The sequence below is a fragment of the Terrabacter aerolatus genome (assembly GCF_007991735.1).
GTDB lineage: Bacteria > Actinomycetota > Actinomycetes > Actinomycetales > Dermatophilaceae > Terrabacter > Terrabacter aerolatus.
Genome location: NZ_BJYX01000015.1, coordinates 1 through 110,903 on the forward strand (window position 1 = coordinate 1; position 110,903 = coordinate 110,903).

Below are 110,903 nucleotides of genomic sequence, written 5' to 3' on the forward strand. Positions count from 1 at the left end.
CTGACGTAGAGGTCGGGGGGAGGGGCGGTCAGGCTGCGGTCTTGGCGCGGACCTGGCGCTTGATCCGCCCGAGCATGGCGACCATGCCGCGCATGCGCAGCGGCGACACGGCCTCCGCGAGGCCGAAGCGCATCGGGGCGTCGTCGGGCACGGCGAGCACCTCGGCCGCGGACAGGCCGTCGAGCCCCTCGTGGAGGATGCCGGCGAACCCGCGGGTCGTCGGAGCCTCAGCCGGCGCGTCGAAGAAGAGGTGGACGACGCGGTCCTCGAGCGCGTCGCCGTCGCCGACCTCGACCGTGAGGAAGAGCGGTGACTGGCACTCGTCGACGCGCTCGAGCTGGTCGAGGTGGCCGGCGTAGCGCTCGGGAAGGGGCGGCAGCTCGTCGCTGAACTCCAGGAGCAGCTGGAGCTTGAGGTCGTTGGTCGCGGAGCGGAAGTCCTCGGCGATCTCGGCGAGCGAGGTGGGCAGGGCGGTGTCGGTCACGGGGTCACCGCTCGATCGGGACACGCACGGAGTTGCCCCACTCGGTCCACGAGCCGTCGTAGTTGCGCACCGCCTCGAAACCGAGCAGGTGGGTCAGCACGAACCAGGTGTGGGACGAGCGCTCGCCGATGCGGCAGTAGGCGACGACGTCGTCGGACGGCGTCAGGCCCTGTTCCGCGAGGTAGATCGCCTCGAGCTCCTCGCGGGACCTGAACGAGCCGTCGTCGTTGGCCGCCCGCGCCCACGGCACCGACTTCGCGCCCGGGATGTGACCGCCGCGCATGGCCCCCTCCTGGGGGTAGTCGGGCATGTGGAGCAGCTCTCCGGAGTACTCGCCGGGGGAGCGGACGTCGACGAGCGGCTTGCCCAGGTGGGCGAGCACGTCGTCCCGGAACGCGCGGATCGGGGCGTCGTCGCGCTCGGCGACGGGGTAGCCGACCGGCGCGGGATCGGGCACGTCGCGGGTCAGCTCGCGACCCTCGGCGATCCACTTGGCACGTCCACCGTCGAGCAGCCGGACGTCCTCGTGCCCGAAGAGGCTGAAGACCCACAGGGCGTAGGCCGCCCACCAGTTGCTCTTGTCGCCGTAGATGACGACGGTCGTGTCGCGGGTGATGCCGCGGACGCCCATCACCTCGGCGAAGCGGGCGCCGTCGACGTAGTCCCGCGACACCGGGTCGTTGAGGTCGACGTGCCAGTCGATCTTGATGGCCCCGGGAATGTGGCCCGTGGCATAGAGCAGGACGTCCTCGTCGGACTCGAGCAGGGCGATCCCGTCAGGCCCGCCGATGCCGCCGGCTGCCACCTGCTCCGCGAGCCACTCGGTGGTCACGAGGCGCTCGGGGTGGGCGTAGGCGGAGATCTTCGTGTCGTCAGCGCTCATGGGCCCCATGGTGTCACGCGAGGTGTCACGCGAGCTTGTCGAGGTCCTCACGGCACCGTCGCTCGAACTCGCCCAGCTCGGCGATCGCGTCCTGGACGTCCCTGAGGCGCTGGTCGAGGTCGGCCCGGCGCTCGTCGATCTGGGCAAGGACGTACTCGAGCTGCGTACGGCGACCGCGGGGCGCGTCGAACAGGTCGATGATCGTGCGGATCTCCTCGAGCGGAAAGCCGAGGCGCTTGCCTCGGAGGATCAGGCCGAGGCGGGTGCGGTCGCGGCGGTGGTAGACCCGCTGCGTGCCACGGCGCTCAGGAGTGATGAGCCCGAGGTCCTCGTAGTGGCGCACGGTCCGGTGCGTGACGTCGAACTCCTCGGCCACCTGGGCGATCGTCCACGTCGGCGCACTTGTCATGCTGCTGATAGTGCTTTACGTTTACGTCAACGTCAAGCACGCGTCACGAGCGCGTGATGGCCGCGACAGCTTCAGGAGAACAGCGATGTTCGAGCTCAGCCAGGACCACGAGGACTTCCGGATGGTCGTCCGCGACTTCGCCGAGAAGGAGGTCGCGCCCAACATCGCCAAGTGGGACGCTGCGGCCCACTTCCCGACCGACCTCGTGCCGAAGATGGGTGACCTCGGGCTCTTCGGTCTGGTCGTCCCGGAGGAGTACGGCGGCGCGGGCGAGGCCGGCGACTTCACGAGCCTCTGCGTCGCCATCGAGGAGCTCGGCCGTGTCGACCAGTCCATCGGCATCACGCTCTCCGCCGGCGTCGGGCTCGGCATCAACCCGATCCTCACGTACGGCACCGAGGAGCAGAAGCAGCGCTTCCTGCCCGACCTCGTCTCCGGTCGCGCCCTCGCCGGCTTCGGCCTCACCGAGCCGGAGGCGGGCTCCGACGCCGGTGCCACCCGCACCAAGGCCGTCCGCGACGGCGACGACTGGGTCGTGAGCGGCGCCAAGGCCTTCATCACCAACTCCGGCACCGACATCACCTCGGTCGTCACCGTCACCGCGCGCACCGGCACCAACGAGGACGGCTCGGCGCAGCTCTCGGCGATCATGATCCCGGCCGGCACCCCCGGCTTCGTCGTGGAGCCGGCGTACCACAAGCTCGGCTGGCACGTCTCCGACACCCACGGCCTCACCTTCGAGGACTGTCGCGTCCCCGCCGACCACCTCCTCGGCGAGGAGGGCGAGGGGTTCAAGCAGTTCCTCAAGACGCTCGACGACGGCCGCATCGCCATCTCGGCGCTCGCCGTCGGCTGCGCGCAGGCCTGCCTCGAGCTGGCCACCGACTACGCGAAGACCCGCATCGCCTTCGGTCGCCCCATCGGCGTCAACCAGGGTGTCTCGTTCCAGCTGGCCGACCTCGCCGTCATGGTCGAGGGCGCCCGGTTGCTGACGTACAAGGCGGCCTGGCTCAAGGACGAGCTCCATGCCGGCAAGCGATCGGTCAAGGAGGTCAAGCAGGCGGCCGCCATCGCCAAGCTCCACTCGACCGAGGCCGCGGTCACCGCCACCCGGATCGCCACCCAGGTGTTCGGCGGCAACGGCTTCATGGAGGAGTACCCCGTGGCCCGTTTCTACCGCGACGCCAAGATCCTCGAGATCGGCGAGGGCACCTCCGAGGTGCAGCGCATGCTCATCGCCCGCGGCCTGGGGCTGCCGGCATGAGCGCAGCCGCCACCGGCACGAACCCGAACGGGGACCCGCGCGTCGCCGACGTCCGGGCCCGCCTCGAGGCCGCCCACACGGCCTCGGCGAGCGCCCCCGAGAAGGCTCAGGCCAAGCTCGACGCGCAGGGCAAGATCTACGTCCGCGACCGGATCGCCCTGCTCTTCGACGAGGGGAGCTTCGTCGAGGACGGCCGCTACGCCAACGCCCTCCAGCCGGGCCTCCCGGCCGACGGCGTCGTCACCGGACGTGGCACCGTCGACGGCCGCGCCGCGATCGTCATCGCCAACGACCCCACCGTCAAGGCGGGTTCGTGGGGTGCGCGCACGGTCGAGAAGATCGTGCGCGCCACCGAGATGGCGCTGCGCGAGGAGCTGCCCGTCTTCTGGTTCGTCGACTCCGCCGGTGCCCGCATCACCGACCAGGTGGAGATGTTCCCGGGGCGCCGCGGCGCCGGTCGCATCTTCCACAACCAGGTGGCCCTCTCGGGCAAGGTGCCGCAGATCTGCTGCCTCTTCGGCCCGAGCGCCGCGGGTGGGGCGTACATCCCCAGCTTCTGCGACCTCATCATCATGGTCGAGGGCAACGCCTCGATGTACCTCGGCAGCCCCCGCATGGCAGAGATGGTCGTCGGCGAGAAGGTGTCGCTCGAGGAGATGGGCGGCGCCCGGATGCACTGCACCGTCTCGGGAGTCGGTGACCTGCTCGCGCACGACGACGCCGAGGCCATCGAGCTGGCCAAGCTCTACTTCTCCTACGTCCCGGGCAGCTGGCGCGACCACCCGCCGACGTATGCCGCGGAGGCGCCGGCCACGCCGCTGACCCGCGAGACGGTGCCCGAGCGCGAGTCGGTCCCGTTCGACATCCACGACGTCATCGACGGGCTCGTGGACGACGACTCCTTCTTCGAGCTCAAGCCGCTCTGGGCGGGCGAGCTCGTCATCGGCTTCGGCCGGCTCGAGGGCCAGACCGTCGGCATCGTCGCCAACAACTCCATGGTCAAGGGCGGTGTGCTCTTCACCGACAGCGCCGACAAGGCCGCACGCTTCATCTGGCTCTGCGACGCCTTCAACGTGCCCCTCGTCTACCTCGCGGACGTCCCGGGCTTCATGATCGGCTCGGAGGTCGAGCGCGGCGGCATCATCCGCCACGGCGCGAAGATGGTCAGCGCCGTATCGTCGGCGACGGTGCCGCAGTTCTGCGTCGTCGTGCGCAAGGCCTACGGTGCCGGGCTCTACGCCATGGGGGGACCGGGATTCGGACCCGACGCGACCATCGCGCTTCCGACGGCCCGCATCGCCGTCATGGGCCCCGAGGCCGCCGTCAACGCGGTCTACGCGAACAAGATCGCCGAGATCGCCGACCCGGACGAACAGGCACGCTTCGTGGCAGACCGACGCCGCGAGTACGAGGAGGACGTCGACATCGAGCGACTCGCTGCCGACCTCGTGCTCGACTCGATCATCGAGGCGGATGAACTGCGCTCGGACCTCGTGCGCCGACTGGCTTATGCTTCCCGGCGTGACCGTCACTTCAGCGAGCGCCGACGCGCCGTCCCGCCGGTCTGAGCCGCGCCTCGGTCGCCGGCTCGAGCACCCCGACCGCGTGACCGAGGCGAAGCAGCCCTTCTGGCGCCGCCTCCCCGTCTGGTTCCCGTTCGCCGTCTTCGCGGTCTCGCGCCTGTTCGTCTGGGTCGCGGCCACGTACCTCTCGCGCTACCAGATACCGCTGCCCATCGGCACGGCGAACATCCGCATCTTCTACCCCACCCCGGCGGACCCCGGCTACAACGCCGTCATGACCGGCTGGGACGGGCAGTGGTACCGCGTCATCGCCGAGCAGGGCTACCCCGCGGTCCTGCCCCGCGTGGGCTGGGGCGGCATCGACATGAACCCGTGGGCCTTCTTCCCGGTGTTCCCGATGACGGCCGGCCTCGTCATGAAGGTCACCGGGCTGCCGTTCACCGTCGTCGCACCGGTGCTGTCGACGCTCATCGGCTTCGTCGCGATGCACATGCTCTTCAAGCTCGTCGACCAGGCGGTCGGCCGCTGGGAGGCGATCGTCGCGGTCGTCGCGACCTGCTTCTTCATCGCGTCGCCGGCGTTCTCGGCCTCCTACACCGAGTCCACCGCCCTGCTCGGCGTCGTGACGGTCCTGTGGCTGCTGCGCCGGCGTCAGTACTGGTGGGTCGTGCTCGCCCTGCTCGTGCTGTCGCTGAGCCGCAACGTCGTCATCGCCATGGTGCCGGTCATCGTCGCCCACTGGGTCGTGCGCTGGCGCACGGGTGACGAGGGCGAGCACCCGGTCCGGCTGCGCGTCGGGCTGGGGGCGCTCGCGGCATACGCAGGCGCCCTGACCTGGCTGTGGCCGACGATCGTCACCATCGCGACCGACACGCCCAACGCCTACAACGACACGATGCTCGCCTGGAACATCGAGACGAAGATCAAGCTCTACCTGTGGTGGAACCTGCTCTACGACTACTGGGGCGTGTTCGGCCAGGTCGCCGGGGTGCTCGGCGTCGCCGCATTCGCGTGGTTCATGCTCTCCCGGCACTCGTGGCGGTGGGGCCCGGAGATCTGGGGCTGGGCCGGCGCCTACCCCGCCTACATCATCCTCGTGACGAGCACGACCCCGAGCCGGGTGCGCTACGCCCTGCTGGCCTTCCCCATGACGCTGGTCATCGCCTGGTTCCTCCAGCTGCGCTGGTGGCGGCGCTACCGCTACTGGCTGCTCGGGCTCATCGTCGTCGTCGGCGCCGCCCAGATGTGGTGGTGGACGGAGCACTACCTCGTCATCGAGAACCTCACGGACGACCTCTACCCCTGAGCCGTCGCCCGGCGGCCCGGCGCTGCGGATCGTCCCCGTCGTCAGCCGCAGTCGAGCCGGCCCCGCATGCTGCCCACGACGTCGAACCACCCGATGCCGACGTCGGCAAGCAGCTCGCGCAGCAACGGCAGCGACAGTCCGACGACGTTGTGATGGTCGCCCTCGACCGAGGTGACGAACGCGCCGCCCAGCCCGTCGATGGTGAACGCGCCCGCCACCGTCAACGGCTCGCCGGTGGCGACGTAGGCCTCGATCTCGGCATCGGAGATCTCGGCGAAGTGCACGGTCGTCGAGGCGGTCGCGCCGAGGGTGGCGCCCCCGCCGTCACGCTCGTCGACGAGCCAGTGCCCGGTGTGCAGGACCCCGGAGCGGCCTCGCATGCGGCGCCACCGCAGGACGGCCTCTGCCGCATCGGCCGGCTTGCCGTGCACCTCGCCGTCGAGCTCGAGCACCGAGTCGCAGCCCAGCACGACGACGTCGTCGGCGACCCTCGCCGCGACGTCCTCGGCCTTGGCACGCGCCAGCAGCAACGCGATGTCGCCGGGCTCGAGCAGGCCGTAGCGCTCCGTCGCCTCGGCGACCGTGAGGTCCTCGTCGACCTCGCTCACGACGACGACGGGCTCCACGCCTGCCGAGCGGAGGGTCGAGCGTCGAGCCGGCGACGCGGACGCGAGGACGAGCTGGACGGCGGGCACGTCGGGGAGGGGGGTCGAAGGCATGACGAAATGGTAGGCGCCGCGACGTGTGACCGGGCACGGCGGCGCCCCCCGGGGGGCGCCGCCGCCGCGAGCCCGGACCGTCTCAGATCTCCTGCAGGACCGCCGCGCGCAGGGTGTCCAGACCGACGCCGCCGATGTCGAGGGCCCGACGGTGGAAGGCCTTGAGGTCGAACGCGTCACCCTCGCGCTGCTTGACCTCGTCGCGCAGCTGCAGCCACAGCCGCTCGCCGATCTTGTAGCTCGGCGCCTGCCCCGGCCAGCCGAGGTAGCGGTTGAGCTCGAAGCGCAGGATCTTCTCGTCCATGAAGCCGTAGCGGGTCAGGTAGGTCCAGGCCTTGTCGTAGTCCCACGCTCCGCCGCCGACCTCGTCGGGCGCGTCGAAGCCGCAGTGGACGCCGATGTCGATGACCACGCGCGCAGCCCGGAGCGACTGTCCGGCAAGCCAACCCATCCGGTTGCCGGGGTCGTCCATGTAGCCGAGCTCGGCCATGAGCCGCTCGGCGTAGAGCGCCCAACCCTCGCCGTGGCCGGAGGTCCAGGCCTCGAGGCGACGCCACTTGTTGAGCAGCTCGGAGCGGTAGACCGTCTGGGCGACCTGGAGGTGGTGGCCGGGGACGCCCTCGTGGTAGACGGTCGTCAGCTCGTTCCACGTGCGGAACTCGGTGTTGCCCTTCGGCACCGACCACCACATGCGCCCCGGGCGGCTGAAGTCGTCGGACGGTCCGGTGTAGTAGATGCCGCCGGTCTGCGTCGGCGCGATCATGCACTCGATGCGCTGGACGGGCTCCGGGATGTCGAAGTGGACGTCCTTGAGATCGGCGATGACCTCGTCGGCACGCTCCTGCATCCAGGCCTTGAGCGCGTCGGTGCCCTGCAGGGCGTACCGCTCGTCCGCGTCGAGGATCTCGACGCCACGCTGCACGCTCGCGCCGGACTCGAGACCGTCGGCGATCTCGTTCATCTGGGCGTGCAGGCTCGCGACCTCCTGCTGGCCCCACCGATAGGTCTCCTCGAGGTCGACCGTGGCACCGAGGAAGTAGCGCGACTCGAGGGCGTAGCGCTCGCGTCCGCAGGCGTCGGCCTCCGGTGCGTGCGGCAGCAGCTCGCGCTCGAGCCAGTCGGCCATCTCGCCGTATGCCGTGGACGCGGCCCGGGCGGAGGCCTGCAGCGCCTGCTGGAGCTCGCTCTCGAGCGGTGCGTCGCCGACCGCGGCGTCGGCGACGATCTTGGCGAAGTAGCCGTCGTCCGCGGTGAGCTCGCGCGACTGCTCGGCGCAGGCCTCGACCTGGCGGCGGGGTGACACCTGACCGCGCTCCCGCGCGAGGAGCAGGGACTCGCGGTAACCCTCGAGGGCCTCCGGGATCTTGCCCATCCGGGCGGCGAAGACGCGCCAGTCGGCGGCGGTGGCCTGCGGCATGAGGTCGAAGACGTCGCGGACGCTCTGCAGGGGCGAGGCGAGGACGTTGAGCGACATCTCGTCGAGCCCGGCGGCATACCGGTCCTCGGCGAGCTGCAGGCGCTCGGTCATGGCGTCGACGGTCACGCGGTCGACGTCGTCGGCGGGGACCGCCGAGGCCAGCGCCTCGAGCGTCGTCCGGCGCAGGTCGGAGGCGGCGGCGTTGCCGGCTGGCGAGAGGTCGTCGAGGTCCTCCTCGCCGCCGGGCACACCGAGGAAGGTCGCGTTGATGGGGCTGAGGGCGACGGCGGCGTCGAAGTAGGTCTCCGCGATGCGGTCGACGTCGGTACGGGGTCGCGCGGTCTGGGTGTTGGCGGTCACCCGGCGAACGTAATCGAGCGCGGGGTCGGGTGCCACTGCATTGCGGCACGCCGCCGGTGAGGTGGCGGCGGGGGTGACGTCAGTCGTTCCCGCCGGAGGAGCCACCCTTGGCGGGGCCGCCCACGACGAGCACGACGACGCCGTCCGGGGTCGGGTTGCCGGCGGTCGGCCAGGTCGACAGCACCTGACCCTCCTTGCCCGCGGCTGGGATCGTCACCTTGGTGACCCGGACGTCTCCCGCGCCGAGACGGTCGGTCGCGTCCTTGACCGTGGCGCCGACGAGGCCGTCGGGAACCGCGAACGAGGAGTTGACCTTGTCAGGGGCGTGCCCGCGGCTCACGACGAGGGCCACGGTCTGGCCCTTCGTCATCGGCTGACCCGCCGCGGGGAAGGAGCCCATGACGGACCCGTCCGGCTGGCTCGAGCGCACGAGCACCCACCGCACGTCGACGCCCATGCCGATGAGCTGCTGGACCGCGGCGTCGCGCTGCTGGCCGACGAGGTCCGCCGGGACGGTGCCGTTGTCGGCGGGGGGCGCGGTCGTCGGGGGCGTCGGGGAGCCCGACGGGGTGGAGGGGGAGCTCGCGGCCGGGCGCGGCGCGGCGGCCGGGGGCGTCGCCGGGTCCGAACCCGACAGCAGCACGTAGGCCAGGACTGCCAGGAGCGCGACGACGGCGGCGCCGAGGACCCAGACCGTGCGTGAGGGGCCGGAGCGTGCCGGGCGCTGGTCCTGCGAGGTGTCAGCGGTGCTTTCGGCCGGGCCGACGGGACGTGCGGAGGAGACCGCGGGCATCATCGCGGTGCTCGTGGCCGGGTCGTTCGCGGGATCGGCCACCGCTGCCGATCCGGAGGCGGCCTCTGCACCGGATGCAGGGAACCGCGCCGTGCTGGCCGCGGCGACGGACGCCGCACCGGCAGCAGCACCCGACGCCGCTCCAGCCGCGACGTCGAGGACGGCGGTCGCCTCGCCCGAGGGGAGGGCCCGCGTCGCGGCGTCGGCGAGCGCCTCGTGGCCGCGCAGGGCAGCGGCCATCGCGTCGGCATCGGGGTAGCGGTCGGACGGCGACTTGGCGGTGGCCCGGACCACGACGTCGTCGAGGTTGGCGGGCAGGTCGGCCACCCGCGAGCTCGGCAGCGGCACCGGCTCGTCGAGGTGGCGCAGCGCCACGGCGACCGGGGTGTCGCCCTCGAACGGGACGGCGCCGGTCAGCATCTGGAAGAGCAGGATGCCGAGCGAGTAGAGGTCGGACGACGGGGTCGTGGCCTCGCCGCGCGCCTGCTCCGGGGCGACGTAGGCCGCGGTCCCCATGACCGTGCCGGTGTCGGTGATCGAGGCCTGCCCCAGCGCCCGGGCGATGCCGAAGTCGGTGACCTTGACGGTGCCGTCGGCCCGGACGATGACGTTGCCCGGCTTGACGTCCCGGTGCACGACCCCGGCCCGGTGGGCCACCGCGAGAGCGGCACAGACCTGCTCGGCCACCCGCACGGCGTCGCTGGGGGTGAGCCGGCCGTGCTCACGGATCAGGTGCGCGAGGTCCGAGCCCTCCGCATACTCCATGACGATGAAGTGGGACGCGCCGTCGACGCCGTAGTCGTAGACCTGCGCGATGTTCGGGTGGGAGAGCCGGGCGGCCGTCAGGGCCTCGCGTCGGAACCGCTCCACGAAGTCCGGGGACTCAGCGAACGCGGGCGAGAGCACCTTGACCGCGACCTGCCGGCCGAGCCGGTCGTCCGTCGCGAGGTAGACCTCACCCATGCCACCGACGGCGATGCGCTCACCCAGCGAGTAGCGCTGCGCGATGCGGACGGAGGGGGTCGAGTCGACGGACATGGGCAACGAGCCTAGGGGAACGTGCTGTGGATGGGCCAACCGAGCAGGCCCGCGACGGTCCGCGGTCGCCCCCTGGGGAGGCGACCGCGGACCTCACGTCACGAGACGAGCGCGTACATGAAGTAGCGGTCCGCGGTGGACTTGACGGGCGCCGTGACGGTGGAGCTGTAGACCACGACGCTGCTGCACGTCGAGGTGTACCGCTTCTTCGTGACGACGAACTTCTTGGACGCCTTGTACTGCTGGAGACGCTTCGTCTGGCCACTGGGGACGTTGAGCGTGTAGGTGAACGACTGGGTGCCGCTGTAGCCAGCCCCGACGGTGATGCCGAGCGACGTGCTCGCCTTGGCGAAGACGACGCCGGCCTCCGCGGAGACCGTGGCCGTCATCGAGGCCTGCACGTTCCAGGTGCGGCCCTTGGTCAGCGACACGGAGCCGGGTCCCTTGACGTAGGAGCTGCTGAGGCTGGTGCGCTTCCACACCGTGGAGACGGAGCTGAAGGTGTAGTAGGTCTGGCCGGCCTCGGCGCACATGGCGCTGGCGGGTGCGGCGGAGACGACGGCGGTGGCGCCGCTGAGGGCGAGACCGATGGCGGTGGCGGACGAGAGGAGGCGACGCTTCACGGGGTTTCTCCTGGCTTCGACGATGAGGTGCTCGAAACCTAGGGACGTCACGGACAAGCCGGATGAGTCGGACTACTCAGTCCGCATCCGTACCCGCACCCAGATCCACGACTCGCCCGTCCCGGGACGCCTGCCGTCAGCGCGGGAGGCCCGTGCTCCGCCAGCCGCCGTGGCGCGCCGACGGCCCGACGAGCCGCCAGGACGGGTCGGCCCACGCCGACCGCGCCGGCTCCGCAGCGGCCTCGCCGTCGCCGAGTGCGGACAGCACGACGACGAGCGCGGCGAGCTCCTCGGCGCTCGGGCCCCCGCTCACCCGGATGGCTGCCGTCGACGAGGACGTCTCGTGGCCCGCGTCCGTGCTCACGGTGCTCACAGCGGGATGTTCCCGTGCTTCTTGGGCGGCAGCGTCTCGCGCTTGTTCTGCAGCGCCCGCAGGGCCCGCGTGACGTTCATCCGCGTGTTCGACGGGCTGATGACGGTGTCGATGTAGCCGCGCTCCGCCGCGATGTACGGGTTGGCGAGGGTCTCCTCGTAGTGGGTGATGAACTGCTGGCGCTGTGCGTCGACGTCGCCACCGCGCTCCGCCGTCTGCTTGAGCTCCTTGCGGTAGAGGATGTTGACCGCCCCCTGGGCGCCCATCACGGCGATCTGCCCGGTGGGCCACGCCAGGTTGATGTCGGCGCCGAGGTGCTTGGAGCCCATGACGTCGTAGGCGCCGCCGTAGGCCTTGCGCGTGATGACGGTGATCTTGGGGACCGTGGCCTCGGCGTACGCGTAGATGAGCTTCGCGCCGCGGCGGATGATGCCGTCCCACTCCTGGCTCGTGCCGGGCAGGAAGCCGGGCACGTCGACGAAGGTCAGCACGGGCACGTTGAAGCAGTCGCACGTGCGCACGAAGCGGGCGGCCTTCTCCGACGCGTCGATGTCGAGGCACCCGGCGAACTGCATCGGCTGGTTGGCGACGACCCCGACCGACATCCCGTCGATGCGGGCGAAGCCGGTGATGATGTTGGGCGCGAAGAGCGGCTGCACCTCGAGGAACTCGCCGTCGTCGACGACGTGCTCGATGACGTGCTTCATGTCGTAGGGCACGTTGGGGGAGTCGGGGATGCACGTGTCGAGCCAGCGGTCGTCGTCGGTGACCGTGAGGTCGCCGTCCCCGTCGCCGTAGGCCGGCGGCGTCTCCATGTTGTTGCTCGGCAGGTAGGACAGCAGGGCCTTGACGTAGTCGATGGCGTCCTGCTCGTCGGTGCCCATGTAGTGCGCGACCCCCGACTTGCTGTTGTGGGTCTGCGCGCCGCCGAGCTCCTCGAAGCCGACGTCCTCGCCGGTGACCGTCTTGATGACGTCGGGGCCGGTGATGAACATGTGCGAGGTCTGGTCGACCATGACGGTGAAGTCGGTGATGGCGGGGGAGTAGACGGCACCGCCGGCGCACGGGCCCATGACGAGGGAGATCTGCGGGATGACGCCCGACGCGCGGACGTTGCGGAAGAAGATCTCGCCGTAGAGCCCGAGGGAGACGACGCCCTCCTGGATGCGGGCGCCACCCGAGTCGTTGAGGCCGATGACCGGGCAGCCGATCTTCATGGCGAAGTCCATGACCTTGACGATCTTCTCGCCGAAGACCTCGCCGAGGGACCCGCCGAAGACGGTGAAGTCCTGGGCGAAGACGGCGACCTGCCGCCCGTTGACCGTGCCGTAGCCGGTGACGACACCGTCGCCGTAGGGCCGGTTCTTCTCCTGGCCGAAGTTGTTGCTGCGGTGCCGGGCGTACTTGTCGAGCTCGATGAAGGTGCCCTCGTCGAGGAGCATCTCGATGCGCTCGCGGGCCGTCTTCTTGCCCCGCGCGTGCTGCTTCTCGACGGCGCGCTCGGAGCCGGCGTTGGCGACCTCCGCGACGCGGCGCTTGAGATCGGCCAGCTTGCCTGAGGTGGTGGAGAGGTCGGGGCCGGTGGAGTCCGGAGACGTCGGCGCCGCCGGCGTCGTGCTCTGGTCCGACGTGTCGGTCGGCTGCTCTGCGACGGCGTGATCGGTTGCCATGGTCGGCACTCTAGCCTTGTGGACGTGCGCGATTCGCTCGACATCGAGACTGTGAGTGCGGCCTTGGTCACGTCCGGACGGCCGTGGCGCGGGGTCGAGTTCCACCCTGCCGTCGGGTCGACGAACACCCGCCTGCGTGAGCTGCTCACGGGCTCGCCCCCGGCGACGTCGGCGTATGCCGTGTCCCCGGGTGACGACGTCCCGGGCCCGTGGTGGGTGGTCCTGACCGACCACCAGACCGGAGGGCGCGGGCGACTCGGTCGCGCCTGGACCGTCCCGGACCGCGCCTCGCTCGCGGTGAGCGTCGCCGTGCCCGTCACCGACCCGGCGCAGGCCGGCTGGATGCCGCTCCTCGCCGGCCTCGCCCTGGCCCGGGCCGTGACCGAGGTGACCGAGGCCGCCGGGCACCGGCTCACCTCCCGGCTCAAGTGGCCCAACGACGTGCTCCTCGCCGACGACGGCGACCGCAAGCTGAGCGGCATCCTCTGCGAGCTCGTGGCGTCCGGCGGGCGGCAGGTCGTCGTCGTCGGGACCGGCGTCAACGTCGACCAGACCCGCGACGAGCTGCCCGTCGAGACGGCGACGTCCCTGGCGCTCGCCGGTGTCCGGGTGCGCCGCGAGGACCTGCTCGTCGCCTACCTCGACCACCTCACGGCCGTCCTCGGGGGGGCCGGTGTGACCCGCGCCGACGACACGGGCGCGGTCGGCCGGGAGGCGGTGCGGGCGGCATACCGCTCGGCCTGCGTCACGCTCGGCCTGCAGGTGCGCGTGCAGCTGCCGGCCGGCGGGGCGGCGGAGGGCACCGCCGTCGCGGTGGACGACGACGGCGGTCTCGTCGTGCGCACGGCCGGGGGCCTGCGGACCTTCGCCGCCGGAGACGTCGTCCACGTCAGGGCTGCCGCCGGCGGACTGGCATGATCGGCCCATGACCGAGCCGGGGACGCCACGGGACGACCAGCCGGTGGTCCCGCCGACGGTGCAGCCGGTGCTCCCCCCGGCGGGGGAGCCGGGCCCACGGGCGAACGAGGACTACACCGAACGGCTGCTCGGCCGTCCGCTCGACCTGCGCCGACGTGACGTCAGCCGCGGCGCCGAGGTGTCGCTGCTGTCGGCGCGCAAGTTCTGGCACGCCCTGGGCTTCCCCGTCGTCGACACGGACGACGAGCTGTTCACCGAGGCCGACCAGAGGGCGCTGGCGGCGGTCGCCGGCATCGTGCGGGACGGCCTGCTCGACGAGCAGACGGCGCTCGCCATGACCCGGGCCTTCGCCCGGTCGGCCGACCGTCTCGCCGGCTGGCAGTCGCAGCTCATCGCGGAGGCCGTCGAGACCCACATGACGGCCGCCCTGGAGGACACCGGCGACGACGAGCACGAGTCGCGCTCGGTGCCGGGCATCGAGACCGCCACCGAGACGGCGAAGCGCCTCGCGGTGCTCACGGACCGCCTCGAGCCGCTCCTCGTCTACGCCTGGCGCCGTCACCTCTCGGCGACGGTGGCGCGCATGCTCGCCGACGCCGACCCCGAGTCGTACGGCATGACGAAGATGCGGTCGGTCGGCTTCGCGGACCTCGTCAACTTCACCGCCCTGGTGCGGCGCCTGTCCGAGCGCGACCTCGCGCGGCTCGTGTCGCGCTTCGAGGCGCTCTCGGCCGACGTCATCACGGCCCACGGCGGTCGCCTCATCAAGACCGTCGGCGACGAGGTCCTCTTCACGACGGTGGGGGCGGCCCCGGCGGCCGCCATCGCGCTCGACCTCGTCGAGACGATGACCGACGACGACGTCCTGCCCGACGTGCGCTGCGGCATGGCCCGCGGACCCATCATCAGCCGTCTCGGTGACGTCTTCGGAACCACCGTCAACCGGGCCTCCCGCCTGACCGCCGTCGCCCAGGCGGGGAGCGTGCTCGTCGACGCGACGATGGCGCGCGAGCTCGCCAGCCTGTCCGGCTTCGAGCTGACCGGCCAGCGCCGGCGGATCCTGCGCGGCGTCGGACCCGTCACGCCCTCGCTCCTGCGCCGCGCGACGTCGGCCGGACGCCGCTCCGTCTCGGGGGCTCCAGTCCCCGAGAGCACTGAACCCACGTCACCCACCGCACCGACCCACCGAGCAGGCGCGCGCCCCGACGCGTGAGCCTCGAAGGAGACCGACGTATGCCGTCAACGCCGACCGCACCCGACGCCACCTCGAGCGAGGGGCCGGGTGAGCCCGTCCTCGTCCGCGTCGAGCGCTTCGACGACCCGGCGCTGGCCCACGTCGCCGAGATCGTCCTCGACCGGCCCGAGGCGATGAACGCCGTGTCGACGGCGATGGCGCGAGCCATCGCCGCGGCGGCGGCGCGGGTGGCCGCCGACGACTCGGTGCGGTGCGTCGTCCTCAGCTCGAGCCACGAGAAGGCCTTCTGCGTCGGCGCCGACCTCAAGGAGCGCAACGGGTTCACGGACGCCGACCTCATGGAGCAGCGTCCGGTGGCCCGGGCGGCCTACGGCGGCGTGCTGGACCTGCCCGTGCCGGCGATCGCGGCGGTCGACGGCTTCGCCCTCGGCGGCGGCTTCGAGCTGGCCCTGTCGTGCGACGTCGTCGTCGCCGGCGACGGCGCCGTGGTGGGGCTGCCCGAGGTCAGCGTCGGCGTCATCCCCGGAGGGGGTGGCACCCAGCTGCTCGTGCGACGGGTCGGGTGGTCCCGGGCGGCCCGCGCCATCTTCAGCGCCGCGCGTCTGACGGCCGGCGAGGCCCTGGAGCTCGGGGCCGTCGACGAGGTCGTGCCTGCGGGCACGGCCCGCGAGGCGGCGCTCGAGCTGGCCCGGACCGTCGCCGCCCACTCGCCCGTGGGGCTGCGCAACGCCAAGCGCGCCATGCGGCTCGGGTCCGACGTCGGGCTCGACGCCGGCCTCGAGATCGAGGACGCGTGCTGGCGCGCCACGGCCTTCTCCGGCGACCGGCGCGAGGGCGTCGCGGCCTTCGCCGAGAAGCGCCGGCCGGTCTGGCCGGGCCGCTGAGCCGCGCCGACGGCCCTCGCCGCGGTCGCGCCGATGGGCCGCCTCGACGGGCGGCGGTGCGTCAGGGTGCAATCCGGGCCGATGTGGATAGGCTCACGACCGTCGGTGCGCCCACGGACCGGCAGATCTTGAGGACGGTGACATGACCCGAGTGCTCCTGGCGGAGGACGACCCAGCCATCTCCGAACCGCTGGCCCGTGCCCTGCGGCGAGAGGGCTACGACGTCGACGTGCGCGAGGACGGTCTGGCGGCCCTCGACGGTGCCAAGGAGAACCCCGACCTGGTCCTCCTCGACCTCGGCCTGCCCAAGATCGACGGGCTCGAGGTGTGCCGCCGCATCCGGGCCGAGGGCCGCGCCATCCCGGTGCTCATCCTCACGGCGCGGGCCGACGAGGTCGACACCGTCGTGGGCCTCGACGCCGGCGCCGACGACTACGTCACCAAGCCGTTCCGGCTCGCCGAGCTCCTCGCCCGCGTCCGGGCGCTGCTGCGGCGCACGCCCAACGAGGTCGTCGCGTCGGGCGAGCTGGTCCGCATCGACTCCGACGGCCGACGCGCCTGGTTCAAGGGCGAGGAACTGCAGCTGACCGCCAAGGAGTTCGACCTGCTCCGGGTCCTCGTGCGCGAGCAGGGCAAGGTCGTCTCGCGCGAGCAGCTGATGCGCGAGATCTGGGACACCGCGTGGTTCGGGTCGACCAAGACCCTGGACATGCACATCTCGGTGCTGCGCCGGAAGCTCGGCGACGACGCGACGTCCCCGCAGTACATCGCCACCGTCCGGGGCGTCGGGTTCCGCTTCGAGCGACCTCAGGCGGAGTGACCGTGCGCCGGGTGCTCGATCGGATGGCCCTCGTCGCGGCAGTCGTCTGCGCCGGGTTGTTCGTCCTGCTCTCGACGGCCGTCGTCGGCTGGGCCGTGACGCAGCGCCCCGGTGCGGTCACGGTCTGGATCGCCTCGGAGCCCGCCGTCGGTGTCGGACGGTTCGGCGTCGTCATGCTCGTGCTCGGGGCTCTCAGCGGCGCCGCCGCCTACCTCGTCACGCAGCGGGACCGTGCACACGTCGAGCAGTCCTCGCGCGAGCTCGTCCACCTCGCCGACCGCTTCGCCGCGGGCGAGGCCCGCCTCGTCCCCGTGCACTCCGACATCGACGAGATCGACCACGTGTCGGGGGTGATGAACCGCCGCGCCCACGACATGACGAAGTCGCTGGCCGCCGAGCGTGACTTCGCCGCCGATGCCTCGCACCAGCTGCGCACGCCTCTGACCGCCCTGCTCATGCGCCTCGAGGAGATCTCCGAGACGGACGACGCCGAGGTGGTCAAGGAGGAGGCCACCATCGCCATCGCGCAGGTCGAGCGCCTCACCCGGGTCGTCGACGACCTCCTCGGTCGCACCCGCGGGTCCGGCGGCCCGTCGCCCGCGGTGTCGCTCGACTCGGTCATCGCCGCGCTGCAGCGTGAGTGGCAGCCGGCGTTCGAGCAGGCTCGCCGCTCGGTGCGGGTGCGCGGGGAGCGGGGGCTCTTCGTCCGCTCGACGCCGGTCGCGCTCTCGCAGGTGCTCTCCACCCTCCTGGAGAACTCCCTCGTGCACGGTCGCGGGACCGTCGACGTGCACGCGCGGCGCTCGGGGCCCTCGGTCATCGTCGAGGTGAGCGACCAGGGGGACGGCGTGCCCGCCGCCATGGCGCCACACATCTTCGAGCGCTCGGTGAGCAGCGGCGCCGGTGGCAGCACCGGTCTGGGCCTCGCGCTCGCGCGCGACCTCGCCGAGTCCAACGGCGGACGCCTCGACCTCGTGCAGGCCCAGCCCGCCCGGTTCGCCCTCTTCCTCTCCGAGGCCGAGACCGACTGAGCCCTCGGCGACCTCGGCGACCTCGGCGATCCCGGCCGTCCGCCGGCCGGTCGGCGAAACACGCGGAGGTCGCTGTCATGCAAGCGTCAGAAGACTCACGGTCGCGCGGGGTAGGGTGCGCGCGTGAGGCGCCTGCATGAGTTCCTGTTCGTGCGCCACCGGCACAACTGGCTGCTGCTGCTCCGGTTCGCGGTGGTGGGCGTCTCGGGCGTGCTCGTCAACCTGGTGACGCTCATCGTGGTCAAGAAGCTCGGACCCAGCTTCAACGAGGCCATCGTCCCGGTGCCGGGCACCGCGTTCAACGTGCGCTGGTACCACGTCTACTCGACGATCGCCTTCCTCGTGGCGAACCTCTGGAACTTCCAGCTCAACCGGACGTGGACCTTCCGGACGAGCAAGCACGCGCGCTGGTGGCACGAGTACTGGCCCTTCCTGGCGGTGGGCCTGCTCGGCCAGGTCGTGGGCCTCGTGCTGCTGACCCTCCTCATGCACCTCGACTCGCCGATCCACCTCTCTCCCACGGTGTTCGACGACTCGACCGGCTTCCGCACCCGGCTCTACTGGGCGCAGCTGATCGTCATCGCCGTCGTCACCCCGGTCTCCTTCGTGCTCAACAAGATGTGGACGTTCGCGGCTGTGCGCACCCACCACCCGGACCTCGCCGACCCCAGCCACGTCGCGGCCGTGCTCACCGACGACGGAGGCGACGACGGCGACGACGGCCGGGGAGCGGGCGGCCGCGAGCCAGGTCGGACGCCCGTCGTCCCGGGGCGCCACGACCGGTAGAGCCGGCTCCGACTACGCTTGGGCGGCGTGAGCCAGCCGAAGCGCGCCCCCGGAGGATTTCCCGTCGTCGGTGTCGTGGGAGGCGGTCAGCTCGCGCGCATGATGCAGGGCCCGGCCGTCGAGCTGGGCGTCCAGCTCTCGGTGCTCGCCGAGAGCGACACGGCAGCCGCCGCGCTCGTCGTCCCGAGCTCGCCGGTGGGGGAGCACACCGACCTCGACGCCGTGCGGGCCTTCGCCGAGCACTGCGACGTCGTCACCTTCGACCACGAGCACGTGCCGCCGGCGATCCTCGAGGCCCTCGAGGCCGACGGGGTGGCCATCCACCCGACGCGGGCCGCCCTGAACTTCGCCCAGGACAAGCTCGCCATGCGCGAACGCCTCTCGGGCCTCGGCATCGCGTGCCCCCGCTGGGCCCGGGCGACGACCGCCGCCGAGGTGACCGCGTTCGGTGACGACGTGGGGTGGCCGATCGTCGCCAAGACCCCTCGTGGCGGCTACGACGGCAAGGGAGTCGCGGTCGCCGGCGGGGTCGACGACCTCGCGGACTGGATCTCCAGGATCGGTCAGCCGGGCCCGCTCGAGGGCGGACTGCTCCTCGAGGAGAAGGTCGACTTCGTGCGCGAGCTCGCGGTCCTCATCGCCCGCAGCCCGTCCGGCCAGGCGGCCGCGTGGCCGGTCGTCGAGACCGTGCAGACAGACGGCATCTGCACGGAGGTGCTCGCGCCCGCGCCGCAGCTCGACCCGGACCTCGCCTCGGTGGTCACGGAGGCGGCCCTGCGCATCGCCGGCGAGCTCGGCGTCACGGGGGTGCTCGCCGTCGAGATGTTCGAGGTGCGTCCCGGGACCGGCGGGGCCGCGTCCTACGTCGTCAACGAGCTGGCCATGCGCCCGCACAACAGTGGTCACTGGTCGATGGACGGCGCGGTGACCGGCCAGTTCGAGCAGCACCTGCGCGCCGTGCTCGACCTCCCGCTCGGTGACCCGCGCCCCCGCGCGCCGTGGACCGTCATGGCCAACGTGCTCGGCGGCGACTACGAGCACCTCTACCCGGCCTACCGCCACATCATGGCCCGCGACCCGGGTGCCAAGGTGCACGTCTACGGCAAGGGCGTGCGACCCGGACGCAAGATCGGCCACGTCAACGTCAGCGGCGCCGACCTGGACGATGCCCGCGAGCGCGCGGGACACGCGGCGGACTACCTCCGAGGAGTGATCACCGAATGAGCGACAGCCCCCAGCCCGAGCAGCAGCAGACCCCCGGAGCGGCCCCGGTCGTCGGCATCGTCATGGGCAGCGACAGCGACTGGCCCGTCATGCGCGAAGCCGCGAGGGCCCTCGAGGAGTTCGGGATCCCGTACGAGGCCGACGTCGTCTCGGCCCACCGGATGCCGGACGAGATGATCGCCTACGGGCAGGGCGCTGCCGCCCGTGGCCTCCGCGTCGTCATCGCCGGTGCCGGCGGCGCCGCGCACCTGCCGGGCATGCTCGCAGCGGTGACGCCGCTCCCGGTCGTCGGCGTCCCGGTGCCCCTCACGTACCTCGACGGCATGGACTCGCTGCTCTCCATCGTCCAGATGCCGGCCGGGGTGCCGGTGGCGACCGTGTCGATCGGCGGGGCCCGGAACGCCGGCCTGCTGGCCGCGCGCATCGTCGGCACCGGCAGCGACGAGCTGGCCGTCGACGTCCGCGAGCAGATGGTCACCTTCCAGGCCGACCTGCGCGACCAGGCCCATGCCAAGGGCGCGGCCCTGCGCGACCAGGTCGCGCGCGGGCTCTCGGACTGAGCCGACACCTGCAGCGCGTGGCCCGAGGAGCCGACCCGACGGCATACGACCCCTCGCCGGTGCGTGGCGTCAGTCGGCTGCGGCGAGGAAGCCGCGCACCGCGGCCGTGAACGCCGCCGGCTGCCGGGCGTGCACGAGGTGCCCGGCGTCGATGCGCACGAGCCGGCCGTCGGCAACCGTGGCAGCCATCTCGGCGACATGCTCCGGAGGCATCGGGCTCTCGGGGCCGCCCCACACCACGAGCGTCGGAGCGGTGACGGAGGCGACGACGCGGGGCCAGTCCGGGTCGGGATCGTCGATCTGGGCTCGCACCTCGAGCACGGCATCCCAGTCGACGTCGAGGTCGCCGTCCGGCCGGGACGGGGGCCGAGGCTCGCGAGGGTGCGGCACCGGAACGTCCTCGAGGACGAGCCGACCCACGAGGTCGGCCCGGCGGGCGGCGAGGAGGCACGCCACGAGACCGCCGAGGGAGTGCCCGACGACGTCAGCAGGCCTCCCGTGCTCGGCCGCGAGCCCCGCGGCGACGGCCTCGAGGTCCTCGGCCAGCTCGGTCAGGGCGTAGCTGCCGGGCCGGGGACTGGCTCCGTGCCCGCGCAGGTCGACGGCGACGACGAGTCGGTCGCGCGCGAGGTCGGTGGCCACCCGGGTCCAGTCCGCCGAGGTCTCGCCGGTCGCGTGCACGAGGAGGACGGGCGGCAGCGTGCCGGGGCTGCCCCAGCGACGCGACGAGAGCGCGACGGCGACCACAGCCGACGTCAGTCGGTCACGGCGCCGGCGCCGTCACCGGGCTGGATCCGGGGGTACTCGATCTTGGGGCACGTGTCCATGACGACGGCCAGCCCGGCCGCCTCGGCACGCGAGGCGGCCTCCTCGTCGATGACCCCGAGCTGCAGCCAGAGCGCCTCGATGCCGAGGCGCTCGCGCTCGGCGATCGCCTCGTCGACGACGGCACCGACCCGACCGCTGTTGACGAAGCAGTCGACGACCTTGACGACGGTGCCGTCCGGGATGTCGGACAGGGTCTTGTAGCCCTGCGACCCGTGCACGGTGGCCGCGCTCGGGTGGATCGGCACCAGGCGCATGCCCAGCTCGCGCTGGAGCCACAGCGCCACGCGGTAGGCCGTGCGGTCGGGGTTGTCGCCGAGACCGACCACGGCCCAGGCGGCGGGCGTGTGCAGCAGGTCCCGGATCACGTCCGGGTCGTTGTGGTGCTGGGTCATCCCGCCATCTTCACACGCAGGCTCCGGCGCGAGCGCCCCTGCCGGTGTCCGGAATGGCGTGGTTGGATGGCGTCATGCGATTCGGAATGTTCGTTCCCCAGGGCTGGCGGATGGATCTCGTCGGCATCGAGCCGGCCCAGCAGTGGGAAGCCATGGTCAACCTCGCCAAGCACGCCGACGACGGAGACGTCTTCGAGTCGATCTGGGTCTACGACCACTTCCACACGGTGCCGCAGCCCTCCGGCGAGGCGACCCACGAGGCGTGGTCGCTCATGGCCGGCTTCGGCGCCGCCACGAGCCGGGTGCGCCTCGGCCAGATGTGCACGTGCATGGCCTACCGCAACCCCGCCTACCTCGCCAAGGTGGCTGCCACCGTCGACGTCATCTCCGGCGGCCGCACGGAGATGGGCATCGGCGCCGGCTGGTACGAGCACGAGTGGCGGGCCTACGGCTACGGCTTCCCCAAGGCCGGTGACCGCCTCGGCGCGCTCCGCGAGGGCGTGCAGGTCTTCCGCGACATGTGGACCAAGGGCGAGGCCACGCTCGACGGGACGTACTACCAGGTCGACGGCGCCATCTGCGCGCCTCGCCCGCTGCAGGGCACGAGCCACCCGGGCAGCGCCCTCAACGGCATCCCGATGTGGATCGCCGGCGGCGGCGAGAAGGTGACGCTGAAGATCGCGGCGCAGTACGCCGACTACACGAACTTCGACGGCACCCCCGAGGGCTTCGACCACAAGAGCGAGATCCTCAAGGGTCACTGCGACGACCTCGGCCGGGACTTCGGCGAGATCGTGCGCTCGGCCAACTACAACGTCGTCATCGGCGAGACCGACGCCGACGTCGAGGACCGCCTGCAGTTCTACGGCGAGCTGCTGCGCAAGGGCGGCGTCGCCGACGACAAGGCCGCCGGAGCCGTCGAGGACCTGCGCAAGCAGCCCGCCGTCGGCACGCCCGACAAGATCGTCGCGACCCTCAAGGACATGGAGGCACGTGGCATGACGTATGCCATCACCTACTTCGCCGAGGCCGCCTACGACCGCTCGGGCATCGAGCTCTTCGAGCAGACCGTCGCTCCCGAGCTCAAGGGCTGACCTGCCCCGACCGTCGAACGAGGTGGTGCCGGTACCGTACGGGTGCCGGCACCACCTCGTTCCGGGTCGGTCCCCGGACCTACCAGGCGGTCCAGCCGCCGTCGACGGCGACGACCTGGCCGGTGACGTAGGCGGACGCGTCCGAGGCGAGCCACGTGACGACGCCGCGGAAGTCGTCCTCGGTGCCCATCCGGCCCAGGGGCGTGAGGCGCTCGTAGCGCTCGACGAAGGCCTCGTCCTGGCCGCGGGCGATGCCGCCGGGGGCGAAGGCGTTGACTCGCACGTCCGGGGCCAGCACGGTCGAGAGGTAGCGCGTCAGCTGGGCGATGCCGCCCTTGCTGGCCGCGTAGGCCGCAGGGTTGCCCATCCGGGTGCCTTCGTAGAGGCCCATGTTGGGTCCGACGAGTCCGTAGATGCTCGACACGTTGACGACGCTGCCGTGGCCACCGGCCCGGAGCAGGGGCGCCAGGCGTCGCGTCAGGGAGAACGGTGCCGTGAGGTTGAGGGCGAGCGCCATGGCGAAGGCGTCGTCGGTCTGCTCCTCGAAGGGGACGGCATACCCCGGCACCCCGGACGTGCCGGTGAAGGCCGCGTTGTTGACGAGCACGTCGCACGCGCCCAGCTGGTCCACGACGTCGACGACGCGCGAGATCCCCTGCGGGTCGAGCAGGTCGGCGCCGAGGGCCACGTGACCCGTCCCGGGAAGGGCGTCGGCCGTGGCGGCGCACGACGTCCCGTCGAGGTCGACGACGACGACGCGGGCGCCGGCCGTCGCGAGGGCGTCGGCGAGCACCCTGCCGAGCGGGCCCGCCCCTCCGGTGACGACGGCAGTGCGTCCGGCGAGCGACGTCGTGGGGGTGGTCGTCATCGGGGGTCCTCCGTGGGGGAGCCGGGGGCCGGGACGTCGAGCCACGGCAGCGTGATGAGGCCGGCACCGATGAGGGCCTCGATGAGCCGGAACTCGTACTCGTCGTCGATGGAGAAGGCCTGGGCCTCCGGGATCTCGAGCCCCTCGTGGGTGCCCTCGTCGAACCACGAGCTCTCGAGGCGGCGCACGAAGTCGGCACGCCAGAGGTAGAAGTTGCCGTTGATCCGCAGGAACCGGCCGACGTCCTGGCGCCGGGTGACGCCCGTGCCTGCCTCGAAGAAGCGCGAGAGGGCGCCGTCGCGGGACTCGTCGGGGCGCACACCGACCCAGACCGGGTTGAAGGTGGGCTCGGAGACGCTGATGACGCCGTCGAGCGAGGGCGTCGTGGCGAGGCGGCCGACGGCCTCGGCCAGCTGGGACGGCACCCGGGCGGGACTCGTCGGGTCGAGGAGGAGAACCGCGTCGTAGGTGTGGCCCTCGTCGCGCTCGACCCACTCGAGGGCGTGGCGCACGACCGGGGCCATGGGGGTGTCGTCGGACGCGAGCTCGGGAGGTCGCAGGAACGGGGCGTCGCCTCCGTGGGCGCGCACCACCTCGGCGATCTCGGCCGAGTCGGTCGTCACGACGCAGCGGGTGACCTCGGTGGTGAGCCCCGCGGCGCGCATGCTGTGGGCGATCAGGGGCAGGCCCCACATCGGACGGAGGTTCTTGCCGGGCAAGCCCTTCGAGCCGCCGCGAGCTGGGATGACGGCGAGAACGCGGGGCAGGTGCTGGTCGGTCACGAGCCGTCCTCGGGCCGGGTGTCGGTGATGGCATCGATTTCGCGCACCCCCATGTCGCGAGCGTCGTCGCAGAGCCGGATCGCAGCGATGCCCTCGGCCAAGGTGGCCGGTGCGCCGCGGGCGACGCGCTCGTCGGCGGACGTCGAGGGGCGCAACGTCAGGGCGGCCCGGGCCTGGGCGCCCATGACGATGTCGCGGTCGAGGTCGTGGTCGAAGACCTGCTCGGTGACCTCGCCGTCGGGCGTCGTGTGTCGCACCGTGGCCCGCATGACGTCCCACTCGAGGGTGCCGTCGGGGGAGCGGACCACGATGCCGCGGGTGGCCGGACGGGTGACGTAGTCGAGCCGCATCGTCACCTCGACGTCGTGCACCGACGTCCACAGCAGCGTTGCCGCCTGCTCGGCGTCGATCTCGAGCGGACCGCCGGTCGCGATGCTGGCTCCCAGAACGACGGGAGTGCCGAAGAGGACCGTGGCGTAGTCGATCTCGTGGACGAGGTCGCGCAGCACGCCACCCTCGTCGGCGCGCGCGGAGTAGGAGTCGCGGTAGTCGCGGTCGGGGCGCCAGTCGGGCAGCCACGACTGCGACCAGACGTGCGCCGACCCGCCCCGGTCCAGTCGGCCGACGAGCCGGCGCAGGTGACGAAAGGCCTCGTGGGCGCGCAGCGGGGCGGCCACCCAGACGTCCAGGTGCCGGGGGTGCTCGTGCAGGGCGCGTGCCTCCTGTGCGCTCGGGGCCACCGGCTTCTCGACGAGCACCTTCTCCGCCCCGGCGTCGAGGGCCTCGATGGCATCGGTGACGTGCCGTGCCGTGTCGGTGGCGACGACGACGAAGGCATCGCGCAGGGCGGCCGGGCCGGTAGCGTCGTCGAGCAGGTGGGCGTCGGTCGCGTCGTCGAGGGCCGGCGTGTCGCCATCGAGCCCACGGTCGCGGACGGGCCACAGCCACACCTCGGCGCCCTCCTGTCGGAAGACACGCGCGTGCCGCTGCCCGATGGAGCCGGAACCGCGCACGACGACGCGCAGGGCAGGGGAGGGCAGGCTGGACACCCCTGCAGGCTAGAGGACACGAGGACCGGCCGCGCACGTCGACGGGCCTGCTCCGCGCGCACGGGTACCTTCGAGCCTGTGACGAGCACGCCCGAAGGCACCGCGCCCCCCGCCGACCGCACCGGCGGCTCGTCCGGCGGCTCGCCCGGCAGCTCGCTCGGCGCCCACTCGGTCATCTACCTCGTGGGGACGGCCCTGCAGGGCCTCGGCGTGCTGCTCGTGCTGCCCTTCGCCACCCGTGTGCTCGGCGACGTCGAGTTCGGCCGTGTGGCAACGGGTCTCGTCGTCGTGCAGATGGTGGGTACCATCGCCGCCGCCGGGCTGCCCCAGGTCGTGCTGCGCGAGCACCACCGCGGTGACGAGGGCCCCCGGGTCGCGCGCGCCCTCGCCGGCACCATGGTGCTGCTCGCGCTGGGACTCGGCGTCGTGGGCCTCGCGCTGGCACTCGCCCTGTCCGCCGCCGGCCACGCCGACCTCGGCCAGTGGGTGCCGCTCGTCGTCGCAGCCGTCGCCCTGACGACGGTCGTCGCGGGCCAGACCCTGATGCGGGCCCGACTGCAGCCGTGGGGCTTCCTCGCGCTCGCGGTGCTCGCGACGGTCGGCGCCCAGCTCGCTGGACTGCTGGCCGCGCGGAGCGAGCCCACGTCGGGGAGGTACCTCACGGCATACGCAGTCGTCGTCGTCGGGACGGCCGTCGTCGCGCTCGTGCTCGGCCGGCCCCTGCCGCCCACCGTCGAGCGGGAGCGGGTGCGCGCGGGGGTCCGCCTGGCCGCCCCGCTGCTGCCGCAGGCGGCCGCGATGCTGGGGCTGCTCTCGGGCGACGTGCTCCTCGCCCGGGTCCTCGTGGGCGAGTCGGGCGCGGGCCGCTACCAGGTGGCGCTCCAACTGGGGAACATGCCGTTCGTCCTCGCGGTCGCGCTCTTCAACGCGTGGGGGCCGCTCGTGCTGTCGCACCCGCTCGAGCGCCGATGGGCCTGGACGGCCCGCACCGGCACCGCCCTGACGACGGTCGTGGCGGCCGGGGCTGCCGGAGTGGCCCTGCTCGGTCCGTGGCTCGTCGCCGTCATGGCCGCACCGAGCTTCGACCACGTCTCGATGGTCGCCGCCCTCGGCGTCATCTGCACCGTGTCGGTGTCGTACATGCTCTACCAGGGCTCCTCGCTCGCGGTGCTCGACGTCGAGCGGACCGGCAGCCTCGCCTGGGCGGCGCTCGCGGCCCTGGCGGTCGTGGTCGTGGTCGCGCTGTGGCTCGCCCCGCGGACCGGACCCACGGGCGGCATCGTCGGGATCGCCGTCGCCAAGGCCATCGGCTACGTCGTGCTCATGGGGCTCACGACGTGGTTCGCGCACCGGCACTCCGCCCTGCGGTGGCCGCCGCGGGTGGTGGCCGTGTCGGTCGCCGGCGTCGTGCTCGCCCTGGTCGGAGCCGTGCTGCCGCTCGAGGGTCCCGCCTCCTGGGTCAGGGTCGGGCTCGCCCTCCTCGTCGCCGCCGGTGCCGCCGCCGTCGCGCCGCGGATCGTGCGCACGCTGCGCGGATAGGATGGGGCGCTCGCCCGGCTCGCCTCGATCCGGCACGCACCGACACGCAGGAGAGACGTTTTCGTGGTGACACCGCTCGTCCACATGGGGTTGGGCTACGACGACCTCCTCGTCCCCGCCCTCGTGCACGCCGGCTTCGAGACCAAGGACCTCGTCCTCGTCGTCCGGACGGACGCCAACCTCGCGTGGGTGCGCAAGCACGCGCCCCGGGCCACGACCGTCCGCCTGCCGTATGCCGCAGCGCGCAAGGCCAACGTCGTCAGCGGCCTCGCGCCGCACGCGGCTCTCAAACGGGCCTGTGCCGGCGTCGGGCTGGACCCGCTCGACCTGCTCGTCTCGGAGCGGGCCCTGCGCCGCAACCGCGTCGACACGGCGATGAACTTCCTCAACCTCGCGGCCGAGGAGCTCGAGGCCGCCATCGCGGGGCGTGGACCGGTGCTCGCGCTCGTCGAGTTCACGGTGACCTCCGAGCTGCTGACGGCCGGCCTCGTCACGCACCACGGCGGGCTCGCGACCTGGCCACGCGGCATACGCCTCCCCTCCGACCGGTTCGGCCTCATCGGGGCACCCAAGGGAATCACCTTGTGGGAGAGGCAGGTGCAGGACCCGTCGGCCGTCGCGGCCGGTGAGGCGTTCATCGAGAAGTGGCGTGCCGAGCACGGGCGCCCGATGGGTTTCGCGCGCAACCTCAAGGTCGAGACGGGGCAGGAGATCTGGCGGCTCGCGAGCGATCGCATCAAGGAGTTCGCGGTCGACCGGGGTGCCAACCTCCAGCTGCCACGGCCGTCCGACTACGCGCGGCTGCCGTGGCTCAACCCCGTCAAGGCGCGCCTCAACCTGCGCGAGTACCAGGATCGTCGCTGGGACCCCGTGCCGGAGAAGTTCGTCTTCCTGCCCCTCCAGGTGCAGCCCGAGTCGAGCGCCGACGTCATGGGCCAGGAGTGGCGCGACCAGGCGTACACGGCCCGCGTGCTCGCCGACGCCCTCGCGCCGCTCGACATCGGCGTCGCCGTCAAGGAGCACGCCCACTTCATGTGGCGCCGCGACCCCGACTACTGGCCGCAGTTCGACGCGCACCCGAACATCGCCTCGATCGACCCCTTCGCCGACTCCCGCGAGCTGATGAAGCAGGCGGTCTTCACCGTCACGGCGACCGGAACCGTGGGCCTCGAGGCCGGGCTGCTCGGCCTGCCCGTCGTCAACGGCGCCGACATGCCGTGGAGCGGTCTCGGCAACGTCGCTCGGCTGGCCTCGCCCGACGACCTGACCCAGTTCGTCGCCGACCGCGGCTGGGAGTCGCTGCGGGCCGACCGGGCGTCGATCGACGAGTGGTTCGTCCACGACTACGTGCGCAACTCCTGGGAGGGCCTCGTGCTCGACCCGCCGCGGGTGCCGGCCGTCCTCGAGCCCGACAACATCCGCAAGGTCGGCGGCGCGCTCGCCGAGGCCGCAGCCTCCCTCGGGCATCCCGGCGGTCCGGCGTGACGACGGCGGGGACCGGCTGGGTCGTCCTCGGCGCAGGCGGCCACGCGCGCTCGGTCGTCGACGTCCTCGAGCGCTCCGGCCGGACGGTCGTCGCGGTCTCCGGTGACGCGCCGGGTGGGGAGCCCTGGCACGTCGACGTCCTCGCCGACGACCGGGCGGCCTTCGAGCTCATCTCGGCGCGGGGCCTGCACGCCGTCGTGGCGATCGGGTCCATCGCCGCCCGCACCCGCCTCGTCCACGAGCTCGTGTCGCGGGGACTGTCCGCCCCTGCCGTCGTCGCCGCGACCGCCACGGTCTCGGCCCGCAGCGTCCTCGGCGACGGCACCGTCGTGCTCGAGCACGCCCACGTCGGACCCGCCAGCAGGCTGGGCCGTGCCGTGGTCGTCAACACCGCGGCCGTCGTCGAGCACGACTGCAGCGTCGGCACGGGTGTGCACGTGGCGCCCGGCGCCGTGCTCCTCGGAGGTGCCTCGGTGGGGGAGGGGTCGCTCGTCGGCAGCGGCGCGCGGGTCCTGCCCCTGGTGAGCGTCGGGGCCGGGTCCACGGTCGGGGCCGGCGCCGTCGTCACCCGGCACGTGGCCGACGGCGACACTGTCGTCGGAGCCCCGGCACGTCGCCCTGACCACCGTCCCGCGGCCCGGGTCGCCCCCGGCGCTCCCGACTCCCGCCCACCCGGAGGCACCGCATGAGCGACCACCTCAATGCCGTCACGCCCGTCGCGATCGGCGCCCGTCAGGTGCCCACGCCCGGCGACGTCTACGTCATCGCCGAGGCGGGCGTCAACCACAACGGTGACGTCGGCCTGGCCCACCGCCTCGTCGACATCGCGGCCGCCTCGGGCGCCGATGCCGTGAAGTTCCAGACCTTCTCGCCCGACAAGCTCGTCTCGTCCACGGCGGCGACGACGCCCTACCAGCGCGACCGCGGCGGCAGCTCCGACCAGCGCAGCCTCCTCGAGGCGCTGACGCTGCCCAAGGAGGCCTGGGTCGAGCTGCGCGACCACGCCACCGAGGCAGGCACGACCTTCCTGTCGACGCCCTTCGACCTCGACAGCGCCGAGATGCTCGTCGACCTCGGGCTGCCGGCCCTCAAGGTCAGCTCCGGCGAGCTGACCAACCTGCCCTACCTGCGCGAGATGTCCCGGCTCGGCGTCGTCCTGCTCGTCTCGACGGGCATGGGCACCGAGGACGAGGTGGAGGCCGCGGTCGAGGCCTGCGCCGACGCACCCGGACTCGTCCTCTTCCACTGCGTCTCGGCCTACCCGGCGCCCGTCGAGGAGTGCAACCTGCGCGTCATCCCGCGCCTGACCGAGCTGCACGGCATCCCCGTGGGCTGGTCGGACCACACCCCCGGCCTGACGACGGCCCTCGGCGCGGTCGCGCTCGGCGCCCCGATCCTCGAGAAGCACTTCACGAGCGACCGCACGCTGCCCGGGCCCGACCACCTGGCGAGCCTCGAGCCCGACGCGCTCGCCGACTACGTCACCGCGACGAAGCAGCTCGCCGTGGCCCTCGGTGACGGCGTCAAGGTGCGCATGCCCTCGGAGGAGGAGAACGCCGTCCTCGTCCGCCGCTCGTGGCACGCCGCGCGCGCTCTGCCTGCGGGCACCGAGCTGGCCGGCGGGGACCTGCAGCTGCTGCGGCCCGAGGGCGGCATCAGCCCGGCCGTGGACATCCGTGGTCGCGTGCTCGCGCGGGCCGTCGACGCGGGCGCGCCCGTGACCGACGCCGACCTGGCGGTCTGAGCCGCCGCATGCCGACACCGCTCACCGCCGCCGTCTTCGTCGGCACCCGCGCCGACCTCGGCCCACTCTCGCCGGTGCTCGAGGCCCTCCAGGCCGACGAGGGGCTGACTCTCCGCGTGCTCACCGGGGTCATGTATGCCGTCGACGACCTCGTCGCGGCCCTGCCCGCGAGCGTGCCCGAGGCCGCGTGGCGGGAGGTCGTCGTGCCGCTCGCCGACCCGATGCGCGAGATGACCGTCGCGGCCCAGCTCGACCAGGGCGCCGTGCTCTCGGGGGCGGTCGGCCAGGCGCTGACCGCCCAGGCGGTCGACGTGCTCGTCGTGCTCGGCGACCGGTGGGAGCTGCTCTACGTCGTGCCGCCCGCCGTCCTGCTCGGGGTGCCGGTCGTGCACCTTCACGGGGGAGAGGTGACCGAGGGCGCGCTCGACGAGCGGGTGCGCCACGCCGTCACCAAGCTGGCCGACCAGCACTGCGTGGCGTCCGAGGACGCTGCCGCCCGGGTGCGTCAGCTCGGTGAGCCCGCCGACCGCGTGCACGTCACCGGGGCGCCTGGCCTCGACCGGGTCGCCGGCGCGGTCCCGATCCCGGACGCCGAGCTCGCCGACCTCCTCGGGGTGGACGTCGTCGAGCGCCCGCTCGCGCTCCTCACCTACCACCCGCCGACCGCACAGCAGGCCGCCCCCGTCGGAGACTGGGCGCGCGAGGCCGCCCAGGCGGCCCTGGCGACGTGCGGCACCGTGGTGGCCACCCACCCGGGGATGGACGAGGGCCGTGACGAGATCCTCGCGGCCCTGACGGCCCTCGCCGCCGACGAGCCGCGCCTGCGCCTCGTGGCCGCACTCGGACGTGACTACCCGCGCGTGCTCGCAGCCGTCGACGTCGTGGTCGGCAACTCGAGCTCCGGCGTCATCGAGGCGGCGACGCTGCACGTCCCCGCGGTCGACATCGGGGAGCGCCAGCGCGGGCGGCTGCGCGGCGACAACGTCCTGCACGCCGACGAGGGCCGCGCCGCCGTCGAGGCGGCCCTTCGCACGGCGCTCGGCCCGGTCTGGCGCGAGCGGTCGGCGCGAGCCGCGAACCCCTACGGCACGGGGGCGGCCAGCGCCGCGATCCTCGATATCGTTCGGGATGCGGCGCTCGCCCCACGCGTCAAGCCCTTCGTGGACCTGCGCCCCGCCCCGGCGACGGCCGCCACCACGGGCCGCCGCACGAGCGAGGAGGAGGAGGAGTGACGGCGCGAGACCTGGCCGCGGCGTGCGCGCCGACGACGGCGACGATCCGTGACGCGCTCGAGGTGGTCGACCGCAGCGGCAACCTCGTGTGCCTGCTCGTCGACGGCGACGGACGGCTCGCGGGCCTGCTGACGGACGGTGACCTGCGCCGGGCGTTCCTCAAGGGCACGAGCCTCGACGACCTGGCGCTGGACCACGCGACGCGCAGCCCGCACTTCGTGGCGGCCGGTTCGCCGCGGGCGCTCGTGCTCGACCTCATGCAGGCGCTGCGGCTCTCGGCGGTGCCCGAGCTGGCCGAGGACCGCACCCTCGTGGGCCTGCACACCCTCTCGGACGTCGTCGGCTCGCCGCCATTGCCGAACGTCGCGGTCGTCATGGCCGGCGGTCGTGGCACGCGGCTGGGCGAGCTGACGAGGGACACCCCGAAGCCGTTGATGACGGTCGCGGGTCGCTCGATCCTCGAGTGGATCGTGCTGGGCCTGGTCGGTGACGGCATCCGGGAGATCTACGTCAGCGTCAACTACCTCGCGGAGCAGATCGAGAGCCACCTCGGTGACGGTTCCCGTCTGGGCTGCCGGGTGCGCTACCTGCGTGAGGACCCCGACCGTCCGCTCGGCACGGCCGGCTCGCTGACGCTGCTGCGCGAGCAGCGACCCGACCTGGCGCACCCGGTGCTCGTGATGAACGGCGACCTCATGGTCGAGTTCGACGCGAGCGACCTGCTCGAGGCGCACCGGCGCACCGGGGCCGCGGTGACCCTCGCGACGCGGACCTACCAGCACGAGGTGCCGTTCGGCGTGGTCGAGAGCGTCGACGGGCGGGTCACGGGGGTCTCGGAGAAGCCGACGCTGAGCTTCGACATCAACGCTGCGGTGTATGCCGTCGAGCCGCGAGCGCTGGCCTGGTTGCCCTCCGGTCGGGCGAGCACGATGCCGGGCCTCGTCGAGACGTGCCTGGAGCGCGGCGAGCCCGTGACGGCGTGGCCGATCCAGAGCGAGTGGATCGACGTCGGCACCCCGAAGGACCTCGCCCGCGCCAAGGGCGAAGGCTGACCACGTGCCCGCGCCCTCGCGCTGGGGCGGGCAGACCATGTCGAACCACGACGAGAAGGCTGATGTGACAACAGAACTGACACCCGCGCCGATGGCCGCGCCGATCGACGGGTCGATCGCCGGCAAGACGGTCCTCGTGACGGGGTCCGACGGGTTCATCGGCTCGCACGTGGTGGAGCGGCTCCTCGCCGACGGGGCGCACGTGCGCGCGTTCTGCCTCTACAACTCCAACGGCTCCACCGGCTGGCTCGACGAGTCCGACGCCTTCAGGGCCGCGGTGCGCGACGGGCAGGCCGAGGTCGTGCTGGGCGACATCCGCGACCCCGAGCACGTCATGGCGACCACGGAGGGGGTGGACGTCGTGCTCCACCTCGCGGCGCTCATCGCGATCCCGTTCTCCTACGTGGCTCCCCGCTCGTACGTCGAGACGAACGTCATCGGCACCCTCAACGTCCTCGAGGCGGTGCGCCGGCACGGCACGCCGCGGATGGTCAACACCTCGACGTCCGAGGTCTACGGCACGCCGGAGTCGGTGCCGATCACCGAGGCGCACCCGCTGCGGGGGCAGTCGCCCTACTCGGCCACGAAGATCTCGGCCGACAAGATGTGCGAGTCGTATGCGTTGTCGTTCGAGACCCCGGTGACGACGCTGCGCCCGTTCAACACCTTCGGTCCGCGCCAGTCGACGCGCGCGGTCATCCCGACCGTGCTCTCGCAGCTGCTGGCCGGTGCCCGCGAGATCAAGCTCGGTGACGTGACCCCGAAGCGGGACTTCACCTTCGTCACCGACACGGCCGACGGGTTCGTGCGGGCGGCGCTGGCCGAGGTCGAGCCGGGCGCGACGATCCAGCTCGGGACCGGGCGCACCGTGTCGGTCGGTGACGTCGTGCAGCTGTGCTGCAAGGTGACGGGCAGCGACGCGCAGATCGTCACCGAGAGCGACCGGATCCGGCCCGAGGGCTCGGAGGTGCAGATCCTGCTGTCGGACCCCTCCCGCGCCAACGAGGTGCTCGGCTGGGCGCCGACGGTGTCGCTCGAGGAGGGCCTCGCGGCGACGGCCGAGTGGCTGCGCCCTCGGGTCGACCCCGAGACGGCCGGCAGGTACCACCGGTGACCGCGACCGGCGAGGCCCACGCCCCGGGAGCCCGCGGTCCGGAGGGCACGATCCCGCTGGCCGTACCCAACATCGGAGAGCTCGAGCGGCGCTACGTCCTCGAGGCCGTCGAGTCCGGGTTCGTCTCCTCGGTGGGCCCGTTCGTCACCGAGTTCGAGCAGCGTTTCGCCGAGCGGGTGGGGTCCAAGCACGCCATCGCCTGCGCGACCGGCACCGCGGCGATCCACGTCGGGCTGCTGCTGCTCGGGGTGGGCCGCGAGGACGACGTCGTCTGCTCCGACTTCACCTTCGTCGGCTCGGTCAACCCCATCGCGTACTGCGGCGCCCGACCGGTGCTCGTCGACGCCGAGACGACGACGTGGAACATCGACCCGGCCCTGCTCGCCGCCGAGCTCGACCGTCGCGCGGCAGCCGGGGAGGGCCAGCCCGCGGTCGTCGAGGTCGTTCACGTCCTCGGTCAGCCCGCCGACATGGAACCGCTCATGGACGCGTGCGAGCGACACGGCATACCCGTGCTCGAGGACGCCGCCGAGTCGCTCGGAGCCACGTGGACGGCCGGGCGCTACGCCGGCCGGCACACCGGCACCGTCGGCCGGGTCGGCGCCTTCTCCTTCAACGGCAACAAGATCGCCACGACCGGCGGCGGCGGCATGCTCGTCACCGACGACGACGACCTCGCAGCCCGAGCACGCCACCTCACGACCCAGGCCAAGGTGCCCGACGTCGGCTACCTCCACGACGAGGTCGGCTACAACTACCGCCTCACCAATCTCGCGGCGGGCCTGGGTCTGGCCCAGCTCGAGCGCCTCGGGGAGTTCGTGAAGGCCAAGCACCGGATCGCAGCCCGCTACGACGAGGCCTTCGCCGACCTGCCGCTCGTGCTCCCGCCCCGGGTCGAGGGGCTCGATGCGACGTACTGGCTCTACTCCGTGCTCGTGCCGGAGGCCGACGGCCGCGGACGCGACGACTTCCTCGCGCACCTGCACGCGGCCGGCGTCGGGGCCCGGGCCCTGTGGCGACCCCTGCACGCCCAGCCGCCGTTCCTGTCGGCCCCCGTGCTCGGTGGGAGCGTCGGCGACGGCCTCTTCGCCCGCGGCCTGTCGCTGCCGTGCGCGACCGAGCTGACCGACAGCGACCAGGACCGCGTCATCGCGGCGGTGCGCTCCTTCTTCGCCTAGGACGGACGGCCGACGCGCGTGCGACCGTCGTGGTGCAGGATGGCGTCGTGGAGATCGCCATCGGGCTGCTCGCGATCGCGGCCACCGTCCTCGGGGGGTCGTGGCTCGCCGACCGGTTCGACCTGCCGGCGCCCCTCGTGCTCATCGTCGTCGGCATCCTCGGCTCCTACCTGCCGTTCGTCCCCGAGGTGGCCCTGAGCCCGGACGTCGTGCTGCTCGGCATCCTTCCCCCGCTGCTGTATGCCGCGGCCATCCAGACCTCGCTCGTCGACTTCCGCAACAACCGGGCCGTCATCCTCAGCCTGTCGGTCGGGCTCGTGCTCTTCACAGCCCTCGGGGTCGCGCTCTTCCTGCGGTGGGCCCTCGACCTGGACTTCGGCGTCGCCTTCGCCATCGGCGCCGTCGTCGCGCCGCCGGACGCGGTCGCGGCGACGGCGGTCGGTCGCCGCATCGGTCTGCCGCGTCGCCTCGTGTCGATCCTCGAGGGGGAGTCCCTCGTCAACGACGCCACTGCGCTCGTGTCCCTCCGTACCGCGTTGGCGGCGGCAGGCCTCGCGTCCGGTCTGGCCTCGAACGGCGTCACCTTCGGCGGGGTCGTGGTCGACTTCGCCTGGGCCTCGGTCGGCGGGGCCGCGATCGGCTTCGTCGTGGCGCTGCTCGTGTCGGTCCTGCGCCGGCACTTCTCCACCGAGCCGGCCTTCGACACCGTGCTGTCGTTCATGGTGCCGTTCGCGGCCTACGTGCCCGCCGAGGAGCTGCACGCCTCGGGCGTCATCGCGGTCGTGACGGCCGGCCTCGTCCTCGGCCACAAGTCGCCGCGCACGCAGACGGGGGCCTCACGGCTCAGCGAACGGATCAACTGGACCTCGATCCAGTTCCTCCTCGAGAACGCCGTCTTCCTCCTCATCGGGCTGCAGGTCTTCTACGTCCTCGACCGGGTGCGCACCTCGACGCTGTCCGCCGGGCAGATCACGCTGGCCGCGGTCGGGACCCTCGTCGCGGTCCTCGTCCTGCGCCCGCTCTGGGTGGTGCCGTTCCGCCTGATCAGCACCCGGGTGCTGCGCAACGAGGCGCAGGCCCCGTGGACGCACACCGTCGTGCTGTCCTGGGCGGGCATGCGCGGGGTGGTGACGCTGGCGGCTGCGCTCCTGCTGCCCCAGAACACCCCTCACCGCGACGTGCTCGTGCTCATCGCCGTCGTCGTGACGATCGGGACGCTCCTCATCCAGGGCACCACCCTGCCGGCCCTGGCCCGGCGCCTCGGCGTGCGCGGCCCCGACCCGCGCGAGGACGCCCTCCAGGCGGCGACGGTGCTGCAGGCCGCGACCCGGTCGGGCCTCGACGTCCTCGACCGCCTGGACGACCTCGACGAGGCGACGCGGGAGATCCTGCGGTCCCGCTCGGAGGACCGGCTCAACCAGATGTGGGAGCGTCTCGGACCCCAGAGCGGCGACGCGGACGAGACGCCGAGCGCCCGCTACCGCCGGGCCCGCATGCAGATGCTCCAGGCCGAGCGCGACGAGGTGCTGCGGCTGCGCGACGAGGGCCGCGCCGACCACGTCGTCCTCCGCGTGGTGCTGAGCAGCCTCGACCTCGAGGAGACGATGCTCGACCGCCTCGACGACCAGGAGAGCCGTCTGGCAGAAAGTGAGATGTTGCCCGTGGACACCATCGAGGCTCCGTGCGAGCACCTCCAGGACGCCGAGTCATGCGCCGCCCCCCGCACCCCGGACGGGTGCGAGGAGTGCCTGCGCGACGGCACGAGCTGGGTGCACCTGCGCCTGTGCCTGCAGTGCGGGCACGTCGGCTGCTGCGACTCCTCCGAGATGAAGCACGCGACCGCCCACTTCCACGAGACGCAGCACCCGGTGATGCGCTCGATCGAGCCGGGTGAGGCGTGGCGGTGGTGCTTCGTCGACGAGGTCGTCGGCTGAGTCGACCGCGCCTCAGTCGAGTCGCTGGCTGACGGTGTGCGTGCCGCCGTCGTGGACGACCGTGGTCGTGGCGCCATGGACGAGGGCCAGGCACGGCTGCACGTGCCCGCACTCGACGTCGGCGAGGATCGGCACGCCCAGCATGCCGAGGGCGTCGACGACGGCCGTGTGCTGGGTGAAGCCGCCCGGCTCCGGGGCATGGGTGCGTGACACGAGGACCCCGTTCGCGGCGTCGAACCACCCGCGCAGCCGCATCGCGTGCAGGGCGCGGCAGATGTCGTAGGAGCCCCACTCCGCGATGTCGAGCAGGATGACCAGACCCTCCGGGGCGTGCTGTGCCGCAAAGGCGTTCACGTCTGCGTGGGCACCGCCGGCGAGGAAGCTCAGCGTCTCGACGCAACCGCCCACCAGACGTCCCGAGAGGGTGACCGGCTCGTCCTCGTGGCCCGGGTCGATCCGGGCCCACGAGCCGCGCCCCTCGAGCGTCATCTCCGACACCGTCGGGTTGCCGGCGTAGTCGTCCCAGCCTGCGGTGCGGTGCCGTCCGGGGGAGTGCTGCCTCAGCTCGCCGCCGGCCGCGGTGCCGGCGACGTCGACCCAGTGCAGGATGCCGTCGGGCACGGCGTACGGGGTGTCCATGAGGTTCTGCCCGTGGATGGTCGCGATGCCCGTGGTGAGGGTGAGCGGCGTCAGCCACGTCGAGGTGTCGGAGAAGCCGACGCACCACGTGGGCTCGACCGCCGCCACCGCGTCGAGGTCGAGCAGGTCGAGCAGGTCGATGCCGGTCTCGCCGCCCCACGGCGGCACGACGGCCCTGATGGTCGGGTCGAGGAGCATCCCCATGAGCTCGGCGGCGCGCGCCTCCCGAGGTCCACTGACGTGGGAGGGCGCGTGGTTGAGCTCGCCGACGACCACCTCGAAGCCGCGCTCGCGCAGGCAGGTGACGGCATACGAGAAGCGTCCCCAGAGGGCGTCGGTGACGCCGGAGCTCGGCGATGTCACACCGATCCGGTCGCCGGGGCGCAGCGGGGCGGGGTAGCGGATCGGCATGGCTGCCATGGTGCCAGCCATGCCGATCCGTCTCATCGGGGTTTCGCCGACGGCGCCCCGCTCAGACCTTGGCGGCGGCGAAACCCTGCTCGAGGTCGGCGAGGATGTCGTCGACGTGCTCGATGCCGACCGAGAGGCGCACGAGACCGGGCGTCACCCCGGCGGCCAGGCGGTCCTCCTCTGGGCCCTGCGAGTGCGTCGTCGACGCCGGGTGGATGACGAGCGAGCGCACGTCGCCGATGTTGGCGACGTGGCTGTGCAGCGTCAGCGCCTCGACGAACTTCTTGCCCGCCTCGAGCCCACCGGCGATCTCGAAGGAGAGCACCGCGCCGGCGCCACGAGGTGCGTACTTCTGGGCGAGCGCGTACGACGGGCTGTCGGGCAGGGACGCCCAGACGACGCGCTCCACCTGGTCGTGGCCCTGGAGGAAGGCGGCCACCGTGGCGGCGTTGTCGAGGTGGCGCTCGATGCGCAGCGACAGCGTCTCGAGCCCCTGCGCGATGAGGAAGGCGTTGAAGGGAGAGGCTGACGGACCCAGGTCGCGCAGCAGCTGGACGCGCGCCTTGAGGATGTAGGCGAGGTTGGCCCCGAGGGGGCTGCCGACGCCGAGGTCACGCGCGAAGACGAGGCCGTGGTAGCTCTCCTCGGGGGTGTTGTAGTTGGGGAACCGCTCGGGCTCCTTGGCGTAGTCGAAGGTGCCCGCGTCGACGATGACCCCGGCGATCGAGGTGCCGTGACCGCCGAGGTACTTCGTCGCCGAGTGCACGACGACGTCGGCGCCCCACTCGATGGGACGGATGACGTAGGGCGTGGCGATGGTGTTGTCGACGACGAGCGGCACGCCGTGCTCGTGGGCGAGGGCGGCGACCGCCTCGATGTCGAGGACCTCCGCCTTGGGGTTGGCGATGGTCTCGCCGAAGAAGGCCTTGGTGTTGGGCCGGACGGCCGCACCCCAGGACTCGATCGAGGTCGGGTCCTCGACGAAGCTCACCTCGATGCCGAGCTTGGGGAAGGTGAACTTCAACAGGTTGACGGTGCCGCCGTAGAGACTCGGCGACGCGACGATGTGGTCTCCGGCCTCGGCGACGTTGAGCAGCGCGAGGGTCGTCGCCGACTGGCCCGAGGCGACGAGCAGGGCGCCGACGCCACCCTCGAGCGCGGCGATCCGCTGCTCGACGACGTCGGTCGTCGGGTTCATGATCCGCGTGTAGATGTTGCCGAACTCCTTGAGCCCGAACAGGTTTGCTGCGTGGTCGGTGTCATCGAAGACGTAGCTCGTCGTCTGGTAGATCGGCAGCGCGCGCGCTCCGGTGGTGCCGTCGGCGCTCTGTCCGGCGTGGATCTGCTTGGTCTCGAAGGACCAGCTGGGCTCGGTCATCGGTCTGCTCTTCCTGGGTCGTGTCGATGACCGGAGGTCCCACGGACGGCGGACCTGGTGCACCGACGGGTCGGTGCGGGAGAGAGGCTCTCCGCGCTTGCCCGAGCGCCGGGTGGCGTCGACGGGCCAGGTCTTCACCCGGGGCACCCCACCGCGGTTGGAGGGTTGCCGGCCAGCGAGCCGGGGCTTGTCGCTGGCGCTCATGACCTACCGCCGAGTGTACGTACGCGTGTCCGTCCCCCGGGAGTCGCTGTCCTCATCGTGGACGTCCCCCACGGCGCCCGCGCACGCCCCTCGGCGCCACGAGGCGGCCCTCGTGGCGTCGATCACTAGGACGTCCTACTAAACCGAACTGGCGAGTAGGATCGCGCTCGTGAGCACGAATGCCGACTTCGACCTGTTCCGGACCAGCGAGGACCACGAGGCCCTGAGAGAGGCCGTCCGAGCGGTCGCCGAGGACAAGATCGCCCCCTACGCCGCCGCCGTCGACGCGGAGGTCCGCTACCCGCAGGAGGCGCACGACGCCCTCGTCGCCTCCGACTTCTTCGCGCCGCACGTGCCCGAGGAGTACGACGGCGTCGGCGCGGACGCCCTGGCGACCTGCATCGTCATCGAGGAGGTGGCCCGGGTGGACGCGTCCGCGTCGCTCATCCCGGCCGTCAACAAGCTGGGCTCGCTCCCGCTCATCCTCGACGGCAGCGAGGAGGTCAAGGCCCGCTACCTCCCGCCGCTGGCGAAGGGCGAGACGACCTTCTCCTACGGCCTGTCCGAGCGGGAGGCCGGCTCCGACACCGCCTCGATGAAGTGCCGGGCCCGCCAGGACGGCGACGGCTGGGTGCTCTCCGGCCAGAAGTCGTGGATCACCAACGCCGGCGTCTCGGAGTACTACACCGTGCTCGCCGTCACCGACCCCGACGGCCCGCGCGGCGGCAACGTCACGGCCTTCGTCGTCGAGAAGTCCGACGAGGGCTTCAGCTTCGGCGAGAAGGAGCGCAAGCTCGGCATCAAGGGCAGCCCGACCCGTGAGCTGCACTTCGACGACGTCCGCCTCCCCGCCGACCGTGTCGTGGGTCAGGTCGGCGACGGTCTGAAGATCGCGCTGCGCACGCTCGACCACACCCGGGTCACCATCGGCGCCCAGGCCGTCGGGATCGCCCAGGGCGCGCTCGACCAGTCGCTCGCCTACATCAAGGAGCGCAAGCAGTTCGGCAAGCGCATCGCCGACTTCCAGGGCATCCAGTTCATGCTCGCCGACATGGCGATGGAGCTCGAGGCGGCCCGCCAGATGGTCTATGTCGCGGCGGCCAAGTCCGAGCGCGGCGACAAGGACCTCACCTTCTTCGGGGCGGCCGCCAAGTGCTACGCCTCGGACGTCGCCATGAAGGTGACGACGGACGCCGTCCAGCTGCTCGGAGGGGCCGGGTACACGAGCGACTTCCCGCTCGAGCGGATGATGCGCGACGCCAAGATCACCCAGATCTACGAGGGCACCAACCAGGTCCAGCGCCTCGTGATGGCACGGCAGCTGCTGCGCTGACGACCGGCGGGGCGGCGGGAGGCGGGTCGAGGGGGCAGTAGTCTGTTGCAGCCGCCTTGCGGCCCGGTGCGGGACCACGATGCCCGACCCAGTCTTCCCACCCCGACGAGAAGGACGCCTGCGCGTGCACTCAACACCTCCGGTCAGCGTCATCATGCCGCTGCTCAACGAGGAACGGCACCTGGAGGAGGCGGTCGGCGCCGTCGTCCACCAGCGCTACCCCGGTGAGATCCAGATCGTGCTGGCCGTCGGCCCCGGTCACGACGACACCCTCGGGGTCGCCCGGCGCCTCGCCGAGCGCGATCCGCGGATCATCGTCGTCGAGAACCCGTCGGGACGGACCCCGGAGGCGCTCAACCTCGCCGTCGCCGCGGCCGACCACAACATCATCGTGCGCGTCGACGGCCACGGCTTCCTCAGTGACGGCTACATCGAGCACGCGGTGCGCGTGCTCGAGGAGACCGGAGCCGCCAACGTGGGCGGGGTCATGCTGGCCCAGGGCGTCACCGACACCGAGCGTGCCGTCGCCGTGGCGATGACCTCACCCCTCGGCGTGGGCGGCGCGCGCTTCCACACCGGAGGCGAGCCCGGTCCGGCCGACACCGTCTACCTCGGGGTCTTCCGCCGCGCGTGGCTCGAGGCCGCAGGCGGCTACGACCCGCGGTTCACCCGCGCCCAGGACTGGGAGCTCAACTACCGCATCCGCCAGGCCGGCGGAGTCGTCTGGTTCGACCCCGCCCTGACGGTGGAGTACCGCCCGCGCCCCGACCTGCGTGCGCTCGGCCGCCAGTACCGCGACTACGGCCGCTGGCGCCGCGTCGTGGCCACGCGTCACAAGGGCTCGATCAACGCCCGCTACCTCGCGCCCCCCACGGCCCTCGTCGCGGTCGCGGCCGGCCTCGTCGGAGGCCTCGTCTGGCGGCCGCTCTGGGCGATCCCCGCCGCCTACGCGGCCGGGATCGGCGTCGGGGGAGTGGCGATAGCGAGGGCGGAGAAGCCCGCGGTGGCGATGCGCGTGCCAGGGGTCCTGGCGACGATGCACATGAGCTGGGGCTGGGGCTTCCTCACCAGCAGGCCGGACCGGTTGGTCCCCGAAGGAGACGAGTCGTGATGCTGGAGCGCCTTACCCGGATCTGGGCGCAGCGGGCGATCCTGCGCACCCTGGTCCAACGCGACCTGCGTGTGCGCTACGCCCGGAGCTGGCTCGGCTACCTGTGGACGATCATCGACCCCCTGGCGATGGCCCTCATCTACTTCCTCGTCTTCGCGGTGATCTTCCAGCGCAGCGACGCCGGGCACAAGCCGTACTTCCTCTTCCTCATCGTCGGGCTCCTGCCCTGGCAGTGGTTCAACGCCTCGATCAACGAGAGCGCCCGCTCGCTCATCTCCGAGGCCAAGCTCGTCCGGTCGACGAACCTGCCGCGTGAGCTCTGGGTCGTGCGGGTGGTCATCTCCAAGGGCATCGAGTTCGTGCTCTCCCTGCCGGTGCTCTTCGCCTTCGTCGTCGTCTACGTCTTCACGGGCGAGACGAAGCTCAACTGGCGCCTCGTCCTGTTCCCGGTGGCCCTGGTCCTGCAGTTCATCTTCCAGACCGGCATCGGGCTGCTCCTCGCCCCCGCCACGGTGCTCGCCGACGACACGATCCGGGTCGTGCGGATCGTGCTGCGGATGCTCTTCTACGGCACCCCGATCATCTACACGCTCGACCGGGCGCCGCACTGGCTGCAGACCGCCCTGTGGTTCAACCCTCTGAGCGGGATCCTCGAGCTGTACCGCGCTGGTTTCTTCCCGCAACCGCTGAAGATCGCCCCGCTGGTCGTGGGAGCGCTCATGTCGATCGGGTTCCTCGTCTGGGGCGCCATCTCGTTCGCACGCATGGAGCGTGCCGTCCTGAAGGAGATCTGAGGTGGCTTCCCTCGCCGGTCAGGAGTCCAGCGCGACGAGCAACCGGGACGTCATCACGGCCGACGGGCTCGGGATCGAGTTCTACCGGTCCCGCCGTCGCAAGCTGTCGCTGCGCGAGATGGTCCTGCGCCGTGAGAACACCGCGCCCACCGAGACCTTCTGGGCCCTCAAGGACGTCTCGTTCCGGGTCGGTCCCGGCGAGGCCGTCGGGCTCGTCGGCTCCAACGGCGGCGGCAAGAGCACGCTGCTCAAGATGATCGCCGGGGTGCTGCTGCCCGACGAGGGCACGGTGAAGGTCAACGGCGGGGTGGCCCCCCTCATCGAGCTCACCGGCGGCTTCCTCGGCGAGCTGTCGGCCCGGGACAACGTCATGTTGACGGCGGGCCTGCACGGCCTCGACAAGCAGGCGATCGAAGAGCGCTTCGACGAGATCATCGACTTCGCCGGCCCGCAGGTCCGCGCCGGCCTCGACATGCCCTTCCGGCACTTCTCCTCCGGCATGCAGGTGCGTCTCGGCTTCGCGCTCATCACGACGCTCGACGAGCCGATCGTCCTCGTCGACGAGGTGCTCGCCGTCGGTGACAAGGACTTCCGCGAGAAGTGCTACGAGCGCATGGAGACACTGCTGGCCCAGGGCCGCACGCTCTTCCTCGTGTCGCACTCCGAGCCGGATCTCCGACGCTTCTGCACCCGGGGTCTCTACCTCAAGGGCGGCCGGCTCGAGGCCGACGGTTCGATGGACGACATCCTCGAGCTCTACAACGCCAAGCCGGCCTGATCCTGCCGGTCCGGCTCACGGAGCACAGGCCGCAACGGCCCCCGGGACACCGTCCCGGGGGCCGTTGCCGTCGGCTCAGGCCGTGCGCTGCGTCCCGAAGGCGCGGATGGCGTGGTCGAGCACCTCGGGCTCGACGGTCGTGACGAGGTCGGTCGTGGCCCACGAGGGCAGCGTCTCGCCGGCGGCCTCGACGACGAGCGCGCAGCCGCGGTCCCGAAGAGCCGTGAGCTGGGACTCGTCGAGCGACTCGTGACCGCGCACCTCGACGTAGGCGACGTCCGGGGTCCCGACGGCCCAGGCGAGGTCCGCGGCGTCCTCGACCACGAGGCCGAGCACCGAGACCAGCCGATCCTCACGGTAGGCACGAGCGCGCTCCCAGCCACGGGCCGCGGCGACGGAGCCGGGGAAGACGAGCACGTCGACGCCCCGCCGTCCGAGGCTGGCGAAGGTGCGCTCCACCGAGGCCTCGACGGCGAGCTCGTCGGCGATGGCGGACTCGTCCTCGAGCGGGCGCGGCGCGACGCGCGAGATGATGCCGAACCGCTTGACGAGCGCGGGCTCGGCGCACGCCTGGAGCAGCTCCTCGCTGCGCCCGTCGGCGCGCCCGACCTCGATGTGGGTGACGCCTCGCTCGATGGCCTCGGCGATGAGGGAACGCAACCGCTCAGCGCGCTCGGCCGGTCGCTCGTCGCGCGTCGCGACGTCGAAGTTGCGGGCCGAGAGCACGACCCGTGACAGGCGCCCGGCGTCGGTGCGGACGGCCGTGACCCGGGCTCCGGCCCCGTCGACGCGCTCGACGAGGCGGGTCATCAGCGTGGGCCACGGCTGTCCCACCGGATCGGACTCGCCGTCGAAGAGGCTCGAGACGCGGACGTAGTCACCGAGGACGTCGACCGTGGCCCGGTAGGCCTCGACGCCGTCGGGGCAGCCCACCGGCACGAAGAGCAGCTCACCGAGCGTGCGGCGAAGCCACGGGGTGACGTGCTCGCGGTCGTAGGAGGCGGTGGCCTGCTCGTCGGCGTCGCGGAGCGCTCGGACGGTGAAGACCTCGGCGCCGAGGCCCTCGGGGACCCGCTCGATGTCGACCCGGCCGTAGGTGTGCCCCGACGCGTCGACCGCGGCGATGAGCTCGTCGACGAGGTCGGCGTCGGCCAGCGGGTTGTCACCGGTCAGTCGCACGACCCGGTCCGTCTCGTCCAGATCGGCCGTCGCCTGCACGAAGCGCCCGAGCACGTCGTCCAGCGAACCGCGCACGACCTCGATCCCCACGGCGTGCAGGTGGCTGGCGATGCGCTCGTCGTACTGCTCGGCGCTCGTCGCGACGACGACCTCGTGTCCCGTGCGGCCCGCTCGGCGCGCCACGAGCTCGATGAGCGGCATACCGGCGATCGTGAGCATGGCCTTGCCCGGGAGGCGGGAGGAGTTGAGGCGGGACTGGATGACGACTCGGGTGCGGGGCACTGCTTCTCCTGTGCTGGGGTGGGACCGGGCTCAGGGGCCCGTGGTGACGGTCAGGCGGTGGTGCTCGATGGCGTCGGCCACCCGCTGGCGGCCGCGCCCGTCGACGAGTCGCTGTCCCCGGTCGGTCAGCTCGAGCCGAGCGGCGGGGTCCTCGACGAGACGGTGCAGTGCCTCGACCGCGGTGGAGCGGGCCGCGGGGTCGTCGCGCAGGGCGGACAGCACGCCGACGGGGACGGCCACGCCCTCGGCGGCCACCGCGTCGTAGCCGACGGCCTGGTTGTCGGTGACGCAGACGAGGGCCGCGGGCACGCCGAGGCAGAGGAACTCCCACACCGACGAGCCGGCGGCCGTGACGGCCAGGTCGCACGTGACGGCGAGGGCGGCGAGGTCCTCGACGGGTGGGACGACCTCCAGGCTCTGGCCGGGCCCCGTGTCGAGCGCCCGGAGCCGCTCGGCGATCTCGGCGCGGGCCGCGACGGCGACGACGTGGACCGGCAGCCCGGTCGCGAGCAGCAGGGGCACGACGACCGGGCCGGCGGCATACGGGTCCGTGCCACCGAAGACCGTCAGCACCCGCGTCGGTGAGCCGGGGCTCGCCGGCGTCTCGGGCGTGCGGCGCCGGCGCAGCACCTGGTCACGGAAGAGGACGAAGCCGAGACCCGTGAGGGCCACTCCCGACCGTGCCGGGTCGGCGACGGCGCCGAGGTTCTGGTCCAGGACGAGGTCGGCCTCCTGCTCGGCCCCGAACGGTCCGTCGGAGACGGCGAGCACCGTGACGCCGGCCGCCCGCAGGGCCGAGCCGCACCGGGGATCCAGGAGGTAGCCGTCGAGCACCATGACGTCGAGCCCGAGACGGGCGGCGAGGGCGGCCAGCTCGTCCGGGTCGGACGGCGCGTCGTGACGCCCGAGACCGCGCTCGCGCACCTGCTCCTCGACCCAGGGGACACCGCCGACGTCACCGACCAGGCTGACCGCGTGACCACGCGAGAGGAGCTCCTCGGCGAGCGCGAGGCAGCGGATCACGTGACCCACCCCGAGCTCGGCCCCGCCGTCGCAGCGCAGGCCGACATGAAGACGCATGCGCCCAGTGTGCCGTAGCCGGTGACGGGCCCCGGCCGCGACGCCACGGCAGAGGGCGACACGCGAATACTGTTAATCTCTCGGGTGGCGCGCTGCGCGTCGCGAGCAGGCCACCCGCAGGGATCGGTGGCCCTGTCGTCTGTTCCGACACACACGACCAGGAGGTCAAAGGGTGAGCATTCTCGAAGGGTCGTCGATCCTCGTCACAGGTGGGACCGGGTCCTTCGGCAAGGCGTTCATCCGCGAGGTGCTGGACCACCACGACCCCAAGAGGGTCATCGTCTACAGCCGCGACGAGCTGAAGCAGTGGGAAGCCCGCCAGCTCTTCAACGACGACCCCCGTCTGCGCTGGTTCATCGGCGACGTCCGCGACCTCGAGCGCCTGCGTCGGGCCATGCACGGCACCGACTACGTCGTCCACGCCGCAGCCCTCAAGCAGGTCGACACCGGCGAGTACAACCCGCACGAGTTCGTCAAGACCAACGTCCTCGGCAGCCAGAACGTCATCGAGGCGTCCATCGACGCCGGCGTCAAGAAGGTCGTCGCGCTCTCGACCGACAAGGCGAGCTCCCCGATCAACCTCTACGGCGCGACCAAGCTGACGGCCGACAAGCTCTTCATCCTCGGCAACCACTACGCGGCGCAGTACCCCTCGCGTTTCGCCGTGGTGCGCTACGGCAACGTGACCGGCTCGCGCGGCTCGATCATCCCCAAGTTCCGAGCCCTGCACGAGGCGGGGGAGTCGCTGCCCATCACCGACCTGCGGTGCACGCGCTTCCTCATCACGCTGCCCGAGGCCGTGCAGATGGTCCTCGACACCTTCGAGCTCATGCAGGGTGGCGAGCTCGTCGTCCCGCACATCCCCTCGCACCTCGTCACCGACCTCGCGCAGGCGATCGCGCCGGGCGCCAAGATGCACGACATCGGCCTGCGCCCCGGCGAGAAGCTGCACGAGGAGATGATCAGCCCCGAGGAGGGTCGCCGCGCCATCATGATCATGGACGGCAAGTACTACGTCCTCGAGCCCGAGCTCGCGACGTGGGGCTACAAGCCGCGCACCGACGGCACGCCCGTCCCCGAGGGCTTCCACTGCGCCTCCGACAAGAACGACCTCTGGATCGGTGCCGACGAGATCCGCGAGATGCTCGAGGCGGGTATCTGAGTTGATCCCCTACGGACGCCAGTCGGTCAACGAGGACGACGTCGAGGCGGTGGCGCAGGTCCTCCGCGGTGACTGGCTCACCACGGGCCCGACGGTCACGGCCTTCGAGCACGAGCTCGAGAGTCTCACCGGAGCCACCCGGTGCGTCAGCGCGACGAGCGGCACCGCCGCCCTGCACATCGCGTATGCCGCAGCCGGCGTCGGTCCCGGGGACGAGGTCGTCACGACGCCGATGACCTTCGTCGCGACCGCATCGTGCGCGGTGGCCCTCGGGGCCAAGGTGCGCTTCGTCGACGTCGAGGAGGACACCGCCAACATCGACCCGGTGGCCCTCGACGCGTCCGTCACCGACCGGACCAAGGTCATCGCCGGCGTCGACTACGCCGGTCACCCCATCGAGATCGACGCGATCAACGAGACGGCACGCCGCGTCGGTGCGCTCGTCGTCGAGGACGCGGCGCACTCGATCGGCTCGACGTACAAGGGCCGGCCCGTGGGGTCGCTGGCCGACCTCACGACCTTCTCGTTCTTCCCGACGAAGAACATGACGACGGCCGAGGGCGGCGCCGTCGCCACCCTCGACGCCGAGCTCGGCGAGCGGGCGCACCGCTTCCACTTCATCGGGCTGGTCCGCGACCGGGACGCGATGCGCTACCCCGACGAGGGCCCGTGGCACCAGGAGGTGCACGAGTACGGCCTCAACTACCGCCTGCCCGACGTGCTCGCGGCGCTGGGCCTCAGCCAGCTGAAGCGCCTCGCGTCGTTCAAGGCGCGCCGGGCCGCGATCTTCGCCCGCTACCAGGAGGGCCTCGCCGGTGTCGACGGGATCCGTCTGCCGACCCAGCGTGAGCACGTCGACCCGATCTGGCACCTCTACCCGCTGCGCGTCCTCGACGGCCGCCGCCGCCAGGTGTTCGACTCGATGCGCGCCGCCGGGGTGGGCGTCCAGGTCAACTACATCCCCGTCTACTGGCACCCGCTCTTCGAGGACATGGGCTTCACGCGCGGCATGTGCCCCAACGCCGAGCAGTTCTACGCCGAGGAGCTGTCGCTGCCGATGCACGCCGAGCTGACCGACGCCCACGTCGACCAGGTCATCGACGCCGTCCGCGCCGCCGTCGGAGGCTGATCCCGTGCACCACGCGAACCACTTCTACGGTCACGCGCACATCATGGCCCGCTACGTCGGCCTCGAGGCGCCGCCCCGCATCTGGGGCTACCTCCAGCACGGGTGGAACATGCACGACGGCTTCGCCGTCGGGACCGTCTTCACCCCGCAGTACCCCAAGTTCGTCTGGTCCGAGGCCTGCGCCCGGCGTGGCTGGGCCGCGGGCCTGCGCAACTACATGGTCGTCGCCGCCCCGTGGCTCTACCTCCTCGAGCTCGAGCGGCAGAAGGAGTGGCTCGCCACGGCCGAGCCGCCCACCGGGACGATCGTCTACCCGTTCCACGGGTGGGAGGGCCAGCAGGTCCTCGGCAGCCACACGGCATACATCGAGGAGGTGAAGGCCGCCGAGGGCGACGTGCCCATCACGGTGTGCCTCCACTGGAACGAGTACGACAACCCCAAGGTGCGCCGCGAGTACGAGGACGCCGGCGTGCGCGTCGTGACCCACGGACAGCGCGGTTACCTGTGGCAGGACACCGACGTCGCGTTCCTCTACCGCCAGCTGCACGAGATGCGTGGACACCGGCGCGTCGTCAGCAACCGGATGAGCAGCGCGATCCTGTATGCCGCGTCGGCCGGTGTCGAGGTCGGGGTCTACGGCGACCCCATGGCCCTCGAGTCCGACCACGCGGTGCTCGGTGGCGTCGGCAAGCCCCGACGGATCTGGCCGGAGATGCACCAGTTCTCCGTCCCGATGGACTATGCCGCGGACGTCGCCAACCGCGAGCTCGGCGCCGACGAGATGCTCCTGCCCGAGGAGGTCATCGACGCGTTCGGGTGGGCCGACGAGATCGCCAAGCCCGGTCCGCCCCCGCCGGCCCCGCCGCTCGAGGTCGACATGTCCGTCTTCACGCGCCGTCGGCGCAGGAGCCACCGCTCGGAGAGCCACCGTGCGCCGGGTGCGGAGGAGCCCTCGAGCCTCCTCGGCTCGATCGACGTCACCGTCGAGGACGACCAGGACCACGGCAAGCACGCCGAGACCAAGTCCGAGAGCCGTGACCGGGACCAGCGCACCGGTGGGGCGGAGCCGACCGGCGATGCCGCCGTGCCCTCGGTGGGCAACCCGGAGGGCAGCTCGGTCTCCACCGACGAGTCCTGAGGCCCAGGACGAGGAAGGGCCCCCGACGCGACATCGCGTCGGGGGCCCTTTCCCGTCGGGCTGGTGGACTCAGACGAGGTCCCAGGACATCGGCGTGCCGCGCTCGACGTCGCGGGTGAACCGCTTGGACTCGACGAGCGAGAAGGCGTCCGGGGCCAGGCCGTTGGCGGGGCGGATGGACCGCACGTTGGCCGCGGTCACGGGGTCACCGGCCTTGACGTCCTCGACGACGAAGAGCGAGCGGCGGAAGCGCAGGCCCTCGCGCTCGGCCTCACGAGCGCCGATGCGCGGCTCGCCGAGCGCCTGCCAGGCGACCTTGGTCTCGCGGACCAGTGCGGCGAGCTCGTCCGGCTCGAGCGAGAAGGCCGAGTCGACGCCGCCCTCCTCGCGGGACATCGTGACGTGCTTCTCGACGAGGACCGATCCGAAGGCGACCGAGGCGACGGCCGCGCCGATGCCCATCGTGTGGTCCGACAGGCCCACCGGGACGCCGAAGGCCTCGCGCATGACGGGGATGCCGCGCAGGTTGGACGAGGCGGGGTCGGCCGGGTAGCTGACGGTGCAGGAGAGCAGCATGACCTGGCGGTTGCCGGTGGAGTGTGCCGCCTCGACGGCGGCCGCGATCTCGCCGACCGACGCCATCCCCGTCGAGATGATGAGCGGCTTGCCGGTGCGGGCGGCGAGACGGATGAGGGGGAGGTCGACGATCTCCGACGACGCGATCTTGTAGGCCGGCACGTCGAGGCTCTCGAGGAACTCGACCGCGGTCGGGTCGAAGGGGCTCGAGAAGGCGAGCAGGCCGAGCTCACGTGCCAGGTCGAAGATCGGCTCGTGCCACTCCCACGGGGTGTGGGCCTCCTCGTACAGCTCGTAGAGCCGGCGCGAGCCCCACAGCTCGTGGTCCTCGGAGAGGCGGAACTCGGGCTTGTCGACGTCGATGGTGATCGTGTCGGCGGTGTATGTCTGGAGCTTGATCGCGTGGGCGCCGGCCTCGGCCGCCATCCGGACGATCTCGAGGGCCTTGTCCAGGCTGCCGTCGTGGTTGCCCGACATCTCCGCGATGATGAACGGCGGCGCGTCGGGTCCGACGGGCACGCCGCCGATCGTCAGGGACGTCGTGGCTGGTGTTTCGACCGGGGTGCTCATCTGTCGTTCAGTCCTTCGTGGCTCGAACCCGCAGCACGGGTGTCGGGGTGCCGTCGATGTCGTGGGTGTAACGCTCGATCTCCTCGAAACCATTGCGTCTGTTGAACCGTCGCACGGCCTCGTTGGCCTCGAGGACCTCGCCCTCGAGGGTCGTCAGGCCGAGCTCGTCGAAGGCGAGTCGCTTGGCCTGGCGCTGGATCTCGATCCAGGCGGGGAGCAGCTCGCCGCGCTCCTTGAGGCCCTCGTTGTCGAGGTAGTAGCCCCACCAGGCGCTACCGGCCTCGCGGTCGATGTCGAAGTAGGTCACGACCCCGGACGGGACGTCGTGGCGCACGTAGATCCAGATCTCGCGGGCGTCGGTCTCGCGCGTCGCCGCCCAGAAGGCGGCATGCTCCTCGTCGGTGATCTCGTGCTGCGTCAGCGACACGGCACGCACCTCGGGGTGGTTGCGCCAGCGGAGCACGTCCGCGCTGTCGGCATCGGTTGCGGGACGGAGCATCTGACCTCCTCATGAGGACGCCGCGGGCACCATGGGGCCGCGGCGGTCGGTGGGGGATTCGTTGTTAGACTACCGGACGCCCCATCCCCCCAGCCCAAGGCGGAAACATGAGCGCACTGAGCCGTGACGCGATCCGGACGATGATGGCCGAGGTCCTTCAGGCCCAGGGCAAGTCGATGCCTGAGAGCGACTCCGCGAACCTCGAGGAGATCGGCTTCCGTTCCCTCGACTTCTCCGAGCTCGCCCTGCGTGTCGAGGACGAGATCGGCGACGAGCTGAACTTCGACGCACCCGAGCTGCGCCAGATCGCGACGATCTCCGACGTGCTCGACTTCCTCGAGCAGCTCCAGGCCGCGTGAGCGCGGGAGCTGGCGGTCTCGCCGGCGCCGCCAACCGGATCATCACCCGCGGCTTCGACGGCCGCTGGGACCAGCTCGAGGCGATGCAGCTGCCGGCCGCGTCGGCCGTCGCCGTCGGCGACAACCACGACGCTGCCCGCGCCGTGTGGGCCGCGGCCACGGGTGACCTCGAGGTGCTCGTCGCCTCGCGGTCCCGCCTGACGCCGGACCTCGCCGAGGGGCTGCGCGACGCCGGCCTCGCGGTCGTCGACGGTGACCGCGTCGACGCTCCGACGACGGCCCGCGACGCGACGCCCGGTCGGGTCTGGCTCCTGACGAGCGGCAGCACGGGCCGCCCGAAGCAGGTGGCGCACACCCTGGCCTCGCTCACCACCGTGGCCGGCGACCAGCCCCGGCGCACCTGGCTGTGTCCCTACGCCCACGGCGCGTACGCGTGGTGGCAGGTCGTGACGCTGAGCATCGCCCACCCGGGCCAGGACGTGCTCTTCATCGAGCCCGACGAGCTCGACACGTGGCCGGCACGGGCCCTCGAGGTCGGCGTCACTGCCGCCTCGGGCACTCCGACGTTCTGGCGCCAGGCGCTCTACCGCGACCCCGACAGCGTCGCCGCCCTGCCCCTCGAGCAGGTCACCCTCGGCGGCGAGCCCGTCGACCAGGCGATCCTGACCCGCCTGACCGAGATGTTCCCCGCGGCGCGCGTCTCGTGGATCTACGCCTCGAGCGAGGCCGGGGCCACCATCGCCGTCCACGACGGGCGGGCCGGCTTCCCGCAGGAGTGGCTCGGCCGCGAGATGGAGGGCCGGGCCACGCTGACCGTCGACGACGGTGAGCTGCTCATCGCCTCGCCCAAGCGCGGCGAGGGCATCGACCGGGTGCTCCGCACCGGCGACCGGGTCGAGGTCGTCGACGGCCGAGTGCTCATCACCGGCCGCATCGCCTCCGACGAGATCAACGTCGGCGGCGCGAAGGCGTCGGCCTCGGCCGTGCGCGACGTCCTCCAGGCCCACCCGGCCGTGGCCTGGGCCTCGGTGCGCGGCCGCAAGGCCCCCATCGTCGGCAGCATGGTGACGGCCGACGTCGTGCTCTCCGGCGAGGCCACCACCGCGGAGCTGACGGCCTGGTGCTCGGAACGGCTCCCGGACTACTCCGTGCCCCGTCGGGTGCGGTTCCTCGACCAGATCCCGATCAAGGAGACCCTGAAAAGCGATGTCTGACAAGACCGAACCCATCGGCCCCGCAACGGTCGTCGTCGTCTCGGGCGGCTCGCGCGGGCTCGGCCTCGCGATCGTCGAGGACATCCTCGCCCAGGGCGCCAAGGTCGCGGCCTTCGCGCGCACCGTCACCCCCGAGCTCGAGGCCGTGGCCGCCGCACATCCCGACCGCGTGGTCGCCGCGTCGGTCGACGTCACCGACGTCAAGGCCGTCAACGCGTTCCTCAAGGAGGCGGAGTCCCGCCTCGGCCCGATCGACGCGCTCGTCAACAACGCCGCCATGGGCCAGGACAGCCTCCACGTGCACACCTCGCCGGAGCACATCGCGCGGATCATCGAGACCAACCTGACGGCGCCGCTGCTGCTCGCCCGGGCGGTCCTGCGTCGGATCATGGCCAAGGGCAACCGCGGGCGCATCGTCATGGTGACGTCCGTCTGCGCCCAGCGCGGCTACTCCGGCCTCGTCGCCTACTCCGCGACGAAGGGCGGCCTCGACAGCGCCATGCGCACGCTGGCCCGCGAGATGCACGGTCGGGTCCTCGTCAACAGCGTCGCTCCCGGCTTCTTCGCCTCCGAGATGAGCTCGGTGCTCGGCCAGACGCAGCTCGACACGATCACCCGTCGCACGCCTTCGAACCGGCTCGTCGAGCCCGAGAACATCGTGCCGGTCGTCAACACGCTGCTCTTCCAGGACACCAACATCAACGGCCAGGTCATCACGGTCGACGGCGGCAACAGCATCTGATGCAGGCGCGGGCGGACCTGCTCTCGCGAGCGGTCCGCGAGCACCCCGTCGTCATCGAGGCCCGGGACGGGCACCGGTGCGACGGGGGCACCCACTCCCACCTGGCCGACGGCCGGGTGGTCTGCTGGGTCCTGCCCGCGGCCGGGCTCCGCGACGCCGACGACGTATGCGTGGACGACCTCCCTGCTGCCCGCGCGGTCGATGCGGAGCTGTCCCGTCAAGCCGTTCCTCCGACGGTGGCGGCCCGGTGGCAGGCCGGGGGAGAGGCACTGGACGCGCAACGGTTCTGGGACCGGTGGTGCGCCACCGAGGTCCTCGCCAAGCTCGCCGACGTCCCGATGGTCGTGCTCGTGGGCGGCCCGCCCGTCACGTCGAGTCCCGTCCGACGCCACGGCGTCGAGGTGCACTGGCTCGTCCGCCGCGTGGCGGACGTGGTGGTGGCCCAGGGGTTGTCGTGGGCCACCACCACCGACGTCACTTGAGGACGCGCGCCGCCAGCTGTCGTGCCTTGTTCATCGCGCCGGGCGGCAGGGCCTCCTGCGCCGTCGACTTCGCGACGGAGACCGCCTTCTCGGTGGCGATGCGACGCGGGGCCCGCAAGGCCTCGACCGCGCGGTAGGTCAGGGTCTCCTCGTAGCGCTCGATGACCTTCTCGAGCCGCCGGATGTAGCGGTCACGGTGCCGGAGGGTGCCCTCGAGCCAGGCGACCTGACCCTGCTTCTCGCGCAGCTCGCGCGAGATGACGCGGTGGTGGGTGAGCAGCTCACGGAAACCGACCTCGTCGGGGGCCGGCAGGTCGCGGGCGTACTCGCCCTGCTCGAGGTTGCGCGAGAGCAGCTCGTCGAGGTCCTCGGGGCGTCCGGCGACCGTCGAGGCGACCTCGGCCTCGATGCGCGCGACGCGGGCGATGACCGCGTGGGTGACGGTGAGCCCCGTCATCGACGCCAGGGTGACCGTCAGCTCGTCGGGCGTCACGGACGGGCGCCACGGGTGCGGCGAGCCGGAGGCGAGCAGCCGCCGCGCGAAGTCGCGCAGGCCCCGGACGAGGGCGTCCTCGGCGGACACGATGCCGGTGCGGCGCCAGGACGCGTCGGCCATCGTGAGCCGGTCGCCCTGGACGAGGGTGTTGGCCGGGGTGGCGAAGTAGCGGCGCTCCGCCGTCTGCCTCGTCCACACGGTCGGGTCAGCCAGCCACGCGGCATACCGCTTCACCCGGCTGCGGATGGCGGCGTGGCGTCGCGTCGCGCAGGCCTGCCGCAGCTCGAGCTCGAAGGAACGACCGCCGTAGGAGGGGATGAGGCTGCGGGACAGCTTGCCCTCGCTGATCTCGTCGTCGGCACGCGGGCGTGCCCACGCCAGGGTCTCGGTGTCGTCCTGGGAGACCACCGCGACGGTGCTCCACGGGTTGTCGGTCTCACGCTCGGCCGACACGATCGCCGGGTAGGCCGGCACCTCGGTCGCGGCCGCGCCCTTCGTGGCGAGCACCACCCAGGCGGGGGCGAGCTCGTCGAGCATGCCGGCGTCGACGATGCGCTGCAGCACGGCCCGGGGCTCGCGCAGCATCGGGGTCGTCGAGAAGTGCTCGTCCATGGCCTGGCCCGCGCGGACGCCGACGCGGTCGCGCACCCGCTCGTGCTGCACGGCGTCGTCGCGGACGAGGAGGCTGTGCTGGTCGACGGAGGGCAGCGCGGCGAAGGTCGCCTCGGCGTGCAGGCCCTGCTGCTCGAGGAGGGTCGAGCGCTCCCGGGCGAAGACGTGCCGCGGGCTGAAGCCGGCCGCCCCGACGTACCAGCCGGCGTCGGACTCGAGCGTCTCGTCGGGCAGCGCCGAGACGAGGTCGGTGAAGCCCATCTCGTTGGCGAGGTCGACGACGATGCGACCGCCCTCGTCGAGCAGGGCCGCGAGCCGCGCCACGGTCTCGGCCTCGGTGAGCCCCCGGGAGTCGGGACCGAGCAGGCGCGCGGGGCCGCCGAGCGCCACGATGAGGTCGTAGGTGTGCCCCGGGGAGAAGACGTCGAGACCGCCGCAGTAGATGTCGGAGCTCTCGTGCAGCCCCGCACGGTCGCCGAGGATGCGGGCGTCGGGCAGTGCGCGGACGAGCAGGTCGACCCGCACGTCGGTGGGAACCGCGTCGACGAGCAGGCCCGCACGCGGACCGGCCAGCAGCACCCGTCGCGGACGCTGCGCGGAGATCGCCGTCCGGACCACCTCGCGCACCGCCAGCGGGGTCTCCAGCGTCTCGAGGTCGGACCACATCAGCATGTCGCCGACAAGGATGCGTGCTCCGGAGATGGCGTCGCGCTGGACGTCCTGGTCGCTCACGTGGGCGGTCAACTCGTGGTCCTCTCGTGGTGGGTCCCCGGAGCCACGGCAGAGCCGGTCCGGATGACCTGACTACAATAGCGATGCCGTGCAGGAGCGGGCGCACGACCGATCGGCACCCGACCCGCCGCATGCCCACCCAGACCCTCCGGGGCCAGACGACTGCAGGAGCGACGATGCCGGCGCTGACCACCGTGGGCGCTGTCGTCCTGTCGATGGGGGACCGTCCCACCGAGCTCGCCAAGGCGCTCGACACGCTCCTCGCCCAGGAGGGCGTCGACCTCGACGTCGTGCTCGTCGGCAACGGTTGGGAGCCGCGCGGACTGCCTGACGGTGTCCGCACGGTCCACCTGCCCGAGAACGTCGGCATCCCCGAGGGGCGCAACGTGGGCGCCCGCGAGGTGCGCGGCGAGATCCTCTTCTTCTACGACGACGACGCCTTCCTGCCCACGACCGACGTGCTCGCCCGCCTCGCGGCCGAGTACGCCCTCGACGACCGCGTCGCCGTCGTCCAGCCGCGCGGCTGCGACCCCGACGGACGCCCCACCCCCCGGCGCTGGGTGCCCCGGCTGCGGGCCGAGCAGGGCGGCGCCGGGGGAGAGGTCGTCGTCTTCTGGGAGGGCGTCTGCACGATCCGCCGGGCCGCCTTCGAGTCGGTCGGCGGCTGGCCCGGCCACTTCTGGTACGGCCACGAGGGCATCGATCTCGCCTTCCGCCTCGTCGACGCCGGCTGGCGTCTGCTCTACCGGCCCGACGTCGTCGTCAACCACCCGGCCACCCAGCCGACGCGGCACGCGGTCTACTACCGGATGAACGCCCGCAACCGGGTCTGGGTCGCCAAGCGCAACCTGCCGCACCCGGTGGCCGAGGTCTACGTCGGCGTCTGGTCGGCCATCACCGTGGCCCGGGTGCGCGACCGCGAGAAGCTCGGCGTGTGGTTCCACGGCCTCCGGGAGGGGGTGCGCACCGACGCGGGGCCGCGCCGCCCCATGTCGTGGCGGACCGCCTGGCGCCTCACCCGTGCTGGGAGGCCGCCGGTTGTCTGACGCCGCCGACACCTCGGACCTCGTCCTGACCGGGGTGCGGTCCCGCTCGCACCTCGTCTACGCGTCGTCCTACCTGCGCCACGTGCTCGAGACGCGCACCGGCCCGGTGCGCCTGACCGTCCTGCCGACGGGCGACGCGTTCGGCGACGGGCCGGCGGCGGAGGCAGCGGTCCGGGACCTGCTCGTCGAGGACCCGCGCCTGCTCGTGCGTTTCGCGGACTCGGCCGAGGTCGTCGCCGGCCTTCCCCCGAGCGCTCGCCTCCTCTGCGTCGGGGCGCCCTCCGTCCGCGTCTGGACGACGTTCGTCCGCACCCACCGGGGGCGGCCTCCCCGCGTCACCGTCATCGACGAGGGTCTCGGTTCGTTCGGCACCTGGGCCACGCGCCGCAGGGCCTACCGCCGCGAGGGCGGAGGCGAACCCCGCTCGACCGTGCGGGCGGTCGCGGTCGCGTCGGGCGCGAGGTGGCTCACCGACGAGCGCTGGTCGCTCTACGCCAGGGACGGGCGTGGCTGGCGCGTCGACGAGCGCGTCGCCCGCGAGTTCCGCCACCGACTCGAGGGGGCGCCCCCGCCCCCCGGCACGGCCGTCTACCTCACGCAGCCCTGGGCGGCGCTCGGGCTGCTGTCCCAGACCGCCTACGCGGCCCACCTCGCGGCGGTGCGCGAGGCCGTGGCGTCCGTGGGCCTGTCGCTCGTGCTGCGGCCGCACCCCTGGGAGCAGCCGGAGTCGTATGCCGGGTTCGACCTCGTGCACGGACGAACCCCGGCCGAGCTCGACCGCCACGTCGTCGCCGCCGGCCTCGTGCTCGGGGGCAACAGCACGGCGCTGCTCAACCTCGCAGCCGTGCACCACACTCCCGCGGCCCGGGTCATGGTCCCCGAGCTGGCGTCCCTGGACGCCGCCCTCGGGAGCGGCCAGCGCACCCTGCTCGACTCCTTCCTGCCCCCGGCCGTCCCCGTCGAGGAGCTGGCCCGGACCCTTCGCGTGGGGGGTCGGGGCACCGCGCCCCTGTAGGATCCGTGGGTGCCTGACAGCGAGACACGCCCCGAGGCGGGCGCAGACGTGAGTGCCCCGTCGGCGGCCGGACCGGTCTCGACCGCCCCTGAGGTCCCTGAGGCCCCTGCGGCCCCAGAAGCACCAGAGGCCCCGCAGGCTCCGGGCGGCATGCAGGGCCCGCAGGGACCGCTCTTTCGCATCATCAAGGACCAGCGGGTGCTCTTCCTCATGGTCGGCGGCGTCAACACCGTCGTGGGCACGCTGTGGTTCGTGCTCTTCGACTCGCTCCTCGGCCACCGCTGGAACGGGTGGGGCCACTACCCGGCCCTCGTGCTGACGTACGTCTTCTCGATCCTCTGCGCCTTCGTGCTCTACCGGAAGCTCGTCTTCCGCGTGCACGGCCACGTGTGGCGCGACCTCGTGCGGTTCGCCTCGGTGTACGTCCTGGCGTTCTTCATCAACCTCGCGCTGCTCGCGCTGCTCGTCAACGGGCTGCACTGGCCCGCCATCGTCTCGCAGTTCATCATCGTCTTCGTCACCACGGCGCTGAGCTGGTTCGGTCACAGCTCCTTCTCCTTCCGCCGCTCCGGTGACGGGGAGGCCTGAGCCGCACGCCGCAAGACCTCGGCGGCCCACCACACGGGCCGACGACCCCCGCCGTCCAGCTAGAGAGGTGCCCGTGCCTGCCCACGTGTCGATCGTCGTCCCCACGTACAACAACGCCGACTTCGTCGAGGAGACCATCCGGTCGATCCTCGCCCAGACGTACACCGACTTCGAGCTCGTCATCGCCGACCACACGAGCACCGACGGGACCTGGGACAAGCTGCAGCAGTTCGCCGACGAGCCCCGCGTCACGCTCCTGCAGACTCCTGCAGGCGGCGGCGCCCCGGCCAACTGGGGCCGGGTCACCGAGGCAGCGACCGGCGACTACCTCAAGCTCGTCTGCGGCGACGACCTGCTGGAGCCCACCTGCATCGAGCAGCAGGTGGCCGTCCTCGACGCGCACCCCGACGTCGTGCTGACGAGCTGCCGGCGCACCCTCGTCGACGCGCGCGGCGAGCAGTTCACCTCCGCGCGCGGGCTCGCGGGTCTCGAGGGCGTCGTCCCCGGCCGCGACGCAGCACGCCGGGCCGTCATCTCCGGCACCAACATCTTCGGTGAGCCCGCCTGCGTCATGATGCGCCGCGACGCCCTCGAGCGTGCGGGCGGGTGGGCCGACACCGAGCCCTACGTCATCGACCAGCAGACCTTCTGCAACGTCCTCATGCTGGGCGACTTCTACGCGATCCCGATCGCCCTGGCGAGCTTCCGGCTCAGCATGGGCCAGTGGAGCGTCAACCTCGCCCGCAAGCAGTCGGCGCAGGTCGTCGACTTCCACCACCGACTGGCGGAGCAGAACGCGGGGCTGCTGTCCAGGGCGGACCTCGTGCGCGGTGACACGCTCGCCCGCGGCATGGCCTACGTGCGTCGGGGCGCCTACCTGTGGCTCGGCCGCAAGATGCACCCCGAGGCCCAGGCCGAGGCCGCGGTCCCCACCGACCGTTGACGGCCCGCGTGCGCGCCGGCGGTCCGGCGTCCGGTGCGAAGGGCTGCCTCCCGCACCGGCTACCCTCTAGGTCGTGACCCCACTCCACGCGCCGGGACCCACCCGGATCTCCGTCGTCACCCCCGTCTACCAGGGGGAGCGCACGCTGCCCGTCCTGGCCGAGGAGATTGCTGCGCTCGCCACGACGCAGACCAGTCCCGAGGGGCACGAGTGGGTCGTGGCGGAGTGGCTCCTCGTCTTCGACAATGGCCCCGACGGCTCGGCCGACGTCATGGCCTCCCTCGCCGAGGCGTACCCGTTCGTGCGGCCGATCTGGCTCAGCCGCAACTTCGGCCAGCACGCGGCGACCCTGGCCGGTATGGCCTCGAGCGGCGGGGACTGGATCGTGACGCTCGACGAGGACGGTCAGCACGACCCGCGTGACATCGGCGTCTTCATCGACGTCGCGATGCGTGAGCAGGCCCAGCTCGTCTACGCCGAGCCGACCAACCCGGCGCCGCACGGCGCGCTGCGCAACCTCACCTCGAGGGGCGCCAAGTGGTTCTTCTCGATCTTCCTCGCCGGCGGCTCGGTCACGACGTTCCAGAGCTACCGGCTCGTCCTCGGTGAGCTCGGGCGCAGCGTCGCGGCGTATGCCGGCGCCGGCGTCTACCTCGACGTCGCCCTCGGGTGGGTGGTCGGCCGCCACGCCCACGCCCCCGTCGCCCTGCGCAGCGAGGGCGAGGAGCGGCGGTCGGGCTACAACCTGCGTCGGCTGCTCTCGCACTTCTGGCGCCTCGTGCTCTCGAGCGGCACCCGGGCGCTGCGGCTCGTGAGCGTCCTCGGGGCGATCTTCGCGGTCGCCGGGGTGGTCTTCGCCATCTACGTCGTCATCGCGACGGCACTCGGAGCCCAGACGCCGGTCGGCTGGACCTCGACCATGGTCGTCGCCCTGCTCGGCACCGGCGCCATCCTGCTCTCGCTCGGCGTCATCGCCGAGTACCTCGGCGTGGCCGTCGGCATGGCGATGGGACGTCCTCCGTACCTCATCACGAGCGATCCCCAGAACGGCCCGCTGGCACGTCGACCCGGTCGCCGTTGACGATGACGTCCACCGGGCCGCGCCCGCCCGTCTCGTGGGTCGTCGGGGCGAACGGCTTGCTGGGACAGCATGTCCGGGCGGCGCTCACGCGACGCGGGCTCGTGCATCTCAGCCCTCCCATCCCCTGGAGCGCGCCCGACGAGGCCGAGGCCGCGCTGGCCGGTGCGGCGGCGCGCCTCGTGGCGGCCGCCGACGGCGGGCCGTGGCAGGTGTTCTGGTGCGCGGGTGCGGGAGTGACCGGCACGTCGTTCGACCGGTTCGTCACCGAGAACCGCATGCTGCGCACCGCGCTCGAGGCGCTGGCCGAGGCGAACGGTCCCGACCGGTCGGGTGACGACGGCAACGCGGTGTTCGTCGCCTCGTCGGCGGGGGGTCTCTACGCCGGTTCGCCGAGCGCGCCGTTCGACGAGTTCTCCCCGGTGGTCCCGCTCTCGGACTACGGCCGGGCCAAGCAGGAGGCCGAGCACATCGCCACCGACTGGGCCGTCCAGGCCCCGGCGCGTGTGCTCGTCGGCCGCATCGCCAATCTCTACGGCCCCGGTCAGGACCTCGCGAAGCCCCAGGGTCTCGTCTCGCAGCTCTGTGCCGCCTACCTCGACCGGCGTCCGACCCAGATCTGGGTATCGCTCGACACCCTGCGCGACTACCTCTTCGCCCCGGACGCCGGCGAGATGGTCGTCGACGCCATGACCCGGCTGCGGCACGGCCCGCTGCCCGAGGGTGTCGCAGACGGCGGCGTCGTGACGAAGATCTTCGCCACGCAGCGCGCCATCACCATCGGTGCGGTGCTGGCCGAGCTGCGCCGGATCTTCCGTCGTCGTCCGGCGACCGTGCTCGGCGCCAGCCCGACGTCGTCGCAGCAGGGGCAGGACCTGCGTCTCGTGTCGCGCGTGTGGCCCGAGCTGGACCGCCGGACGTTGACGCCGTTCCCGGCGGGGGTGCAGGCCACGCTGGCCGACCTCCAGCTGCGGATGCAGTCCACCGGCCGAGCTCGTCCCTGAGGGCGCGTCCCGACCCGGGGCGGCCGACCAGGGACCGCGGGGACGGGGAGCGGGTCAGCGCAGCTTGTAGACCGACACGGTGCCCGACTGGAAGACCTTCGTCGTCAGGGACGACAGGGCGGGGGAGACCGCGCCCGCCTGTGTGTCGGCGACGAGCCAGCGCACCCCCCGGTCGCGGACGGCGCCGAGGGTGCTCGCGTCGGGGCGGGTGAACGCGGCCTGGTTGAGTGCGTAGAGTGCCGGGTCGTCGTAGCCCTTGTGGGCCGCGGCCCCGGGCAGGTAGGCCCAGCCCTCGAGGAGCACCCGGCGGCCGCCGAGACCCGAGATCCACCACTCGCGGGCGTTGCAGGTGGTGCCGGTGCCCGAGAGGCAGTGGTCGTTGGTGGCCATGACGTCGTAGAGCGGCACGTGGCCCTCGATCCAGGCCGCGGCCAGGTCCTGCGAGAGCAGGTGCGGGTTGGAGGTCGTCGGCGCCTTGCTGTGCAGGCGGAGCAGCCCCACCGACCCGGTGACGAGGAGCGGCGCGACGACCGCGCAGGCCGCGACCGGCATGAGCCAGTCCCGACCGCGGCGACGCAGCACGAGGGCGGCCACGAGGATGGCGAGCAGGACCACGGCGCAGACCGCCACCTGCCCGACGAAGGTCCACAGCTGCGCGGCCTGCGCCGCACGACCGACCGGTCGGACCCGGCCCGGCAGCGCGACGGCGGCGACCGCGGTCAGGACCCCCACGACGGCGAAGGTGGCGGCCGCGGCTCTGGCTCGCGTGCGTGAGTCGCCGACGAGCTCCCCGATGCTCCACGCCCAGAGCGCCGAGCCGAAGGGGATGGCGCCGAAGACGAAGTAGAACTGGCTGTAGCCGCCGTGGGCGATGACGAAGAACGGAAGGAACGGCGCCAGGCACAGGCCGGACAGCAGCCAGGCGGCCAGGTCGGTGCGCAGGGCCCGCTGGAAGAAGGGGATGAAGCCGGCGAGCAGACGGCCGTAGGTGAGCAGCGCGATGAGCACCAGCGCCACGAGCAGGACGGGGCCCACGCCCGGGGTGTGCACGAGACCGTCGAGCACCGGCGCGCCGAGGTTCGGTCGCGCCGTGACGATCTCGCGGTAGGGCGAGAAGAGGGACAGGGCCGAGAAGAGCTGGTAGCCCGACCCCGCGTCCCCGCCGGCCACGAACGCGAACGCGATGGCGGTCAGGACCGCCAGGACGACGCCGGACCCGATGAGGAGCAGACGGTTGCGGCGCAGGACGAGGGCGGCGAGGAAGGCGACCCCGACGCCGCCGAGCACGACCGGGAGAGCCGAGCTCTTGCTTCCGCTCGTGGCCAGGGCGGCGATGGCGGCCACGGCGAGGGTGCCCGCCGCGGGTCGACCGTCGGCCCTGACGAGGTCGACGAGCGTGATGACGAGCAGGAGCGCGAGGACCGTCGAGAACACCTGCGAGGGGGACAGGGGGTTGAGGTGGTTGCTCGCGTTGAGCAGGCCGGGCCAGAAGGTGTAGCCGAGCGTGGGGACCACGAACCAGCCGGCGAGCGCCCCGACCCAGGGGCGACCGGACACCCGGTGGGCGAGGACCGCGGTGAGCAGCACGACGAGGACGACGATGGGCAGGACCCACAGTCGCAGGAAGACGACGGCCACGTCGCTGCCGGTCATCATCGACGAGGCGGCGATGTGCGCGTTGGAGAACCAGTGGTAGCGCAGCGTCCCGTCAGCGATCGACTGCGGCGTGAGCAGGGGCACGGAGCGGGTGGCCTCGTGCACCAGACCCATGTGCCACATGAGGTCGGGGTAGTAGGGCGCACCTGCCGGCGGAAGGGGGTAGTCGACCATGTAGCCGCGGTAGACGAGCAGCACCATGAGCATGCAGGCCAGCCCGAGGGCCACGCCGGCCCACGGGCCCCACGACTGCGTCGGGCGCGCGAGGATCCGCCGACGGGTGCCGCGGACGAGGAGCAGCGGCAGGGTCAGGACGGGCCAGGCCCACAGGGCCTGCTGCAGGTGCAGGGCCGTGAAGACGGCCCAGGCCGCCAGCTCGAGCGCCAGCCCCGTCGCCGCACCGAGGGCGAGGTCGGCCACCCACGTCGTCCGCGGGCCGCGCAGGCTGCGGTGGACGATGGTGCCGGGGGCGAGCACGCCGAGCACGACGTAGGCCACCTGCTTGGCGATGTCCGTGCCGGGGGTGTGCGACGCCGCGGCCACGGCGATCGCGGTGACGAGCACCGCGGCCGTCATGACGGGCGGCACGAGCCGGTGCAGCACCGGCGTTGCCCCCAAGGTCGTCTCGGTGGAGGTGGGGGCGGGTGACGGCATACGGGCGAGAATAGTTGACCGACCTCAGGCCCCCGAGCAGGCACGGTGTCGTCGCCCGGTCCCGGGCGTCACCGGTGGGCGCGGGCGCGACCTTGAGAGGCGCGTGGTGGAACTGTCACTTAATGTGACAAAAGGGACATTACGGAGGTGTCCCTCCGGAAGGAGCCCCATGCGTGCACACCCCAGATCCCTGTTCCCCGCGCTCGCCGTCGCCGTGTCCGCGCTCGTCGCCGCCGGGGCGAACCCTGCCGCAGCGTCCGGCTCGATGGGCGCGTCCGCGGTCCACCCGGGGCCTGTCGCCCCGGCCACCCAGGCCGCCCGCGTGGCCGCCCCGGTCACGCCCAAGGTCACGCCCCGGGTCACGACGTTCGCCATCCCCGACACCGCTGCCGGCGCCGCCACCCCGGCGCCCGGGTCGTCCGCCGCCAGGTCACGTCGTGTCGTGGCCCAGACCCAGCACACCGGCCTGTCGTTCGACGTCGCCGGCGTGACCTTCACGGGGCGGGCACCGGCCGACCTCGAGGTGCAGGTGCGCACCCGGCAGCAGTCCACGTGGACCGGCTGGATGGACCTGCAGGTCGACCCCGAGGACGGCCCCGACACGGGTTCGCCCGAGGGGCAGCGATCGCGGGCCGGCACCGAGGCCGTCACCGCCGCCGGCTCCGACGGCATCGAGGTCCGGGTGCTGACCGGCGCCGCCACCCCCGCGGGGCTGCGGCTCGCCGTCGTCGACGCCGGGACCTCGCCGGGCGACGTCGCCGGGGCCGGAGCGGACCCCGCTGTCCAGCCGGGCGCCGCCCCGGGCGCCGCCCCGGGCATCGCGTCGGCTCCTGCCGCCACGACTCCCGGGGCCACCGCGACCACCGCGACCACGGCGACCACGGCGTCCACCACGGCGTCCACCACGGCGTCCGTCTCCCAGCCGGCGATCATCACCCGGGCCCAGTGGGGCGCCGACGAGAGCCTCATGCCGTGCCAGCCCGAGCACCTCGCCGGCTTCAAGGCGGCGGTGGTCCACCACACGGTCAACGCCAACTCCTACACCTCGGCCCAGGCGGCCTCGCTCATGCGCGGCATCTTCGCCTTCCACACGCAGAGCCGCGGCTGGTGCGACATCGGCTACAACTTCCTCGTCGACCGCTTCGGCCGCATCTACGAGGGCCGCAAGGGCAGCATCAGCGGCTTCACCCTCGGAGCCCAGTCGGGGGGCTTCAACCACGACACCCTCGGCGTCTCGGTCATCGGCGACTTCACCTCGGTCCCGTTCCCGAGCGCGGTCCGCGCGGCCGTGGCGAGGGTCGTCGCCTGGCAGGCCGACCGCAGCGCGTTCGACCCGTCGAGCTCGGTCACGCTGACGTCGGCGGGCAGCACGCGCTACGCGTCCGGCGTGCGGGTCACCAAGCCCCGTGTCATGGGCCACCGCGACCTCAGCCTGACCGACTGCCCCGGCAACGCGGCATACCCCCAGATCCCCGGCATCCGCTCGACGGCGGGGTCCGAGTGGCGCGCGGGCCAGTACGTCGGGCGCGCCAACCGCTACACCCCGGTGACGGCGCGACGCATCGTCGACACCCGCACGGGGCTCGGTGCCTCCAGGGCGAAGCTCGCGGCGGGAGGGTCGGTCACGATCCGTCCCTCCGGGATGCCGGCTGACGTCTCGGCCGTCACCGTCAACGTCACGACGACCGGGGCCACCCGGCTCACCTCGGTCGGCGTCGGCCCGGCCGGAGTGACCCCGAGGAGCGCGTCGGTGCTCAACACCGGACCCGGCCGCACGACCGCGGCGGCCGTGACCGTCGGTGTCGGCGCCGGTGGGGCGATCACGCTGCGCAACTCGGCCGGCGCGGTCGACCTCGTCGTCGACCTCGCGGGCTACTACTCGACCGCGTCCGCATCCGGCCTCGTGGGCAGCTTCCGCCGGGTGCTCGACACCCGTTCCGGGACCGGCGCCCCCGTCGGCCAGGTGCAGCCGGCGCGACCGCTGACGATCACGGTGCCCGGGCTCCCCGTCGGCACGCGCGCGGTCAACCTCAACCTCACGGCGACGCGGACCCAGGCCCCCGGCCACGTGACGGCGTATGCCGGCGGGTCGGCTCGTCCGTCGACGTCCAATCTCAACCTCGTCGTCGGCCAGGACGTCGCCAACCTCGCCACGGTGCCGGTGGGTCCCGGTGGCACCGTGACGATCTTCTCGACGGCGCCGACCGACGTCGTCGCCGACGTGACGGGGATCTTCGTGGCGGGCACGGGTTCGCGGTTCACGCCCGTCAGCCCGCGCCGGGTGCTCGACAGTCGCTACGGCTGGGGGGCGCCCTACGGTCCCCTCGTCGCAGGCCGGACCCTGACCGCCTCGCTGGACGGCCTGCCTGCCTCGGCGAGCGGTCTCGCGCTGTCGTTGTCGGCGACCGGGGCGACGCGTCCGACGTCTCTGACCGTCTATGCCTCCGGGACGTCGCGGCCCGGCATCTCGAATGTCAATGTCGTTCCAGGACAGGCAATCTCGGGACTCGTGGTCTCGGGCGTCCGGTCCTCGAGCCTGTCGGTGAGCAGCGCCTCGGGCTCGGTGTCGGTCATCGGTGACCTCATGGGCTACTACGGCGCCTGAACGACGGATCGGCCCCCTCCGTGCGCGGAGGGGGCCGATGGCGTTCGGGGCGGCTCAGAGGCCGCTGATGAGCTCCGGCTCGGTCTTGTCCCGCACCTCGGCCTCGGTGACTCCGGGGGCGAGCTCGCGCAGGACCAGGCCCGCGTCGGTGACGTCGAGCACGCACAGGTCGGTGATGATGCGCTGGACGACGCCGCGCCCGGTGTAGGGAAGCGAACACTCCTTGACGATCTTGTAGGAGCCGTCCCTCGCGTTGTGCTCCATGAGGACGATGACCTTCTTGGCCCCGTGGACGAGGTCCATGGCGCCGCCCATGCCCTTGACCATCTTGCCGGGGATCATCCAGTTGGCGATGTCGCCGCCCTCGCTCACCTGCATGGCGCCGAGGATGGCGGCGTCGACCTTGCCGCCGCGGATCATCCCGAAGCTCGTGGCCGAGTCGAAGAACGCGGCCCCCTTGCGGAGGGTGACGGTCTCCTTGCCGGCGTTGATGAGGTCGGGGTCCTCGTCGCCGTCGAAGGGGTAGGCGCCGACCCCGAGGATGCCGTTCTCGGACTGCAGCACGATCTCGACGTCGTCGGGCACGTAGTTGGGCACGAGGGTCGGCAGCCCGATGCCGAGGTTGACGTAGGCGCCGTCGGACAGCTCGGCTGCGGCGCGCGCGGCCATCTGCTCACGGGTCAGTGCCATCTCAGGCCTCCTGCTCGGTCGTCGTGGCGGAGTCGGTGCCGGGGGCCGCGGGGCGCGGGCGCACCGTGCGGCGCTCGATGCGCTTGTCGGTGGCCTGCTGGCGGGTGAGCGGCAGGACCCGCTGCACGAAGATGCCGGGCAGGTGGATCTCGTCGGGGTCCAGCTCCCCCGGCTCGACGAGCTCCTCGACCTCGGCCACGGTGACGCGACCGGCCATGGCGCAGAGCGGGTTGAAGTTGCGGGCGGACTGGTTGAAGACGAGGTTGCCGTGGCGGTCGCCCCTGGCGGCCCGTACGAGGCCGAAGTCGGTGGTGATCGCCTGCTCGAGGACGAAGGTCTTCGTCTCGCCCATCCACTCGAAGTCCTGGGTCTGCTTCGGGGGAGAGGCGACGGCGATGTTGCCGGCGTCGTCGTAGCGCCACGGGAGCCCGCCGTCGGCGATCTGCGTGCCGACGCCGGTCATGGTGAAGAAGGCGCCGATGCCGGACCCTCCCGCGCGCAGGCGCTCGGCGAGCGTGCCCTGCGGCGTCAGCTCGACCTCGAGCTCACCGGAGAGGTACTGCCGCTCGAACTCCTTGTTCTCGCCGACGTACGAGCTGACCATGCGGCGGATGCGCTTGTCGCGCAGCAGGATGCCGAGGCCCCAGTCGTCGACGCCGCAGTTGTTCGACACGGCCTCGAGGTCGGTCAGCCCGGCGTCGTGGATCGCTGCGATGAGCACGGAGGGGATGCCGCAGAGGCCGAAACCGCCGACCGACAGCGACATTCCCTCGCTGATGCCGGCGATGGCCTCCTGGGGGGTGGAGACGACTTTGTCCATGGGTCGGACTCTATCCGCGCCGGTCGACCCAGAGGCCGTGGGGTCGCCCCACACGATGCGCCGGACCTGTGGTCGCCGCGCACGTATGCCGGCCGGCCCGCACCCGTGATCCGTGGGCCCGGGTGCGCGGATAGGCGCCCGTCGAATGACAGGTGTGTCATTCGACGGGCCGTCGAAGAACACCTCTGTAATTCACCGGAGTCGCTTGTGGTGCTTGTGACTGGAGTGCATAAATGGTGCGGGAGTTACCCCGGATCCCGCACCTTCCACGTCTGCCGAAGAGGTTCACCATGGCCCTGCGCCACCGCCCGCTGGGCCTCCTCCTCGCGGTGCCCGCCCTGACGGTGCCCCTGGCCGCTCAGCCGGCCGCGGCGGTCCAGGCGCCTCCGACCCGGAGCCTGCCGAGTGGCCTCGACGTCTACGTGCCCTACCAGGGCCAGACCGTGTGCGACCCCGTGCCGCGACCCGGCGTCCTGGCGTTCGCCCGGCTCATGATCTCCCACTACGGGATGGGCTCGACGGCGCTCATCGGCCGGACGTGCGGCAGCGGCCCCTCGGAACACTTCGACGGTCGGGCGTGGGACTGGATGCTCAACGTCGACAACCCCTCCCAGGAGGCTGTCGCGCAGTCGGTCCTGGCCTGGCTCACGGCGCCCGACAAGAACGGCGTCAAGGGGGCCATGGCCCGCCGGTTCGGGATCATGTACATCATCCACGACCGCAAGATGTGGCGGTCCTACGCGCCGGAGCGCGGATGGGCCCCCTACTACGGCAGCTCGCCCCACACCGACCACGTCCACTTCAGCTTCAACTACGACGGAGCCGCGGGACGCACGTCGTGGTGGACCGGCATCCCGACGAAGAGCTACCTCACCTCGCTGCCGCCGGCGGGCTCGACCCTGCCGACGACTCCTCCCTCGACACCGACGACGCCGCTGCCCTCGACCCCCGGCGTGCTGTCACCGGGCATGCGGTCCGAGGCCGTGCGCCAACTGCAGGTCCGGCTCGGGAACCTGCCGGCCACCGGCTACTTCGGCGACCAGACGAAGGCGCGCGTCGTCGCCTACCAGGCGTTCGTCGGGCTGCCCCGCACCGGGACGGCCGACCTGCGCACGCAGGAGATCCTCGCGACCCGGGGCTGGCGGAGCGTCACGGCGGCGTACCCGACCCTGCGGGCCGGCACGACCTCGGCTGCGGTCAGGACGCTGCAGACGAAGCTCGGTTCGCTGCCGACGACGGGCTACTACGGCAGCCTGACGCAGGCGCGGGTCACGGCCTACCAGAAGTTCGTCGGGCTGCCCCGGACCGGGGTGGCCGACCCCGTGACGCAGGCCCGGCTCTGGGTGCGCGGGTGGGGCGGAGCCGCGGCGGCTCCTGCGGCACCCGTCGCACCGGCCGCGCCGACCTACCCGACCCTGCGCCCCGGGATGACCTCGGCCGCGGTCAAGACCCTGCAGGCGAGGCTGGGTTCGCTGCCGACGACGGGCTACTACGGGACGATGACGCAGGCGCGGGTCACGGCGTACCAGAAGTTCGTCGGGCTGCCCCGGACGGGGGTGGCCGACTCGAGGACGCAGCAGGTCCTCTCATCCCGCGGCTGGTCGAGCACCGCCGCGGCCGGCGCCGCACGGACGGCCAGCCTGGCCGTCGCCGGGGTGACCCCGGCCGTGGATTCCCCTGACAGCACGGCGGTTTCGACGGTGATCACCGCCGACCTGCGCACCACTACGACCGGGAGGGGCCCAGCCATGACCGCCTACGCGAGCACGTCGTCACGCAGCACCGCGGGGGTCGCGAGCGTCGAGGTCGGCACGAGCTACACGGCATACAAGAGCCTGACGCTGGCCACCGGCTCACGCGGTGCCGCGGTCCGGGTCCTGCAGCGGGCGCTCGGAGGGCTCGCCGTCGACGGCGTCTTCGGGACGGTGACACGCGACAAGGTGGTCTCGCTCCAGCGTTCGTTGGCCGAGCCGCAGACCGGGGTGGTGACACCGGAGCTGTGGGACGTGCTCGAGGCGCGTGACTTCCCGTTCGTGGCCGACCGGTCGACGGTGCTGCGCGCCGGGGACACGGGTCCGCAGGTGGTGGCCGTGCAACGGCTCCTCGGGGTCGGCCAGACCGGCGTCTTCGACCTCGCGACCCGTGAGGCGGTCAAGGCCGCGCAGGCGCGGGCGGGGCTTGCGAGCACCGGTGTCGTGGCGTCGCGCACCTGGTCGTTGTTCGACCGCCTGTCCGCCTGACCGCTTGCGGCTCAGGCGGTCTCGCGCGCGTCGAGGGTGACGCCCTCGGAGGCGAGCCGGTCGGCGAGGTCCGCGCGGTCGCTGCGCATCAGCACGATCGAGCCGTCGACCGCCCACGCGGCCAGCGACTGGCGCAGCACCTGCTCGAGGTCGCCGGCGAGAGCCACGCGCGGAGCCGGCCCCCAGCTCTGGTCGACCACGACGAGGTGGCCGTATGCCGTGTCGTCGCCGCGCGCAGCCAGGGCGACGTCACCCGGTTCGGGATCGGACATCGGCGAGAAGAGGTCGCCGTGCGTCGCGAGCTCGCGGGCCTCGTCGACGGCGCCGGGCGCGTCACCGGCCTCGGGATGGCTGCGGGCGAGGGCGGGCAGCGCGACGAGGACGGCATCGCCGCCGTGCCCGGCTGCGGCCGCGGGGGAGTCGGTGACGAGCACGTCGGCTCCGGCGGCCGCGGCGCCGACGACGATCGTCGCGCCGACCGACCACGTCGCGAGCGCCCAGTAGAGCGACCGCCAGTGCGCGGGCAGGTCGAGACCGACCGTCGTCCCGGGTCCGGCTGCTGCGTCGTCCTGCAGGAGGTTCGCGGCCTTGGACACCCAGTTGGCGAGGACCCGGGCGCTCAGCTCGATGCGCTCGCCGGCGGTGGGGCCGGGGCCGTCGTCGTACCAGGTGAGCCGGGGTCGGCCGGGGTCGGAGGCGACCATCCGGGCCAGCACCTCGGCGGGCAGGGTCGGGGTCGTCATCGGGTGGGCCCCGTCAGTGCGCGCGACATCAGCTGTTCTTCGCTCCTGGGACCGTGGACCCGGGAGGCGCCTCGGTGAGTGGCTCGTCGTTCTTGAGGGCCGTGAAGAGGGCCTTGGCGCGTTCGGTGTCCCACTTGACCGCCAGGGCGCCGGCGCTCGTGCGGTAGGAGAGGTCCGACGTCGGCACGGAGAGCGAGAGGCCCTGGTCGTTGCTGACCGAGCGCATCGCCTGGAGCACGCGCACCGCGTCCATCATGCTCGTCTGGCTGCCGACGGCGAGCCCCGCGGCGGAGGCGTCGGCGAAGCTCTTGTAGCGCCACGGGATGAGCACCGTTGCCGGCGTCGCGGCCTTCTTCATCAGGGCGCCGAGGAACTGGCGCTGCCGGGCCGCGCGGCCGATGTCGCCGAGCGGGTCGGTGTAGCGCGACCGCACGTAGCCGAGCGCGTTGCCGCCGTCGAGGGTCTGGCAGCCCTTCTTGAGGTTGATGCCGGCCTTCTTGTCGTTCATGTCGCGAGGCACGCAGAGGTCGACGCCTCCGACGCTGTCGACGACGGCGGCGAAGCCGCCGAGCCCGATCTCGACGTAGCCGTCGACGTGGATGCCGGTGGCCTGCTCGACCGTCTCGGTGAGCAGCTTGGGCCCACCGATGGAGTAGGCGGCGTTGATCTTGTCTCGCCCGTGGCCCGGGATGGGGACGTAGGAGTCGCGGGGGAGCGAGACCATGACCGGCTTGCCGCCGCTCTCGGAGACGTGCACGAGCATGATCGTGTCGGTGCGGTTGCCGACCGCGTTGCCCGTCGCGTACTTCTTGCGCTGCGCCGCGGTGAGCCCCTCGCGGCTGTCGGACCCGACGAGCAGGTAGTTGTAGCCCGAGGTGTCGGTGGGCCGTGCCCCGTCGGGGATGTTGTCGACCTTGTTGACCGAGCCCCAGGCCTGCATCGGCACCCACACCATGAAGCCGATCCAGGCCAGCAGGAGCACGAGCAGCGTGATGAGGATGATCCGCCCCCGGCGCCAGCGGTAGCGCGGCTCCTGCGGCTCCACCGGACCACCCGAACTGCCCCTTGCGCCGCCACGCCCGCGCGTGTCGACGACGTCGGCGTCCCGCTCGGCGGGGCGGGACGGGGCGATGGCTCCGCCCCCGCTGCGCTTCGGTCGGCGTCGGGTGTCGACGGTGTAGGCGTCGTCGCGCGCGGTGCGGCGGGGAGTGGTCGGTTCAGTCGGCATCGGCTGCCTTCACGCTCGGGGACGGGGGAACGTCGCCGGTCAGTGTGTCAGGAGTTCCTGTCGGAATCCCACGTCCGGACCTGTCCTGTGCCGCGCGCACCCGACGCGACGGGGGCGTCGCCTCGTCGAGGGCGATCCGGCGGGCCAGCCGGGTGTATCGGGTCTCCATGGCCCGGAACCGCTTGAAGGTCGTCACGACGAAGCCGAAGAAGGCGACCGCCAGCCCGTAGAGGATGAGGTCGGCGCCACGACCCACCCCGAGCGCGCGGGCCAGGTTGGTCCACGTGTTGCTCGGGTCGATGATCGAGTAGACGACGAGGCCGAGCAGGAGCAGCAGGCCGAGACGGCGCACGGCCATGGTGCGCTGGCCCGTGCCGACGAGCAGCCGCCAGGCGCTGGCCAGCACGGCCGCGATGAGCAGGATCTGGATGACACTCTGCCGGCTCATCGCCAGATCAGCTCCGCGAGGATGTTGACGGCGTTCCAGAGCGACTGCCCCTTGGCCCTGGAGTAGTCGGTGTAGAGGATGTGCACGGGTTCCTCCGCGTAGGCGACCCTGGCGCCGTCGAAGCGCATCGAGCCGATCTGGGCGACGATCTCGGAGGCGTGGGCCATCCGGTTCTGGGTGATGTCGAGCTGCTGCACGACGTCGCGGTGGAGCACGCGCAGCCCGTTGTGGGCGTCGGTCAGGCGCGTGCCGGTCGTGAGGTTGGTGTAGGCCACGGCGGCGCGCAGCACGAGCCGTTTGCCGGCAGAGGCATCGGTGCGTTCGTCGAGGAACCGGGACCCGAAGACGACGCGGACGTCGCCGCGCCGGATGCGGTCGAGCATGACCTCGACGTCGCTGATCTGGTGCTGGCCGTCGGCGTCGTAGGTCACGACGTAGCGCATCGCCGGGTCGCCGAGGGCGTACTCGAAGCCGGTCTGGAGCGCGGCACCCTGTCCGAGGTTGACCGGGTGGCGCACGACGGCGGCGCCGGCCCCCTCCGCGAGGTCGGCCGAGGCGTCGCGCGACCCGTCGTCGACGCACACGATGTTGGGGAAGACGGCGCGGGCCTCACGCACGACGTCGGCGATGACGGCGGCCTCGTTGTAGAGCGGCACGACCAGCCACACGTCCTCGTTCTGCATGGGCTCAAGCGTAGGGCCGTACGCCCGGCCGACCCGACACGCGAGGCGGGGACGCAGGCACGGCGCACCCGATGCGTCGGCAACTAGAGTCGGAGCACCATGACGGACGCGTTGTCACAGGGTTCCCCGTTGCGGGGCCACCAGTCCTCCGGGACGCCAGCAGCCGCACCACACCTCGAGGGCTCGCCCGAGCGGGGTGACGTGACGGGGTCGTCCGCGCTCCGCATCGCCATCGTCGGCCCGACGCACCCCCACAAGGGCGGGGTGGCGGCGCACACGACGATGCTCGCGCACCACCTGGCCGACGCCGGTCACGACGTCACGCTGGTGTCGTGGGCGCACCTCTACCCGTCCAAGCTCCACCACGCGGACGCGTCAGTGCCCGACGGCCAGCCCGAGGTGCCACCCTTCCCGCGCACGATCCGCGCCCTCAGCTGGGCCAGACCCGACACGTGGGTGCGCGCGGGCCGCCGGCTGCGCGACGTCGACGCCATCCTCGTGGTCCACGTCATGCCTGCGGTCGTCCCGGCCCACCTCGCGCTGCTCCGGGCCGCAGGCGCCGTGCCCGGCGCGCCGGGCCCTCGGCCCCAGTCGGTCGTCGTGTGCCACAACGTCCTGCCGCACGAGACCCATCTCGGTGACGCCCGCCTCATGGCGGTGCTCTTCGCCCGCGTCGACTCGGTCCTCGTGCACAGCACGGAGCAGGCCCGGGTGGCGCACGACCTCGGCGCCCGCCGCGTCTCCGTGGCCGACCTGCCGCCGCACCTGCCCGGAGGCGACCCGATCGCGCGCGGACCCCGTCCCGGCCCCACCCGGTTGCTCGCCCTGGGCCTCATCCGTGAGTACAAGGGCATCGACGTGCTCCTGCGCGCCATGCGCTCGGTGCCGGAGGTCACCCTGACGATCGCCGGGGAGATCTGGGGCGCCAACCGCGGGGTCATCGCCCGGCTGGCGGCCGACCCCGCGCTGGCAGGTCGCGTCGAGGTCCGCGACGGCTACGTGCCGGCGGACGACCTGGCCGCGCTCCTCGCCGACCACGACGTCCTGGCCCTGCCGTACCGCTCCGCCACGGCGTCGCAGAACGTCATCCTCGGGCACGCCCACGGGCTGCCGGTGCTCGCCTCGGACATCTCGCCCTTCTCGCAGCAGGTCATCGACGGCGTCAACGGCCTCCTCGTGCCGCCGGAGGACGAGCGCGCCCTCGCCGGGGCCCTGCGCCGCCTCGGAGACCCGGACGTGCGCCGGCGACTCGCCGAGGGCGTGCACACCCCCGACCTCTCCGGCCCCTGGGCGCACTACCTCGGCACCCTCGAGGCGCTCTCCATCGACGAGAGCGTCCTGCTCGGCGAGCCCGAGGGGCCGTATGCCGGGTCGCCCGAGCCGCGCGCCGGCGACCCTCTCGGCGACGACCTCGCCGACGCGGCGGTGCCCGAGCACGCGACCGCAGGCACGCCCGACGGACCGGGCGCGGTGCTCCGGCACGGACGGGCGCTGGCGGGGGTCGCCGGCCGGGCCGTCGTCCGGGGCACCGCCCGTGCCCGGCGCGGCGCGGCGCGGGCCGTCGCCGCCCGGCGCCCCCTCGTGTCCCTGCGGCCCGACGACCTGCCCGAGTGGGTGCTCGCGACCGACGTGCTCGGCGAGCCGGACGAGGCCGACGACGCGCGGAGGCTCTCGCGCATCCTCGGGCTGCCGCGGTCGCTCGACAGCGTGTCGGCCTGGGCGGCGCTCGGGGCGCTGGCGGCGATCCTGCGCGTGCGCGACGACGGGCGGCGCAGCGCCGTCATCGTCGACGAGGGCGGCACGCGGTCGCTGCTGTCACGGTGGGCGCGGGCCGTCGGTTTCGCCCCCGTCGAGATCGACTTCACCGGCTCGCACCCCAGCGTCGCGGCCCTCGACGTCGACACCGGCTCCCTCGACGTCATCGTCCGCATCCACCCCGACGGCTGCGACGCCGACGACGTCGACCACGTGCTCGAGCAGGCGTCCTGGGCCCTGCGCTCGGGCGGCCTGCTCGTCGTCACGATCCCCATCGGGCCGCGGGCGGCCGAGGGCGCCGTCGGCCCGGCCGACGTGCGCGGCATCCTCGCCCGGGCCCACGACCTCGGTTTCGTCCTCATCGGCGACCTCGACGGCGACGTCAACGCCCGGATGCGCGAGGCCGCGTCCCGCGCTCGGGCCGACGACGCGGCATACGGCCTCGTCCGGCTGACGCTGAGACGGCGTTGAGCACCCTCGTGGGGCTGCGATGATGGGGCGGACATGACCCGCAAGAAGATCCTCACCGTCCTGCGCGTGGCCATCGCGCTCGTCACCCTCGGCGCGGTCGTCTACGCCGTCGCCCGCAACTGGGCCGACGTGTCCGTGCACCTCGACCAGATCTCCCGGACGACGTTCCTCTGGTCGACGCTCGCCGCCGCCCTCGGGACCTGGCTGACGATGATCGGCTGGAAGACGCTGCTGCGCGACCTCGGCTCCGACCTGCACCTCGCGCCCGCGTCGGGCGTCTACTTCGTCGGCCAGCTCGGCAAGTACCTCCCCGGCTCGCTGTGGTCGGTGCTCGTCCAGGCCGACATCGCGAGCCACCTCAAGGTCCCGCGCCGACGCACGGCCGTCACCGGCCTGCTCGCCCTGGGGCTCTCGCTGCTCACCGGCCTGCTCGTGGGACTGCCGGCCGCGTCCTTCCTGCTCAGCCGCTCCTCGACGGGCTTCGACTGGTGGCTGCTGTCCGGCATCCCCATCGTCGTCGTCCTGTGCGTCCCGCGCCTGCTCAACGCCATCATCGACCGGATGCTGCGCACCCTGAAGCGCGAGCCGCTCGAGCAGGGCCTGTCGACGGTGGCCGTGCTGCGCGCGGTCGCGACGTTCGTCCTCGTCTGGCTCTCGTTCGGGGTGCACACGCTGCTGCTCGCCCGTGCCGTGGCCGGCGACGGCGCACCGCACCCGGACCTGACGACCGCTGCGATGACGGGCTACGCCCTGTCGGTCTCGCTCGGCATGCTGACGATCGTGCTCCCCGCCGGTCTCGGCGCCCGGGAGGGGTTGCTGACCCTGATCCTCTCGACGGCGATGCCGACCCCCGCGGCTGCCGCGGTCGCCATCATGTCGCGCTTCATCGTCACCATCGTCGACGTGCTGGCCGCGCTCGGCGGATGGCTCTACGCGCGGTCGCACCACCTGCTGAGCGAGCGGCACGCCACCGAGGAGAGCGACGTCAGCGTCTGACGCGTCGCTCTCCGTCGACGTGGTTCAGCGGCGCTCGAGGACGAAGACGGGGATCTGCCGGTCCGTCTTCGTCTGGTACTCGGCGTAGCTGGGGAAGGCCGCGACGCACCGCTCCCACCACTGGGCGCGCTCGTCGCCCTCGAGCTCACGGGCGTGCACCGGGAACGTCTCGGTGCCGGCCTGCAGCTCGATGTCGGGGTGGGCGAGGAGGTTGCGGTACCACTGCGGGTGCGTCGGCGCTCCGCCCTGGCTCGCGACGGCCGCGAACGACCCGTCGTGCTCGACCCACATGAGCGGCACCTTGCGCACGGCGCCGGTCTTGGCCCCCCGCATGGTCAGCATGACCACGGGCAGGCCCATGATGTCGACGGAGTCGGTGGTGCCCGTGCTCTCGATCGTCTCGACCTGCTTGCGGACCCAGTCGCTGGGGCTCGGGACGTACTCGCCGGTGATAGCCATGACGGCAGGTTAACCCGGGCGACGCGAACGGCTCCCGGTGGGTCACCGGGGGCCGTTCGGCGGACTGCCGACGCGTCGGGTGTCGGGAGGGACGTCGCTCAGGCGGCGCCGGGCTCCGGAGCGGAGCTCCACGGGTGCGCCTTGACGAAGTCCTCGACGACCGTGGTGTTGAGTCCGCCGCAGAGCTGGCGGTGACCCATCTGCGTGCCGACCTTGCCGGTGGCCTGGTCGACGTCGGCCGACCAGTGCGACAGGGCGTACTTCTTGCCGGAGGGGAACGCGCCGTAGGAGGGGTCCCACGGGCTGATGAGGAACTTGTTGGCCGACTCCTTCATGGCGTTGACCTTGGTCGCCAGGGCCTGGAACGAGGCCGCCTGCTCCTTCTCGACCGAACGGTCGTACCAGAGGATCGTGTAGCCGTGCTCGAGGTTGTGCACGAGCGTCTCGATCTGCGGGGCGTCGGCGACGGTGTAGACGCGGCGCGAGTCGACGGCCGGCACGGCGAAGTGCTTGCCGCTCGACGGCGGGACCGTGGAGTACTGGATGCGGGTGACGTTCGGCTGGTTCGTGCCGGGGCCGACGTGGTCGCTCGAGCCGCTCGCGGGGTCGTTGGTCACGGGGTCGCACGAGGCTGCGGCGACGTCCCCGCTGATGTTGGCCAGTGCCTCGTCCTTCTTGTTCTGCTCGCCGATGATGGCCCAGGCGACGGCAGCGCCGATGATGGCGACGACCGCCACGCAGGCGCCGATGACGACGAGCAGCCGACGGCGCTCGCCCCTCTTCTGGGCGGCCTGCATCGCTGCGACGCGCTCACGTCGCTCTCGGCTCGTCTCGCGGGCCATCGTTCCTCGTTTCCTGTCGGTCTTTCGGCGTGCCGATGGGCAGGGGGTCGGCTGGGCGGCCGTGCGGTTGTGAGTCGCTCGTCGGACCGGCAGACCTCGCCCGGTCGGACACGGTGCCGAGTGTAGGCGAGGATGTTGTGGTGCCCGAACCCTCGACCCGTCTGTGGCGGAGTGACCGGGAGATCGCGCTGCGTGCGCAGCTCGGGGTCTTCCGCCGCGGCTCGGGCGACCCCACGTCCCGGTTCGGGCATGAGGGCACGGTGACGCGGGCGGCCCAGACCCCGGAGGGCGTCGGCACGCTCCACCTCGTGTGCCGGCCTGGCGACTCCGAGGTCCATGCCCAGGCCTGGGGACCCGGGGCCGCGTGGCTGCTCGAGGCGGTGCCGGCGCTGCTCGGGGACGAGGACGACCCCTCCGGGTTCGAGACCCACCACGACGTCGTCGCCGAGGCGTGGCGTCGCTTCTCGCACTGGAGGGTTCCACGGTCCGGGCTCGTCATCGACGCGCTCGTCCCCGCGGTCATCGAGCAGAAGGTGACGGGGCAGGAGGCCTTCGCCGGCTACCGGGTGCTCGTGCGCCGGTTCGGCACGCCGGCGCCCGGCCCGTTCCCCGGCCTCATGGCGCCGCCGACCGCCGCGGGGTGGGCGGCCATCCCGTCGTGGGCCTGGCTGCAGGCCTCCGTCGACGGCGCCCGTTCGCGCACCGTGGTGCGAGCGGCGGGGTATGCCGGCCGGCTCGAGGAGGGCGCGTCCGTGTCGGTCGCCGAGGCGCACCGACGCCTGCGGGCCCTCCCGGGCATCGGGGTGTGGACCGCTGCCGAGGTCGCCCAGCGGGCCCTCGGTGACCCGGACTCGGTGTCGTTCGGCGACTACCACGTCGCCAAGGACATCGGGTGGGCCCTGACCGGCACCCCGGTCGACGACGACGGCCTCGCGGAGCTCCTCGAGCCCTACCGCGGGCACCGCTACCGCGTGCAGCACCTGCTCGGTCTCGCGGGCCACCACCGGCCGCGTCGCGGTCCCCGGATGGCGCCGCGGACCCACCTGCCCACGCGACCGCGCTGAACGGCATACGCGCTCCTCACGCACGGTCGGGAACGCACGAGGGCCCGGCGCCCCCTGACGGTGCCGGGCCTCGACGTCGCGCCGCAGCGGCGGGGTGTCGTCGAGGGGCTCACGCCGTCGACGACACCCCGGTCGTCACCTGCGGTACGACACGACGACGCTCGGGCGCGGGAAGCCGTCGGTGTGCGGCCACGTGCTCGACGGTGCCTCGAAGGTGGCGCCGTCCGTCTCGCCCGGGTGCTGGACCGCGACGAAGACGGACAGCTGGTCCTCGGTGACGAGCGGGCCGCACGTCTCCGCCCCGAACGGCACGGTGAGGAACTGCTCGACGCGGCCGCGGTCGGGGCCGGCGACGGGCACCCGGAAGAGGCCGTCGTTGGAGCCCAGGACGTTGCCGTCGGTGGAGATCCAAAGGTTGCCCACCTTGTCGAAGGCGACGTTGTCGGGGCAGCTGATCGGGCTGACCTTGGACTTGTCGTAGCCGGCGAAGTAGGTCTCCGGTGCTGCGGGGTCACCGCAGACGAGGAAGAGGTCCCACGTGAACTTCGTTGCGGTGTGGTCGTTCCCGAGCTCGGTCAGCTCGAGCACGTAGCCGTTGCGGTTGCCCGACTTGCTCGTCAGCGGCGCGTCGAGGCTCGCGCGCACCATGCTCGACGCGAGCGGGTTCGTCTCGTCCGTCGGGTACTTCACCCCGCGGTCCGAGTTGTTGGTCAGGGCGGCGTAGATCTTGCCGTTGACCGGGTTGGGCTCGACGTCCTCCGGGCGGTCCATCTTCGTCGGGCCGACGGTGTCGGCGGCCAGGCGGGTGTTGACGAGGACCTCCGCGACGCTCATCCCGGGCACGTGGGACCGGGTGTCGGACGTCAGGGCGATCCACGTGCCGGCGCCGTCGAACTCGCCGTCACCGGTGCCGTCGCCGACGAACTTCGCGACGTAGAGCGTGCCTCGGGTCAGCAGCGTCTTGTTGTGCGCGCGGGCGGCGGGCGAGTCGCCTCGGCGGAAGCGGTCGGCCGAGACGAACTTGTAGAGGTAGTCGCCGCGCTCGTCGTCGCCCATGTAGGCGACGGCGTGGCCGGACTCGGAGAGCGTGACGTTGGCGCCCTCGTGCTTGAAGCGCCCGAGCATCGTCTGCTTGACCGGCGTCGAGCCGGGCTCGTAGGGGTCGACCTCGACGACCCAGCCGAAGCGGTAGGCCTCGTGCGGGTGCTTGCTGAGGTCGAAGCGCTCGTCGACGCTCGACCAGCCGCGGTTGGTCGCGGCGGCGGTGGCGAGGCCGTAGCGCTTGAACGAGGTCGCGTTCGCCGGGTCGACGGCGCCCGACGCGTCGAAGTAGCCGTTGAAGTTCTCCTCGCCCGAGAGCACCGTGCCCCAGGGCGTCGTTCCGCCGGCGCAGTTGCCGAAGGTGCCGAGCACGCGGGTCCCGGTCGGCTCTGCCGCCGTGCGGAGCAGCTCGTGGCCGGCGGCCGGGCCGCGGAACGCGAACTCGGTGTGCACGGTGATGCGGCGGTTGTGCCTGGCGCGGCGGTGGTTCGAACGGATCCACGAGCCCTTGGCCCGGCCCCGCTCGATGGTGACGACGGCCATGCCGTGGGCGGCCATCGCGATCTTCTTGACGGTCGCGTCGTCGTAGGTGTCGGCCAGGAACATGAGGTTCTCGTCGGTGTACTCGTGGTTGGTCACGAGCAGGGCGCTGCGACCGGTGAGCGGCAGCACGCCGACGTAGTCGTTGTTGTAGCCGAACTGCCGGGCCTGCGCCTCCGGCGTCTGGGCGTGGGCGTCGAAGCGGGGTGCGTCCGCCTCGACGGGGTCGCCCCAGCGGATGACGACGTTGTGCGTGAACTCGGGGGCGTTCGTCAGCGCGTCGGTGCGGTTGGGTGCGACGGGCGTGAAGGCCGCGCGCCCGACGTCGCTCGTCTGCCGGCCACGGCCCGCAGCGCCGTTGGCCGCGGCGGCCGGGGCCGCCGATCCGAGGCCCCCGACGACGAGGGCCCCGGCGCCGATCGCGCCGCCCTTGAGCAGCGACCGGCGGGCGAGGGTGCCCTCGACGAGGTCACGCATCTCGGGATGGGCCGTCTCGTTGGGGACGGGGGCGTCGCACGCGTTGTTGCACCGGTAGTGGCACGTCGCGCGGCTGCGCGAGCCGTGTCGGGGGGCGGCGATCAGGGGGAGAAGCTGGGGGGTCATGCGGGTGCTCCTTCGGCGAGGTGAGTCCGCCGCGTCCCTCTAGTCGACGCGGCTGGGAACCACCTGTGACGTTAGGAGCGCAGGGGGAAGGGCTGGGTGCAGCCTCGGTGGCGATCAGGTGAACGGCGCGTGTCGGCTCCGGCGGACCGCGGGTTCAGGTGAGCACCGCCGGATCGGCCGCAAGGTCGGTGCCACCCGTGGCGCCGGTGCCCCCGCTGCCGGAGGGCGGCGGGTTGCTCACGACGTTGGCGAACCGGAAGGCCGTGCTGGCCGTGACGAACGCGCCGAACATCGCGCCGGTCAGGGTGAGCCAGTCCGAGGTCGACGCGCCCCAGGTGGCGCTGCCGAGGTAGGAGCTCGCGTAGACCCCGAGGGCCGCGGCCCCGCCGGTCACCGCAGAGGCCAGCCCGAGCGGCGAGGTCATGAACCACGCGACCTCGGCGATGCTGAGGGGAGCCCGGTCGACAGTCGACGTCGGGCTCGCCGGCTCGTTCCGGATGACGAAGACGTAGCCCGCGCCGACGAGGACGACGAGACTCCAGCAGATGAGCACCACGGGCCAGTTGGTGTAGGACAGCGTGATGCTGAAGGGGATCGTCGTGGCCGGGAGGCGCGGGTCCACGACGGTGACCGACCCGGCATACTCGCCCGGGTCGAGGGCGAACGACCCGGCCCGCCCCCGCTCGATGCAGATCCACACGGTGAGGTTGCTCGACGTCGTGAAGGCCGCGTGGGTCGAGACGGCGACGCTGACGTCCGGGTTGTCACCCCGGCGGAGGGAGTCGACGCCGACCGGCACCTGGCGCGGCGAGGGGAGGGTCTTCTGCGGGTCCATCTCGAGCACGATCGCCGCGTTGGCCGGCCCCTTGTCGCTGCCCAGCGAGATCCGCGTCGCGGCAGGGTCCTTGATCTTCAGCGACTTCGTCGCGATCGCGGGACCGCCGGCGGGGACGCCGGGCGTGGTGGCGTCGACGGTGCACGTGCCCGCACCCGGCATCGTGGTGGACAGCGAGCCCAGGTAGAGCGCGAAGGCGACCGGGACGGCCAGGACGACGAACCCCCAGTTGTGCTGTCCCCTGGAGCCTTTCGTCGGTGGCCGGGCCTTGGAGCTGCTGACGCGAACGGAGAGGGCCAGGCCGCCCAGGAGCGCTGCGACCGCGAGGACGAGGTATGGCTGCACATCGGTTCCGATCCATGGGACCCAACCGGAGACGAGTGCCGTGGCAGCAGCAGCAGTTCGCGTCTCCTCCGTCACGGTAGGGCCGAGTACCCGCGGACGTGAGCGAATTGGGCGCGAGCCGTGGGCGAACCGGGCGATCGGACGTCCCGGGGGCGTCAGGGGATGTGGCGCTCGGCGTCGACGTGGTTGCGCATGGTGACGAGCTGCAGGGCGTGCTCGTGCAGGGCCACGTCCTCGTCGCTGACCGGCGTCCACGGGCGTGCGGCCACGGCCGAGCCGTCGGCATCGAGCGGCACGAAGACGATGAGGGAGTGGGTGGTCAGGTCGAGCTCGCCCGTGGCGGGGTCGCCGGAGCGCACGTGGACGCTGATGTGCATGCTCGAGGTGCCGGTGAGGAGCAGTCGAGCCTCGACCTCGACCAGGTGCCCGATGCGCAGCGGGCGGTAGAAGCGGACGCCGCCGGCGTAGACGGCGACGTTGGAGGCCGAGCCCGTCCACTCGGTGGCGAGGACGTGTGCGGCCTCGTCGATCCAGCGCATGACGATGCCGCCGTGGACCTTGCCTCCCCAGTTGACGTCCGTCGGGGCGGCGAGGAAGCGCAGGACGACCCGGGGCGCGGTCCCGGCGTCGCTGTAGGTCTGGGCGGCCATCGCGGCGGCGATCTCGGTGCGCAGCGCGATACGCTTGACGGCGCTCTCCTGCCACTCCCAGTCGTGGTCGTCCTCGGGGACGAGCTGGGGGACCGGTGTCGGCGTGCCGTGCTCGTCGACGGCGACGAAGACCATGATGCAGTCGGTCGTGGGCCGCAGGTGGCCGTCCCTGGGGTTGCCCGCCGAGACGGTGACGAGGATGTGCATGCTCGTCGTGCCCGTGTGGATGACGCGCGCGGTGGCCTCGACGAGGTCTCCGACGTCGACGGGCCGGGTGAAGCGCACGTTGCCGACGTATGCCGTGACGCTGTAGGTCCCGCTCCACCCCGCGGCTGCGGCGTAGCCCGCCTTGTCGATCCACTCGAGCACTCGTCCGCCCCCGACGGTGCCGGAGTAGCCGGCGTCGGTGGGCGCGGCGAGGAACCGCAGGGTGATTTCTCGGGCGCCGCGGGCCATCAGCTTCTCCTCGTGCGTGGGGTGCTGGGCACGAGGGTGGCAGACCCGGGGTGGTGGCGTCAGCCCGGTCCGCGGCCGGCCGGCGGGACGCGGTGAGGTGGCGCGGGGTTCAGCAGGCTCGTGCCTGCCCGGCCTCGGTCGGACGAGGTGTGTCTGGCCGGGACGAGGGCGCCTCGAGCAGCGCGACCTGGACGGCCGTCGCGCAGCCGTCGACGACGAGGTGACCCCGGCCGGGACGGCGCACGGTGTCGGGGTTGAGACGGACGCCGAGCACGTCGCCGTCGGACGGGGCGGTGGCACCGAGCAGCACCCCGAGACCGTCCCGCGCCACCTCGGGCACGAGCCCCCGGAAGGCGCCGTTGGCCCGGCTCAGCTCGGCGGCGAGCACGATGACGCCCTCGGTGGTGTCGACGAGCCGGACCAGCTCGGTGAGCGCCCTCTCGACCGGGCTGCCGTCGACGAGCTCGCCGTCGTCGACGAGAACGCACAGGTCGGGGTCGGCCCGTCGCGCAGCGATCAGGTCGTCCGCATCGAGGTGCGTCAGCTGCAGCATGCCGGCCGTGGTCGCCCAGGCCGACAACGGAGAGCGACGAGGACGGACGACCGCCACGCGACGGCCTCGGGCCACGAGGCCGGCGCCGATCGCGGCCAGCGCCGACGAGCGTCCCGAACGGTGCGGTCCGGCGACGAGCACCCGGCGACGGCCGTCCTCGAGGGGCAGGCTCGTCGGGGCTGCGTCGTCGCCGCCGAGTCCCAGCCACAGGCCGTCGTCCGCCGGTGGCAGGTCTTCGGCCCGGACCCTTTCGGGCAGCGGCGTGATGCGCCACGGAAGCGGCTTTCGTGGCAGCGGGCCCGCGCCGTTGCCACCTGCCTGGGCGCGCGTCCGGGCAGCGCGGGCCACGAGGTCGGCGACCGCTTCGTCGGGACCACCGGTGCCCGGGAGCGCCAGCTGCAGCTCGTGTCCTGACCGCAGGTCGAACGCCCTTCCCGGCGGCCGAGTGGTCGCGGCGACGGACGGGGAGACCCCGGCGAGGGTGAGGTCCAGGGGATCGGGCATGTGCAGCACCAGCCGGTCCTGGAGCAGGCCCGGCAGCCTGCCGGAGAGGAGTGCGCGGCCGCCGGTGACGGCAAACCTGATCCCCGACGCAGGACCGTCACGCAGCAGTCGGTGCAGGTCGTCGACGGGGGCCCCGTGGTCGATGGCCGAGAGCGCCTCCTCGACGGTCTCCCACCCGTCGACGAGCACGATCGTCCGTTCGGGTCCCTGCTCGCTCCCCTCGACCTGGCGCAGCAGCCGGGAGAGGAGACGGTGCGCCAGCGTCGGGTCCCCTGCGTCGGTGACGGTGCCGACGCAGGGGAGCGGGGCGAGTCCGGCACACGGCCCCGGGGCGCCCTGCAGCACGTGCACGTGCACGTCGTGCGGATCGGCCGTCGCCGCGATGCCCAGTGCCAGCGTGAGCAGGGCGGTCGATCTCCCCGACCGTGGCCCACCCGCGAGCCCGAGGTGTCCACGCTCGTCGTGGCGCCAGCGGAGGATCTCGCGCCGCTGCTCGGCGGGCAGGTCGACCAGGGCCAGTGCGACGCCCTCGTCCTCGGGCGCGCCGTCGGTCCCCCCGGTGGCGACCGACAGGTCCGATGCGCTCACCTCCGTGGGGAGGGCCGGCAGCCAGGGCGGACTCGTCGGCTCGAGACCGAGGAGGCGGGCGGCCGCCACCGCGGCGGTGACGACGACGTGGAGCTCGGTCGGCCGCTCGGCGGCGCCCGCTCCCGGCTCGTCGTCCCGCTCGCCGACCGGTGGCCCGGCAGGCTGGTTCCGCCCCGCCGATGGGTCAGGAGACCCGGTGAGTTCACGCACGACGACCCGCGCCGAGTCCGGACCGACGCCGGCTCCGGGCAGGGGACGACCGAGGTAGGCCGTCTGGACCGTGGTCAGACCGCGGTCTCCGACCCGCAGACAGGCCCGGCCGGGAGCCTGTGGGTCGAGAGACGCGGCGTCCGCGGCATCGACGACGTCGTCGCTGTCGGCGCGGTCGCGGACGCGCAGGGCGATGCGGCACGCGATGTTGGCGCGCATGTCGGCGGAGACGATGCCGGCAGGGCGCTGCGTCGCCAGCACGAGGTGCAGGCCGAGCGACCGGCCGAGGGCCGCGACCCGGACGAGGCCGGTGATGAAGCCCGGGAACTCGTCGGCGAGCGCCTTGAACTCGTCGACGACGATGACGAGGCGCGCGAGCGGAGGGAGCTCACGGCATACGGAAGCGGCTCGGCGGTAGTCGTCGAGGTCTCGGCACGAGGCCTGAGCCAAGAGTCGCTCGCGGCGTTTCATCTCGGCGTCGAGCGACGTTAGGGCGCGAGCCGTGAGGTGGGCGTCGAGGTCGGTCACGAGACCGACCGTGTGCGGCAGCCTGGCACACTCGCTGAAGGCCGAACCGCCCTTGTAGTCGACGAGCACGAGGGCGAGCTCGTCGGGGCGGTTGGTCACGGCGAGCCCGGTCACGAGCGCCTGGAGCAGCTCCGACTTGCCGGAGCCCGTGGTGCCGCCGACGAGCAGGTGGGGCCCGTCGGCGCTGAGGTCCAGGCGGAGCGGGCCGTCGGCGGTGTGTCCCAGCAGGGCCGTCGGCCGCCCGGTGCTGCGACCCCACGACTCCACCAGGCCTTCGGGGGTCGAGGGGTCCAGACCTTCGGCGCGGTGCAGCCCGATGAAGGACACGACCCGCGGGAGCGCCGCCTGGCCGGTCTCCGGGGTCGCGTCGACACAGGGGGCCATCGCGCGACTCAGGCCTTCGAGCCAACCCGGCGACGGCAGGTCGGGAACGACCTCGGGGAGGCACCGGCCGTCCGCGCGGAGGATCGCCTCCTCTCCGGTGTCGCGGATGTCGAGCGAGACCTGCGTCTCGGCCGGCAGCGACGTGATGTCGTGGTCGGTGCAGAGGAACGCGACTCCGGCGCGAGGACCGTCCCGGAGGAGGTCCGCGACCCCGGGGACGGAACGCATGGCGCTGGCACCGTCGAGAACCACGAGATGGTCGGTGGGCCGACGTCCCTCCGCCCCGACTCGGACACCCGGATCGGCGAGCCGACCGGCGACGAGGTCCCGCAGGGCGGCGACGTGCCTCTGGACCCCGGTCGGGCCCACCGCCAGGCGGGCACGACCTGCGACCTCGTCGCGCACGTGTGGCAGGTGCAGCGCCCACTCCCAGTCGGGGGCATGGTGATCCGCGCCGACGAGGACGTGCAGGCCCAGGTGGCGGGGCGTGTGCCAGGTCGCTGCCTGCACGACGAGGGATCCGGCTGCCGACAGGGTGTGCTCTCGACGGCCTGCGACGCCGGCGACCCCCGACCTGCCGAGATCCACGAGGGCCGGCAGACCAGCAGTGCATGGAATGCCCTCGGGCGCCGGCCCGTCGACGCGGACATCAGCCGGTTGGGCGGCGGTCCCGACCCGGAGGAGGAGGTGGTCGTCGTCCTGCGGGCGGCGCTCCCAGAGCCGTGTGCCCCGGCGGCGCACGACGGCCTCGACCACGCCGAGGTCGGGTTGCCGGTCGTGCCGACTCCGGGCGTCGTCGACGCGGGCACGCTCGAGGTCGCTGCCCAGCCGATCGAGCGCGTCGGCGTGGTCACGGACCTGACGGCGGTAGGACGTGCGCCCCGCGCGACGGTCGCTCCACCACTGGCCGAGGAGCATCACGGGCGAGAGCAGGGCGAAGAGGAGGAGGGCGGGGGAGGACAGCGCCAGGGCGAGACCTGCCGAGACCACGACGGGCGCGAGAGAGGCGAGCAGAGGCATCCGGTGGTGGTCGGGACGGGTCGGCGGTTCGGGGAACGTCAGCGCTGCCGGCGTGCTCGCGTCTCGGAACCGCGGCTGCCGGTGGATCTGGATCTCGCCGTCGACGACCTCGTGGTAGCCGACCCGGACGTCCGGCGGCCCCAGCACCAGGGTCGTCGACCCCAGGGTCAGGTGCTGGCCCGGAGCCAGCCGCGTGCCGCCGTCGGGCAACGGGGTGCCATCGAGCCGCGAGCGGTTCGTGGGCTCGAGGTCGCGTGCGCTGACACCCTCGGTCGTCACGTCGAGGAGTACGTGCGAGCGGGACACGCCGGGATCGTCGAGTCGCACGTCGGCAGAGGCCGCGCGACCCACGACGTGCCGGCCCCGGCCGAGCCGGCTCACCCGGCCTGCGCCGAACCCGCCCACCACCCGCAGCTCGACCGCACCACGACCCGCCCGGCTCGGTGGAGGCTCGTCCGCGCGGGCGACCGTCAGCAGGGCCCCACGCATCAGCGGAGGAGCCCCGAGGACGTCCGCGTCCTCGACCGTCCGGCCCTCGGCCCGGAAGCCGCAGCCGGGAGCGCCAACGAGCTCGGCCAGCTGGGGCCGCACGTCCTCGAACCGCGTGCCCGACCCCGCCTCGACGAACACCTGTCTCGGGGCGACCGCGGCGCGCCGCGGGTCGATGACGGTCATGGTCAGGTGCACCTGAGCCTCCTTGTCCTGGAACGCCGTTCGAGCTGAGGCCGTTCAGCGTCGCTGGATCGACGCACCGCCATTCGACAGCGCCCGGGCGTCCGGAGGTGGGAAGGATGCACAGGTGTGGATGAGTGGGATGGGGGCCGTCTCCAAGCGGTTAGGGTGCCGGGTTGGCACCCGCGAGGCGGCGGAGGGACGGCTGTCCTGTGAGGCGACTCTCGGGGACGCTCACCTCGAGAGACCTGTGGATGACGACAGCCGGCCGTCGCGTCGTCGGCCTACCTTGAACGCGCCAGATCACGCCACTCCGGGCAGGATGTCGAGCGAAGCAACTCACAGGGTTCAGGGGACACGCATGTCGACACAGGAAGCGGTGCGCCACGTCGAGGGCGAGGTGCGCGAGCTGATCCGCCGTTCGGGTCTCGACCCGGCGAGCGACACCAAGGCCGTGCGGCGACTCGTGCAGGACGCCGTGCAGGACTATGACGAGCGGTCGCTGCACGGGGGACTGCCGTCGCTCGGTGACACCCGCGTGGCCGTGCACTCGATCCTTGCCGTGGTGGCCGGCTACGGACCGCTCCAGCAGTACTTCGACGACCCCAAGGTCGAGGAGATCTGGATCAACGAACCCTCGAAGGTGTTCGTCGCCCGCGGTGGCATCGCCGAGCTGACCCCGACCATCCTGACAGCCGACGAGGTGCGCGACCTCGTCGAACGCATGCTCAAGAGCAGCGGTCGCCGCGTCGACCTCAGCAGCCCCTTCGTGGACGCCACCCTGGCTGACGGCTCGCGACTGCACGTCGTCATCCCCGACATCAGCCGGACCCACTGGCAGGTCAACGTCAGGAAGTTCGTCGTCAAGGCCGACCACCTCGACGACCTCGTCCGGCTGGGCACGATGCCGAGACAGGCGGCGACGTTCCTGGAGGCCGCGGTCGCGAGCGGGCTCAACGTGCTCGTCGCCGGGGGCACCCAGGCAGGCAAGACGACGCTCCTCAACTGTCTCGCGGCAGCCGTCCCGCCGCGCGAGCGCATCGTCACGTGCGAGGAGGTCTTCGAGCTGAAGATCCCCCAACGCGACGTAGCGGCGATGCAATGCCGCCAGCCGAGCCTCGAGGGAACGGGGGAGGTGCCGCTGCGACGACTCGTCAAGGAGGCGCTACGCATGCGTCCGTCGCGAATCATCGTGGGGGAGGTGCGCCAGGAGGAAAGTCTCGACCTGCTCATCGCCCTCAACAGTGGCGTTCCCGGCATGTGCACGGTGCACGCCAACAGTGCCCGAGAGGCGGTCACCAAGATGTGCACGTTGCCCCTGCTTGCGGGTGAGAACGTCTCGAGCCGGTTTGTCGTACCCACCGTCGCGGCTGCCGTCGACGTCGTCGTCCACGTCGCACTCGAGCGGGACGGCGTCCGGCGGGTGCGCGAGATCGTCGCCGTCCCGGGACGTGCCGAGGGCGACGTCATCGAGATCGCCGACCTCTTCGTCACCCGCGAGGGGGAGCTTCGTCGAGCCGACGGGTTCCCGCCGCACCGCGAGGCCTTCGAGCGGGCGGGCTACGACGTGGCCGCCCTTCTCGCCCGGGTGGATCCATGATCTCGCCGTTGTTCGTCGGGCTCCTCTTCGCCGCTGGCGTCTTCTTCGTCTACTGGTCGTTCTGGCCCCAGGAGGCTGGGCCGCGGCGGCCCAGGCAGGACGGGTTCCTCGTCGAGCTGCGCGACCACCTCAACCAGGCCGGCTACGCCTCGGTGACCCCCGGCAACGTCATCGTCGGTTCCCTCGTGCTGCTCGTCGTCGCCTTCGTCATGGTCCTCGCGGTGACCCGGGTCGTGCCGATCGCCGTGTGCTTCAGCCTCATGGCGGGAGCCCTTCCGCTGTCTCTCGTGCGCATGCGAGCGCGCAAGCGCCGCAACAAGCTTCGCGATCTCTGGCCCGACGTCGTCGACAACATCACGTCCGGGGTGCGCGCCGGGCTGGCGCTGCCGGAGGCGCTCTCGCAGCTGGCCGTGCGTGGCCCGGCAGAGCTGCGGCCGGCCTTCGCCGCCTTCGCCGAGGACTACCGGACGACCGGCCGATTCCAGGACTGCCTCGATCGGCTCAAGGACCGGCTCAGCGACCCGGTGGGTGACCGGATCGTCGAGTCCCTCCGGATCGCCCGGGAGGTCGGAGGCAGTGACCTCGGCAGGCTCCTTCGCACCCTCTCGTCCTTCCTGCGCGAGGACGCCCGCACCCGGTCCGAGCTCGAGACGCGACAGAGCTGGACGGTCAACGCGGCAAGGCTGGCAGCCGGTGCGCCCTGGGTCGTCCTCGGTCTGCTCGCCCTCAACGGCGGCTCCCTCGCTGCCTACTCCTCGCCGACGGGCTGGGCCGTCCTGGCGATCGGTGCAGGGCTGTGCGTCGTCGCCTACCGCGCGATGATCTGGATCGGCCGTCTGCCCGAGGAAGAGCGGGTCCTGCGGTGAACGCCGTGAACGCCCGTCTGACCGGCCTTCTGGGCGCAGGCTGGTCCTGGGTGGGAGCGTGCGCCGGCGTGCTGCTCCTCGCCGGTCTGGCGCTCGTCGTCGCGGGACTCCCGGCGAACCGACGACCCACTCTCGACGACCGTCTGGAGCCCTATCTGCGGGACACACCCCGACCGTCGACGTTGCTCGCCCGCCCGGCCCCACCGCGAGGTCCCTTCGGCTTCGGCGAGCTCTTGGCCCCCTACGTCGCCAGGCTCGGTGCCGGTGTGGGTTCCGTGCTCGGTGGGGCGTCCTCGGTGGAGCGTCGACAGCTGCGGGCGGGGCAACCTGCGGACGTCGACCGGTTCCGGGCCGAGCAGGTCCTGTCCGGCGCCGTCGGGGCGCTCGCCGGTCTGGCGTTCACCGCTCTCGTGGCCGTGGCCCAACGTCGTTTCCCGGTGCCCGTCCTCGTCTCGATGGTGATCGTCGGGGGCCTCGGCGGGATCGCCGGTCGCGACTACCTCCTGACCCGGGCCGCGACCCGTCGGGAGGCACGCATGCTGACCGAGTTCCCCACCGTGGCCGAGCTGCTGGCGCTGGCCGTCAGCGCCGGCGAGGGCGCCGTCGGTGCCCTGGAGCGGGTCTGCCGCCTGTCGCACGGCGAGCTCTCCGACGAGCTGCGGCGGTGCCTGGCCGATGCGCGCGCCGGGGCGAACCTGCCGACGGCACTGCAAGGGCTGGCCGACCGGACCGGCCTGATGAGCCTGACCCGGTTCGTCGACGGCATCGTCGTGGCAGTCGAGCGCGGGACACCTCTCGCCGAGGTCCTGCGGGCACAGGCACAGGACGTCCGCGAGGACGGCCGCCGCACGCTCTTGGAGGAGGGCGGCAAGAAGGAGATCTACATGATGGTCCCCATCGTCTTCCTGACCCTGCCCGTGACCGTGCTCTTCGCGCTCTACCCGGGCCTCAGCTTCCTGCACCTCAAGCTCTGACGAACGGTTTCTCCGGACGTCGCACACCGCATCGCCCGCAACACCAGACAGGGAGAAAGAGAATGAACCACATCATCACCAGACAGGCCCGCGCCCGAGCAGCACTGGTCGCCGCCGTCTCCCGCCGCATCCCGGGACCCCGCGACCGCGGCGACGTGCCGGGCTGGGTGCTCATCACGATCATGACGGCCGGACTCGTCACCGCGCTGTGGGCCATCGCCGGGCCGCAGCTCGGGCAGCTCTTCAGCGACGCCATCTCCAACGTCAAGGGCCCGTGAGGCTCGAAGGCCCGGCGATGGTCCCTTCCCCGGAACGCCTCCTGTGTCGGGTGCAGAGACGATCGGATGCGTCGGCGCGGCCGGCATCCCCGCGACCTCGGGCTGTTGCCCGAGGGCGACACCCAGGGGCACCCGATCACGAGCAGGGTTCTGCGGTCGCCGAGTTCGTCATGGTGGCGGCCCTCCTGCTCTTCGTCGCCATGGCCGTCTTCCAGCTGGGGCTCGCCCTCTACGTCCGCAACACCCTGATCTCGGCCGCCTCGGAGGGGGCGCGCTACGGCGCCCGCGCGGACGCGCAGCCAGAGGACGGGGTGGACCGCACCCGGGCACTGATCACCTCCGCCCTGAGCGCGTCGTTCGCCCAGGACGTCAGCGCCGCGCGCTCCGTGACCGGCTCGGGGGTGCGGGTCGTCGAGGTGCGGGTCACGGCCCCCCTGCCGGTGGTCGGACCGATCGGACCGTCCGGCGCACTCACCGTGTCGGGGCGCGCGTTCAGCGAGGAACAGGTCGTCTCGGGAGCGGACTCGTGACGCCCCACGATGTCATCCGGGCCGCTGTCCGCCGCCGCGCCGCAGGCAGCACTGGCGCACGCGGCCCGGCATCCCCGGACGAGGGTCGAGCGATCCTCGAGTTCATCTTCCTCGGCATCCTGCTCCTGTTGCCGCTGACCTACCTCGTGCTCACCGCCGCACGCCTGCAGGCCGCCTCCTTCTCCGCCTCACTCGCCGGTCGCGAGGCCGGTCGCGCGTTCGTCACCGCGCCCTCGGACGATCAGGGATTCGCCCGTGCGCGCGCTGCGGCATCCCTGGCCTTCTCCGACTTCGCCTTCGACGACGACACGGCGGACGTCCGCGTCGCCTGCGACGGCTCACCGTGCCTGCGGCCCGACGGGTCGGTGACCTCGACGGCGACCATCGCGGTGCGGCTGCCGCTCGTGCCCGACTTCATCGCGGCCCACGTGCCCGCCTCCGTGACCATCTCCTCGACCCACGTCGCGTCGGTCGACAGGTTCGTGGCGCGATGACCGTCCGGCACCGGAGCAGGTATGCCGCCAGCCCCCGTGCGCTCGCGGCCGCACTCCTCTCGCGGTGGGCGGCCACGACGGGCCGTCGCCGGCCGCTGCGGCCCCGCGGCGACCGGCCCGCTGACGAGGGCCAGATCGGGGTGCTCGCTCTGGGGCTGTTCGTCCTCGTCACCCTGCTCGTGCTCGGGGCCGTCGACGTCACGGCCGCGCAGCTGGCTCGCATGCGACTGCTCGACGCAGCCGACTCGGCGGCCCTCGACGCCGCTGACGCGCTGGACGAGCGGGCGGCCTACGAGAGAGGGGTGCTCGAGCAGCTCGCCCTCACCGATGAGTCCGTCGCTGCCGCGGCCGAGGCGCACCTGTCCCGCACCCCGATGCCTCCCGGCATCACGTCGTGGTCCGTCGTCCCGGACACGGGGACGAGAGACGGAGCGACGGCCGTGGTGACGGTCCGGGGCACGGCGACCCTCCCGATGAGCGGCTGGGTGCTCGAGTCGCTCGGCGGCAGCGTCACGATCACCGTGACCTCGCGGGCGCGTGCTCCCTTGACCTGACGGCTCGCCGGTCTGATCGTCGCGCCGGCACGTCCTACCGCGATCCGGGCAGATCGTGCAAAACGGTCACCCTGCGCCCGAACCCGCACTACCGTCACCGTCAGACGCCCGCGCCGCCCAGCACGTCCAGGGCCAGGTGGCGCGAGCGTCGAGACAGGTAGTGGTGGCGCCGTCCGTCGGACGGCGCCATCCGTACGTGCCGCGGTCACCGGCCGCGACGACCAGACAGGCAACCATGCGCTCGTTCGTCACCAAGGCCCTCGTGGCCACCGCCGGCCTCGGCCTCGCCCTCGCCACCCCGATCGCCGCTGCGGGCTCCGCGCAGGCGCTGCCGCCCATCATGATCTCCAGGGTCCAGTACGACTCGCCCGGCCCCGACAACGGCAGCAACGCCAGCCTCAACGCCGAGTACGTCGTCATCAAGAACACGACGCGCAGCAACCGGGTCCTCACCGGTTGGACCCTGCGTGACAAGACGGGCTACACCTACCGCTTCCCGAGCTTCACGCTCAGGGCCGGCGCCACGGTCACCGTGCACACGGGTCGCGGGACTGCCACGGCCACGCACCGCTACTACAACAGGTCCTGGTACGTCTGGAACAACACGGGCGACACGGCATACCTCAGGAACGCCTCCGGCACGACGGTCGACACATGCACGTGGAAGGGGTCGGGCGCCGCGACCACCTGCTGACCTCGCGCGGTCAGGTCCCGGTGCGGCCCGCTCCGGGGCTCTGCCAGGGATGACGATTCCTGCTCGGGCGATCAGCGCGGCGCATCCCGGTGCGTGGGCTCTGGGTGGGTCGATGTCCCATGAGGCCACGGCGCCTGAAACCGAGGCCACCAGCGAGCGGTCGGCTGACGCGGTCGGCGAGGCCCACCTCCTCGCCGATGGCAACGTCATCACCGTTTGCACCGTCGAGCCCGATGCGGTTCTCGGGCGGTGTGCCCGTGGCGGACCTCGGCTCAGCGCGCGACCGGCCGCAGGAACGCCACGACCGCGTCGTCCCAGCGGAACATGTCGAAGTTCCACGACTCCGCGTGCAGCGCTCGGGGGAACTCCTTCAGCGTCACGAGCTTCGGGGCCGCGTCGCGCAGCTGCTCGGAGCCGGACACGGGCACGACCGGGTCGGCCGTCCCGTGCGTCACCAAGGTCGGCACCCTGAGCCAGCTCGTGTCGTCGAGGTAGTCGACGGCGGCCCAGTCGACGCCGTAGCGCAGTCCGGCGAGCTGCTCGCCCGTCCAGACGATGCTGCCCGGCAGGGAGAGGCCACCGGGCAGCGCCGAGCCGGCGCCGTTCGAGACCACCTGTGACAGCGACAGCATCGGGGCGTCGAGGAAGACCCGGCTGACCGCGCCGCGCCGCGACGAGTGCTCGAGGAACGAGGCGACGATGGCCCCGCCCATCGACTGACCGGCCAGCGCGACCCGTCGCAGACCGTGGGCCTGCGCCCAGGCCACGGCGGCGTCGAGGTCACGCCACTCGGTGGCGCCGTACTGCAGCCGCCCCGAGGGGTCGGCCGGCGCGCCCGCGTCGTTGCGGTAGCTGATGACGAGGGCCGCGAGCCCGGCCCGGTGGGCCGCCGCGACGAAGCGCAGGCCGTCCGCCCGGGTGCCGTTCTGGCCGTGCACGAAGATCGCGACCGCCGCGACGGAGGCCTTGGCCGGGACGAACCAGGCCGGCGCGCCGGCGATGGTGACGGTCCGGGACCGCAGGCCGAGGGTGCTCGCCGGGTCGCCGAGGTAGTAGGCCCGCTCCATGGCCACGCCCTGCCCGGCCTTGGGTGGGGCCCCCTTCACGAGGTCGAGAGGACGGGTCACGGTTCCGTCCGGGTTGACCGAGGCCGGACCCACGTGTCCCGTGCCCCCGGCCCATGCCAGCCCGTAGGAGGCCGGGGCCTCGAAGTTGCCGCCGGCGTCGGTCCCGCGCCGCAACGTGATGAGGTCGCCCTCGAGCGACACGACCCGGGCGTCGTCGAACGCCGGAGTCGTCGTGCCGGGGGTCACGGCCAGCACCTCGGCGCCGATGCGCCCGGAGAGGTACCAGCCGCCTGCAAGGTGCGCTGCGACGACGAGGGTCAGGACGGCGGCCGCCCACCACCTCCAGTGGTGCGGGCGCCGGGGGGCGTCCTCGAGGAGGGTCCCGACCTCTATGCGGGGCCTGTCGGGCGCCGGCCTGACGGTCATCGCGGGACCCCCTCCTGCGTTCGGTGCGCGGCAGCGGTGACGACGGACGCGCGGCCGTCCTCGTTCCATCGTCGCGCCGCCGGGGGTCGGGCGAAAGGGCCGAACGTCCCTGCGCCCACCGGCCCCACTCGCATCCGTGGGGGAGAGAGGGCCGCGACCCCTGCCGGCGGCTCGCGCAACGGCGTGCGCGGCGCGCCTCCGCGCTGCCGTAGGCTGTTCGATCGTGGCTGTTGACTTCACGCAAGAGATCAAGGACCTGCGCGCGACGATGGATTCCGTGCGCGGGGTCACGAACCTCGACGAGCTCGCGCGCACCATCGACGAGCTCGAGCAGCAGGCCTCCGCCCCCGACCTGTGGGACGACCCCGACGCCGCGCAGCAGGTGACGAGCGCGCTGAGCCGCGCCAACTCCGAGCGCGACCGCGTGCTCGGCATGGACGCGCGCATCGAGGACCTCGAGACCCTCGTCGAGATGGGCCAGGAGGAGGGCGACGCCGCCACCCTCGAGGAGGCCGAGCGCGACCTCGCCACCCTGAAGAAGGACGTGGGCGAGCTCGAGGTCCGCACCCTGCTGGCCGGGGAGTACGACGAGCGCGAGGCCGTCGTCACGATCCGCGCGGGAGCCGGTGGCGTCGACGCCGCCGACTTCGCCGAGATGCTCATGCGCATGTACCTCCGCTGGGCCGAGCGCCACGGCTACCCGACGAAGGTCATGGACACCTCCTACGCCGAGGAGGCCGGGCTGAAGTCGGCCACCTTCGAGGTCAACGTGCCCTATGCCTTCGGCCACCTGTCGGTCGAGGCCGGCACCCACCGTCTCGTCCGGATCAGCCCGTTCGACAACCAGGGCCGTCGGCAGACGAGCTTCGCGGCCGTCGAGGTCATCCCGCTCATCGAGAGCGACGACTCGGTCGACATCCCCGAGAACGAGCTGAAGATCGATGTCTTCCGCTCCAGCGGCCCCGGTGGCCAGAGCGTCAACACGACCGACTCGGCCGTGCGCATGACGCACCTCCCGACCGGCATCGTCGTGTCGATGCAGAACGAGAAGAGCCAGATCCAGAACCGCGCCGCCGCCCTGCGCGTGCTCCAGTCGCGACTGCTGCTGCAGCGCAAGGCGGAGGAGGCCGCGGTCAAGAAGGAGATGGCCGGCGACGTCAAGGCCAGCTGGGGCGACCAGATGCGCTCCTACGTCCTCAACCCGTACCAGATGGTCAAGGACCTCCGCACCGAGTTCGAGACCGGCAACCCCAGCGCGGTCTTCGACGGCGACATCGACGGCTTCATCGAGGCCGGCATCCGCTGGCAGATCGGCCAGAACCGCCAGCAGGACTGAGCGGGCGCCGCGTCCGACGCGCTCTCCGCCGCCACGCCGGGGCCCGTGGGGTTCCGGGTGATTCGCCCCGGTGCACGTAGCCTCGTAGCGGTCCCGTGCACGACCACCGTCGTATGCCGGCACGTGCCCACCCAGCCCAGCCGCTGTCCCGCTGTCGCCCAGCCCAGTACGAGTCGAGGCCCGACGCATGATCCTCTTCGAGAACGTCACGAAGACCTACCCCCGGACCACGCGTCCGGCGCTCGACGACGTCAACCTCGAGATCCCCCGGGGCGAGTTCGCCTTCGTGGTGGGCACATCGGGTTCGGGCAAGTCGACGATGATGCAGCTCGTCATGAAGGAGCAGGACGTCTCGCGCGGCCGCATCCTCGTGGCCGGGCGCGACCTCGACCGGCTGCCCGAGCGCAAGGTCCCGGCCCTGCGCCGCGAGATCGGCTGCGTCTTCCAGGACTTCCGCCTGCTGCCCAACAAGACGGTCTTCCAGAACGTCGCCTACGCCCTCCAGGTCCTCGGCAGCAGCCGCGCCCGGATCCGCCAGACGGTCCCGGAGACGCTCGAGCTCGTCGGCCTCGCCGGCATGGAGAAGCGTCTGCCGCACCAGCTCTCCGGTGGCGAGCAGCAGCGGGTCGCGATCGCGCGCGCCTTCGTCAACCGGCCGCCGATCCTGCTCGCCGACGAGCCCACCGGAAACCTCGACCCCGACACGAGCCTCGGCATCGTCCAGCTGCTCGACCGGATCAACCGCACGGGCACGACCGTCGTCATGGCCACCCACGACACCGTCACGGTCAACGCCATGCGCAAGCGCGTCATCCGCCTCGACGGTGGCGTGCTCGTCAGCGACATGGAGGCGGGCGACTACACGACCGGCTCGATCCCGCGGGTCCGGCTCGGCGAGGAGGGCCCGGCGAGGCCGGTGGCCGACCTCCAGGTCCCCGACGGCTACGACGACGGCGTCCCGGCGGCCTACGCCCCGGGCGGCGGCCCGGCCGAGGGCCCCGGCGCCACGGGTGACGATGAGCAGGGCGAACGAGCGGGACTGGCGCCCATCGGGCGTGACGCGGACGAACCGCGTGCCAAGGGCGGGATCTTCCGCCGGCACAAGGCAGTCCAGACGAGCGACCGCTGAGCGCGAGACGGAGCGAGACACGACATGCGAATCCAGTTCCTCCTCGGCGAGATCGGCAACGGCCTCCGGCGCAACCTCTCGATGGCCGTCTCCGTCGTCATCGTCACGATGATCTCGATGTACCTGCTCGGTCTCGGCCTCATGGGCCAGCGGCAGGTCGACACCATGAAGGACTACTGGTACGACCGCGTCCAGGTCACGGTCATGCTCTGCGCCGAGAAGACCCGCTTCACCAACTGTGCCGGCCAGGCCACGACCGACGCCCAGCGCACGGCCATCAAGGCCGAGCTCGAGGCGCTCAAGCCGACCGTCAAGGACGTCTTCTACGAGTCCCGTGACCAGGCCTACGACCGGTTCAAGCAGACGTACAAGAACTCGCCGCTCGCCCGGGCGGGGGAGTCCTACTTCGCCGACTCCTACCGGGTCAACCTCAACGACGCGAGCAAGTTCGACGTCGTCGCGAGCTCGATCAAGGGCATGCCCGGGGTCGCCGACGTCCAGGACCAGAAGAAGCTCCTGGAGAAGTTCTTCACCTTCATGAACACCGTCTCGTGGGCGGCCATCGCGTTGTCCTCGCTCATGGTCTTCGCGGCCGTCATGCTCATCTCGACGACGATCCGCCAGACCGCCTTCAGCCGGCGGCGCGAGACGGGGATCATGCGGCTCGTGGGGGCCTCGAACTTCACCATCCGCTTCCCGTTCGTCATGGAGACGGTCCTGTCGAGCGTGCTCGGCGCGGTGCTCGCGATGGGCATGCTGTGGGCCACGGTGCGCTACGGCGTCGTCGGGTTCCTGAGCCAGGCCCTCACCGACACGGCCTTCATCGGGGTGGCGGACGTCTACTACGTCGCGCCCTTCGTCGTGGTCGGTGTCGTCGTGCTGTCCAGCCTCACCTCGTGGGTGACGCTGCGCCGCTACCTGCGCGTCTGACCGTCCCGGGGCGGATGTCCCGATTGTCCTGCTGGCGATGCGTCGCGCGGTGCATGCTGTCCCCGTCGAACCCGGACGCGTGGTCGTGATCGGGCGAAATCTCCCCAACGCGAGTGACGTGTGGTACCAATGGAGCATATGTGGCTCATGAGGCGTTCTGAGAAGAGCGGTCCCGCGACGAAACTGACCGCGGCGGGGCTCGCTCTGGCGTGCTCCGTGTCTGTCGGCACGGCCCTCGTCGCGCGTGCGGACTCGGTGTCGGACCAGAAGAAGAAGAACGACCAGAAGATCGCGGCGCTCGGCCAGCAGCTCGAGGGCACCAACGCCTCGCTCGCCCAGGCCTACGTCAACCTCGAGCGCACCAACGCGGCCCTGCCGATCGCCCAGCAGCGGGTGGCCGCCGCCCAGAGCGCCCAGGCCCAGGCCGTGGCCGCCCAGGCTGAGGCCGAGGACACCGAGGCCCGGGCGATCGACGCCGAGGCCAAGGCCCGCGCCCACAACGACGAGGTCGCCCAGCGCCTCGCCGTCGCGCAGGCCAACGAGCAGCGCGCCAAGGAGCAGCTGGCCAAGAGCTCCACCGACCTCGTCTCGAGCCAGGACGCCCTCGACTCCTACGCCGCCGAGGTCTTCCAGGGCTCGGACCAGGAGTCCCAGCTCGGCATGGTGTTCGGCTCGACGTCACCGCAGGACTTCGCCAACCGCCTCGTCATGGCCGACACGGCCAGCGCCGTCGCCAGCGACACCATCGACAAGCTCGCGGCGATGACCGCCGACAACACCTCGACGCGGTCCTACCTCACGTCGGTCCGCGGCGAGATCGACGACCTCAAGCGACAGGCGCAGGCTGCGCTGCAGGGAGCCGAGGCGGCCGCCGCTGCGGCCACCCAGGCCAAGAACCAGTCCATCGTCGCCAAGAACAACGCGATCACGGCCGCCCAGAACGCCGCCGCCGCCAAGACCCAGCTCGACCAGCTCAAGGCCCAGCAGGCGAGCGCCGCCGCCGACCTCGCGGCGCAGCGACAGAACGAGGCCGCGGACCTCGCGTCGGCCCAGGCCGAGTCCAACCGCCTCCAGGCCATCCTCGTCGAGCAGGCGCGCAAGGCGCGCATCGCCGAGCAGCAGCGGCTGGCCAGGCTGCAGGCCCAGCGCGACGCCAAGATCCGCGCCGAGCGGGCCAAGGCCGCCGCCGCGAAGAGCCGCGGCCAGGTCTACGTCCCCAAGGACCCGCCGCCGGTGCAGAGCGACCCGACGCCGTCGAACTACCTGACGTACCCGGCCAACGGCCCGACGACCTCGGGGTTCGGCATGCGCTGGCACCCGATCCTCAAGAAGTGGATGCTCCACGACGGTCTCGACTGGGGCATCCCCTGTGGGACACCGGTCTACGCCGCAGCACCGGGAGACGTCATCCGTGCCGGCTGGCGGGCGAGCGGCTGGGGCAACCAGGTCGTCATCGACCACGGCATCCACCGCGGGGTCGACCTCGTGACGACCTACAACCACCTGACGAGCATCGTGAAGTTCAGCGGGTCGGTGAACCGTGGCCAGCTCATCGGCTACTCGGGCACGACGGGCTACTCCACCGGCTGCCACCTGCACTTCGGCGTCTACGAGGACGGCACCCCGGTCGACCCGCGCAAGTGGCTCTGAGGCCGGCTCGTCGAAACCGACTCTGACTCGGGCACCGTCCCGGGGTAGCGTTGGTCCGCTGTCCCGCCTGCCGCGGTGACGGCAGCCCATGCACCCGCGCACTCGTCGTGCGCTGTCGCAGACTCGAGTCGGAAGGACGTCCGGTGGCCAAGGAGAAGGGGCGGTCGCTCATCGCGAGCAACCGCAAGGCCCGACACGACTACCTCATCGACGACACGTTCGAGGCGGGCATCGTGCTGTCGGGCACCGAGGTCAAGGCGTTGCGCATGGGCCGTGCCTCGCTCGTCGACGGGTTCGCGATGTTCACCGGTGACGAGCTCTACCTCGAGAACGTCCACATCCCCGAGTACCTCAACGGCACGTGGAACAACCACGCCCCGCGCCGCAAGCGCAAGCTGCTCCTGCACCGGGCCGAGCTCGAGAAGATCGCCCACAAGACCCGCGAGAGCGGCCGCACCATCGTGCCGCTGTCGCTGTACTTCAAGGACGGGCGCGCCAAGGTGGAGATCGCCATCGCGACCGGCAAGAAGGAGTACGACAAGCGTCACGCCCTCCGCGAGCGCCAGGACAACCGTGAGGCCGAGCGGGCCATGAGCGCGGCCAACCGCCGCCGCTGACCGGTCCTCGCTGGGAGGCGCGCGACCCGGGACGGGTCGCCCGGAACCGTCGGCGTGCTCGCAGCGTCCGGTGTCAGGATGATGGGACCAACGACGTGGAGGGACCCGATGGCTGGTTCGACCGGATCGACCCGACCGAGCGTGCGGCACGGGCGGCGCCTCGGCGTGCTGGGTCTCCTCCTCGCGGCCGCGCTGCTCCTCGTCGGGCCCGTCGGGAGCGCGTATGCCGCGGGCGACGAGGCCATGGACTCCTTCGTGGCCGTCTACGACCTCCAGCCTGACGGCAGCATGAAGGTGACCGAGACGATCACCTGGCGCTTCCCGTCGGGTGAGCAGCGGCACGGCATCTTCCGTGACGTCGTCGTGCGGATGGGCTGGAACAACGAGGAGAACCGCTACCGCTACTACGATCTGACCGACGTCACGGTCTCGAGCCCGAGCGGCGCCCCGGCGGCCTTCCAGGTGAGCGACAACGGGGCTGCCCGCGAGATCCGCATCGGGTCGGCCGACGAGTACACGAGCGGGACGCAGGTCTACACGGTCGGCTACACGCTCCACAACGTGCTCAACCCCATCACGGCCGACGGCAAGCCCGCCGCGGACTCGAGCCAGGCGTCCACGGTCGAGCTCTACTACAACGTCTTCGGCACCAACGAGACGACGCCGCGTGACCGGGTCTCGGTCACCGTCAACGCCCCGACGGGCTCGACGAAGGTCGCCTGCTACCGGGGTGTCAGCCGCTCCGACCCCCCGTGCCAGGCCACGTCCGGGGAGCCGGCGAGGTTCTCGGCCGACGGGCTGGCCTCGGGCGACGCCCTGTCGGTGCTCGCCTCCTACCCGGCCTCGGCCTTCACCGACGTGCGGGCCGACGTCCGCCAGGGTGACTCGGGCTCGTCGGTGGGCTCCGACGCCGCGCCGGCCGCCAACGCGGCGGCCTGGGCCGGCGCCATCGGCGCCCCGGTGCTCGCGCTGGCGGTCATGGGCGCCCTCGTGTGGACCCGTGGCCGGGACGAGCGGTATGCCGACCTCACGCCCGGGCTCTCACCGGCCGTCGGCACCGGGGCCGTCGGTGACGGCACGCCGTCGGCAGCCACCGTGCGTGGCGGCTCCCCGACGGTGGCCGTGCAGTTCCAGCCACCTCGCGGCGTGCAGCCCGGCATGGTCGGCACCATCATCGACGAGACGGCCAACCCGATCGACGTGTCCGCGACCCTCATCGACCTCGCGGTGCGCGGCTTCCTGCGCATCGAGGAGATCGGCGGGGAGGGCCTGTTCAGCCGCACCGACTGGACCCTGACCCGGCTGGCGCCGCCGGCCGACGAGCGCCTGCTGCCCTACGAGCGGCAGCTGCTCGACGGCGTCTTCTCCACCCGCGGCGACGTCGTCCGGCTGTCCGAGCTGAAGAACACCTTCGCGAGCACCCTCAAGCGCATCCAGGGGGCCATGTACCAGGAGGTCGTGACCCGCGGCTGGTTCCGCTCGTCGCCCCAGACCCAGCGCGGCGCGTGGCAGGGCCTGGGCCTCGTCATCGCCGCGCTCGGCGGGCTCGTGCTCTTCTACGGACGTCCCGCGGTCAGCGCCATCCTCGGTGGCGGTTTCAGCGGGGGAGTGGCGCTCGGCATCGGTCTCATCGTCGCGGGCCTCATCGTCTGGGTCCTCGGCGGGCGGATGGCCGCCAAGACGGCGGAGGGGTCGGCCGTCCTGGCGCAGTCGCTCGGTTTCAAGGAGTACCTCACGACCGCCGAGGCCGGCCAGATCGAGTTCGAGGAGGCCTCCAACGTCTTCAGCCGCTACCTGCCGTATGCCGTCGTGTTCGGCGTCGCCGACCGCTGGGCCAAGACCTTCGCCGACGTCGCCAAGGCCGCCGAGGCGGCGAACCAGCCGCTCATCATGCCGACGTGGTACGTCTGGAGCGGCAACGCCTTCCCGGACTTCACGAGCATCGCCGCCGGTGTCGACTCCTTCTCGACGACCTCGACCGGAACGTTCACCTCGACGCCGGGCTCCTCGGGCTCATCGGGCTTCTCCGGCGGGGGCGGCTTCTCCGGTGGCGGTGGCGGTGGCTCCTCGTCCGGGTCCTGGTAGGGCGGTCGTCCCGGCCCCGCCGCCGACGCGTCCGGCGGCGAGCGCCAGCACCGCACCGATACCGGCCACGACGCCACAGAGCGGCCACAACAGACCCGGCGCTGCGGCATACACGATCCCGCCGAGCGGGGCCGAGAGCATCGTGCCGCTCGTCGCAGCCCCCGTGTAGAGGCCCTGGTACTGCCCGACGAGGTGGGGCGGTGCGGCATCGAGGACGTGCGCCGTCGCGGTCGTCTTGTAGAGGATCTCGCCGGCGGTCAGGACCACCATGGCGACGACGGCCGCGACGGCGACGCCGAGCCAGGGGAGCCCGAAGACGACGAAGCCGACCGCCACGAGGGCGTACCCGGTCGCGATGACGGGAATGGCGGGCCGATCGCGCAGCCAGAGGGCCACGGGGATCTCGAGGACCAGGATGAGGCCCGACCCGATCGCGACGAGCAGGGTGTAGAGCGCCAGCGGCTGGCCGTGGTCGCGGAGGTGCAGCGGCAGGGTGGAGTAGAGCTGCCGGTAGACGAGGACGACGCCGGGCAGGAGCAGCAGCAGCGAGCGGTCGGCCCGGACGGCGCGCCACAGCCCGGACGGCGCGCCCTCCGCCCGGACGACCGGCGCCTCGTCCGGCAGGAAGCGCGACGTGACGTGCCGCAGCACGAGGGTCAGCACGCCGTCGAGGACGAAGAGCGTGTCGTAGCCGCGCGCCGCGAGCAGCGCGCCGACCGGTGGGCCGATGACGAAGCCGGCGTTGGAGGCGGCCCGGCTGACGGCCACCGACGACCGTCTCGACCCTGCCGGGACGGCGAGCGCGGCAAGGGCCCCCTGCCCCAGCGACGCCACGGCGCCGAGGTAGCCGGTGAGGGGCATCGTCACGGCGAGCAACCAGACGGGTTGCCACGGGATCAGGGCCGTGAGGACGCCGACGGCGCTGGCGGTCAGGAGCAGGACGCGCCGGTGTCCGTGCCGGTCGCCGAAGCGGCCGCCGGTGACGTTGCCGAGCAGGGCCCCGACGCCGTTCGACCCGGCGACGATCCCGGCGGGCACGACGCCCAGCCCTCGCGGGCCGGTGAGGTAGAGCACGAGGAAGAGCATGAGAAAGGCGCTGGCCGAGCTCACGAAGCGGCCGGCGGCCAGCACCCAGACGACGCGTGGCAGGTCTCGCAGCTCACCCATCCGGCCATCACACCTTAGTCAGTCTCTTTTGGGAACTAAGTTAGGATGGCGGCATGACGAGGCGGCACGCGCGGCCCGACGACCTCTGCGGCATCGCCCATGCCGTCGGCGTCCTGGGCGACCCGTGGAGCCTGCTCGTCCTGCGCGACGTCGCCGGGGGCCGGACGCGGTTCGAGCAGCTCGTCGCCGAGACAGGCATCTCGCGCAAGGTGCTCAGCCAGCGCCTCGAGGCCCTCGTCTCGGACGGCATCCTCGAGCGCCGCGCCTACTCCGGGCGGCCACCCCGTCACGAGTACGTCCTGACGGACCTCGGCCGCGGCGCCCTTCCGGTCCTCGGCGCCCTGCAGGAGTTCGGTGACACGTGGCTGCTCGGCGACGGCGCGCCTGATGCCGGCGCCCCCGCCGACTCCAACGAGGTGGCCCGGGTGGGCGCCCTGGTCGGGGAGCGGGTCCCGCAGCTCCAGACCCTCGACCCCGTCTCGGACGACGCACTCACCGTCGTCTACTGCTACCCGGGCAACGCCTTCCCCGGCGCCGACGAGATCCCCGGCGGCATCGGCTGCACCCTCGAGTCGTGCACGTACCGCGACCGCCTCTGCGACTTCGCGGCACTCGGCGCCACCGTCGTCGGCGTCTCGACCCAGCGCCCGAGCGAGCAGTCGGCGTTCGCCGCGGCCCACGGCATACGCTTCCCGCTCCTCTCCGACACGGACCTCGAGCTGACGACGGCCCTGCGGCTGCCCACCTTCCGGGCCGGTGGCGCGACCCGGCTCAAGCGGCAGACCCTCGTGGTCGACCGGGACCGCGTCGTGCGGGCCACGCTCTTCCCCATCACCGACGTCACCGGGTCGGTCGAGGAGTCCCTGCGGATCGTGCGCGGGCTCGCGGAGACCGGCGCCCGGTCGACCGGTTAGGCGCCCGCCCACGACCTCGTCGTCAGCCGATGACGACGAGCAGGTCGCCGCCCTCCACCTGCTGCTGGGTGCCGATGGCGACGCGGGAGACGGTGCCGCCGGTCGGGCTCGTGATGTTGGCCTCCATCTTCATGGCCTCGATGGTGGCGACGACGCCACCGGCCTCGACGGTGTCACCCTCGGCCACGGACAGCGTCACGACGCCGGCGAACGGCGCCGCGACCTGCCCCGCGGCACCCGGGTCGGCCTTCTCGGCCGACTTGACGTCGGCCGGGGCCGTGCGGTCGCGAACCGAGATGGGACGGAACTGCCCGTTCAGGGTGCACATGACGGTGCGCATGCCCTTGGGGTCGGCCTCACCGATGGACTGCACGCCGATGAGCAGGACCTTGCCGGGCTCGATCTCGACCTCGTACTCCTCGCCCTGCTCGAGCCCGTGGAGGAACTCGACGGTGCCGAGGACCGACAGGTCGCCGTAGGACTCGCGGGAGGAGTCGAACTCCTTCGTCGGCCCGGGGAAGAGCAGCTGGTTGAGGGTGCGTCGCGGGGTCGCGCCGAGGGCCTGCTCCTGCTCGGGGGTGAGCTCGGTCAGCCGCGGCTTCGACCGGCGACCGGCCAGGGCCTTGGTGCGGAACGGCTCGGGCCACCCGCCGGGCGGCTCGCCGAGCTCGCCGTTGAGGAAGCCGATGACGGAGTCCGGGATGTCGTACTTCTGCGGGTCGTCCTCGAAGTCCTTCGGGTCGGCTCCCGCGCCGACGAGGGCCAGGGCGAGGTCGCCGACGACCTTGGAGCTCGGCGTCACCTTGACGACGTTGCCGAGGATGCGGTTGGCGGCGGCATACATGTCCTCGATCGCCTCGAAGCGGTCACCGAGGCCGAGCGCGATCGCCTGTTGGCGCAGGTTGCTCAGCTGGCCGCCGGGGATCTCGTGGAAGTAGACGCGGCCGGTGGGGGAGTCGAGGCCCGACTCGAACGGACGGTAGAGGTGACGCACGGCCTCCCAGTAGGGCTCGAGCGCGAAGACGTTCGTGATGTCGAGGCCCGTGGGGCGGTCCGTGTCGTCGGTCGCCGCGACGAGCGCCGACAGGGACGGCTGGCTCGTGGTGCCCGCCATCGTCGCGGTGGCGGCGTCGACGGCGTCGACCCCGGCGTCGATGGCCGCGAGGAGGGTGCCGATCTGGCCGCCGGCCGTGTCGTGCGTGTGCAGGTGGACCGGCAGGTCGAAACGCTCACGCAGCGCGCGGACGAGCCGCGCCGCAGCAGGGGCGCGCAGGAGGCCCGCCATGTCCTTGATCGCGAGGACGTGCGCGCCGGTGTCGACGATCTGCTCGGCCAGTCGCAGGTAGTAGTCGAGGGTGTAGAGCTTCTCGCCGGGCGACATGAGGTTGCCCGTGTAGCAGAGGGCGACCTCGGCGACGGCGGTGTTCGTCGCGAGCACGGCCTCGACGGCGGGCCGCATCTGCGAGACGTCGTTGAGGGAGTCGAAGATGCGGAAGATGTCGAGGCCCGTCGAGGCGGCCTCGGCGACGAAGGCGTCGGTGACGGCGGTCGGGTACGGCGTGTAGCCGACCGTGTTGCGCCCGCGCAGGAGCATCTGGAGGGGGATGTTCGGCATCGCCTCGCGCAGGGCGGCCAGGCGCTCCCACGGGTCCTCCGCCAGGAAGCGCAGGGCGACGTCGTAGGTCGCGCCGCCCCACGCCTCCATCGAGAGCAGCTGCGGCGTCAGGTGCGAGACGTGCTTCGCCACGTGCAGCAGGTCCCGGGTGCGCATGCGCGTGGCCAGCAGCGACTGGTGGGCGTCGCGGAAGGTCGTGTCGGTGACGGCGACGTCGTTCGCCTCACGCAGGGACCGCGCGAAGGCGGCAGGTCCGTCGGCGACGAGCCGGTCGCGGGCACCGGGCGGGACCGGGGCGTCCGGCAGCTCGGGGAGCTTGGTGCGCGGGCGGACCCGCGTCGTGACCGGGCCGTTGGGCTGGTTGACGGTGACGTCGGCGAGGAAGGTGAGCAGCTTCGTCGCGCGGTCGGCGCTGACCCGGGCCGAGAGCAGCTCGGGCCGCTCGTCGATGAACGAGGTCGTCGCGAGACCGTCCTGGAAGACGGGGTCGCTGAGCACGGCCTCGAGGAAGGGGATGTTGGTCGACACGCCGCGGATGCGGAACTCGGCGAGCGCCCGCTGGGCTCGCCGGACGGCGATCGGGAACGTCATGCCGCGACACGTGAGCTTGACGAGCATCGAGTCGAAGTGCGCGCTGATCTCGGCCCCGACGAAGACCGTGCCGCCGTCGAGGCGCACGCCGCTCCCGCCCGCCGAGCGGTAGACCGTGATGGTGCCGGCATCGGGCCGGAACCCGTTGGCCGGGTCCTCGGTCGTGATCCGGCACTGCAGCGCGAAGCCCTTGGTGCGGATGCCGTCCTGACGCAGGCCCATCGACTCGAAGGTGTCGCCCGAGGCGATCTGCATCTGCATGACGACGAGGTCGATGTCGGTGACCTCCTCGGTCACCGTGTGCTCCACCTGGATCCGGGGGTTCATCTCGATGAAGACGTAGCGACCGTCCTCCCCGAGGAGGAACTCGACGGTGCCCGCGTTGACGTAACCGATCGAGCGCGCGAACGCGACGGCGTCGGCGCACATCCCGGTCCGGATCTCGGCGGCGAGGTTGGGCGCCGGGGCGATCTCGATGACCTTCTGGTGCCGGCGCTGCAGCGAGCAGTCGCGCTCGTAGAGGTGGACGACCTCGCCCGTGCCGTCGGCGAGCACCTGCACCTCGATGTGCCGCGGGTTGACGACGGCCTCCTCGAGGTAGAGCGTCGGGTCGCCGAAGGCGGACTCCGCCTCGCGCTGGGCGGCCTCGAGCGCCGCACGCAGGCCCTCGCGCGCCTCGACCCGGCGCATGCCGCGTCCGCCGCCGCCGCTGACGGCCTTGACGAAGACGGGGAAGCCGATCTGCTCGGCGGCCGCCTCGAGGACGTCGAGGTCGGTGCCCGGCTCGGACCCGCGGAGCGTCGGCAGGCCCGCGTCGCGAGCGGCCGCGATGGCTCGCGCCTTGTTGCCCGTCAGGTGCAGCACCGAGGCCGGCGGCCCGATGAAGGTGATCCCGGCCCCCTCGCACGCCTCGGCGAGCAGCGGGTTCTCCGAGAGGAAGCCGTAGCCCGGGTAGATCGCGTCGGCGCCCGCCTCGACGGCCTTCGCCACGATGGCCTCGTGGTCGAGGTAGGCACGGACGGGATGCCCCTCGTCGCCGATCTGGTAGGCCTCGTCCGCCTTGAGCCGGTGCTCGCTCTTGCGGTCCTCGTAGGGGAAGACGGCGACGGTGCGGGCGCCGAGCTCCGTCGCGGCCCGGAAGGCTCGGACGGCGATCTCGCCTCGGTTGGCGACGAGAACCTTGCGGAACATCGGACCTCCAGGGTGGGGGCGACTGGGTGGTCCGCGGCGACCACGATCGGCAGCCTAGTGGCGCGGCTCGAGGCCGCCAGCCCCACGTCGCCCACCGGACCGGCCCCACGGGAATGACGTGGACCGCCCCGACGTTCCTCCTGCATACTGTGGTCTCCACTCCGGTGGAGCGCAGGCAGCTTGACAAGTCAACAGCGTGACGTGGACACCCCTCATGGGGGTGATCGGTTTCGACGGTGGTCGACGCATCAGGGGAAGCGGGTCGAGGATGCAGGGTTATCTCGTAAACGCTCCTTGCACAACAATAGGTGCCAATTCCAACCGCACCGACTTCGCCCTCGCCGCCTGAGCGAGCCTCGAAGTCTGTCAGCCTGAGCTAGTTTCCGACTCAGTGCCTGGCATCAGCTAGGAAACTTGCTGCGCAGTCATGTTGGGGGACTGCGCGGGACTCTTTCTCAACTGGGCCTGTCAGGGGACGCGTGCGTGCGAGCCCTGGGGCCGAGAAAAGCCGAAGCGCACTGCACCCGGAGAAGCCCTGGTTTCTCGTCATCGGACGCGGGTTCAATTCCCGCCACCTCCACCACTTCCGTGGTGGCCACGTCACGCTGTGGCTGTCAGCAGCGAGGAGGGCGTCCCGTTCGCGGGACGCCCTCCTCGCGTATGCCGTCACCCCGCGGGTGCCGTCACGTCACCGTGCGCGCCGGCTCGCTCGTGCGCCGGTCGGGGACCCACCGCATCGAGCTCCAGCTCAGACGTCGTCAGGCCTGCTCGGCCGTGCTGGCGGCCTCGGCCGCCATCTGCTCCTTGATGGGCGCCATGTCGAGGTTCTTGACCTGCTCGATGACGTCCTGCAGCGCGGACTGCGGCAGCGCGCCCGGCTGGGCGAAGACGAGCACGCCCTCCTTGAACGCCATGAGCGTCGGGATCGAGGTGATGTTGGCGGCCGACGCGAGCGACTGCTCGGCCTCGGTGTCGACCTTGCCGAACACGATGCCCTCGTTGTCACCGCTCTGGGAGGCGGCGTCGTAGACCGGGGCGAACTGCCGACACGGGCCGCACCAGGACGCCCAGAAGTCGACCAGGACGATGTCGTTGTCGAGAACGGTCTTCTCGAAGGACTGCGCGGTCAGGTCAGTGGTAGCCATGCCTCTCCCAACGACCACGGCACGGGACGTATTCCGCCCTCAGCGCAGTTCCCATGTGACGGTGACCGCAGATCCGAGGTCGAGGTCGCCGCCCTCGACGGGCATGACCCCGGCGTCCATCGCGGCGGCCATCAGCGCCATCGGACGCCCAGCGAGGGGCGCGACGCCGGCCTCGGCCATGCCGAGGACCGCGCCGAGCTGCGCACCGGCCAGGCCGGCATACTGCTGCGCCTTGTCGAGCGCGTCGGCGAAGGCGCAGTCGCGGGCGCGGCGGAGTCCGTCGCTGCGGTCGGCGACGTCGAGCCGGACCTGGTCGACGAGCAGCGCGTTGCCGACGGCCGACGCGGCGGACTCGAGGATGGCGCCCACGCTCTCGAGGCGACGCACGGTGACGGACAGGCGCTGCTGTGCCGTGAAGCCCGTCGCCGTGCCCGTGGTGTGGTCCCAGCGCTGGTTGACGCTGGCGTCGAGGGTGCGGATGTCGGCGTCGGCGACGTCGTGCTCGCGAACGACCCGCCCGACCGAGGTGATGCCTGCGGCAGCGCCGGCGAGGGCGGCAGCGACGTCGTCGGCGTCGTGACCCACCCGCAGGTCGAGCCGCACGACGTCGGGGGAGACCGCGGCCCGGCCGCTGCCGGTGACGGTGACGGTGCGCTTGGCCATGGCTTCCTCTCGTCGCGGGACCCGCGAGAGCGTCGGGGCTCTGCTCGCAACCTACCTAGACTGCGGTGCCATGACGAGCCTCACGCGTCGACCTGCGCCCGCCTCGCCCCTCGTCGTCGGAGCTGCCGTCGTGGCCGTCGTCGGACAGCTGCTCGCCCTCTACTGGCCCGTCGTCACCGTCGAGGGTCCCGTGAGCTGGACCGACAAGGTCGTTCACCTGCTCGTCTTCGCCGCGCCGACGTATGCCGTGGGCCGCGCCCTCGGGTCCGTGTGGCCCTCGGTGCTGGCCTTCGCGGTCCACGCCCCGGTGAGCGAGCTCGTGCAGCACCACCTGCTGCCCGGACGGTCCGGAGACGTGTGGGATGCCGTGGTCGACCTCGTGGCGGTCGCGCTCGGGGCCGGCGCTCTCGTGGTCCGGGGTCGGCTGCGCCGCTGGTAGACTCTGGGGCATCCGACTCCGAGGTCTCCTCGGATCACGACGGAAGAGATGGCGCCGGGGATGCCCGGCGGGCAGGCTCGTCCGACGGGGTGACACCCCACCGGAAGATCGCGCAGACGGCGCGGCCCGGCACCGACGCGGAGCGGATCCGAACACCGGACGGCACAGATGCCGGGCACCGGTACACATGGGGCGCAGATCTTCCTGCGCCTGAGGCTCGTCTGCATGGTCGTGGTGTGACTCACGGCTCGAGGCGAAGTCTGCATCGAGTCAAGAGAGTTGAACACGTATGCCCAAGCACACCTCCTCCGGCGCGCCCAAGAAGGCCCGCTGGACCACCGAGAAGAAGGCGGCCGCCACCAAGAAGCCGCACCGCGGCCAGGGTGGCCCCAAGACCTCGCGCCCCGCCTCCTCGAGCTCCTCCCACGTCGGCGGCCGCGAGTGGCGCGCCCCGCGTGACGAGCACCGCTCGTCGGACCGTCCCGCGTTCGACCGTCGCGACGACCGTGGCGGTGACCGC

The 110,903-nt window shown here is 72.3% G+C and carries 99 protein-coding genes, 1 other RNA gene and 1 riboswitch; of the genes, 61 read left to right on the plus strand and 39 right to left on the minus strand.

The window, feature by feature from the left end; all coding sequences use genetic code 11:
• Nucleotides 1-28 precede the first annotated feature (28 nt).
• The 3 genes from TAE01_RS13735 to TAE01_RS13745 are packed head-to-tail and all read right to left on the minus strand — an operon-like array spanning nucleotide 29 to nucleotide 1,776.
• Nucleotides 29-484, minus strand: a complete 456-nt coding sequence (locus TAE01_RS13735; RefSeq protein ID WP_147067386.1) for a SufE family protein — start codon at nucleotides 482-484, stop codon at nucleotides 29-31.
• Between the two features lie 4 nt (nucleotides 485-488).
• Nucleotides 489-1,367: a sulfurtransferase gene (locus tag TAE01_RS13740; protein ID WP_147067388.1), complete on the minus strand. Its 879-nt coding sequence runs from the start codon at nucleotides 1,365-1,367 to the stop codon at nucleotides 489-491.
• Nucleotides 1,368-1,392: 25 nt separating this feature from the next.
• On the minus strand, nucleotides 1,393-1,776 hold the full coding sequence (locus tag TAE01_RS13745; protein WP_147067390.1) for a MerR family transcriptional regulator: 384 nt from the start codon (nucleotides 1,774-1,776) through the stop codon (nucleotides 1,393-1,395).
• An 85-nt stretch (nucleotides 1,777-1,861) separates the two neighbouring features.
• On the opposite strand from TAE01_RS13745, the gene TAE01_RS13750 reads away from it, so the two are divergent.
• Genes TAE01_RS13750 through TAE01_RS13760 form a run of 3 tightly spaced genes read left to right on the plus strand, consistent with a single transcriptional unit; the run spans nucleotide 1,862 to nucleotide 5,869 of the window.
• Nucleotides 1,862-3,040 carry an acyl-CoA dehydrogenase family protein gene (locus TAE01_RS13750; RefSeq protein ID WP_147067392.1) on the plus strand — a complete coding sequence of 393 codons (1,179 nt, stop codon included), beginning with the start codon at nucleotides 1,862-1,864 and terminating at the stop codon, nucleotides 3,038-3,040.
• Complete coding sequence (locus TAE01_RS13755; protein ID WP_147067394.1) at nucleotides 3,037-4,608, plus strand: acyl-CoA carboxylase subunit beta; 1,572 nt, start codon at nucleotides 3,037-3,039, stop codon at nucleotides 4,606-4,608. The genes TAE01_RS13750 and TAE01_RS13755 overlap by 4 nt, the downstream gene beginning before the upstream one ends.
• Nucleotides 4,562-5,869 carry a hypothetical protein gene (locus TAE01_RS13760; protein ID WP_246111344.1) on the plus strand — a complete coding sequence of 436 codons (1,308 nt, stop codon included), beginning with the start codon at nucleotides 4,562-4,564 and terminating at the stop codon, nucleotides 5,867-5,869. The genes TAE01_RS13755 and TAE01_RS13760 overlap by 47 nt, the downstream gene beginning before the upstream one ends.
• Before the next feature lie 41 nt (nucleotides 5,870-5,910).
• Here the strand turns inward: TAE01_RS13760 and TAE01_RS13765 are convergent, their stop codons facing one another.
• The 6 genes from TAE01_RS13765 to TAE01_RS13790 form a co-directional block, all read right to left on the minus strand.
• A complete protein-coding gene (locus tag TAE01_RS13765) occupies nucleotides 5,911-6,588 on the minus strand; it encodes a Maf family protein (protein ID WP_147067397.1) in 678 nt (225 codons plus the stop codon).
• A gap of 82 nt (nucleotides 6,589-6,670) precedes the next feature.
• Nucleotides 6,671-8,365 carry a DUF885 domain-containing protein gene (locus TAE01_RS13770; RefSeq protein ID WP_147067398.1) on the minus strand — a complete coding sequence of 565 codons (1,695 nt, stop codon included), beginning with the start codon at nucleotides 8,363-8,365 and terminating at the stop codon, nucleotides 6,671-6,673.
• Nucleotides 8,366-8,444: 79 nt separating this feature from the next.
• On the minus strand, nucleotides 8,445-10,196 hold the full coding sequence (gene pknB, locus TAE01_RS13775) for a Stk1 family PASTA domain-containing Ser/Thr kinase (RefSeq protein WP_147067399.1): 1,752 nt from the start codon (nucleotides 10,194-10,196) through the stop codon (nucleotides 8,445-8,447).
• 98 nt (nucleotides 10,197-10,294) lie between these two features.
• The gene (locus TAE01_RS13780) at nucleotides 10,295-10,819 is read right to left on the minus strand and encodes a hypothetical protein (protein WP_147067400.1); all 525 of its coding nucleotides are present in this window, start codon (nucleotides 10,817-10,819) and stop codon (nucleotides 10,295-10,297) included.
• Between the two features lie 136 nt (nucleotides 10,820-10,955).
• Nucleotides 10,956-11,192, minus strand: coding sequence for an acyl-CoA carboxylase subunit epsilon (locus tag TAE01_RS13785; RefSeq protein ID WP_147067401.1), 237 nt, complete (start codon nucleotides 11,190-11,192; stop codon nucleotides 10,956-10,958).
• Nucleotides 11,189-12,862, minus strand: coding sequence for an acyl-CoA carboxylase subunit beta (locus TAE01_RS13790; RefSeq protein ID WP_222594133.1), 1,674 nt, complete (start codon nucleotides 12,860-12,862; stop codon nucleotides 11,189-11,191). The genes TAE01_RS13785 and TAE01_RS13790 overlap by 4 nt, the downstream gene beginning before the upstream one ends.
• Before the next feature lie 24 nt (nucleotides 12,863-12,886).
• Between TAE01_RS13790 and TAE01_RS13795 the strand changes: the two genes are divergently transcribed.
• From TAE01_RS13795 to purE, 8 genes are all read left to right on the plus strand, one after another.
• The gene (locus tag TAE01_RS13795) at nucleotides 12,887-13,780 is read left to right on the plus strand and encodes a biotin--[acetyl-CoA-carboxylase] ligase (protein ID WP_246111345.1); all 894 of its coding nucleotides are present in this window, start codon (nucleotides 12,887-12,889) and stop codon (nucleotides 13,778-13,780) included.
• Nucleotides 13,781-13,787: 7 nt separating this feature from the next.
• Nucleotides 13,788-14,993 carry an adenylate/guanylate cyclase domain-containing protein gene (locus TAE01_RS13800; protein WP_246111346.1) on the plus strand — a complete coding sequence of 402 codons (1,206 nt, stop codon included), beginning with the start codon at nucleotides 13,788-13,790 and terminating at the stop codon, nucleotides 14,991-14,993.
• A gap of 20 nt (nucleotides 14,994-15,013) precedes the next feature.
• Complete coding sequence (locus TAE01_RS13805) at nucleotides 15,014-15,859, plus strand: enoyl-CoA hydratase-related protein (protein ID WP_186815210.1); 846 nt, start codon at nucleotides 15,014-15,016, stop codon at nucleotides 15,857-15,859.
• Nucleotides 15,860-16,001: 142 nt separating this feature from the next.
• Complete coding sequence (locus TAE01_RS13810) at nucleotides 16,002-16,679, plus strand: response regulator transcription factor (protein ID WP_147067402.1); 678 nt, start codon at nucleotides 16,002-16,004, stop codon at nucleotides 16,677-16,679.
• Between the two features lie 11 nt (nucleotides 16,680-16,690).
• Nucleotides 16,691-17,710, plus strand: coding sequence for a sensor histidine kinase (locus TAE01_RS13815; protein WP_371860837.1), 1,020 nt, complete (start codon nucleotides 16,691-16,693; stop codon nucleotides 17,708-17,710).
• A 123-nt stretch (nucleotides 17,711-17,833) separates the two neighbouring features.
• Complete coding sequence (locus TAE01_RS13820) at nucleotides 17,834-18,496, plus strand: GtrA family protein (protein WP_246111347.1); 663 nt, start codon at nucleotides 17,834-17,836, stop codon at nucleotides 18,494-18,496.
• Between the two features lie 27 nt (nucleotides 18,497-18,523).
• The gene (locus TAE01_RS13825; RefSeq protein ID WP_147067404.1) at nucleotides 18,524-19,720 is read left to right on the plus strand and encodes a 5-(carboxyamino)imidazole ribonucleotide synthase; all 1,197 of its coding nucleotides are present in this window, start codon (nucleotides 18,524-18,526) and stop codon (nucleotides 19,718-19,720) included.
• Nucleotides 19,717-20,280, plus strand: a complete 564-nt coding sequence (gene purE / locus TAE01_RS13830; RefSeq protein WP_147067405.1) for a 5-(carboxyamino)imidazole ribonucleotide mutase — start codon at nucleotides 19,717-19,719, stop codon at nucleotides 20,278-20,280. Before TAE01_RS13825 ends, purE begins: the two co-directional genes overlap by 4 nt.
• Nucleotides 20,281-20,349: 69 nt before the next feature.
• On the opposite strand, the gene TAE01_RS13835 is transcribed toward purE, so the two are convergent.
• Both TAE01_RS13835 and TAE01_RS13840 read right to left on the minus strand, forming a co-directional pair.
• Nucleotides 20,350-21,027, minus strand: coding sequence for an alpha/beta fold hydrolase (locus TAE01_RS13835; protein WP_147067406.1), 678 nt, complete (start codon nucleotides 21,025-21,027; stop codon nucleotides 20,350-20,352).
• Nucleotides 21,028-21,035: 8 nt separating this feature from the next.
• The gene (locus TAE01_RS13840; protein ID WP_147067407.1) at nucleotides 21,036-21,500 is read right to left on the minus strand and encodes a CoA-binding protein; all 465 of its coding nucleotides are present in this window, start codon (nucleotides 21,498-21,500) and stop codon (nucleotides 21,036-21,038) included.
• A gap of 74 nt (nucleotides 21,501-21,574) precedes the next feature.
• Here TAE01_RS13840 and TAE01_RS13845 point away from each other — a divergent pair, with 74 nt between their 5' ends.
• The gene (locus tag TAE01_RS13845; protein WP_186815211.1) at nucleotides 21,575-22,594 is read left to right on the plus strand and encodes an LLM class F420-dependent oxidoreductase; all 1,020 of its coding nucleotides are present in this window, start codon (nucleotides 21,575-21,577) and stop codon (nucleotides 22,592-22,594) included.
• Nucleotides 22,595-22,673: 79 nt separating this feature from the next.
• Here TAE01_RS13845 and TAE01_RS13850 read toward each other — a convergent pair whose 3' ends face one another.
• Genes TAE01_RS13850 through TAE01_RS13860 form a run of 3 tightly spaced genes read right to left on the minus strand, consistent with a single transcriptional unit; the run spans nucleotide 22,674 to nucleotide 25,293 of the window.
• The gene (locus TAE01_RS13850) at nucleotides 22,674-23,462 is read right to left on the minus strand and encodes an SDR family oxidoreductase (protein ID WP_147067409.1); all 789 of its coding nucleotides are present in this window, start codon (nucleotides 23,460-23,462) and stop codon (nucleotides 22,674-22,676) included.
• Nucleotides 23,459-24,244: an acylneuraminate cytidylyltransferase family protein gene (locus TAE01_RS13855; RefSeq protein ID WP_147067410.1), complete on the minus strand. Its 786-nt coding sequence runs from the start codon at nucleotides 24,242-24,244 to the stop codon at nucleotides 23,459-23,461. The genes TAE01_RS13850 and TAE01_RS13855 overlap by 4 nt, the downstream gene beginning before the upstream one ends.
• On the minus strand, nucleotides 24,241-25,293 hold the full coding sequence (locus tag TAE01_RS13860) for a Gfo/Idh/MocA family protein (RefSeq protein ID WP_246111348.1): 1,053 nt from the start codon (nucleotides 25,291-25,293) through the stop codon (nucleotides 24,241-24,243). The genes TAE01_RS13855 and TAE01_RS13860 overlap by 4 nt, the downstream gene beginning before the upstream one ends.
• 78 nt (nucleotides 25,294-25,371) lie before the next feature.
• Here TAE01_RS13860 and TAE01_RS13865 point away from each other — a divergent pair, with 78 nt between their 5' ends.
• From TAE01_RS13865 to TAE01_RS13905, 9 genes are all read left to right on the plus strand, one after another.
• Nucleotides 25,372-26,832 (plus strand): oligosaccharide flippase family protein, encoded by a 1,461-nt coding sequence (locus TAE01_RS13865; RefSeq protein ID WP_147067411.1) that lies wholly within the window; start codon nucleotides 25,372-25,374, stop codon nucleotides 26,830-26,832.
• 63 nt (nucleotides 26,833-26,895) lie between these two features.
• Complete coding sequence (locus TAE01_RS13870; RefSeq protein WP_246111349.1) at nucleotides 26,896-28,317, plus strand: hypothetical protein; 1,422 nt, start codon at nucleotides 26,896-26,898, stop codon at nucleotides 28,315-28,317.
• A complete protein-coding gene (locus tag TAE01_RS13875) occupies nucleotides 28,314-29,006 on the plus strand; it encodes a NeuD/PglB/VioB family sugar acetyltransferase (protein WP_147067412.1) in 693 nt (230 codons plus the stop codon). Before TAE01_RS13870 ends, TAE01_RS13875 begins: the two co-directional genes overlap by 4 nt.
• On the plus strand, nucleotides 29,003-30,061 hold the full coding sequence (locus tag TAE01_RS13880; RefSeq protein ID WP_147067413.1) for an N-acetylneuraminate synthase family protein: 1,059 nt from the start codon (nucleotides 29,003-29,005) through the stop codon (nucleotides 30,059-30,061). The genes TAE01_RS13875 and TAE01_RS13880 overlap by 4 nt, the downstream gene beginning before the upstream one ends.
• An 8-nt stretch (nucleotides 30,062-30,069) precedes the next feature.
• A complete protein-coding gene (gene neuC, locus TAE01_RS13885) occupies nucleotides 30,070-31,293 on the plus strand; it encodes a UDP-N-acetylglucosamine 2-epimerase (RefSeq protein ID WP_147067414.1) in 1,224 nt (407 codons plus the stop codon).
• On the plus strand, nucleotides 31,290-32,345 hold the full coding sequence (locus TAE01_RS13890; protein WP_147067415.1) for a nucleotidyltransferase family protein: 1,056 nt from the start codon (nucleotides 31,290-31,292) through the stop codon (nucleotides 32,343-32,345). The genes neuC and TAE01_RS13890 overlap by 4 nt, the downstream gene beginning before the upstream one ends.
• A 4-nt stretch (nucleotides 32,346-32,349) precedes the next feature.
• Entirely contained in the window at nucleotides 32,350-33,459 is a 1,110-nt protein-coding gene (locus TAE01_RS13895) for an SDR family NAD(P)-dependent oxidoreductase (RefSeq protein WP_246111350.1), read from the plus strand.
• Nucleotides 33,456-34,637 (plus strand): DegT/DnrJ/EryC1/StrS family aminotransferase, encoded by a 1,182-nt coding sequence (locus tag TAE01_RS13900; RefSeq protein WP_147067416.1) that lies wholly within the window; start codon nucleotides 33,456-33,458, stop codon nucleotides 34,635-34,637. Before TAE01_RS13895 ends, TAE01_RS13900 begins: the two co-directional genes overlap by 4 nt.
• 47 nt (nucleotides 34,638-34,684) lie before the next feature.
• Nucleotides 34,685-36,571, plus strand: a complete 1,887-nt coding sequence (locus tag TAE01_RS13905; protein WP_147067417.1) for a Na+/H+ antiporter — start codon at nucleotides 34,685-34,687, stop codon at nucleotides 36,569-36,571.
• 12 nt (nucleotides 36,572-36,583) lie between these two features.
• Here TAE01_RS13905 and TAE01_RS13910 read toward each other — a convergent pair whose 3' ends face one another.
• The gene (locus tag TAE01_RS13910) at nucleotides 36,584-37,642 is read right to left on the minus strand and encodes an LD-carboxypeptidase (protein WP_246111351.1); all 1,059 of its coding nucleotides are present in this window, start codon (nucleotides 37,640-37,642) and stop codon (nucleotides 36,584-36,586) included.
• A gap of 40 nt (nucleotides 37,643-37,682) precedes the next feature.
• The gene (locus tag TAE01_RS13915; protein ID WP_147067418.1) at nucleotides 37,683-38,999 is read right to left on the minus strand and encodes a bifunctional o-acetylhomoserine/o-acetylserine sulfhydrylase; all 1,317 of its coding nucleotides are present in this window, start codon (nucleotides 38,997-38,999) and stop codon (nucleotides 37,683-37,685) included.
• A gap of 88 nt (nucleotides 39,000-39,087) precedes the next feature.
• A riboswitch (SAM riboswitch) is annotated at nucleotides 39,088-39,207 on the minus strand.
• Nucleotides 39,208-39,372: 165 nt separating this feature from the next.
• On the opposite strand from TAE01_RS13915, the gene TAE01_RS13920 reads away from it, so the two are divergent.
• The 4 genes from TAE01_RS13920 to TAE01_RS13935 all read left to right on the plus strand — a co-directional run bounded on the left by TAE01_RS13920 (nucleotide 39,373) and on the right by TAE01_RS13935 (nucleotide 43,219).
• The gene (locus tag TAE01_RS13920) at nucleotides 39,373-40,536 is read left to right on the plus strand and encodes an acyl-CoA dehydrogenase family protein (RefSeq protein ID WP_147067419.1); all 1,164 of its coding nucleotides are present in this window, start codon (nucleotides 39,373-39,375) and stop codon (nucleotides 40,534-40,536) included.
• A 154-nt stretch (nucleotides 40,537-40,690) separates the two neighbouring features.
• On the plus strand, nucleotides 40,691-41,647 hold the full coding sequence (locus tag TAE01_RS13925) for a glycosyltransferase family 2 protein (RefSeq protein ID WP_371860839.1): 957 nt from the start codon (nucleotides 40,691-40,693) through the stop codon (nucleotides 41,645-41,647).
• Nucleotides 41,647-42,441, plus strand: a complete 795-nt coding sequence (locus TAE01_RS13930; protein ID WP_147067421.1) for an ABC transporter permease — start codon at nucleotides 41,647-41,649, stop codon at nucleotides 42,439-42,441. Before TAE01_RS13925 ends, TAE01_RS13930 begins: the two co-directional genes overlap by 1 nt.
• A gap of 1 nt (nucleotide 42,442) precedes the next feature.
• Complete coding sequence (locus TAE01_RS13935) at nucleotides 42,443-43,219, plus strand: ABC transporter ATP-binding protein (protein WP_246111353.1); 777 nt, start codon at nucleotides 42,443-42,445, stop codon at nucleotides 43,217-43,219.
• 75 nt (nucleotides 43,220-43,294) lie between these two features.
• Here TAE01_RS13935 and TAE01_RS13940 read toward each other — a convergent pair whose 3' ends face one another.
• Nucleotides 43,295-44,680 (minus strand): cytidylyltransferase domain-containing protein, encoded by a 1,386-nt coding sequence (locus tag TAE01_RS13940; protein WP_147067422.1) that lies wholly within the window; start codon nucleotides 44,678-44,680, stop codon nucleotides 43,295-43,297.
• Nucleotides 44,681-44,710: 30 nt separating this feature from the next.
• Nucleotides 44,711-45,760 (minus strand): PseG/SpsG family protein, encoded by a 1,050-nt coding sequence (locus tag TAE01_RS13945; protein ID WP_147067423.1) that lies wholly within the window; start codon nucleotides 45,758-45,760, stop codon nucleotides 44,711-44,713.
• Nucleotides 45,761-45,932: 172 nt separating this feature from the next.
• Here TAE01_RS13945 and pseB point away from each other — a divergent pair, with 172 nt between their 5' ends.
• The 3 genes from pseB to TAE01_RS13960 are packed head-to-tail and all read left to right on the plus strand — an operon-like array spanning nucleotide 45,933 to nucleotide 49,189.
• The gene (gene pseB / locus TAE01_RS13950; RefSeq protein WP_147067424.1) at nucleotides 45,933-46,922 is read left to right on the plus strand and encodes a UDP-N-acetylglucosamine 4,6-dehydratase (inverting); all 990 of its coding nucleotides are present in this window, start codon (nucleotides 45,933-45,935) and stop codon (nucleotides 46,920-46,922) included.
• Between the two features lies 1 nt (nucleotide 46,923).
• Entirely contained in the window at nucleotides 46,924-48,051 is a 1,128-nt protein-coding gene (pseC, locus tag TAE01_RS13955; protein ID WP_147067425.1) for a UDP-4-amino-4,6-dideoxy-N-acetyl-beta-L-altrosamine transaminase, read from the plus strand.
• 4 nt (nucleotides 48,052-48,055) lie between these two features.
• On the plus strand, nucleotides 48,056-49,189 hold the full coding sequence (locus tag TAE01_RS13960) for a hypothetical protein (RefSeq protein ID WP_186815212.1): 1,134 nt from the start codon (nucleotides 48,056-48,058) through the stop codon (nucleotides 49,187-49,189).
• 69 nt (nucleotides 49,190-49,258) lie between these two features.
• Here the strand turns inward: TAE01_RS13960 and pseI are convergent, their stop codons facing one another.
• Both pseI and pseH read right to left on the minus strand, forming a co-directional pair.
• Complete coding sequence (pseI, locus tag TAE01_RS13965; RefSeq protein ID WP_147067426.1) at nucleotides 49,259-50,335, minus strand: pseudaminic acid synthase; 1,077 nt, start codon at nucleotides 50,333-50,335, stop codon at nucleotides 49,259-49,261.
• Nucleotides 50,336-50,342: 7 nt separating this feature from the next.
• The gene (gene pseH, locus TAE01_RS13970; RefSeq protein WP_147067427.1) at nucleotides 50,343-50,834 is read right to left on the minus strand and encodes a UDP-4-amino-4,6-dideoxy-N-acetyl-beta-L-altrosamine N-acetyltransferase; all 492 of its coding nucleotides are present in this window, start codon (nucleotides 50,832-50,834) and stop codon (nucleotides 50,343-50,345) included.
• Between the two features lie 107 nt (nucleotides 50,835-50,941).
• Between pseH and TAE01_RS13975 the strand changes: the two genes are divergently transcribed.
• From TAE01_RS13975 to TAE01_RS13990, 4 genes are read left to right on the plus strand one after another with little or no spacing between them, the layout of a single operon-like run.
• Nucleotides 50,942-51,193, plus strand: coding sequence for an acyl carrier protein (locus tag TAE01_RS13975; protein ID WP_147067428.1), 252 nt, complete (start codon nucleotides 50,942-50,944; stop codon nucleotides 51,191-51,193).
• Nucleotides 51,190-52,407, plus strand: coding sequence for an AMP-binding protein (locus TAE01_RS13980; protein WP_246111354.1), 1,218 nt, complete (start codon nucleotides 51,190-51,192; stop codon nucleotides 52,405-52,407). The genes TAE01_RS13975 and TAE01_RS13980 overlap by 4 nt, the downstream gene beginning before the upstream one ends.
• Nucleotides 52,400-53,149, plus strand: coding sequence for an SDR family NAD(P)-dependent oxidoreductase (locus TAE01_RS13985; protein ID WP_147067429.1), 750 nt, complete (start codon nucleotides 52,400-52,402; stop codon nucleotides 53,147-53,149). The genes TAE01_RS13980 and TAE01_RS13985 overlap by 8 nt, the downstream gene beginning before the upstream one ends.
• Complete coding sequence (locus tag TAE01_RS13990; protein WP_147067430.1) at nucleotides 53,149-53,631, plus strand: hypothetical protein; 483 nt, start codon at nucleotides 53,149-53,151, stop codon at nucleotides 53,629-53,631. Before TAE01_RS13985 ends, TAE01_RS13990 begins: the two co-directional genes overlap by 1 nt.
• Here TAE01_RS13990 and TAE01_RS13995 read toward each other — a convergent pair.
• Nucleotides 53,624-55,483 (minus strand): hypothetical protein, encoded by a 1,860-nt coding sequence (locus TAE01_RS13995; RefSeq protein WP_147067431.1) that lies wholly within the window; start codon nucleotides 55,481-55,483, stop codon nucleotides 53,624-53,626. The genes TAE01_RS13990 and TAE01_RS13995 overlap by 8 nt on opposite strands.
• 119 nt (nucleotides 55,484-55,602) lie before the next feature.
• On the opposite strand from TAE01_RS13995, the gene TAE01_RS14000 reads away from it, so the two are divergent.
• The 6 genes from TAE01_RS14000 (at nucleotide 55,603) to TAE01_RS14025 (ending at nucleotide 61,145) form a co-directional block, all read left to right on the plus strand.
• Nucleotides 55,603-56,517 carry a glycosyltransferase family 2 protein gene (locus tag TAE01_RS14000; protein ID WP_246111355.1) on the plus strand — a complete coding sequence of 305 codons (915 nt, stop codon included), beginning with the start codon at nucleotides 55,603-55,605 and terminating at the stop codon, nucleotides 56,515-56,517.
• On the plus strand, nucleotides 56,510-57,532 hold the full coding sequence (locus tag TAE01_RS20575; RefSeq protein ID WP_186815214.1) for a hypothetical protein: 1,023 nt from the start codon (nucleotides 56,510-56,512) through the stop codon (nucleotides 57,530-57,532). Before TAE01_RS14000 ends, TAE01_RS20575 begins: the two co-directional genes overlap by 8 nt.
• A 150-nt stretch (nucleotides 57,533-57,682) precedes the next feature.
• Entirely contained in the window at nucleotides 57,683-58,120 is a 438-nt protein-coding gene (locus TAE01_RS14010) for a GtrA family protein (RefSeq protein ID WP_147067432.1), read from the plus strand.
• Between the two features lie 73 nt (nucleotides 58,121-58,193).
• Nucleotides 58,194-59,063, plus strand: a complete 870-nt coding sequence (locus TAE01_RS14015) for a glycosyltransferase family 2 protein (RefSeq protein ID WP_147067433.1) — start codon at nucleotides 58,194-58,196, stop codon at nucleotides 59,061-59,063.
• A 73-nt stretch (nucleotides 59,064-59,136) separates the two neighbouring features.
• A complete protein-coding gene (locus TAE01_RS14020) occupies nucleotides 59,137-60,144 on the plus strand; it encodes a glycosyltransferase (protein WP_222594134.1) in 1,008 nt (335 codons plus the stop codon).
• Nucleotides 60,145-60,146: 2 nt separating this feature from the next.
• Nucleotides 60,147-61,145, plus strand: a complete 999-nt coding sequence (locus TAE01_RS14025) for an NAD-dependent epimerase/dehydratase family protein (protein ID WP_147067434.1) — start codon at nucleotides 60,147-60,149, stop codon at nucleotides 61,143-61,145.
• A 54-nt stretch (nucleotides 61,146-61,199) separates the two neighbouring features.
• Here the strand turns inward: TAE01_RS14025 and TAE01_RS14030 are convergent, their stop codons facing one another.
• Entirely contained in the window at nucleotides 61,200-63,455 is a 2,256-nt protein-coding gene (locus TAE01_RS14030; RefSeq protein ID WP_147067435.1) for a hypothetical protein, read from the minus strand.
• A gap of 169 nt (nucleotides 63,456-63,624) precedes the next feature.
• Here TAE01_RS14030 and TAE01_RS14035 point away from each other — a divergent pair, with 169 nt between their 5' ends.
• Complete coding sequence (locus tag TAE01_RS14035; RefSeq protein ID WP_147067436.1) at nucleotides 63,625-66,060, plus strand: N-acetylmuramoyl-L-alanine amidase; 2,436 nt, start codon at nucleotides 63,625-63,627, stop codon at nucleotides 66,058-66,060.
• 54 nt (nucleotides 66,061-66,114) lie between these two features.
• Here TAE01_RS14035 and TAE01_RS14040 read toward each other — a convergent pair whose 3' ends face one another.
• Both TAE01_RS14040 and TAE01_RS14045 read right to left on the minus strand, forming a co-directional pair.
• Entirely contained in the window at nucleotides 66,115-66,750 is a 636-nt protein-coding gene (locus tag TAE01_RS14040; RefSeq protein WP_147067437.1) for a CoA transferase subunit B, read from the minus strand.
• Between the two features lies 1 nt (nucleotide 66,751).
• Nucleotides 66,752-67,570, minus strand: coding sequence for a CoA transferase subunit A (locus TAE01_RS14045; RefSeq protein WP_147067438.1), 819 nt, complete (start codon nucleotides 67,568-67,570; stop codon nucleotides 66,752-66,754).
• Nucleotides 67,571-67,860: 290 nt separating this feature from the next.
• Here TAE01_RS14045 and TAE01_RS14050 point away from each other — a divergent pair, with 290 nt between their 5' ends.
• Nucleotides 67,861-69,810, plus strand: coding sequence for a peptidoglycan-binding domain-containing protein (locus TAE01_RS14050; RefSeq protein WP_147067439.1), 1,950 nt, complete (start codon nucleotides 67,861-67,863; stop codon nucleotides 69,808-69,810).
• A gap of 11 nt (nucleotides 69,811-69,821) precedes the next feature.
• Here the strand turns inward: TAE01_RS14050 and TAE01_RS14055 are convergent, their stop codons facing one another.
• From TAE01_RS14055 to TAE01_RS14070, 4 genes are read right to left on the minus strand one after another with little or no spacing between them, the layout of a single operon-like run.
• The gene (locus tag TAE01_RS14055; RefSeq protein ID WP_147067440.1) at nucleotides 69,822-70,553 is read right to left on the minus strand and encodes a TIGR03089 family protein; all 732 of its coding nucleotides are present in this window, start codon (nucleotides 70,551-70,553) and stop codon (nucleotides 69,822-69,824) included.
• A 28-nt stretch (nucleotides 70,554-70,581) separates the two neighbouring features.
• Nucleotides 70,582-71,781 (minus strand): LCP family protein, encoded by a 1,200-nt coding sequence (locus TAE01_RS14060; protein WP_147067441.1) that lies wholly within the window; start codon nucleotides 71,779-71,781, stop codon nucleotides 70,582-70,584.
• The gene (locus TAE01_RS14065) at nucleotides 71,771-72,229 is read right to left on the minus strand and encodes a DUF2304 domain-containing protein (protein WP_147067442.1); all 459 of its coding nucleotides are present in this window, start codon (nucleotides 72,227-72,229) and stop codon (nucleotides 71,771-71,773) included. Before TAE01_RS14065 ends, TAE01_RS14060 begins: the two co-directional genes overlap by 11 nt.
• On the minus strand, nucleotides 72,226-72,912 hold the full coding sequence (locus tag TAE01_RS14070) for a glycosyltransferase family 2 protein (RefSeq protein ID WP_147067443.1): 687 nt from the start codon (nucleotides 72,910-72,912) through the stop codon (nucleotides 72,226-72,228). The genes TAE01_RS14065 and TAE01_RS14070 overlap by 4 nt, the downstream gene beginning before the upstream one ends.
• Before the next feature lie 99 nt (nucleotides 72,913-73,011).
• On the opposite strand from TAE01_RS14070, the gene TAE01_RS14075 reads away from it, so the two are divergent.
• Together TAE01_RS14075 and TAE01_RS14080 are read left to right on the plus strand one after the other, a co-directional pair.
• Nucleotides 73,012-75,138 carry a glycosyltransferase family 4 protein gene (locus TAE01_RS14075; protein ID WP_147067444.1) on the plus strand — a complete coding sequence of 709 codons (2,127 nt, stop codon included), beginning with the start codon at nucleotides 73,012-73,014 and terminating at the stop codon, nucleotides 75,136-75,138.
• Between the two features lie 33 nt (nucleotides 75,139-75,171).
• A complete protein-coding gene (locus TAE01_RS14080; RefSeq protein WP_147067445.1) occupies nucleotides 75,172-76,134 on the plus strand; it encodes a lysylphosphatidylglycerol synthase domain-containing protein in 963 nt (320 codons plus the stop codon).
• Between the two features lie 24 nt (nucleotides 76,135-76,158).
• On the opposite strand, the gene TAE01_RS14085 is transcribed toward TAE01_RS14080, so the two are convergent.
• A complete protein-coding gene (locus TAE01_RS14085; protein WP_147067446.1) occupies nucleotides 76,159-76,593 on the minus strand; it encodes a nitroreductase family deazaflavin-dependent oxidoreductase in 435 nt (144 codons plus the stop codon).
• A 98-nt stretch (nucleotides 76,594-76,691) separates the two neighbouring features.
• A complete protein-coding gene (locus TAE01_RS14090; protein ID WP_147067447.1) occupies nucleotides 76,692-77,435 on the minus strand; it encodes a DUF3105 domain-containing protein in 744 nt (247 codons plus the stop codon).
• 137 nt (nucleotides 77,436-77,572) lie between these two features.
• Here TAE01_RS14090 and TAE01_RS14095 point away from each other — a divergent pair, with 137 nt between their 5' ends.
• Nucleotides 77,573-78,499, plus strand: a complete 927-nt coding sequence (locus tag TAE01_RS14095) for a DNA-3-methyladenine glycosylase family protein (RefSeq protein WP_147067448.1) — start codon at nucleotides 77,573-77,575, stop codon at nucleotides 78,497-78,499.
• A gap of 135 nt (nucleotides 78,500-78,634) precedes the next feature.
• On the opposite strand, the gene TAE01_RS14100 is transcribed toward TAE01_RS14095, so the two are convergent.
• The 4 genes from TAE01_RS14100 to TAE01_RS14115 form a co-directional block, all read right to left on the minus strand.
• Nucleotides 78,635-80,683, minus strand: coding sequence for a PhoX family protein (locus TAE01_RS14100; RefSeq protein WP_147067449.1), 2,049 nt, complete (start codon nucleotides 80,681-80,683; stop codon nucleotides 78,635-78,637).
• Nucleotides 80,684-80,837: 154 nt separating this feature from the next.
• A complete protein-coding gene (locus TAE01_RS14105) occupies nucleotides 80,838-81,863 on the minus strand; it encodes a hypothetical protein (protein ID WP_147067450.1) in 1,026 nt (341 codons plus the stop codon).
• 155 nt (nucleotides 81,864-82,018) lie between these two features.
• Complete coding sequence (locus TAE01_RS14110) at nucleotides 82,019-82,969, minus strand: acyl-CoA thioesterase (protein ID WP_147067451.1); 951 nt, start codon at nucleotides 82,967-82,969, stop codon at nucleotides 82,019-82,021.
• A gap of 109 nt (nucleotides 82,970-83,078) precedes the next feature.
• Nucleotides 83,079-87,443 (minus strand): type VII secretion EssC family protein, encoded by a 4,365-nt coding sequence (locus TAE01_RS14115; RefSeq protein WP_147067452.1) that lies wholly within the window; start codon nucleotides 87,441-87,443, stop codon nucleotides 83,079-83,081.
• A gap of 346 nt (nucleotides 87,444-87,789) precedes the next feature.
• Here TAE01_RS14115 and TAE01_RS14120 point away from each other — a divergent pair, with 346 nt between their 5' ends.
• The 8 genes from TAE01_RS14120 (at nucleotide 87,790) to TAE01_RS14155 (ending at nucleotide 93,418) form a co-directional block, all read left to right on the plus strand.
• Nucleotides 87,790-89,028, plus strand: coding sequence for a TadA family conjugal transfer-associated ATPase (locus TAE01_RS14120; RefSeq protein ID WP_147067453.1), 1,239 nt, complete (start codon nucleotides 87,790-87,792; stop codon nucleotides 89,026-89,028).
• Nucleotides 89,025-89,894 (plus strand): type II secretion system F family protein, encoded by an 870-nt coding sequence (locus TAE01_RS14125; RefSeq protein ID WP_147067454.1) that lies wholly within the window; start codon nucleotides 89,025-89,027, stop codon nucleotides 89,892-89,894. The genes TAE01_RS14120 and TAE01_RS14125 overlap by 4 nt, the downstream gene beginning before the upstream one ends.
• Entirely contained in the window at nucleotides 89,891-90,868 is a 978-nt protein-coding gene (locus TAE01_RS14130; RefSeq protein WP_246111356.1) for a type II secretion system F family protein, read from the plus strand. The genes TAE01_RS14125 and TAE01_RS14130 overlap by 4 nt, the downstream gene beginning before the upstream one ends.
• 62 nt (nucleotides 90,869-90,930) lie before the next feature.
• Nucleotides 90,931-91,146: a hypothetical protein gene (locus tag TAE01_RS14135; protein WP_147067455.1), complete on the plus strand. Its 216-nt coding sequence runs from the start codon at nucleotides 90,931-90,933 to the stop codon at nucleotides 91,144-91,146.
• A gap of 50 nt (nucleotides 91,147-91,196) precedes the next feature.
• Nucleotides 91,197-91,676 (plus strand): TadE family protein, encoded by a 480-nt coding sequence (locus TAE01_RS14140; protein WP_281289295.1) that lies wholly within the window; start codon nucleotides 91,197-91,199, stop codon nucleotides 91,674-91,676.
• Complete coding sequence (locus TAE01_RS14145) at nucleotides 91,673-92,170, plus strand: pilus assembly protein (protein WP_246111358.1); 498 nt, start codon at nucleotides 91,673-91,675, stop codon at nucleotides 92,168-92,170. The genes TAE01_RS14140 and TAE01_RS14145 overlap by 4 nt, the downstream gene beginning before the upstream one ends.
• Nucleotides 92,167-92,724, plus strand: a complete 558-nt coding sequence (locus TAE01_RS14150; protein ID WP_147067457.1) for a pilus assembly protein TadG-related protein — start codon at nucleotides 92,167-92,169, stop codon at nucleotides 92,722-92,724. Before TAE01_RS14145 ends, TAE01_RS14150 begins: the two co-directional genes overlap by 4 nt.
• A 235-nt stretch (nucleotides 92,725-92,959) precedes the next feature.
• A complete protein-coding gene (locus TAE01_RS14155) occupies nucleotides 92,960-93,418 on the plus strand; it encodes a lamin tail domain-containing protein (RefSeq protein ID WP_147067458.1) in 459 nt (152 codons plus the stop codon).
• A gap of 272 nt (nucleotides 93,419-93,690) precedes the next feature.
• Here the strand turns inward: TAE01_RS14155 and TAE01_RS14160 are convergent, their stop codons facing one another.
• A complete protein-coding gene (locus TAE01_RS14160; protein ID WP_147067459.1) occupies nucleotides 93,691-94,911 on the minus strand; it encodes an alpha/beta hydrolase family protein in 1,221 nt (406 codons plus the stop codon).
• 223 nt (nucleotides 94,912-95,134) lie between these two features.
• Here TAE01_RS14160 and prfB point away from each other — a divergent pair, with 223 nt between their 5' ends.
• The 6 genes from prfB to TAE01_RS14190 all read left to right on the plus strand — a co-directional run bounded on the left by prfB (nucleotide 95,135) and on the right by TAE01_RS14190 (nucleotide 102,658).
• Nucleotides 95,135-96,247: a peptide chain release factor 2 gene (prfB, locus tag TAE01_RS14165; protein ID WP_147067460.1), complete on the plus strand. Its 1,113-nt coding sequence runs from the start codon at nucleotides 95,135-95,137 to the stop codon at nucleotides 96,245-96,247.
• A gap of 187 nt (nucleotides 96,248-96,434) precedes the next feature.
• A complete protein-coding gene (gene ftsE / locus TAE01_RS14170; protein ID WP_147067461.1) occupies nucleotides 96,435-97,376 on the plus strand; it encodes a cell division ATP-binding protein FtsE in 942 nt (313 codons plus the stop codon).
• A 24-nt stretch (nucleotides 97,377-97,400) separates the two neighbouring features.
• Nucleotides 97,401-98,306: a permease-like cell division protein FtsX gene (gene ftsX / locus TAE01_RS14175; RefSeq protein ID WP_147067462.1), complete on the plus strand. Its 906-nt coding sequence runs from the start codon at nucleotides 97,401-97,403 to the stop codon at nucleotides 98,304-98,306.
• A gap of 147 nt (nucleotides 98,307-98,453) precedes the next feature.
• On the plus strand, nucleotides 98,454-99,956 hold the full coding sequence (locus tag TAE01_RS14180) for a M23 family metallopeptidase (RefSeq protein WP_246111359.1): 1,503 nt from the start codon (nucleotides 98,454-98,456) through the stop codon (nucleotides 99,954-99,956).
• Between the two features lie 143 nt (nucleotides 99,957-100,099).
• Complete coding sequence (gene smpB / locus TAE01_RS14185; protein WP_147067463.1) at nucleotides 100,100-100,573, plus strand: SsrA-binding protein SmpB; 474 nt, start codon at nucleotides 100,100-100,102, stop codon at nucleotides 100,571-100,573.
• Between the two features lie 108 nt (nucleotides 100,574-100,681).
• Nucleotides 100,682-102,658, plus strand: coding sequence for a DUF2207 domain-containing protein (locus TAE01_RS14190; protein ID WP_147067464.1), 1,977 nt, complete (start codon nucleotides 100,682-100,684; stop codon nucleotides 102,656-102,658).
• On the opposite strand, the gene TAE01_RS14195 is transcribed toward TAE01_RS14190, so the two are convergent.
• Nucleotides 102,587-103,825, minus strand: coding sequence for an MFS transporter (locus TAE01_RS14195; RefSeq protein ID WP_246111360.1), 1,239 nt, complete (start codon nucleotides 103,823-103,825; stop codon nucleotides 102,587-102,589). The two genes, TAE01_RS14190 and TAE01_RS14195, sit on opposite strands and share 72 nt — an antisense overlap.
• A 53-nt stretch (nucleotides 103,826-103,878) precedes the next feature.
• Between TAE01_RS14195 and TAE01_RS14200 the strand changes: the two genes are divergently transcribed.
• Nucleotides 103,879-104,739, plus strand: coding sequence for a winged helix-turn-helix transcriptional regulator (locus TAE01_RS14200; protein ID WP_147067465.1), 861 nt, complete (start codon nucleotides 103,879-103,881; stop codon nucleotides 104,737-104,739).
• 22 nt (nucleotides 104,740-104,761) lie between these two features.
• On the opposite strand, the gene TAE01_RS14205 is transcribed toward TAE01_RS14200, so the two are convergent.
• Nucleotides 104,762-108,136, minus strand: a complete 3,375-nt coding sequence (locus TAE01_RS14205; protein ID WP_147067466.1) for a pyruvate carboxylase — start codon at nucleotides 108,134-108,136, stop codon at nucleotides 104,762-104,764.
• Nucleotides 108,137-108,352: 216 nt separating this feature from the next.
• On the opposite strand from TAE01_RS14205, the gene ssrA reads away from it, so the two are divergent.
• Nucleotides 108,353-108,719: a transfer-messenger RNA gene (gene ssrA, locus TAE01_RS14210) on the plus strand.
• Between the two features lie 175 nt (nucleotides 108,720-108,894).
• Here the strand turns inward: ssrA and trxA are convergent.
• Nucleotides 108,895-109,281 carry a thioredoxin gene (gene trxA, locus TAE01_RS14215; protein ID WP_147067467.1) on the minus strand — a complete coding sequence of 129 codons (387 nt, stop codon included), beginning with the start codon at nucleotides 109,279-109,281 and terminating at the stop codon, nucleotides 108,895-108,897.
• A 39-nt stretch (nucleotides 109,282-109,320) separates the two neighbouring features.
• Complete coding sequence (locus TAE01_RS14220) at nucleotides 109,321-109,944, minus strand: SIMPL domain-containing protein (RefSeq protein ID WP_147067468.1); 624 nt, start codon at nucleotides 109,942-109,944, stop codon at nucleotides 109,321-109,323.
• Nucleotides 109,945-110,014: 70 nt separating this feature from the next.
• Here TAE01_RS14220 and TAE01_RS14225 point away from each other — a divergent pair, with 70 nt between their 5' ends.
• Nucleotides 110,015-110,383: a VanZ family protein gene (locus TAE01_RS14225; protein ID WP_147067469.1), complete on the plus strand. Its 369-nt coding sequence runs from the start codon at nucleotides 110,015-110,017 to the stop codon at nucleotides 110,381-110,383.
• A gap of 289 nt (nucleotides 110,384-110,672) precedes the next feature.
• A partial coding sequence (locus TAE01_RS14230; RefSeq protein WP_147067470.1) for a hypothetical protein occupies nucleotides 110,673-110,903 on the plus strand: 231 nt, incomplete at its 3' end.

Bases quoted from the DNA above. Each gene is read 5' to 3' on its own strand.
- TAE01_RS13740 (WP_147067388.1), bottom strand. From the start codon at position 1,367: ATGAGCGCTGACGACACGAAGATCTCCGCCTACGCCCACCCCGAGCGC.
- TAE01_RS13745 (WP_147067390.1), bottom strand. From the start codon at position 1,776: ATGACAAGTGCGCCGACGTGGACGATCGCCCAGGTGGCCGAGGAGTTC.
- TAE01_RS13750 (WP_147067392.1), top strand. From the start codon at position 1,862: ATGTTCGAGCTCAGCCAGGACCACGAGGACTTCCGGATGGTCGTCCGC.
- TAE01_RS13755 (WP_147067394.1), top strand. From the start codon at position 3,037: ATGAGCGCAGCCGCCACCGGCACGAACCCGAACGGGGACCCGCGCGTC.
- TAE01_RS13765 (WP_147067397.1), bottom strand. From the start codon at position 6,588: ATGCCTTCGACCCCCCTCCCCGACGTGCCCGCCGTCCAGCTCGTCCTC.
- pknB (WP_147067399.1), bottom strand. From the start codon at position 10,196: ATGTCCGTCGACTCGACCCCCTCCGTCCGCATCGCGCAGCGCTACTCG.
- TAE01_RS13790 (WP_222594133.1), bottom strand. From the start codon at position 12,862: ATGGCAACCGATCACGCCGTCGCAGAGCAGCCGACCGACACGTCGGAC.
- TAE01_RS13800 (WP_246111346.1), top strand. From the start codon at position 13,788: ATGACCGAGCCGGGGACGCCACGGGACGACCAGCCGGTGGTCCCGCCG.
- TAE01_RS13805 (WP_186815210.1), top strand. From the start codon at position 15,014: ATGCCGTCAACGCCGACCGCACCCGACGCCACCTCGAGCGAGGGGCCG.
- TAE01_RS13810 (WP_147067402.1), top strand. From the start codon at position 16,002: ATGACCCGAGTGCTCCTGGCGGAGGACGACCCAGCCATCTCCGAACCG.
- purE (WP_147067405.1), top strand. From the start codon at position 19,717: ATGAGCGACAGCCCCCAGCCCGAGCAGCAGCAGACCCCCGGAGCGGCC.
- TAE01_RS13840 (WP_147067407.1), bottom strand. From the start codon at position 21,500: ATGACCCAGCACCACAACGACCCGGACGTGATCCGGGACCTGCTGCAC.
- TAE01_RS13845 (WP_186815211.1), top strand. From the start codon at position 21,575: ATGCGATTCGGAATGTTCGTTCCCCAGGGCTGGCGGATGGATCTCGTC.
- TAE01_RS13850 (WP_147067409.1), bottom strand. From the start codon at position 23,462: ATGACGACCACCCCCACGACGTCGCTCGCCGGACGCACTGCCGTCGTC.
- TAE01_RS13880 (WP_147067413.1), top strand. From the start codon at position 29,003: ATGAGCGACCACCTCAATGCCGTCACGCCCGTCGCGATCGGCGCCCGT.
- neuC (WP_147067414.1), top strand. From the start codon at position 30,070: ATGCCGACACCGCTCACCGCCGCCGTCTTCGTCGGCACCCGCGCCGAC.
- TAE01_RS13910 (WP_246111351.1), bottom strand. From the start codon at position 37,642: ATGGCTGGCACCATGGCAGCCATGCCGATCCGCTACCCCGCCCCGCTG.
- TAE01_RS13915 (WP_147067418.1), bottom strand. From the start codon at position 38,999: ATGACCGAGCCCAGCTGGTCCTTCGAGACCAAGCAGATCCACGCCGGA.
- TAE01_RS13925 (WP_371860839.1), top strand. From the start codon at position 40,691: ATGCCGCTGCTCAACGAGGAACGGCACCTGGAGGAGGCGGTCGGCGCC.
- TAE01_RS13930 (WP_147067421.1), top strand. From the start codon at position 41,647: ATGCTGGAGCGCCTTACCCGGATCTGGGCGCAGCGGGCGATCCTGCGC.
- TAE01_RS13945 (WP_147067423.1), bottom strand. From the start codon at position 45,760: ATGCGTCTTCATGTCGGCCTGCGCTGCGACGGCGGGGCCGAGCTCGGG.
- pseI (WP_147067426.1), bottom strand. From the start codon at position 50,335: ATGAGCACCCCGGTCGAAACACCAGCCACGACGTCCCTGACGATCGGC.
- pseH (WP_147067427.1), bottom strand. From the start codon at position 50,834: ATGCTCCGTCCCGCAACCGATGCCGACAGCGCGGACGTGCTCCGCTGG.
- TAE01_RS13975 (WP_147067428.1), top strand. From the start codon at position 50,942: ATGAGCGCACTGAGCCGTGACGCGATCCGGACGATGATGGCCGAGGTC.
- TAE01_RS13985 (WP_147067429.1), top strand. From the start codon at position 52,400: ATGTCTGACAAGACCGAACCCATCGGCCCCGCAACGGTCGTCGTCGTC.
- TAE01_RS13990 (WP_147067430.1), top strand. From the start codon at position 53,149: ATGCAGGCGCGGGCGGACCTGCTCTCGCGAGCGGTCCGCGAGCACCCC.
- TAE01_RS14000 (WP_246111355.1), top strand. From the start codon at position 55,603: ATGCCCACCCAGACCCTCCGGGGCCAGACGACTGCAGGAGCGACGATG.
- TAE01_RS14010 (WP_147067432.1), top strand. From the start codon at position 57,683: ATGCAGGGCCCGCAGGGACCGCTCTTTCGCATCATCAAGGACCAGCGG.
- TAE01_RS14025 (WP_147067434.1), top strand. From the start codon at position 60,147: ATGACGTCCACCGGGCCGCGCCCGCCCGTCTCGTGGGTCGTCGGGGCG.
- TAE01_RS14030 (WP_147067435.1), bottom strand. From the start codon at position 63,455: ATGCCGTCACCCGCCCCCACCTCCACCGAGACGACCTTGGGGGCAACG.
- TAE01_RS14035 (WP_147067436.1), top strand. From the start codon at position 63,625: ATGCGTGCACACCCCAGATCCCTGTTCCCCGCGCTCGCCGTCGCCGTG.
- TAE01_RS14040 (WP_147067437.1), bottom strand. From the start codon at position 66,750: ATGGCACTGACCCGTGAGCAGATGGCCGCGCGCGCCGCAGCCGAGCTG.
- TAE01_RS14045 (WP_147067438.1), bottom strand. From the start codon at position 67,570: ATGGACAAAGTCGTCTCCACCCCCCAGGAGGCCATCGCCGGCATCAGC.
- TAE01_RS14050 (WP_147067439.1), top strand. From the start codon at position 67,861: ATGGCCCTGCGCCACCGCCCGCTGGGCCTCCTCCTCGCGGTGCCCGCC.
- TAE01_RS14055 (WP_147067440.1), bottom strand. From the start codon at position 70,553: ATGACGACCCCGACCCTGCCCGCCGAGGTGCTGGCCCGGATGGTCGCC.
- TAE01_RS14060 (WP_147067441.1), bottom strand. From the start codon at position 71,781: ATGCCGACTGAACCGACCACTCCCCGCCGCACCGCGCGCGACGACGCC.
- TAE01_RS14065 (WP_147067442.1), bottom strand. From the start codon at position 72,229: ATGAGCCGGCAGAGTGTCATCCAGATCCTGCTCATCGCGGCCGTGCTG.
- TAE01_RS14070 (WP_147067443.1), bottom strand. From the start codon at position 72,912: ATGCAGAACGAGGACGTGTGGCTGGTCGTGCCGCTCTACAACGAGGCC.
- TAE01_RS14075 (WP_147067444.1), top strand. From the start codon at position 73,012: ATGACGGACGCGTTGTCACAGGGTTCCCCGTTGCGGGGCCACCAGTCC.
- TAE01_RS14080 (WP_147067445.1), top strand. From the start codon at position 75,172: ATGACCCGCAAGAAGATCCTCACCGTCCTGCGCGTGGCCATCGCGCTC.
- TAE01_RS14085 (WP_147067446.1), bottom strand. From the start codon at position 76,593: ATGGCTATCACCGGCGAGTACGTCCCGAGCCCCAGCGACTGGGTCCGC.
- TAE01_RS14090 (WP_147067447.1), bottom strand. From the start codon at position 77,435: ATGGCCCGCGAGACGAGCCGAGAGCGACGTGAGCGCGTCGCAGCGATG.
- TAE01_RS14100 (WP_147067449.1), bottom strand. From the start codon at position 80,683: ATGACCCCCCAGCTTCTCCCCCTGATCGCCGCCCCCCGACACGGCTCG.
- TAE01_RS14110 (WP_147067451.1), bottom strand. From the start codon at position 82,969: ATGGCCCGCGGCGCCCGAGAAATCACCCTGCGGTTCCTCGCCGCGCCC.
- TAE01_RS14120 (WP_147067453.1), top strand. From the start codon at position 87,790: ATGTCGACACAGGAAGCGGTGCGCCACGTCGAGGGCGAGGTGCGCGAG.
- TAE01_RS14125 (WP_147067454.1), top strand. From the start codon at position 89,025: ATGATCTCGCCGTTGTTCGTCGGGCTCCTCTTCGCCGCTGGCGTCTTC.
- TAE01_RS14135 (WP_147067455.1), top strand. From the start codon at position 90,931: ATGAACCACATCATCACCAGACAGGCCCGCGCCCGAGCAGCACTGGTC.
- TAE01_RS14150 (WP_147067457.1), top strand. From the start codon at position 92,167: ATGACCGTCCGGCACCGGAGCAGGTATGCCGCCAGCCCCCGTGCGCTC.
- TAE01_RS14155 (WP_147067458.1), top strand. From the start codon at position 92,960: ATGCGCTCGTTCGTCACCAAGGCCCTCGTGGCCACCGCCGGCCTCGGC.
- TAE01_RS14160 (WP_147067459.1), bottom strand. From the start codon at position 94,911: ATGACCGTCAGGCCGGCGCCCGACAGGCCCCGCATAGAGGTCGGGACC.
- ftsE (WP_147067461.1), top strand. From the start codon at position 96,435: ATGATCCTCTTCGAGAACGTCACGAAGACCTACCCCCGGACCACGCGT.
- ftsX (WP_147067462.1), top strand. From the start codon at position 97,401: ATGCGAATCCAGTTCCTCCTCGGCGAGATCGGCAACGGCCTCCGGCGC.
- TAE01_RS14180 (WP_246111359.1), top strand. From the start codon at position 98,454: ATGAGGCGTTCTGAGAAGAGCGGTCCCGCGACGAAACTGACCGCGGCG.
- TAE01_RS14190 (WP_147067464.1), top strand. From the start codon at position 100,682: ATGGCTGGTTCGACCGGATCGACCCGACCGAGCGTGCGGCACGGGCGG.
- TAE01_RS14195 (WP_246111360.1), bottom strand. From the start codon at position 103,825: ATGGGTGAGCTGCGAGACCTGCCACGCGTCGTCTGGGTGCTGGCCGCC.
- TAE01_RS14200 (WP_147067465.1), top strand. From the start codon at position 103,879: ATGACGAGGCGGCACGCGCGGCCCGACGACCTCTGCGGCATCGCCCAT.
- TAE01_RS14205 (WP_147067466.1), bottom strand. From the start codon at position 108,136: ATGTTCCGCAAGGTTCTCGTCGCCAACCGAGGCGAGATCGCCGTCCGA.
- trxA (WP_147067467.1), bottom strand. From the start codon at position 109,281: ATGGCTACCACTGACCTGACCGCGCAGTCCTTCGAGAAGACCGTTCTC.
- TAE01_RS14220 (WP_147067468.1), bottom strand. From the start codon at position 109,944: ATGGCCAAGCGCACCGTCACCGTCACCGGCAGCGGCCGGGCCGCGGTC.
- TAE01_RS14225 (WP_147067469.1), top strand. From the start codon at position 110,015: ATGACGAGCCTCACGCGTCGACCTGCGCCCGCCTCGCCCCTCGTCGTC.